81 protein-coding genes and 3 pseudogenes are annotated in these 96834 nt (G+C 39.8%); 50 read left to right on the top strand and 34 right to left on the bottom strand.

Annotation, left to right across the window (positions count from 1 at the left end; translation table 11 throughout):
* Positions 1 to 399: 399 nt before the first annotated feature.
* A complete protein-coding gene (locus tag MTN96_RS27695) occupies positions 400 to 594 on the top strand; it encodes a (2Fe-2S)-binding protein (protein ID WP_013463106.1) in 195 nt (64 codons plus the stop codon).
* 108 nt (positions 595 to 702) lie between these two features.
* Here the strand turns inward: MTN96_RS27695 and bfr (MTN96_RS27690) are convergent, their stop codons facing one another.
* The 4 genes from bfr (MTN96_RS27690) to MTN96_RS27675 form a co-directional block, all read right to left on the bottom strand.
* On the bottom strand, positions 703 to 1167 hold the full coding sequence (gene bfr, locus MTN96_RS27690; protein ID WP_008112262.1) for a bacterioferritin: 465 nt from the start codon (positions 1165 to 1167) through the stop codon (positions 703 to 705).
* A 10-nt stretch (positions 1168 to 1177) separates the two neighbouring features.
* Complete coding sequence (bfr, locus tag MTN96_RS27685) at positions 1178 to 1651, bottom strand: bacterioferritin (protein ID WP_008466858.1); 474 nt, start codon at positions 1649 to 1651, stop codon at positions 1178 to 1180.
* Positions 1652 to 1871: 220 nt separating this feature from the next.
* On the bottom strand, positions 1872 to 4010 hold the full coding sequence (locus tag MTN96_RS27680; RefSeq protein ID WP_248533486.1) for a TonB-dependent receptor: 2139 nt from the start codon (positions 4008 to 4010) through the stop codon (positions 1872 to 1874).
* Between the two features lie 273 nt (positions 4011 to 4283).
* Positions 4284 to 5144, bottom strand: a complete 861-nt coding sequence (locus MTN96_RS27675; protein ID WP_138626958.1) for a cation diffusion facilitator family transporter — start codon at positions 5142 to 5144, stop codon at positions 4284 to 4286.
* A 266-nt stretch (positions 5145 to 5410) separates the two neighbouring features.
* Here MTN96_RS27675 and MTN96_RS27670 point away from each other — a divergent pair, with 266 nt between their 5' ends.
* From MTN96_RS27670 to MTN96_RS27655, 4 genes are all read left to right on the top strand, one after another.
* Positions 5411 to 5899, top strand: coding sequence for a GNAT family N-acetyltransferase (locus MTN96_RS27670; RefSeq protein WP_016899173.1), 489 nt, complete (start codon positions 5411 to 5413; stop codon positions 5897 to 5899).
* Between the two features lie 70 nt (positions 5900 to 5969).
* Positions 5970 to 7322 carry a DNA-3-methyladenine glycosylase 2 family protein gene (locus MTN96_RS27665; protein ID WP_248533484.1) on the top strand — a complete coding sequence of 451 codons (1353 nt, stop codon included), beginning with the start codon at positions 5970 to 5972 and terminating at the stop codon, positions 7320 to 7322.
* Positions 7319 to 7786, top strand: coding sequence for a methylated-DNA--[protein]-cysteine S-methyltransferase (locus MTN96_RS27660; RefSeq protein WP_075170325.1), 468 nt, complete (start codon positions 7319 to 7321; stop codon positions 7784 to 7786). Before MTN96_RS27665 ends, MTN96_RS27660 begins: the two co-directional genes overlap by 4 nt.
* 77 nt (positions 7787 to 7863) lie before the next feature.
* On the top strand, positions 7864 to 8448 hold the full coding sequence (locus MTN96_RS27655) for a thymidine kinase (protein ID WP_248533482.1): 585 nt from the start codon (positions 7864 to 7866) through the stop codon (positions 8446 to 8448).
* On the opposite strand, the gene ltaE is transcribed toward MTN96_RS27655, so the two are convergent.
* Positions 8431 to 9435: a low-specificity L-threonine aldolase gene (ltaE, locus tag MTN96_RS27650; protein WP_248533480.1), complete on the bottom strand. Its 1005-nt coding sequence runs from the start codon at positions 9433 to 9435 to the stop codon at positions 8431 to 8433. The genes MTN96_RS27655 and ltaE overlap by 18 nt on opposite strands.
* A 19-nt stretch (positions 9436 to 9454) precedes the next feature.
* Positions 9455 to 10387, bottom strand: coding sequence for a 23S rRNA (adenine(1618)-N(6))-methyltransferase RlmF (rlmF, locus tag MTN96_RS27645; protein WP_248533478.1), 933 nt, complete (start codon positions 10385 to 10387; stop codon positions 9455 to 9457).
* 128 nt (positions 10388 to 10515) lie between these two features.
* On the opposite strand from rlmF, the gene MTN96_RS27640 reads away from it, so the two are divergent.
* On the top strand, positions 10516 to 11424 hold the full coding sequence (locus tag MTN96_RS27640; RefSeq protein WP_036983859.1) for an alpha/beta fold hydrolase: 909 nt from the start codon (positions 10516 to 10518) through the stop codon (positions 11422 to 11424).
* Here MTN96_RS27640 and MTN96_RS27635 read toward each other — a convergent pair.
* Positions 11393 to 12835 carry a sulfotransferase gene (locus MTN96_RS27635; protein WP_248533476.1) on the bottom strand — a complete coding sequence of 481 codons (1443 nt, stop codon included), beginning with the start codon at positions 12833 to 12835 and terminating at the stop codon, positions 11393 to 11395. The two genes, MTN96_RS27640 and MTN96_RS27635, sit on opposite strands and share 32 nt — an antisense overlap.
* A gap of 416 nt (positions 12836 to 13251) precedes the next feature.
* Positions 13252 to 13410: an oxidoreductase-like domain-containing protein gene (locus MTN96_RS27630; RefSeq protein WP_076921669.1), complete on the bottom strand. Its 159-nt coding sequence runs from the start codon at positions 13408 to 13410 to the stop codon at positions 13252 to 13254.
* A 103-nt stretch (positions 13411 to 13513) separates the two neighbouring features.
* Between MTN96_RS27630 and MTN96_RS27625 the strand changes: the two genes are divergently transcribed.
* Both MTN96_RS27625 and MTN96_RS27620 read left to right on the top strand, forming a co-directional pair.
* On the top strand, positions 13514 to 13936 hold the full coding sequence (locus tag MTN96_RS27625; protein WP_013463120.1) for a hypothetical protein: 423 nt from the start codon (positions 13514 to 13516) through the stop codon (positions 13934 to 13936).
* Positions 13937 to 14019: 83 nt separating this feature from the next.
* On the top strand, positions 14020 to 15381 hold the full coding sequence (locus MTN96_RS27620; RefSeq protein ID WP_069439004.1) for a M17 family metallopeptidase: 1362 nt from the start codon (positions 14020 to 14022) through the stop codon (positions 15379 to 15381).
* Between the two features lie 27 nt (positions 15382 to 15408).
* Here MTN96_RS27620 and MTN96_RS27615 read toward each other — a convergent pair whose 3' ends face one another.
* Positions 15409 to 15795, bottom strand: a complete 387-nt coding sequence (locus MTN96_RS27615) for a VOC family protein (RefSeq protein ID WP_008464296.1) — start codon at positions 15793 to 15795, stop codon at positions 15409 to 15411.
* An 80-nt stretch (positions 15796 to 15875) separates the two neighbouring features.
* Positions 15876 to 16955 (bottom strand): ketoacyl-ACP synthase III, encoded by a 1080-nt coding sequence (locus MTN96_RS27610; RefSeq protein WP_248474516.1) that lies wholly within the window; start codon positions 16953 to 16955, stop codon positions 15876 to 15878.
* Between the two features lie 379 nt (positions 16956 to 17334).
* Between MTN96_RS27610 and MTN96_RS27605 the strand changes: the two genes are divergently transcribed.
* The 5 genes from MTN96_RS27605 to MTN96_RS27585 all read left to right on the top strand — a co-directional run bounded on the left by MTN96_RS27605 (position 17335) and on the right by MTN96_RS27585 (position 20780).
* The gene (locus tag MTN96_RS27605; RefSeq protein ID WP_248533474.1) at positions 17335 to 18573 is read left to right on the top strand and encodes a HAMP domain-containing sensor histidine kinase; all 1239 of its coding nucleotides are present in this window, start codon (positions 17335 to 17337) and stop codon (positions 18571 to 18573) included.
* The gene (locus tag MTN96_RS27600) at positions 18570 to 19094 is read left to right on the top strand and encodes a response regulator transcription factor (protein WP_248533472.1); all 525 of its coding nucleotides are present in this window, start codon (positions 18570 to 18572) and stop codon (positions 19092 to 19094) included. The genes MTN96_RS27605 and MTN96_RS27600 overlap by 4 nt, the downstream gene beginning before the upstream one ends.
* Positions 19095 to 19117: 23 nt before the next feature.
* Complete coding sequence (locus MTN96_RS27595; RefSeq protein WP_248533470.1) at positions 19118 to 19537, top strand: thiol-disulfide oxidoreductase DCC family protein; 420 nt, start codon at positions 19118 to 19120, stop codon at positions 19535 to 19537.
* Between the two features lie 78 nt (positions 19538 to 19615).
* Complete coding sequence (ppiC, locus tag MTN96_RS27590) at positions 19616 to 19894, top strand: peptidylprolyl isomerase PpiC (protein ID WP_008464312.1); 279 nt, start codon at positions 19616 to 19618, stop codon at positions 19892 to 19894.
* Between the two features lie 76 nt (positions 19895 to 19970).
* Positions 19971 to 20780, top strand: coding sequence for an ABC transporter substrate-binding protein (locus MTN96_RS27585; RefSeq protein ID WP_248533468.1), 810 nt, complete (start codon positions 19971 to 19973; stop codon positions 20778 to 20780).
* Between the two features lie 37 nt (positions 20781 to 20817).
* On the opposite strand, the gene MTN96_RS27580 is transcribed toward MTN96_RS27585, so the two are convergent.
* The 5 genes from MTN96_RS27580 to MTN96_RS27560 form a co-directional block, all read right to left on the bottom strand.
* Entirely contained in the window at positions 20818 to 21477 is a 660-nt protein-coding gene (locus tag MTN96_RS27580; RefSeq protein ID WP_138626952.1) for a DsbA family oxidoreductase, read from the bottom strand.
* Positions 21478 to 21596: 119 nt separating this feature from the next.
* The gene (locus MTN96_RS27575) at positions 21597 to 22817 is read right to left on the bottom strand and encodes a Xaa-Pro peptidase family protein (protein WP_036983870.1); all 1221 of its coding nucleotides are present in this window, start codon (positions 22815 to 22817) and stop codon (positions 21597 to 21599) included.
* Positions 22818 to 22955: 138 nt separating this feature from the next.
* Complete coding sequence (locus tag MTN96_RS27570; RefSeq protein WP_248533466.1) at positions 22956 to 23564, bottom strand: flavin reductase family protein; 609 nt, start codon at positions 23562 to 23564, stop codon at positions 22956 to 22958.
* A gap of 11 nt (positions 23565 to 23575) precedes the next feature.
* Entirely contained in the window at positions 23576 to 24301 is a 726-nt protein-coding gene (locus MTN96_RS27565; RefSeq protein ID WP_248533464.1) for an SDR family NAD(P)-dependent oxidoreductase, read from the bottom strand.
* Positions 24298 to 24696: a thiol-disulfide oxidoreductase DCC family protein gene (locus tag MTN96_RS27560; RefSeq protein WP_016899157.1), complete on the bottom strand. Its 399-nt coding sequence runs from the start codon at positions 24694 to 24696 to the stop codon at positions 24298 to 24300. The genes MTN96_RS27565 and MTN96_RS27560 overlap by 4 nt, the downstream gene beginning before the upstream one ends.
* A 120-nt stretch (positions 24697 to 24816) precedes the next feature.
* On the opposite strand from MTN96_RS27560, the gene ppc reads away from it, so the two are divergent.
* Positions 24817 to 27462 carry a phosphoenolpyruvate carboxylase gene (ppc, locus tag MTN96_RS27555; RefSeq protein ID WP_036983873.1) on the top strand — a complete coding sequence of 882 codons (2646 nt, stop codon included), beginning with the start codon at positions 24817 to 24819 and terminating at the stop codon, positions 27460 to 27462.
* Between the two features lie 122 nt (positions 27463 to 27584).
* On the top strand, positions 27585 to 28514 hold the full coding sequence (gene cdd, locus MTN96_RS27550; protein ID WP_248533445.1) for a cytidine deaminase: 930 nt from the start codon (positions 27585 to 27587) through the stop codon (positions 28512 to 28514).
* Here the strand turns inward: cdd and udp are convergent.
* On the bottom strand, positions 28503 to 29258 hold the full coding sequence (gene udp, locus MTN96_RS27545) for a uridine phosphorylase (protein ID WP_008112319.1): 756 nt from the start codon (positions 29256 to 29258) through the stop codon (positions 28503 to 28505). The genes cdd and udp overlap by 12 nt on opposite strands.
* Before the next feature lie 412 nt (positions 29259 to 29670).
* On the opposite strand from udp, the gene MTN96_RS27540 reads away from it, so the two are divergent.
* From MTN96_RS27540 to MTN96_RS27505, 8 genes are all read left to right on the top strand, one after another.
* On the top strand, positions 29671 to 30780 hold the full coding sequence (locus tag MTN96_RS27540; RefSeq protein ID WP_069438997.1) for an arginase family protein: 1110 nt from the start codon (positions 29671 to 29673) through the stop codon (positions 30778 to 30780).
* Positions 30781 to 30878: 98 nt separating this feature from the next.
* Positions 30879 to 31580: an ABC transporter substrate-binding protein gene (locus MTN96_RS27535; RefSeq protein ID WP_248533443.1), complete on the top strand. Its 702-nt coding sequence runs from the start codon at positions 30879 to 30881 to the stop codon at positions 31578 to 31580.
* A gap of 120 nt (positions 31581 to 31700) precedes the next feature.
* A complete protein-coding gene (locus tag MTN96_RS27530) occupies positions 31701 to 32990 on the top strand; it encodes a hemolysin family protein (protein ID WP_036983877.1) in 1290 nt (429 codons plus the stop codon).
* Between the two features lie 201 nt (positions 32991 to 33191).
* On the top strand, positions 33192 to 34361 hold the full coding sequence (locus MTN96_RS27525) for an efflux RND transporter periplasmic adaptor subunit (RefSeq protein ID WP_248533441.1): 1170 nt from the start codon (positions 33192 to 33194) through the stop codon (positions 34359 to 34361).
* A gap of 12 nt (positions 34362 to 34373) precedes the next feature.
* Positions 34374 to 37505 (top strand): efflux RND transporter permease subunit, encoded by a 3132-nt coding sequence (locus MTN96_RS27520; RefSeq protein ID WP_036983879.1) that lies wholly within the window; start codon positions 34374 to 34376, stop codon positions 37503 to 37505.
* Complete coding sequence (locus MTN96_RS27515; RefSeq protein ID WP_036983880.1) at positions 37505 to 38914, top strand: efflux transporter outer membrane subunit; 1410 nt, start codon at positions 37505 to 37507, stop codon at positions 38912 to 38914. The genes MTN96_RS27520 and MTN96_RS27515 overlap by 1 nt, the downstream gene beginning before the upstream one ends.
* A 138-nt stretch (positions 38915 to 39052) precedes the next feature.
* Positions 39053 to 39673 (top strand): TetR/AcrR family transcriptional regulator, encoded by a 621-nt coding sequence (locus MTN96_RS27510; RefSeq protein WP_008112329.1) that lies wholly within the window; start codon positions 39053 to 39055, stop codon positions 39671 to 39673.
* Positions 39674 to 39987: 314 nt separating this feature from the next.
* Positions 39988 to 41616 carry a diacylglycerol kinase family protein gene (locus tag MTN96_RS27505; protein WP_248533439.1) on the top strand — a complete coding sequence of 543 codons (1629 nt, stop codon included), beginning with the start codon at positions 39988 to 39990 and terminating at the stop codon, positions 41614 to 41616.
* 40 nt (positions 41617 to 41656) lie between these two features.
* Here the strand turns inward: MTN96_RS27505 and MTN96_RS27500 are convergent, their stop codons facing one another.
* Both MTN96_RS27500 and MTN96_RS27495 read right to left on the bottom strand, forming a co-directional pair.
* A complete protein-coding gene (locus MTN96_RS27500; RefSeq protein WP_010389056.1) occupies positions 41657 to 41968 on the bottom strand; it encodes a VF530 family DNA-binding protein in 312 nt (103 codons plus the stop codon).
* A gap of 97 nt (positions 41969 to 42065) precedes the next feature.
* Positions 42066 to 42368, bottom strand: coding sequence for a DUF1496 domain-containing protein (locus tag MTN96_RS27495; RefSeq protein ID WP_248533437.1), 303 nt, complete (start codon positions 42366 to 42368; stop codon positions 42066 to 42068).
* A 104-nt stretch (positions 42369 to 42472) separates the two neighbouring features.
* Between MTN96_RS27495 and MTN96_RS27490 the strand changes: the two genes are divergently transcribed.
* On the top strand, positions 42473 to 42706 hold the full coding sequence (locus MTN96_RS27490) for a TIGR02647 family protein (RefSeq protein WP_036983885.1): 234 nt from the start codon (positions 42473 to 42475) through the stop codon (positions 42704 to 42706).
* Positions 42707 to 42715: 9 nt separating this feature from the next.
* Here MTN96_RS27490 and maiA read toward each other — a convergent pair whose 3' ends face one another.
* Positions 42716 to 43345 carry a maleylacetoacetate isomerase gene (maiA, locus tag MTN96_RS27485; protein ID WP_138626290.1) on the bottom strand — a complete coding sequence of 210 codons (630 nt, stop codon included), beginning with the start codon at positions 43343 to 43345 and terminating at the stop codon, positions 42716 to 42718.
* A 7-nt stretch (positions 43346 to 43352) separates the two neighbouring features.
* Positions 43353 to 44654 (bottom strand): homogentisate 1,2-dioxygenase, encoded by a 1302-nt coding sequence (gene hmgA, locus MTN96_RS27480; protein ID WP_248533435.1) that lies wholly within the window; start codon positions 44652 to 44654, stop codon positions 43353 to 43355.
* A gap of 152 nt (positions 44655 to 44806) precedes the next feature.
* On the opposite strand from hmgA, the gene MTN96_RS27475 reads away from it, so the two are divergent.
* A complete protein-coding gene (locus tag MTN96_RS27475; RefSeq protein ID WP_138563393.1) occupies positions 44807 to 45238 on the top strand; it encodes a MarR family winged helix-turn-helix transcriptional regulator in 432 nt (143 codons plus the stop codon).
* A gap of 48 nt (positions 45239 to 45286) precedes the next feature.
* Here MTN96_RS27475 and MTN96_RS27470 read toward each other — a convergent pair whose 3' ends face one another.
* The 3 genes from MTN96_RS27470 to MTN96_RS27460 all read right to left on the bottom strand — a co-directional run bounded on the left by MTN96_RS27470 (position 45287) and on the right by MTN96_RS27460 (position 52907).
* Complete coding sequence (locus MTN96_RS27470; RefSeq protein WP_248533433.1) at positions 45287 to 48475, bottom strand: TonB-dependent receptor; 3189 nt, start codon at positions 48473 to 48475, stop codon at positions 45287 to 45289.
* A 327-nt stretch (positions 48476 to 48802) separates the two neighbouring features.
* The gene (locus MTN96_RS27465) at positions 48803 to 52009 is read right to left on the bottom strand and encodes a TonB-dependent receptor (protein ID WP_248533431.1); all 3207 of its coding nucleotides are present in this window, start codon (positions 52007 to 52009) and stop codon (positions 48803 to 48805) included.
* Between the two features lie 43 nt (positions 52010 to 52052).
* On the bottom strand, positions 52053 to 52907 hold the full coding sequence (locus tag MTN96_RS27460; RefSeq protein WP_248533429.1) for a S1/P1 nuclease: 855 nt from the start codon (positions 52905 to 52907) through the stop codon (positions 52053 to 52055).
* Positions 52908 to 53143: 236 nt separating this feature from the next.
* Here MTN96_RS27460 and MTN96_RS27455 point away from each other — a divergent pair, with 236 nt between their 5' ends.
* Together MTN96_RS27455 and MTN96_RS27450 are read left to right on the top strand one after the other, a co-directional pair.
* Positions 53144 to 54013 carry a hypothetical protein gene (locus tag MTN96_RS27455; RefSeq protein WP_214552654.1) on the top strand — a complete coding sequence of 290 codons (870 nt, stop codon included), beginning with the start codon at positions 53144 to 53146 and terminating at the stop codon, positions 54011 to 54013.
* Positions 54013 to 54960, top strand: a complete 948-nt coding sequence (locus MTN96_RS27450; RefSeq protein ID WP_248533427.1) for a hypothetical protein — start codon at positions 54013 to 54015, stop codon at positions 54958 to 54960. Before MTN96_RS27455 ends, MTN96_RS27450 begins: the two co-directional genes overlap by 1 nt.
* 125 nt (positions 54961 to 55085) lie before the next feature.
* On the opposite strand, the gene ushA is transcribed toward MTN96_RS27450, so the two are convergent.
* Both ushA and MTN96_RS27440 read right to left on the bottom strand, forming a co-directional pair.
* Positions 55086 to 56705: a bifunctional UDP-sugar hydrolase/5'-nucleotidase UshA gene (ushA, locus tag MTN96_RS27445; RefSeq protein WP_248533425.1), complete on the bottom strand. Its 1620-nt coding sequence runs from the start codon at positions 56703 to 56705 to the stop codon at positions 55086 to 55088.
* A gap of 79 nt (positions 56706 to 56784) precedes the next feature.
* Positions 56785 to 56976 (bottom strand): hypothetical protein, encoded by a 192-nt coding sequence (locus tag MTN96_RS27440; RefSeq protein ID WP_036983896.1) that lies wholly within the window; start codon positions 56974 to 56976, stop codon positions 56785 to 56787.
* A 295-nt stretch (positions 56977 to 57271) separates the two neighbouring features.
* Between MTN96_RS27440 and MTN96_RS27435 the strand changes: the two genes are divergently transcribed.
* On the top strand, positions 57272 to 58015 hold the full coding sequence (locus MTN96_RS27435; protein WP_008112351.1) for a peptidylprolyl isomerase: 744 nt from the start codon (positions 57272 to 57274) through the stop codon (positions 58013 to 58015).
* Positions 58016 to 58055: 40 nt separating this feature from the next.
* On the opposite strand, the gene MTN96_RS27430 is transcribed toward MTN96_RS27435, so the two are convergent.
* A complete protein-coding gene (locus MTN96_RS27430; RefSeq protein ID WP_028834120.1) occupies positions 58056 to 58475 on the bottom strand; it encodes an MAPEG family protein in 420 nt (139 codons plus the stop codon).
* 153 nt (positions 58476 to 58628) lie between these two features.
* Between MTN96_RS27430 and MTN96_RS27425 the strand changes: the two genes are divergently transcribed.
* Positions 58629 to 61511, top strand: coding sequence for an insulinase family protein (locus MTN96_RS27425; protein WP_248533423.1), 2883 nt, complete (start codon positions 58629 to 58631; stop codon positions 61509 to 61511).
* 102 nt (positions 61512 to 61613) lie between these two features.
* On the opposite strand, the gene MTN96_RS27420 is transcribed toward MTN96_RS27425, so the two are convergent.
* On the bottom strand, positions 61614 to 62996 hold the full coding sequence (locus tag MTN96_RS27420) for a Na+/H+ antiporter NhaC family protein (RefSeq protein ID WP_248533421.1): 1383 nt from the start codon (positions 62994 to 62996) through the stop codon (positions 61614 to 61616).
* A 303-nt stretch (positions 62997 to 63299) separates the two neighbouring features.
* On the opposite strand from MTN96_RS27420, the gene MTN96_RS27415 reads away from it, so the two are divergent.
* The gene (locus MTN96_RS27415) at positions 63300 to 63815 is read left to right on the top strand and encodes a GNAT family N-acetyltransferase (protein WP_248533419.1); all 516 of its coding nucleotides are present in this window, start codon (positions 63300 to 63302) and stop codon (positions 63813 to 63815) included.
* Here MTN96_RS27415 and MTN96_RS27410 read toward each other — a convergent pair.
* The 3 genes and pseudogenes from MTN96_RS27410 to MTN96_RS27400 all read right to left on the bottom strand — a co-directional run bounded on the left by MTN96_RS27410 (position 63812) and on the right by MTN96_RS27400 (position 67300).
* Positions 63812 to 64420: a PqiC family protein gene (locus tag MTN96_RS27410; RefSeq protein ID WP_214552201.1), complete on the bottom strand. Its 609-nt coding sequence runs from the start codon at positions 64418 to 64420 to the stop codon at positions 63812 to 63814. The genes MTN96_RS27415 and MTN96_RS27410 overlap by 4 nt on opposite strands.
* On the bottom strand, positions 64420 to 66075 hold the full coding sequence (pqiB, locus tag MTN96_RS27405) for an intermembrane transport protein PqiB (RefSeq protein ID WP_248533417.1): 1656 nt from the start codon (positions 66073 to 66075) through the stop codon (positions 64420 to 64422). The genes MTN96_RS27410 and pqiB overlap by 1 nt, the downstream gene beginning before the upstream one ends.
* Positions 66072 to 67300: pseudogene (locus MTN96_RS27400) on the bottom strand (PqiA/YebS family transporter subunit). The gene pqiB and the pseudogene MTN96_RS27400 overlap by 4 nt, the downstream one beginning before the upstream one ends.
* 130 nt (positions 67301 to 67430) lie before the next feature.
* Here MTN96_RS27400 and MTN96_RS27395 point away from each other — a divergent pair.
* Together MTN96_RS27395 and MTN96_RS27390 are read left to right on the top strand one after the other, a co-directional pair.
* The gene (locus MTN96_RS27395; protein WP_193050423.1) at positions 67431 to 67622 is read left to right on the top strand and encodes a hypothetical protein; all 192 of its coding nucleotides are present in this window, start codon (positions 67431 to 67433) and stop codon (positions 67620 to 67622) included.
* Between the two features lie 15 nt (positions 67623 to 67637).
* Positions 67638 to 68201: a transporter substrate-binding domain-containing protein gene (locus MTN96_RS27390; protein ID WP_248533415.1), complete on the top strand. Its 564-nt coding sequence runs from the start codon at positions 67638 to 67640 to the stop codon at positions 68199 to 68201.
* On the opposite strand, the gene MTN96_RS27385 is transcribed toward MTN96_RS27390, so the two are convergent.
* Entirely contained in the window at positions 68202 to 69011 is an 810-nt protein-coding gene (locus MTN96_RS27385) for an acyl-CoA thioesterase II (RefSeq protein WP_036983906.1), read from the bottom strand.
* A gap of 239 nt (positions 69012 to 69250) precedes the next feature.
* On the opposite strand from MTN96_RS27385, the gene dnaK reads away from it, so the two are divergent.
* The 11 genes from dnaK to MTN96_RS27330 all read left to right on the top strand — a co-directional run bounded on the left by dnaK (position 69251) and on the right by MTN96_RS27330 (position 81933).
* Positions 69251 to 71164 carry a molecular chaperone DnaK gene (gene dnaK, locus MTN96_RS27380; protein ID WP_248533413.1) on the top strand — a complete coding sequence of 638 codons (1914 nt, stop codon included), beginning with the start codon at positions 69251 to 69253 and terminating at the stop codon, positions 71162 to 71164.
* 215 nt (positions 71165 to 71379) lie between these two features.
* Positions 71380 to 72519, top strand: coding sequence for a molecular chaperone DnaJ (gene dnaJ / locus MTN96_RS27375; protein ID WP_248533488.1), 1140 nt, complete (start codon positions 71380 to 71382; stop codon positions 72517 to 72519).
* Positions 72520 to 72624: 105 nt separating this feature from the next.
* Entirely contained in the window at positions 72625 to 73086 is a 462-nt protein-coding gene (gene ybaK / locus MTN96_RS27370; RefSeq protein WP_248533411.1) for a Cys-tRNA(Pro) deacylase, read from the top strand.
* Positions 73087 to 73268: 182 nt separating this feature from the next.
* Positions 73269 to 73637 carry a response regulator gene (locus MTN96_RS27365; RefSeq protein ID WP_138561211.1) on the top strand — a complete coding sequence of 123 codons (369 nt, stop codon included), beginning with the start codon at positions 73269 to 73271 and terminating at the stop codon, positions 73635 to 73637.
* A 136-nt stretch (positions 73638 to 73773) separates the two neighbouring features.
* Positions 73774 to 74025 (top strand): hypothetical protein, encoded by a 252-nt coding sequence (locus MTN96_RS27360; protein ID WP_013463170.1) that lies wholly within the window; start codon positions 73774 to 73776, stop codon positions 74023 to 74025.
* A 163-nt stretch (positions 74026 to 74188) separates the two neighbouring features.
* The gene (locus MTN96_RS27355; RefSeq protein ID WP_008112375.1) at positions 74189 to 74452 is read left to right on the top strand and encodes a hypothetical protein; all 264 of its coding nucleotides are present in this window, start codon (positions 74189 to 74191) and stop codon (positions 74450 to 74452) included.
* 171 nt (positions 74453 to 74623) lie between these two features.
* The gene (locus tag MTN96_RS27350) at positions 74624 to 76354 is read left to right on the top strand and encodes an ATP-binding protein (RefSeq protein ID WP_248533409.1); all 1731 of its coding nucleotides are present in this window, start codon (positions 74624 to 74626) and stop codon (positions 76352 to 76354) included.
* The gene (locus tag MTN96_RS27345; protein WP_248533407.1) at positions 76347 to 77708 is read left to right on the top strand and encodes a sigma-54 dependent transcriptional regulator; all 1362 of its coding nucleotides are present in this window, start codon (positions 76347 to 76349) and stop codon (positions 77706 to 77708) included. Before MTN96_RS27350 ends, MTN96_RS27345 begins: the two co-directional genes overlap by 8 nt.
* 174 nt (positions 77709 to 77882) lie before the next feature.
* Positions 77883 to 78839, top strand: a complete 957-nt coding sequence (locus MTN96_RS27340) for a porin (RefSeq protein WP_036983913.1) — start codon at positions 77883 to 77885, stop codon at positions 78837 to 78839.
* An 11-nt stretch (positions 78840 to 78850) separates the two neighbouring features.
* Entirely contained in the window at positions 78851 to 80326 is a 1476-nt protein-coding gene (locus MTN96_RS27335; protein WP_036983914.1) for an SLC13 family permease, read from the top strand.
* 188 nt (positions 80327 to 80514) lie between these two features.
* A complete protein-coding gene (locus tag MTN96_RS27330; RefSeq protein ID WP_248533405.1) occupies positions 80515 to 81933 on the top strand; it encodes a coniferyl aldehyde dehydrogenase in 1419 nt (472 codons plus the stop codon).
* A 63-nt stretch (positions 81934 to 81996) separates the two neighbouring features.
* On the opposite strand, the gene MTN96_RS27325 is transcribed toward MTN96_RS27330, so the two are convergent.
* The gene (locus MTN96_RS27325; protein WP_013463177.1) at positions 81997 to 82722 is read right to left on the bottom strand and encodes a tetratricopeptide repeat protein; all 726 of its coding nucleotides are present in this window, start codon (positions 82720 to 82722) and stop codon (positions 81997 to 81999) included.
* A gap of 316 nt (positions 82723 to 83038) precedes the next feature.
* Between MTN96_RS27325 and MTN96_RS27320 the strand changes: the two genes are divergently transcribed.
* Together MTN96_RS27320 and MTN96_RS27315 are read left to right on the top strand one after the other, a co-directional pair.
* Positions 83039 to 83902 (top strand): DUF6279 family lipoprotein, encoded by an 864-nt coding sequence (locus MTN96_RS27320; RefSeq protein ID WP_248533403.1) that lies wholly within the window; start codon positions 83039 to 83041, stop codon positions 83900 to 83902.
* A gap of 167 nt (positions 83903 to 84069) precedes the next feature.
* Positions 84070 to 85033 (top strand): annotated as a pseudogene (locus tag MTN96_RS27315) (GGDEF domain-containing protein).
* Here MTN96_RS27315 and MTN96_RS27310 read toward each other — a convergent pair.
* Positions 85030 to 85968 carry a LysR family transcriptional regulator gene (locus tag MTN96_RS27310; RefSeq protein WP_248533401.1) on the bottom strand — a complete coding sequence of 313 codons (939 nt, stop codon included), beginning with the start codon at positions 85966 to 85968 and terminating at the stop codon, positions 85030 to 85032. The pseudogene MTN96_RS27315 and the gene MTN96_RS27310 overlap by 4 nt on opposite strands.
* Before the next feature lie 118 nt (positions 85969 to 86086).
* Between MTN96_RS27310 and MTN96_RS27305 the strand changes: the two genes are divergently transcribed.
* The 5 genes from MTN96_RS27305 to MTN96_RS27285 all read left to right on the top strand — a co-directional run bounded on the left by MTN96_RS27305 (position 86087) and on the right by MTN96_RS27285 (position 95401).
* On the top strand, positions 86087 to 87256 hold the full coding sequence (locus MTN96_RS27305; RefSeq protein ID WP_248533399.1) for an efflux RND transporter periplasmic adaptor subunit: 1170 nt from the start codon (positions 86087 to 86089) through the stop codon (positions 87254 to 87256).
* A gap of 9 nt (positions 87257 to 87265) precedes the next feature.
* On the top strand, positions 87266 to 90415 hold the full coding sequence (locus MTN96_RS27300) for an efflux RND transporter permease subunit (protein WP_248533397.1): 3150 nt from the start codon (positions 87266 to 87268) through the stop codon (positions 90413 to 90415).
* On the top strand, positions 90408 to 91820 hold the full coding sequence (locus tag MTN96_RS27295; RefSeq protein WP_248533395.1) for a TolC family protein: 1413 nt from the start codon (positions 90408 to 90410) through the stop codon (positions 91818 to 91820). The genes MTN96_RS27300 and MTN96_RS27295 overlap by 8 nt, the downstream gene beginning before the upstream one ends.
* Positions 91821 to 91828: 8 nt before the next feature.
* A complete protein-coding gene (locus MTN96_RS27290) occupies positions 91829 to 92854 on the top strand; it encodes a zinc-binding dehydrogenase (RefSeq protein WP_248533393.1) in 1026 nt (341 codons plus the stop codon).
* A gap of 291 nt (positions 92855 to 93145) precedes the next feature.
* Positions 93146 to 95401 (top strand): acyl-CoA dehydrogenase, encoded by a 2256-nt coding sequence (locus tag MTN96_RS27285; RefSeq protein WP_036983924.1) that lies wholly within the window; start codon positions 93146 to 93148, stop codon positions 95399 to 95401.
* Between the two features lie 174 nt (positions 95402 to 95575).
* On the opposite strand, the pseudogene MTN96_RS27280 reads toward MTN96_RS27285, so the two are convergent.
* Positions 95576 to 96543 (bottom strand): annotated as a pseudogene (locus tag MTN96_RS27280) (integron integrase).
* Positions 96544 to 96834 lie beyond the last annotated feature (291 nt).

Here is a 96834-nt window from a genome sequence, read left to right as displayed (position 1 = left end):
GTATAGATTAATAGATCATAAGCAGAACATACTTAGACCAAAAGGTGATCAGAGTTTTCACACAGTCTGGGCACAAACCGGAAATAACCCACGCACTAATTCTATATTTATACATTAAGGTTTCTTCAGACTTAATGTAATTCATTTCAATCATTCAACTATTTACCTAAATCTAAACCTATTTAAATTCAAGGTTAGACTTTAGTTAATAAATCTCAATTTAAGTGCCACACTTCGAATCAAATTCAAACAATTCTCAACCTGCCGCGAATTCTCAATTTAAGTGGCGCTGACCAGACTAAAAAATAAAATTTAATTTTTGATCAAAAACCAATTGATAACTATTTTCGTTTAGATTAGTATAAACCTACTAAATGAAATTGAGAGTTGTTTGTATTCATGTATATTTGTCTCTGTCACGGTGTGACCGATAAAAAAATTGAGCAAACCATCGACGATGGTGCTACTACCATGCGCGAGTTAACTAAAGAGCTTAAAGTGGGCAGCCAATGCGGTAAGTGTTGTTGCTGTACTAAAAAGATCCTCAATCGTAAACTGATTCAAATTGCAGATATAACCGATCAAGTGGCTTAATAGTAATTTATAAAAGTAGGCCCTATCTAAACGAATTGGTTTAACATTTAAAAATTAAACATAAAAAAAGCAGCCTTAGCTGCTTTTTTTTGTATTTATAACTTTAATTTACAGTTGCGATTGTAAGTAGTTTTCAAGCCCAGTATTTTTAATCAGTAGTTGCTGTGTTTCTAGCCAATCAATTTGCTCTTCTTGCTCATTTAAAATGTTATCGAGCGCTTCACGGCTAATATAATCTTTTTTACTTTCAGCTAGTTTAATGGCAGCACGTAGCTCATCTACTGTATCAAGTTCAAAGCTCATGTTAGCGGCAATCATTTCTTCGCTGTTTTCGCCAATACGTAAGCGTCCTAAATCTTGAAGGTTCGGTAAGCCTTCTAAAAATAAAATACGCTCAATTAAACGATCAGCATTTTTCATTTTTTGTATCGATACTTTGTAATCAGCTTTGTCTAGTTTACTAAAACCAAAATCTTTAAACATGCGTGCATGTAAAAAGTATTGGTTAATACCCACAAGCTCATTAGCAAGTACTTTATTTAGTGCTGCAATAACGTCTTTATCGCCTTTCATAATATAGTCCTTATTCGCCCATTTGAGCTTGGTGATAGTTTTGAGTGCCAATTTTGTCAATCAGACCCAGTTGTTGCTCTAACCAGTAGACGTGATCTTCTTCGGTATCAAATAATAGCTTTTCTAATATTTCACGAGATTGATAATCTTGCTGTTGTTCACAGATAGCAATAACCTCTTTAACACACTCAACCACTTCAAGTTCTAAGGTTAAGTCGTTTTGCATCATGCTTTTTACATCGTTACCAATTAACAGGTCACGACGTTTGGTCATGTTTGGTACGCCTTCTAAAAAAAGAATACGCTTGATTAGCCAGTCAGCGTGGTCTTTTTCTTCTTCCATTTCATGGTTAAGACGCTCATAAAGTTTGTTTAAGCCCCAATCGTCGTACATACGAGAATGAATAAAATACTGGTCAATAGCAGCTAATTCGTTAGCTAACAATGTATTGAAGGCGTCGATTACTTTTTGATTACCTTTCATAGCGCTTATCCTAAAAATTCTAATTGTGGCTAGTCTAGTATATAGGCACAGAATTGCAAGTAATTTACTTATAAATCATATGGTTAATATTGAGTTTGATTCTCGTTTAAGTTTGCATTGCTGGCTGACAAATGGACAGGTTGTTATTTGTATTTTAGATCAGCAAGTTAGTTGAGGGTATAAGCGCGTTCATACCGTAAAAGTACGAACGCGTAAGTGATTAAAATTGATAAGTAACACCTACTGTGGCCGTGGTACCTAAACCTTTAATGTTGTATCCGCCATAGGTGTAAGATTGCGCACGGGCAGGGAAGTAATCTTGGTTAAATAAGTTTTCTACCCCGATAAAACCTTGCCAACTATCTGCAAACTGATACTGACCACTTAAATTAAACACAGTGTAGTTATCGACAGGTCCCTGATCGCCAACATATTTACCATTATCATTAGGCTCAAAGCGCTTTCTATCACCCACATACAAGTAACTTAATGTTAGTGACAGGGTATTCGTAGGTTGCCAGTTAAGATTGGCTGTGGCTTTTGGTGGGCTGATTTGCTTAGAGCCTAAATATATATCGGCTTCAGTATTTTTACCTTCTACATAACTATAAGTTGCTAGTAATTTAAGAGATGGGCTTATGGTGTAGTCTACTAAGGCTTCATAACCCCAAATTTCTTGAGGTGCTCTAACCGGTTCATAAACACCGGTTACTTCATTAAATTTGTTTGTAGTGCCAAGCTCAGAGGTGCTTCGATATGCTGCGACTTCTAAACGAACTGCATCGAATTGAGAATTAAAACCAATTTCATAATTATCGATAATTGAAGCTTGTGTTTGAATAAGGCCTATATCATTTACTGTGGCAGAGCGAAGTAGGCGGCCAATATCTGATATATCAGATCCCTGTGAGTAGTTTAAAAAGGGGCTGAATTTTTCATCTAGATTGTATTTAATGCCCACGTTATAGGTTGTAGCATTGTAATCAACCGTGTCGCCTTTTACGCTAATTGGCACAGAGCATTGCGTGGCCGTTTTACATAATTTGAGCGTGCGATAATCGTCTACGCTAAGGTCAATATTTTCTTTGCGTACACCGGCCTTTATTATTAAGTCATTAGCGATGACCCACTTAGTTTGTAAAAAGCCCGCGACACTTTTCATGTCCATTTCTGGCACCCAAACCCGGCCATCAACTAGCGGTTGTGCAGTCACATCATTTAACGCATCAATTCCGTAAATAAATGACGCTTCAACTGAGTCAAAGTCAACCTGGGTATTAAAAGTTGCTCTGGCGCCTTTTTTTTCTGAACTTATAACGGATTGACCACCTTGATAATTCTCATCAGGATTGGCAAGGTTTGGAGAAAAGAAAAACACATTTTCTATATCTTGCGTATAGAGATCTAACGTCATTTGTGTGTTTTCAAGCAGTGCGTAGTCAGTGTATTTTAAGGTTATATTTTTGTTGCCTTCTGGCCCTTGTGGTTTACCTTGCTTTTGTAATTCTGACGGCACATGAATCGCGTAGGTTTTTTCTCCTAGGCTCATATCACCAACAACATCGCCTAAGTCGGTTTTTTGTTGTGAGCTGAAGTAGTTATAACTAAATTGGAGTTGCTTTTCATCATCAAAGTCATAGCCAAGTTTAGTGAAGTAATTTTGTGTAACGGCATCAGATAAACCATATTGTAAACCGAGAATATCGCCCTGCGAATCGCGTTGTACACCGTTTTCTTCGTAACTTGCAGTTACTAAGTAGCTAAATTTATCTGCACGACCATTAAATGCTGCAGATACCCTTGCGCCTGCGCTTTCTTCAAGTTTTACCGCACTAAAACGACTCGATAAGCTTATTTTACCTTGGGTTTGCCCATCGCTTTGTGCTTGTTTGGTAATATAGTTAATAATTCCGCCTGATGCGCCGTTACCATAAATCGACGTTGCCCCTTTAATGACCTCTATTCGACCTATTGCGCTTGGATCTAAGGTTTTCACCCCTAATGATCCGTTACGCAATGGTGTTGACTGTGGCACGCCATCAATCATGATCAGTGGGGCCCGCCCGCGTAAAGTTTGTCCTGAATTACTTGAGCTTCCAGTATCTGGAGCAAGGCCGGGAACCATTTGTGCTAAAAGGCTTTGTAATTCTGGATTAACTTTTAAATGCGCTTCTATTTGTTTTTGACTAATAATAGTTATGGAAGCAGGAACCTCATCAATACTTTCAAAAACACGACTACCCGAAACAATAACGTGCTCCATTTCTGTTTGATTTAAATTTCTTTGGATCGTTGATTCGTCTGCAATACTGGCGCCACTGACTATTAATGCTATTAAGCTCAGAGATGTTTTAAACATGCGGGTCCTTCGTTTGAATGGTTTTAGTTGTATTAATGATGGGCGCAATATTAAGAGTAATTTAAAGTAAACGCAAGGTTAATAATAATTGTTGTTATTTGTATTTAATAAGGAGGGGGTAATAGAGATTTAAATATAGCGTTGTGTTAAAAATAGAGGTTTTACTCGTACCGATAGTGGATTATTGTTAGCAGGTCTTCTGCATTATGTTACACAAGGCATAAAAATAAGGATGCGATCAGCTTTAATTACAAAGCACTTTGTATAATCAAACTAAGATGAACAACACTCAATTACGCAGTGTTCAATTGCAAATTCATCATGTAAATAGTGTTTTATGGCATTAAGCTCAATAGGGGTATCTGTTTGCATCACAATTTCACAGTGAGTGGTAGTATCGTCCAGTTGCCACGCTTTTATGGATTTTATTTGCGTAATAGCAAACTGTTGTAGTAATTTTTTGCTGATAAGTTGCTGGTCAAAACCAATGGGGGCTGCCTGCATTAAAATGCTGCAGCTGGCTTTAAGTAATAATACGCCGTGATAAATAACATACATTGATATCAATATAGTCGCTATTAAATCAACTACATACCACTGGTATAAAATAATTAAAGTACCCGCAATAATAACCACAATAGAGGCCATGGCATCAGACACATTATGAATAAACGCCGCCTTTATATTCATGTTGTTTTTAGCGCCGGCTTTAAAGGTTAATAATGCAGTGACTAAATCAATGAATAGCGCTACTGCAGCAACCCACACAATGATCCAGCCATTGATAGGTTGAGGGTTTACATACCCGCTAATTGCTTCAAAAACTAAATAACAGCCAATCACAATTAAGGTTGTACTGTTAAAAAGTGTGGCTAATATTTCAGCGCGTTTGTAGCCAAAATGATGGGTTGTATCAGCCTGCTTATTGCCAATTTTTCGAGCAACGAGGGCGATAAAAATTGAGGCCGCATCACTTAGGTTATGTAATGCATCGGCAATTAATGAAAGGCTGCCAGAAAATACGCCGCCAACAACTTGCACTGCAGTCAGTAAAACATTTATAAATACGGCAAGAGTGAGCTGTTTATCACTTTGGTTATCATCAACGTGACTGTGTGAATGACCGTGACCCATCTTAGTTAAACTTCCTCATTGCTTTACTGTGTACTCATAATGACAACTTTTTGCCATATATAAAAGCATTGTTTTAATTTGTTTTTTTAATGCCCTAATGGCTAAATTGAAATAAGCTCATGAACGTTACTCATTGAATGTAAAACGATATGCTAGGGTATAAATAAATGTATTAATAGCTTAAATTATTATAATTAGTTAAGCACTTTTTATATTAAATTAGATGCTTGCCAGGCATAAAAGTAGTTTTTTAAAGGTCAATAACAATGAACACAGCAATAGAAATTCGCGATGCAAAGCCAAGTGATGCAAAAACAATTCTACACTTTATCAATGAGCTTGCTATTTACGAAAAAGAACCTGATGCAGTTAAAACCGATGAGCAAGCCATTTTAAACACCCTGTTTTGTGAAGGCGCAACGGCGCACAGTTTAATATGTTTACAAGATGATGAGCCAATTGGTTTTGCCGTATATTTCTACAACTACTCGACTTGGTTAGGTAAAAATGGCCTCTACCTAGAAGATTTATACGTGAGCCCAGATAGCCGCGGAAATGGGGCTGGTAAAGCCATTATGAAAGAACTGGCAAACAGAGCAATCAATAAAGACTGTGGTCGCTTTGAATGGGTGGTACTTGATTGGAATAAACCCGCGATTGATTTTTATAATAGCATGGGCGCTGAGCCACAAAATGAATGGATTATATATCGTTTAACGGGTCAGGCATTAATTGATTTTGCAAACAAAGATTAGTACCGAATATGGCCAGTAATACGCTTAGTTTTTGCTAAGCTAAGCGCTACCGAATTTACAAGAGCATTTTATGGGTGATCAGCATTGGCAAAAAGCACGTCAAAGTCGTGATGCGCGTTTCGATGGGCTTTTTTATGTAGCCGTTAAAAGTACCGGTATTTATTGCAGGCCAATTTGCCCTGCGCCCACAGCTCACGAAAAAAATGTGGTTTACTATCAGTTTGCGCACTCTGCCGCGCAAGCTGGTTTCAGGCCTTGTATTCGTTGTCGGCCCGATAGTGCACCAGGAAGTGCGGCTTGGCAGGGAACAAAAACAACGGCTCTACGAGCCAAGCAATTAATTGATCAGAATAATCAGCACGACTGCGAAAAGCTCGCTACGTGTTTAGGAATAAGCAGCCGTTATTTAAGGCGATTATTTTCTCAATATTTCGGCATTTCTATCACGCAATATCGATTATTTAACCAATGTCATTTTGCAAAAAAATTAATTCAAGAAACCAGCTTATCGCTTACCGAAATAGCATTTGCCTCAGGCTTTAAAAGTGTTCGGCGTTTTAATGATGCTTTTTTAAAACAACTTAATATTGCGCCCTCAGCGCTCAGAACCGCCAGGCACCCAACTAATATTGGGCTCACCTTAATTTTGCCTTTTCGTCCGCCGTATAACTGGCGGGCATTGCATGGGTTTTTAGCAAAGCGAGTAATAGAGCCAATAGAGTGGTTAACGCCAATCAGTTATGGGCGTACTTTTACTTATAAATCGTGTAGAGGGCGCTTTGATGCTGAGTTTGTTGCAGATAAACATCATTTTCGGGTGCAAATTGATATAGATAATACGCAATATTTACAGCCAATTATTAACAACATTTGCCGTGTACTTGATTTAGATGCTGATATAAATCTAATCGAGGCACATTTAAGCGAACACATTAATAATGCATTTCCACTTACGAAAGGCTTAAGGTTACCGGGTATTTGGTCAACCTTTGAAGCGGGTATTCGCGCTGTGTTAGGTCAGCAGGTGAGTGTAACTGCGGCGCATAATTTAGTGACTCAATTAGTGCAACAGCTTTCAGAGCAACAAGAGGGAAAGGTGTACTTTCCAACACCTGAAGTAGTGGCAGGTAGTGATTTTGCTTTTTTTAAAATGCCGCAGGCACGTAAAAATGCACTGCATAATCTCGCTGAATTTTGTGCCGTTAATCCAAATTGTGATGACTTAGATCAATGGCTTAGTTTAAAAGGAATTGGCCCTTGGACGGTTAATTACGCAAAACTGCGCGGTCAAAGCCAACCCGATATTTTACTTGATGGCGATTTAGGGGTTAAAAAAGCCCAAGCGGCAGCAAGCTCGTTTGAATCTGCGAACTGTGCACCATTTCGATCTTACTTAACTTTTCAACTTTGGCAGCAATTATGATAGTGCAAACCAGTTTACCCAGCCCGATTGACGATATTATTATTCAGGCAACTGAAAACGGTATTAGTTATGTGGGGTTTTATCCACCGACCAGTTATACCAGTACGCCTTTAAATAAGGTGACTAATTCACATGTTTTATCTTGTGTGGCGCAGCTTAATGAGTACTTTGCTCATACGCGTACTGAGTTTGATTTAGAGCTTGATACTGGCGGCACGCCATTTCAGCAAAGCGTATGGCAGGCATTACAAAGCGTACCGTTTGCTAAAGTGGCAACCTATAAAGATATTGCCATACAATTAAATAATCCTAAAGCAGTGAGGGCGGTGGGGGCTGCAAATGGCAAAAACCCAATCAGCATTATTGTGCCGTGTCACCGCATCATTGGTGCAAATAAAAAGCTAACTGGTTATGCTGGTGGCCTAGAGCGTAAGCAATGGTTACTAGAGCACGAAGCAAAATAAATAAAATAGCGTTTCCAAATTTGTATTCTCTGCACTTTAGGGTAGCATAAGCGCACTTTTTATTTGAAGGCACGGCCATGGCGCAATTATACTTTTACTACTCTGCAATGAATGCAGGTAAATCAACCACTTTATTACAATCAGCGTTTAATTATAAAGAGCGCGGTATGGAGCCGGTGATCCTCACCGCTGCCATTGACGATAGAGCAGGAGTAGGTAAAGTATCCTCACGTATAGGCCTTCAAGCAGATGCACATATTTATGATGCGGATAAAGACGTGTACGAGCTAATTAAATCGCTCAATAGTGATAAAAAACGCCATTGTGTGCTGGTGGATGAATGTCAGTTTTTATCTAAAGATCAAGTTATGCAGTTAACCGATGTAGTCGATGAATTAGGTATTCCCGTATTGTGTTACGGATTGCGTAACGACTTTAGAGGGGAGCTGTTTATAGGGTCACAGTATTTACTTGCTTGGGCTGATAAGTTAATAGAACTTAAAACGGTGTGTCATTGTGGGCGCAAAGCAAATCACGTATTACGTACCGATGAAAATGGCGAGGCTATTGCCGATGGCAACCAAGTAGAAATTGGCGGCAACGACCGTTATGAATCGGTGTGCCGCAAACATTATAAAGCCGCGTTAAATATGGGCCGTTAGGGCTTTTATAAAGGTATCTATATCCGCTTTGGTTATACCTAAATGGGTTACTAGCCTAAGTTGCTTACTTGGGCTAAACACAATGTCCTGTGCTTTTAAATTTGCTGCTAGTTTTGTGATGTTTATGCTGTTATCAAACGTAGCGTAAACCATGTTTGTGGTATTACTCATATTTACTTCAAGGCCTGAAATTTTATTTAACTGCTTTGCTAAATAACGTGCATTAGCGTGGTCATCGACTAAACGTTGAGTGTTATTTTCTAAAGCATATTGCCCCGCAGCAGCTAATATACCCGCTTGGCGCATACCGCCGCCAAGCACTTTTCGCCAGCGTCTTGCTTTGGCTATCAATGCTGTTGAACCAAGCAATAATGAACCAACAGGTGCACCTAATCCTTTTGATAAACAAATAGAGACTGAATCAAAATGTTGGGTTATTTCTTTAATATCAACGTTAAGCTCGGCAGCGGCATTAAAAGCGCGAGCGCCATCTAAATGCAGTGCTAAGTTATGTTGGTTAACAAATTCGCGTGCTTTGAGTAAATAATCAATACCGAGCACTTTACCACCTATGGTGTTTTCAAGGCTTAACAGGCGGGTTTTTGCAAAGTGGCTATCATCGGGTTTAATTGCTGCAGCAATTTTAGTAAAACATAGACTACCATCGGCTTCATTTTCAATAGGCTGTGGCTGAATAGAGCCTAAAACGGCAGCGCCACCGCCTTCAAACTTGTAGTTATGAGCATTTTGGCCACATATATACTCATCGCCACGTTCACAATGGGCCATTAATGCAAGTAGATTTGTTTGTGTGCCTGAGCTACAAAAAAGTGCATCTTGCACATTAAAACGTAATCGAGCATAAGCTTCTAATTGGTTTACACTTTCATCATCGCCATAAACGTCGTCGCCGACGGGGGCATGATACATAATATCCCGCATTTTGCTGCACGGTTTTGTTACTGTATCTGAGCGAAAATCTATCATGGGGTGTCCTTAAGTGGCTTTATACTAATTCTTCACAAATTTGTTCTCGGGTGGCTTTATCAAAATAGCTCCATGCAATAAAGCGACTGACTTTTTGTCCTTGTGCCATTTCAACAATTTTAAATTCACTAATAGGCTGTTGTTTTAGCTGTGCTTCTAAGGCTGCTAGAGTTTCTTTTTTAGAAACCAACGAGGTAAACCAAATTACTTGGTCACTGTGATCCCTGCTTTCTTTGATCATAGTAGAAATAAAGGCCAGCTCACCACCTTCACACCACAGCTCATTACTTTGTCCGCCAAAGTTGAGGGCGTTACTGGGGGCTTTACCTAAGTTTTTCCATTTACGTTCACTGCCTTTATTGGCTTCTTCTGCACTGGCGTGAAATGGCGGGTTACACATCGTTAAATGATACAAATCTTTCGCATTAACCACCCCTTTAAAAATATGCTCGGGATTTTTTTGTTGTTTAAGCGTTATTTTTAAATCATTAAACTGAGCGAGCTGCTTGGCTATTTTTATTGCTGCTAAATCGATGTCGCTGCCAGTAAAGTGCCATTGGTATTCGCTATTGCCCGTTAGCGGGTAAACTAAGTTAGCGCCAGTGCCTATATCAAGCACTTTAATTTGTCGGCCAGTGGGAATAACCTGCTGATTATCTTCGCTGAGTAAGTCAGCTAAGTAATGAATATAATCTACTCTACCTGGAATAGGTGGGCATAAGTTGTGCTCAGGAATGTCCCAAAAGTTAATGTTGTAATGGCTTTTTAATAGCGCCTGATTTAAGGTTTTTACGGCTAAGTTATTACTAAAATCAATACTTTGATTGCCTGCTGGCGCCGTAATTAAAAAAGCAGTTAACGAAGGGGTTTGCGAGGTAAGCAAATTAAAATCGTAACCATTTTTGTGTTGATTGCGTGGATGTAATTTAGAACGAGTTGATTTTGCTTTCATGAGGCTTTTTTAACAACAGGAATAAAAGCCAATAGTAACAAATACAGACAGAAAAAGTGCATATTTTCCCTTTGGCTTACCAGGTATTGCTGGTAGGATGAGTTGTTAACAATTATAAGGAATTCGCTTTGGCAGTTACTCAAGAGTCTGTTTTTATTAAATTAGGTGACCATCAAACACTGCATTTGCGCCGTATCGCCAACCAGAAGCCAAGTGGGCCTGTGGTGCTATTAATTCATGGCGCGGTAGAAAATGGCAAAATATTTTACACTCATAGCAATAAAGGGTTAGCGCCTTTTTTAGCTGAACACGGGTATTGTTGCTACGTAGCTGATTTACGCGGGCGTGGTGAAAGTAAACCAGCTATTTGTAAGCAAGCACGGTATGGACAAACTGAGGCGATTGTTGAAGATATTCCGGCATTTATTAAAAAAATTGAACAGTTAGAGAGTAAAAAACCTGACTTTTTAGTTGCTCATTCTTGGGGTGGGGTGTTGCTTAATAGCGTGTTTGCTCGCTTTCCTGAGCTGATAAACGATGTAAAAGCGTGTGCCTATTTTGGTTCAAAGCGTTCGCTATTTAATAACCACCCTAAAAAGTTATTTCAGGCTAATTTAATTTGGTATTTTATGGCGCCAATATTAGCGAAAAAACACGGTTATTTACCAGCAAAACGCTTAAAGTGGGGCAGTGATGATGAAACTCAAAAGTCGCATTATCAAAGTATGCAGTGGGCTAAGAAAAATCCGTGGATAGACAGTGATGATGGCTTTGATTACGCTAAAACATTAGCAAATCTCACGCTTCCTCCAACGTTACATATTGCGGCAGTAAAAGATAAAGCATTGGCACAGCCTATCGATATTCAAAAGTTTATTGATGAGTCAGGTACTGGGGTGCAAAAAATGCAAATATATGGCCGCCGCTTTGGGCACAAAGTAGATTACGACCATATTAATATGCTTACCCATCCACAGGCACGCCAAGAACAGTTTATGGATGTGCTTAATTGGTTTGAGGCAACGAGAGCAGACTAAGTAAAGGGGCTTCATAACGCTGCCATTTATCAAGGCTTTTGTTATTTACAGGCTGCCTAATCGCATGTTTACTGAGCGTTGTAACGGCGCTTTTATTTTTGTAAAAGTCTAGACAAGTCTGTTCAAATTCACAGCCAGTAAAACTCAATAGTGCGGTTAATTGATCTTTAGGGTTTTCAATTAACTGCTCATAACTTAAATTATAAATAGCTAAGCGGTTAAATTGCTGCCAATGGCTCATCAATTTTTCATAAAGCTGATGGTACAAAGTAAATTCATTTAAATCACAAAAATAGGGTTCGTTTTCAGCAAAGTAATTAGTAAACACTGAAAATGCGGTTGCATGAAAGTTTCGACTCAGGTTAATAAACTTAGCATCTGGGAATAAAATATAAATTAACCCTAAGTTTTGGTAATTGCTAGGCAGTTTATTGATCACAAATGCGCAATTGCTCCCAGAAGAACTTAAGGTATCTAAATACATGGCTCTGGCTTGGTTAATTAAAGGCGTTGTTAGCTTAGTTAAGCATTGAGGGTAGCGTAACCCTTTTTTTTGTTCTAAAAAAGCGACTATCTTATTACTAATACTGGTGTCCTCTCCAAGCGTTGCCCATTGACTGTGTCCTGCTAACATCTGCTCCAGTAAGGTTGAGCCGCTTCGTGGCATACAAATAATAAACACGGGCGTAACTGGATACTGCTTATTTAGGTTTGCAAAATTGAGCACACTTTCATTATTATATTCAATAAGTTGATCATAAAACCCAATTAAATCTTCAGTTTTAAATTCACTGAGTTTGTGTTGTTGCTGATTGGCAATCACAAAATAGTTAAACGCTTGATCAGTATCGTCTAACTTGTCGTAACTTTTAGCTAAAGCATAGTAGCAGACCATTTTTAAGCGTAGGTTATTTGTTTGAGTTAAAAAATGGTGTAATTGAACGATGTAATTATTTGCTTTATTAAAACGTCCTAATTGTACCAATTCAAATAAAACATAAGCCGTAACCGGTGCTATTCCAAGCTTTAATGCTTCCTCAAGCGTTGACTGTGCTTTATCGAGCTCGCCAAAGGTTAAATAGTGCTGAGCTAAATAATAATGGGTATCTGGGTTGTCTGCGGCAATACTGGTTGCGTACTCGAGTACTTTTTGCGCATTTTCAGGGGAGTTAACCGCATTAAATGCATCACTTAGTGCATACAAAGGTTCTAGTAAATAAGGGAGGTGCTGACACGCTCGTTGTAGTATATAGACAGCGGCATCAAATTGTTCTAAACGCAGCGCCACCTTACCTAGGCCAAACAGAGCATCACCATTATCAGGCTCTGCTTGTAAAAGCGTTTTGTAATGAAACTCAGCTTCTCTAAGCTTGTTTTGTGCTAATAAATGATCCGCTTTTTTTAGTAACATAATCCAAACAATATTCTTTTTATTAACTATAACCCTAAAACAGCAAAATAAGCGAGAGTAAGATTATTATTTGAGGCCAATAAAAAGGCGAAATGCACCACACATTTCGCCTTTGAGTATCATTAACACATGGTTAGAAAGTATAGGTTGCTTTAGCGTAGTAAAAGCCACCATTAATTCCGCATGGAGATGTTTCAAAAGCTTAATAAACTAAGCGCACCTCCTGTGAGTCCTCGAAATAGACTATAGATAAAAAAACTAAAGAGGGTAATGGGTGATTAATCACTATTTAACAAGTTGAAACAAATGATTTATCTAAAAATAATCATAAGTAGGGCTGGGAAAGGGGGAAAAAGCAGTCATTGATATATAGTTATTAACTAAATAAGCTATTTTAGCTACTTTCTATTATTGAATTAAACTGACTTGCTATTGATATTTTCACCATGATGTTTTTTCCACTGTGCAAGTTTTTCTTTGTACTCATCCCATACACATGGACAGCAACTACCGCCGCCGCAGCACTCATCAGATTTTGGCCTTTCGGGTTTAGTGTTGGGTATGTTTTTTTGCATGTTTTTATTTAAACTGAGGAAAATGAACATTAAGAATAAATGATTGAATAAAGCGTGTAAATTATTCTTTGTGAACTGAAAGCGCTGTGTGAGAATACAGGCTATGCGATTATATAAAGTTATCCATCGTGCACCCTGGCGGGTTGCTAAAATAAGTAAAAAGCGACAACAACTACGCTTTCGTCGTGCTATGGTCGCGCTTAAAATTGCGCTTGCCCAAGAAAGGCAAGAAACCAAAGAAATGCTAATAATTTATAGGCGTTATACCCAAGGGCAAACAAATAAAGCAGAACTAAAACGCGCCAACGAGCAGTTTGTTGATATATTAAAAGGACTAGGGCTAGGCGTTTTTGCGTTATTACCGTTTGCACCATTAACTATTCCACTGGTTGTTAAACTAGGGCAGTTAGTAGGGGTTGATGTATTGCCGAGTTCTTTTAGTATGAATAAGCCGATTAAAGAAATTGATCAAGAAATTGCTCAACAAAACCAAGAGCAAGACTCAACGCCCTCAAAGAAGAAGTAAGCTAGCAGAACATAATTAGCTATACCTTTTAATAGTGCTTATTGTTATGCTAAGGCATCATTTTCTATTATGTGAGTCATTTAATGAGTGCTTTACTTCGTCATACCTCTTCAGGAATTCCTCTATCATTTATCGTTAAAAACGAACTAACCGATTGGCTTACGCAGCAACCGAGTTTTGTACAGCGCTGGCTAGCAAACACAGATTTTGAAAAATCAGGACTTGCACTAGTACCAAATCCAGAAACGGGTGAGCTAAGTCAGGTATTTTGTGTAATGCAAAGCGCTGATGATTTTTGGGCTGCTGGCGAGCTTGCCAGTAAATTACCTGCGGGTTGTTATCAAATTCAAGGTGATGAGTCTTTAGTTGCTCAACTTGCTTTAGGCTTTGTGTTAGGTGGTTATGAGTTTAGTGAATACAAACAAAAAGCCACCGCTAAAGCTCAACTTGGTATTGCTGATAAAACATTATATGAACAAGTAAAACAACAAGCGGATGCCATTAATTTAGCACGCGATTTAGTTAATACCCCAGCTGCCGATATGATGCCGCAGCACTTATCACAAGTCATGAGTGACCTAGCAGATACATTCGACGGTGAATTTTCGCAGTGGATAGGTGATGAGTTATTAGAGCAAAATTACCCAACTATTCATATGGTAGGGCGCGCGAGTGAAAATAAACCACGATTACTTGACTTGAAATGGGGGGCAGTCGATGCGCCACAAATTACGTTAGTCGGTAAAGGCGTGTGTTTTGATTCCGGTGGACTTGATTTAAAGCCCAGTTCAGGCATGCGCAACATGAAAAAAGACATGGGTGGGGCCGCGCATGTTATTGCCCTGGCTCAGCTAATTATGGCCGCTAACTTACCAATACGCCTTCGTGTTTTAGTGCCTGCGGTTGAAAATGCTGTTTCGCGTAATGCATTTCGCCCTGGCGATGTAGTAAAAACCCGTAAAGGTATTATGGTCGAAATAGACAATACCGATGCAGAAGGGCGATTAGTACTGTGTGATGCTTTAAGCGAAGCACAAAACGATGATCCTGAATTAATCATAGATTTTGCTACATTAACCGGTGCGTGCCGCGTTGCTTTAGGTACAGAGCTACCAGGTTTTTTCTCAACGGATCGCGCTGTAGCAAATGCCATTATGGACTCGGGCATGCAAGTTAACGACCCTGTTTGGCAATTGCCGTTATTCGAGCAATACAAACCATTTTTGAAAAGCGATGTGGCTGATATGGCTAACTGTGCAAGTACGCCATTTGGTGGCGCAATAACCGCTGCACTTTATTTGAAAGAGTTTGTAGAGCCAAATACACCATGGGTTCACTTTGACGTAATGGCATGGAATTTACGTGCATTACCTGGGCGTCCAGCTGGTGGTGAGGCACTGGGTATTCGTGCAGTATTTACTTACCTACAAAATCGATTTAACTAAATTAAATATACCTTGAGTTATTAGATGTTAAAGTGCATATAACTCAAGGGGTAAGCCATCTGGATCGGCAAAAAAGGTGAATTTTTTGCCGGTTATTTCATCTTCTCTAATATTTTCGACGATGACATTGTGTGACTCTAAATAATGTTTAGCAGTATTAATACACCCAACTTTAAATGCTAAATGTCTAAGTCCTTGAGCTTCGGGGTAGCTTGGTCTACTTGGCGCATCATTAAACGAAAATAATTCTAACTGACTTCCATCAGGTAAAGCTAAATCGAGTTTGTAAGACTGACGCTGTGCACGATAATGCTCATTAATAATCGTGAGTTTTAATATTTCACTATAAAAATGTTTAGAGCGTGGATAGTTGCTACAAATGATGGCTACATGATGAATGCCTAGTAGTTGCATATATTTTCCTTAAAAAGCAAAAAGCGCACTAAAAGCAGTGCGCTGTTTATCAATACATGTGCATGGTTATATATTAGCTTTTAGCTAGGCTCTGCGTCTTTACACGCTTTTACAGCCGGTGCAACAAGCTCTAAACCCGTTTTATTACACGGTGGAAGCTCAGCATCACTAAGTGCAATAGGCGTTACTCGCTCGCCCCATTTTATATAGCTTGCCGCCCAAGTAAGCCCAGCTCCAAATGCCGCCGACATAATATTTGCATGCGGTTTAATTAAGCCTTGCTCAACGGCTTCACACAATGCAATTGCAATGGTGGCAGCAGAGGTGTTGCCATATTCACCAATATTGACCATTACTTTTTCGTCATCCACTTTTAAGCGATTTTGAATAGCTTGAATAATGCGTAGATTGGCTTGATGCGGAACTAGTACATCGATATCGTCTAACTTAAGATTGGCTTGTTCAAGCACGTCGTCACAGGCTTCACTCATGCCTTTAACGGCACGTTTAAATATTTCACGGCCTTCAAATAAAAGGTCTGATGGACCAATTGGCTCATATTTATTTAAATCACTGCCAAAATTAGTAATGTGTAAAATATCACGATCTTCGCTGTCACAACCGGTTTTAGTCCCTAATAAGCCTGCAGGTGTTTCTGCTGCTTCAAGCACAACGGCACCGGCACCATCACCAAATAATACTGCGCTGTCGCGTCGTGCCCAGTTTACATACCACGTCATGCGCTCAGCCGCGATAACGACGGCTTTTTTGATCATGCCAGCTTGAATTTGCGCTGTCGCAGCTTGTAAAGCATATAAGAAACCAGAACATGCCGCGTTGGTGTCCATGGCTGCAGCGCCTGTAGCACCAATATTTTTTTGTACTAATGAGGCGGTGTTTGCAACGACTGTTGAGGGGGTGCACGTTGCTAAAATAACTAAATCGATATCTTTTGCATCTACGCCAGCACATGCAATGGCATGTTTTGCAGCCACACTAGCAAGTTCAGCAGTACTTACATGGCTAACTCTTCGTGCCTTGATACCTGTGCGTGTGGTGATCCACTCATCGGTTGTATCTACAATTTCACTTATTTCGTCGTTGCTGATGCTTGCTGGTGGAATGCATTTACCCCAACCAGTGATATGTGCGTAAGGCATAGTGTGTTCTCTTAAAAGTGGTATGACGTGTTCGTCTAATGAGGACGTTATATCAAAAATTAGCTGTTAACACTAGTTTATAGCATGGTTTGCTTAGTAATTACTGCTATTTTACGGACTATTTGCTGCATTTTTGCTTAAAGGTAATTGACTTGTTTTTATTGTGTTAATTAAAAGCTTTTAATGATTGTGCCTGTTTTACACAATAGCTCATAGGCTTTCTAAGCTTAATAGAATACAAATACTTTGTTGACCATATATGCTTGAGTGCGGCTGAGTGAGCAGCTAATATGAGGCGCTTATTATGAAATCATTACTTAAAAAGCATTATTTATAATGGATAACAAAGCAATGTATATTCAATCAGGTGAATCTTATTGTGTTAATTAAAACCGATCCTGCTATTAGCCGGTTATTAATGCTGCGCAGTGGCGCCATTGCTGTGCAGCTTATTGCAGTGTTAAGCGTTTATTTTTTATTAGAGCATCAAATTGCGCTCATGCCGTTGCTAGCCGTTATTACGCTTGAGGCGGTTTTTCAGTTAGCAAGTATCTTTGCTTATAGAAATGTTAGCCAAGCAAAGCCTGTTGGCATGCTGATGCAACTGACCGCTGACGTACTTTTTTTAACTATTTTGTTGTCTTTAAGTGGCGGTGCAACTAACGCATTTGTGTCGTTATTATTGTTACCTATTATGATAGCGGCAATTACATTGAGCGCTCGTGGGCTTGCCTATATTGCTGTGCTGGCTATCGCTGCCTACAGCATGCTACTGATTAAAATGCCAGAGCATAGCATGCACCAAATGAACATGAGTGGCCACTTTATTGGCATGTGGGTTAATTTTGTTATCAGTGCCTGCGTGATTGCGTTGGTTATTGGTGCAATGAACCGTGCTTTACAACAACGTGAGCGCACTATTGCTAAAGTTAGAGAGAAACAGTTGCGTAGTGAACAACTGGTTACTCTCGATGGCGCAGCGGCGCAAATTACTCATCAATTAGCAACGCCTATTGCTAATTTACAATTATTGTTTGAAGAGCTTGTAGAAGAGCATCCCAACAATGAAATTATTCAGCAAATGCAAGCGCCCTTGCTGCAATGCCGCACTCAGCTTAATGATTTTAGAAAGCTCTCTATGCAGCTACGAGATAAAAACACGCAAATACCTATAAAAGCAGAGCAGCTGCAAAATCAAATTCATGATACGTTGCTATTACAATACCCTAATCAACAAATAAACTGGCTTAATGAGGCGCCTAAAGCCACATTAAAAAGTGATGCCATGCTGCTACCTGCTATTTTAAACTTATTACAAAATGCAGCGCTTGCTAACGAAAAAAAAGGCCAAATGCAATTAGAGTTGAGTTGGCAACAGTCAGATGCGCAAAGTATTGCGTTAATTATTCGGGATTTTGGCGCTGGTTTTTTATCCTCCGAGTTAGCGGAGTTAGGCGGGCAGCTCATGCCCAGCGAGCAAGGCATGGGAATAGCGGTTATGCTATCAAATGTCACGTTTGAGCGTTTAAATGGTTCGTTAACTGTTTATAATCACCCCGATGGTGGAGCGGTGGCCAAGATACAAATGCCACTATTAATAACCGAGTCGGCGCTATGAAGTTGCTAATTATTGAAGATGACATTAACCTTGCTACCACTTTGGTAAGGCGCTTAACAAAACACAGCTTTAACTGTGAGGTTGCACATAACCAAACAGAGGCCTTACTTAGGGCTCGCCAGCAGCAACCTGATTGTATTTTATTAGATATGAAGTTAGCAGATGAAAATGGGCTGGCGCTTATTGCACCGCTGCGACACTTGTTACCCAAGGCGCATATTGTATTGCTTACCGGCTTTGCAAGTATAGCTACAGCCGTAGAGGCGATGCGCTTGGGCGCTAATGACTATTTAACTAAGCCTGTCGATATGGCAAGCTTATTAAAAGCGCTAAAAGTAGAGCCGGTATCGACAGTAACCGAAATTCCTGAAGAGGTTATGTCACCCGAGCGCTTAGAATGGGAGCATATTCAACATGTATTGCACAGCAACAACGGTAATGTATCAATGACTGCAAGGCAGCTTAATATGCATAGACGCACTTTGCAGCGCAAGCTACAAAAAAAACCAGTGCAACAATAAGCCCTCGCTTGAGGAAGCAATTAATGACTAATGCCGCCGCGCTAATAAAAAGCCAAAAAATTATACTGTTCGACGCCCAGTGCAAACTTTGTAGTGCGTGGTGTAATTTTATTATTGCTTACGACCCTCAGGCCATGTTTAAACTATGCAGTGTACAATCACCAAAAGGGCAGCAAATATTAATGCACTTTGGCTATTCGACAACTGATTTTGCCTCTATGGTTTATATTGAAAACGCTCAAGCATTTATACAAAGCCATGCATTTTTCGAGGTGATTAAACAGCTAGGCTATCCGTGGAAACTTAGTGGTATATTTAGTGTGTTGCCAAATCGTTTTAACAATTGGCTTTATGATAAAATTGCATCAAATCGATATACCTTATTTGGTAAATATCACTATTGCAGGATCCCTTCAAAACAAGACCAAGCCCACTATTTATAAGTGCTTTAATAGATGCCTGAATGTATTGGCTGTGCTAAAATCGCGGCGTTTAAATTTTAGCATTAAAAAGGCACTTACATGGCAAATACGGCGCACGCACTGCATATTTTAGTAAAACATAAAGAAATAGCAGAAGACATCATCAAGCAATTAGGCAAAGGCGCAAAGTTTCAAACTTTAGCTAAAAAGTATTCGTCATGTCCATCGGGTAAAAAAGGTGGTGATTTAGGTGAGTTTAGACGAGGCCAAATGGTTCCGCAGTTTGATAAGGTGGCTTTTAGTGGTGCAATTTTAGAACCGCATTTAGTAAAAACGAAATTTGGTTGGCATGTTATTAAGGTACTTTATCGCACATAAACTAACGCAATTTTAAGTTGCCGCTATACTTATTATTTGTTCAGTTTGTTACATGCTAAAGCAACTTGGAATAACTATGAAGCTTATTATTTTATGCTGCAGTTTGATTTTAATGGCAGTGGCATTTTTTGCCAGTAGCACTGAGCAAACGCTCACCCTTAAGCTCGGTAAACCAAGCACGCAAGACATACCAAAAAACCACTATATTTTAACGTTATTAGAAAAGAGCTTTGCAGAGGTTAATGTAAAGCTCAATATTGCCTACAGCATTGAGCCAATGAATACTAAAAGGATTTTGCAAGAGCTCAAACGTAACGGTGATGTTGATTTAGCTTGGTTAACTATGCCAAGCGCCCTTGCAGAGCAAAGAAATTTAATACACACAAGTTATCCTATTTACAATGGGCTGCATTCAAAGCGCTTGCTCATGGTTAAACAAAGTCGGTTAAAAGAATTTTCTGAGATCAAAACCTTGGCACAGCTAAAACCATTTATTGCGTTGCAAAAACAAAGTTGGTCAGACTTTTATGTTTTAAAAAACAATGGTCTAACAGTTAATGGTGATTTGAGTTATGAAAGCATGTTAAAAGCGTTAGATGAAGGACTTGGCGATTATTTTCCGCGTTCAGTTACAGCAATAAAAGCCGAAATACGTAAACACCCTCAGTATAACTTTGTTATTGAGCCACATATTATGCTGCAATACGATAATTACTATTATTTTTACGCAAACGAAAATAACAAAGCAATCATTGAGTTATTAGAGCAAGGCTTAACAAAGTTAGCAGATAGCGGTGAGTTGAACGCGCTTTATGAGCGCTATTATCATGATGTTGAGGACGGGCTTAATTTAAACAACAGACAGGTGTTTAACTTAAAAAATTAATAATGTTAGGCCGCAAAATGCAGCCTAACCCGAAAAATTATTGCTCCTGGTTGGCTTCTTCTTCACTTATTTGCTTAAGTGCTTGAATAAACGATTCACTCGGTTGCCCACCGGTAAGCGCGTACTTATCATTTATAATGAAAGTTGGCACTGAAGTAATACCCATTTGCTTAAAGTTATTTTGCTCTTGGCGTACCGCTTGTACGTATTTATCTGAGTGTAAAATTTCCCTGGCTGTGTCTTTGTTAAGGCCTACTTTTTCTACCACATCCAGTAATGCATCTTCTTGATTTAAATATTTTAAATCGGTGAAGTGTGCCTCAAAAAACGCCAGTTTTAACTCAGTTTGCTTACCTTCTTCACGAGCCCACATTAGCAAGCGATGTAAATCAAAGCTGTTGATCATGATGCGTTTACCGTCAAAATTAAAGGTAAAGCCAGCTCGTTCACCCGCATCCGCCATGTTTTGACGATTTCGCGCGCTTTCTTCTTCGGTTAAGCTGTATTTTTGCTGCAAGTGCTCGTTTAAGTCTTGCCCTTCAAGTGGCATATCCGGATTAAGCTCAAAAGGGTGCCATGTAATATCCGCACTCATTTCGTCTTTTAATTCTGCCAATGCGGCTTCTAAGTTTTTATACCCAATAATACACCATGGGCACATTACATCTGAGACGATATCTATTTTTAAGTTTTTCATAAGGATCTTTGAAGGATTGCTTTTTAATAACAATGGATATTGGGATGAAGTTTAGTTTATCAATCATTGAACATAAAAAGAGCAGCGAAAATGCTGCTCTTTTATTGAATGTTTTCAGGTTAGCTGTTTAAACCAAATGGGTCGTCAATGCTGTGGCTTGGCTGGGTAAACCAACGCGGGCCGTCATCTGTCATATAGAAGTGATCTTCTAATCTCACACCAAATTCATCTGGAATAACCAGCATAGGTTCGTTACTAAAACACATGCCTGTGGCAAGCGGGGTTTTATCGCCGCCCACTAAGTATGGCCATTCATGAATGTCTAAGCCAATACCATGGCCTGTGCGGTGTGGGCAACCTGGTGTTTGGTATTCAGGGCCTAAGCCTTGAGCTGCTAAGTAGCTGCGAGCTGCTTCGTCAACCGATTCACAGGTTTTGCCAATGGCGGCTTGATTGAAAGCTGCTAACTGGGCTGCTTTTTCAAAATCCCAAAATAGGCGCTGGCGACTGGTTGCTTCACCAAATACGTAGGTACGCGTGATATCAGACAAGTAATCGTGTACTTTGCATCCGGTATCAATAAGGACCATGTCGCCTTTTTTCAAAATTTGTGGATCTTTTACACCATGAGGGAATGAGGTAGCAAGGCCAAACAATACAATACAGAAGTAATTTCCCGGAGCACCTACTTTTTGATGCGCTTTTTTTATAAATTCTTCGACTTCTACTGTACTAATTCCTTCATAAAGCATGCTCGCCGTAGCCTGATGAACCGCTAAAGTCATATCCATGGCGCATTGCATTAATGCTAATTCATTGGCTGATTTATGCATTCTACAATGTGCGGTTACAGGTTGTGCGTTAACTAGTTTTAACCCTGAACTGGCTTTATTGATGCCATCAAAAATAAAAAACTGTGCGCTTTCATCAATGCCCACGGTAGCGGTGTCACTAATATTCAGTTGTTTAAGCACTTTAACGAATAGCTCAAACGGGTTCTCGTGTTCTTGCCAGCCGTGTATTGGGCCATCAATGACTTTAAAGCCATTTAAAGAGCCAATTTCAAAATGGGGGGCAATGTATTGCACCTCACCCATGGCGGGTAAAATAGCGCCGACTAGTCGTTCACTGGCGTACCATTTCATACCGGTAAAATACGTTAAGTTAGTACCTGCATTTAAATATATCGCATCAATATTATTAGCTTGCATATAAGCTTGCGCTTTGGCCATACGCACTAAATACTCATCGGCCTGAATTGGCGTTACTGAGTGGGTCATATTGCTTAAACTAGCAAGTGCTTGTTCGGGTGTGTGTGTACCAATACCAACTGTGGTCATATATTTCTCCTACAAAATTTTGCATAGTGTGTAGGCTAAATGCGTTCACTTCAAACTAATTGCGATTAGTGAACAAGGGATTGAACAAATAGGGGGAGTTATCAAGTCCCTTATTCCCAAGGACTTGATAACCTTGGGCTATTTTTTCGCGTAGGGTAAACGATTGAGCTTATTCGCTGTGTGGTAGCTATCTAATCCGGTTACTGCAACGGTATCGATGGCTTGTAAGTCTAAAAAGCCATCACTTTGGAGTGCTGATTTATCTACATAAACATCCATTATTTCGCCAATAACCAGCTCAGTGCCATTAACAGTTAAGTGCTGATTCTCTACAAATTTTACTGCGTATTTTAGTCGGCTTTGTGCAACAAAAGGCGCTTTAAAGTCGTTTAAGTACTCTGTTTTGAGACCGGTTGCATTAAACTCAGACTCATCTTTAGCGTAACGTGCCGATGTTTGGTGTGCCTGCTGGTAAATATCACTATTTACTTGGTTAATAGTATAAACGCCTGTTTCTATAATATTTTCGAATGTATGCCTTGGTACGCTGTGCGGGCGCATTATCATGCCCACTAGCGGTGGGTGAGCGCCTAAATGAATAACTGAACTGACAATGGCTAGATTGGTATTACCTTGTAAGTCTTGTGTGCCAATTAAGTTTGCACTTTTAAACCCTGAAAGTGAATTGATAAAGTGTGTACGGGTATGTTTTTCAAGTGCGGCTATGCGGTCTTTCGAAAAATGCATGTGTTTGTTCCTTACCATTTTATGGTGTTTCCTTGCCAATCTAGGTAGGCAGGTTCGCCGTTGAGTTCTAGCTGTGGGTTTTCGTAAGTAAATTTAAATAATTGCTGAGCAACAAAGTCAGGGGTAAACAGTTTATCTGCGGGCACATTTTTTTGAAATGGCTTAGAGAGCTGTGTATCAGTAGTACCTGGGTGAAATAAAACAAGTTTGGTATTTTTAGCGCGACGAGCAAGTTCAATGGCGGCTGTTTTAAATAGCATGTTCAGCGCAGACTTGGATGCGCGATAGGTATACCAGCCACCCAATTTATTGTCGTTAATACTGCCTACACGAGCGCTTAAAGCAGTAATTGTGCAATGAGTTTTGTGATTAAGCAGTGGCACTATACTTTGTAAGCACAGCAGGGGGACAAGTGTATTAGAGTGCAAAAGCTGCATAAAATAATCACTGTTAATTTCTTCGAGCTTTTTTTCTGGCATGTGCTGGTCGTTGTGTAATTGACCATTAAATATTATTACCTGAGCAAGCTCAATTTGTTGTGACTTTAACGACTGGGTTAGCTCATTTAGGCTTTGCGCCGAGTAGTCGCTGTGGAAATAGGTTACCCTGTCATCATTATGCTCAATATTCGATGAGCTGACACAAATTATATTAAATTGTGCTGCTTGCTGATTTAAATGACTTACGTAGGATTGTGCAATGGCGCTACTGGCGCCAAATAAAATCACTGTTTTCATTTTTCACCTTTAGATTTGATATTGCATTGACCATTACTACACTGCGCATTGGGCATTAAAAAACGGCTTATGTGATGGCGGTATTTTGCAAAAAAAGTGTAAGCATGATCGGCAAAAAAGCGAATTACGGGCAAACGAATTATTTTAAGCCAACGGTATTTGCCAACGGTGCGCCAAGCTTGATAAGTGACGTCTAAGCCGTAAATCATCTGCCCCTTATCAGTTTGGGCGTGCAATAAATCCATGGCATTTTGTTTATCGATTGCAGGAAAACGTTCACTAAAATCATCCGCATTTAAATCTTCTAGTGTAATTTTATGATCAACATCGGCACGTTTTAAATGTTGCATTTCTGCATTGCACAGTGGGCAATTGCCATCGTAAAAAATGATCATGTTATCGCTTTGTGTTTATTTTACATATGCTTTTTTACGACAAGACAATGCAAATGGATCTATTAAATATTCCCTCTTAGTGATATTAATAGGTCTCCAAGAAACGAAGGAGAGCTAGAAATGAGTGAACAATATGCCGCCTTGCGAGGTAATGTAAATCTACTTGGTCAATTATTAGGGCAAACTATTAAAGATGCCCAAGGCCAAGAGATTTTAGATAAAGTAGAAGAAATTCGGGCTTTATCAAAATCATCTCGCAGTGGCAATGAAGCCGATCGCCAAGCGTTAATTGATGTACTCCATGCGCTTAGTGATGAGGAGCTTTTACCGGTTGCCCGTTCATTTAATCATTTTTTAAACTTAGCTAATGTTGCAGAGCAGTTTCATACCGTATCACGTTTTAATGATGTTGGTTTTTGCCAACTAAATCCTCTCACTCAAACATTAAAAACGTTAGCAGCAAAGGCCGAACAAGGTCAGCTTAATCATAATCATTTAGCCGACACACTCTCAAAACTCCACATAAACTTAGTACTAACCGCTCACCCAACCGAAGTGACTCGCCGTACTATTATTAACAAACATGTTGAACTAAGCGATTGTTTAGCGTCGCTTGAGCGAACCGACAACCTTGCGCAAGAGCGCGAAGCGATATTAAATCGAATTGCGCAGCTTATTAGCCAAGCTTGGCATACTGACGATATTCGTCGTTCTCGTCCAAGCCCTGTTGATGAAGCTAAATGGGGCTATGCGGTAATTGAAAATAGCTTATGGGATGCCGTGCCACGTTTTTTACGTGAGTTTAGCCAGCATGTTAAACAGCATTTGAGCCTTGAGCTACCAGCCAACTACAGCCCGATAGAATTTACGTCGTGGATGGGGGGAGATCGGGATGGTAACCCGTTTGTAACCGCTGAGGTGACTAAGCAAGTACTCGATCATGGCCGTTGGATGGCGCTGGATTTATACCAGCGTGATTTAGAAACTTTGTGTGCTGAACTTTCAATGTCTGATGCCAGTGATGAGCTCATTAAACTGGCAGGGCAAGAGTTTGAACCTTATCGAGCCGTGCTCAAAGAGCTTAAAAACCAAGTGGCTGAAACAGTGATGTACTTAAGCGCTAAAATTAAAAACAAGCGTACAGAATCACAAGATTTAATAACTGATATTAACCAAATTAAGCACCCAATTGAGGTGTGTTATCGCTCATTGTTAAAATGCAATATGCAAGTGGTTGCTGATGGCTTGCTATTAGATGTGATCCATCGTGTAAATAGCTTTGGTTTGCGCTTGGCAAAACTGGATGTACGACAGGATTCGTCAAGACACAGCGATGTGTTTTCTGAATTAACTCGTCATTTAGGTATTGGCGATTACAATCAATGGGAAGAGCAAGACAAACAAGCTTTTTTACTGACAGAGCTCAATTCACGTCGTCCGCTAATTCCTAGGCATTGGCAACCAAGTCCAGAAGTGCAAGAGGTGCTCGACACCTTTGATGTTATTGCGCAACAAGATGAAAAAACCTTTGGTTTATACATTATCTCTATGGCACGAACTGCCTCTGATATATTAGCAGTGCAGCTATTACTTAAAGAGTCTGGCTGTGGTTTTGAACTGCCTGTGGCGCCTTTATTCGAAACCTTGGATGATTTAAACGATGGCCACAACGTCATCACTACACTTTTAAATAACGAGTGGTACCGTGGACACATTAAAAACACCCAAAATGTAATGATTGGCTATTCAGACTCAGCCAAAGATGCAGGCATGATGGCTGCTGGTTGGGCACAATATGAGGCAATGGATAAGCTCGTACAACTAGCGGATGAACGCGGTATTGAGCTTATTTTATTCCATGGCCGTGGGGGTACGGTTGGCCGTGGTGGTGCGCCTGCTGCACAAGCATTGCATTCTCAGCCGCCGGGGTCGTTAAAAGGCGGGCTTAGGGTAACAGAGCAAGGTGAAATGATCCGCTTTAAATTTGGCCTGCCTAATGTGGCATTACAAAGCTTAAATATTTATGCGGGTGCGGTACTACAAAGTAATTTATTGCCACCACCAGAGCCTAAATCACAGTGGCGCGAAGTAATGGCATTAATTAGCGATGTGTCGTGTGAGCATTACCGTAATGTGGTGCGCCACGATGAAAACTTTGTGCCTTACTTTAGAATGGCGACACCTGAATTGGAACTGTCAAAATTACCTTTAGGCTCAAGGCCTGCAAAACGAAATCCAAATGGAGGGGTTGAGAGCTTACGTGCTATTCCATGGATTTTTGCGTGGAGTCAAAACCGGTTAATGTTACCTGCATGGTTAGGTGCATTGAGCGGGCTTAAAGCCGCGCTTGAAAAATACGGTATAGAAACCTTAAGTGAAATGAGCTTGCAATGGCCATTTTTTAGGGCGCGTTTAGAAATGCTAGAAATGGTATTTAGTAAAGCGGATAGCTGGTTGAGTGAGCATTACGATAATGCGCTGGTGGAAGAGATGTATAAGCCGCTGGGTGTAGCTTTACGTGATGAACTTGGTGAAGCTATAACGTTAGTGCAATCATTGAGCCCACAAAAAAGCTTATTGGCTGATCAGCCTTGGATCAAAGAGTCTATCGGGCTTAGAAATCCATACACCGATCCGCTGAATGTATTACAAGTTGAGTTATTACGTCGTTCTCGTGGCGATGATAAAGGCAATGAAAACGATATAGATAATGCTTTGATGATCACTATGACCGGCATTGCAGCGGGTATGCGTAATACAGGTTAATCCAAAACTAGATTAGTTTTAGAGGGAACACACGACGTGTTCCTTTTTTTTACGTTGAATAGGCTGGTATTTAGTTTGCCAACCTTTTACACTACTTGGCCATTGATCAAATAAAAACTATTATGGCTTCAGCAACTTTTAAAGTGCAACATAATACAGCACTTAGCAATTCACACATTTCATTAAACGTAGCGCAAACGCAAGCTCTACGCAGTCAATTAAAAACTCAACGCGGTATTTTATACCCAAACGATATTTCAGCGCTTTGCACCGAGCTTAATGTTAGCGAAGATATTTTATTACAAGGCTTAGTGCCTATGGCTTCAGAGTTTTCGGTTGCACCTATTTCCAAATTTCATGTCGGCGCAATTGTAAAAGGGCTCGATTCACAAGGAAACACCACTTTTTATTTTGGCGCTAACGCTGAGTTTGACCATCAAGCACTTAGTTTAGTGGTGCACGGTGAGCAATCTGCCATTAATAATGCCTGGTTAAATGGCGGTAAAAAAATTCTTAAAATAGCGATTAGTGATCTCCCATGTGGGTACTGTCGTCAATTTATGAATGAACTCGCTGATGCGAAAGAGCTTGATATTTTACTGCCAGCACAAAACTTTAAATTGGCAGAGTTATTACCTCACTCATTTGGACCAACCGATTTAGGCAATGAGCACAGCTTATTTAACCCAGCAGAGCAAACTAATTGTTTTGAAAACGAACAACTTGATGAAAAGCTGATGAGTTATGCTTTAGCGGCTTATGTGCCGTACAGCCAAAATTACAGTGCAGTAAAAATAAGTACGTTTGAAAACGGTGATTTTTATGGCAGCTATGCAGAAAATGCAGCGTACAGCCCGAGTTTATCGCCATTACAAAGTGCTGTGAGTCAGTTGTTTTTAGCAGGACTGAGCTTTGATAAGCAAACAGTAAAATCAGTTACGTTATTAGAAACGGCTGGTCATGAAAACCAATCTGGGGTGGCAAAAGCCGTGTTAGCAAGCTTTACTGGCTTGCCAACACTTGAGGTTATTAGCGCAACATTAGCCAAGTAACACTTTAGCGGCTTCAAGTACCACGGCAACCGATTTTTTCTCAATCTCGCCGTGGTCTACGTTAGGAATTTCTTGACGTGTTCTATTTACTAATACACCGGCAACACAGGCTGCTTGTAGGCCAAGAGCGGCACACATAGTAAATAAAGTAGCCGATTCCATTTCGTAGTTCATCACGCCTAGTTTTTGCCATTCTTCACAGCTACCCTGTAATGACTTAGGAACATAACCAGAATGCGTATCGTAACGCTCTTGTCCTGGGTAGAAGGTATCGCTTGAAGCGGTGATACCGATATGAAAATCGATGTTTAGGTTTTCACAGGCTTTTACCATCGCTTGAGTGGCAAAAAAATCAGAAACAGCAGGGTAGCACAGCGGTGCAAAATGCTGACTCGCGCCATCCAAACGAACTGAGGCTTGGCTAATTAAAATATCGCCTTCGTTAATGTGCGGCTGAATCGCGCCTGTTGTGCCAATGCGAAGAAAGCTACGTACGCCAAGTTGAGCCAGTTCTTCAACCGCAATTGACGTTGAAGGGCCGCCGATACCGGTTGAACATACAACCACTGAGTGGCCGTTTAATTGGCCTAAATAAATGTGAAACTCACGGGTTTGAGCAAGGCAGGTTGGATTATCTAAGAACTGTGAAATGCGTGCTGCACGATCTGGATCCCCTGGAACAATAGCCAGTTTTGCACCTTTTAAATCATCAATACACAGTCCTAAGTGAAATACCTTTTCCATAACTAAGCCTTTTTAATAAGAGTTGTTGTCAATTTAGCATGATTACGAGAAACCTAAATGAAGTACAGGACGGATGTCCGTATTGGTTTATTCATTAACTCTGAATATTCAATCAATGGCTAAAATTACTAACAAAATGAGCCAGTTGACTTGTTTGCTCAGACACTATATTCATACCTCAGAGCAAACCAGTAGCTAGCTAAAAGAGTTGTTAGCTAAATTTTAAATTGTTTATATTCATAAGGTTAGTTAGTAGGTTTTGTATTGTTTTGCCGCTGACCTAACCTCGCAGAACACAACGTTCAGTGATTTTTATAACCACATACAATTAATTTTTAATTTATTCAGCGTTCGTCGTTTTGCATAACTACTCAATAATAGACAAGATATTCAGATTGAAAAAGGGTTTACAATGAGCACACAATTTCAAGCATTTAAAAATAAAGTTGAACACTGTTTATGTGCACCTGGCGATGGTGTATTCACGGTTAATACGGCAAAAGAACGCAAAGCAGCACTCAGAAATAAATTATATGGTCAAACTGAAAATGTCGATGTTTTATGGCGTGACTCGCTAAATGAATTACCTAACTCACCCCACAAAGCGGTTATGTTGGGGATTAGCTCTGATTGTGGTGGTGGTATTTTACGCGGTGCTAACTGGGGGCCTTTGTTTTTACGTTCAGCTCTAATTGACCAGCAAACACAGTGTCGTTCATTTGACTTAGGTGATGTGCGCGTAATACCGCATTTATTACACGATAAATACTTAAACGAGGCAACAATTACCAATTGCCAAAAAGCGCTTTATGGCAATGACAATAACGATCATTTCGTAAGTCCACTGTCTATTACCGAAGATGTATGTGACAGCTTTTATGCAACATTTCACGATAAAGGAATTTTTGGCATTGGTGGCGATCATTCTATTAGTTACCCGCTGACAAAAGCGTACTTAAAAGCCAAACGCGAGCAAGGTAAACGTACGGCTATTATTCATTTTGACGCCCACACCGACTTACTCGTAGAGCGTTTGGGCATCGATTTATGTTTTGGCTCTTGGTGTACCCATATTTTAGAATTTTTACCCGCGCCACATCATTTAATTCAATTTGGTATTCGCTCAAGTGGTAAGCCTAAATCACATTGGGAAAGTACCTTTGGCGTTAAACAGCACTGGGCTGCTGAAATTATTGAGCGTGGCGCAGCCGCTGTTGCTGCCGATACAATCGCGCAACTAAAGGCTGACAAGGTTGATGAAGTGTATGTAAGCTTTGATATTGACGCACTAGATGCTCAATTTGCTTCAGCAACAGGTACACCTGAAGAAAATGGGTTAACACCACAGCATGCGCTTGATATTTTGTCAGCCATTGCCGATGAGTTTCCAATAACCGGAGCAGATATGATGGAAATCGCGCCGTTTACCGACAGCTCATTAGTGGGTCAATCAAGCTCAGAGACGACGCTTAGAGAAGGCGCTAAAATTTCAGCATTCTTAATTGCAGCAATGAATCGTTAATCCCACAGGCCCAAAATTGGCTATTTGTAATTAATCCGCTATATTAAATTTGCTTTTACCAAAAAAGTAACATCTTAAATTTTATATAGTGGGTTATTGTGACTAAATGGTATTTCGTATTATTGCTCATTGTAAGCCATCATTGTGCGGCTAAACTTACTGTTGTAACAGAGAACTTTGCGCCTGCGCAGTATCTGGACGCGAATAACAATTTAGTAGGTGATGCTGCCGATAAAGTCCGATTGGCGCTTGATAGCGCAGGCATTGATTATTCAATCTCTGTAAGCGATTGGAGTATGGCTTACAATATTGCACTGAGAGATCCCCAAACCTGTATATTTTCTATTTCTCGTTCGCCTGAGCGGGAACATAATTTTATTTGGTTTGCTAAGCTCGCCCAATTTGACACTAATTTTTACTCCCTTAAAAGCAAAGGTATTTCCTTAACTAATTTAGAGCAGGCTAAGCAATACCGTATTGCGGTTTTAAAAGATAACTACAGTCATCATTATCTACTTTCAAAAGGCTTTAAAGAAAACGAAAATTTAATGCTGTTTAGTAGTTTTGATAATATTTTTAAGATAATTCAAACACGAAGTTCGAGTATTGATTTAGTGGTTATACCTGCGCAGCGAATAAACCATGAACAATCTCATTTATTAAATAAATTACAACTCGAATTACTAATGCCAATCAATGCCCATCAAGCCCCTTTATATTTTGCCTGTAATAAAAACCTCCCCGATAGCGTAAAGCAACAACTTAGCGTAGCTTTTTCTTCATATGAGTCTAAACTATAAATATTAAGCTTTTGATTTTTATTAGTTATTAATATTATTTAAATATCAATTGCCCTGTCTATAAAAGCGTCTATAATCCAGCTGCTTTTGCTTGTAAAAGCGATTATTTTGGAGTTATAAATGGGTGATTTAATCGGGATTGCGTTATTAATCTTGATGAGTGCGTTATTTGCGATGTCAGAAATTTCGATTGCCGCTTCACGCAAAATTAAGTTAAGAGTAATGGCGGACGAGGGCAATGTTCACGCTTTGGCGGTTTTAAAGCTGCAAGAGCAGCCTGGGGCTTTTTTCGCCATGATCCAAATTACGCTCAATGCGATTGCGATATTAGGCGGGATTGTTGGCGAGCAAGCATTGTCTCCTTATATGCAAGAAATACTACAGCTGTTTTATCAAGGTCCATTACTTGGGCAAATTAGCTTTGTATTATCGTTTTTAATTATTACCTCGTTATTTATTTTATTTGCCGATTTACTACCAAAGCGTTTAGCGATGATTTTACCTGAGGCCGTTGCGGTGAGAGTGGTGACAATTATGCGCTGGGTTACTTTTGCGCTCACGCCACTGGTACTATTTTTTAATGGCTTAACCAATATTGTTTTACGGGTGTTTAAAGTGCCCAGTGAACGTGAAGATATTGTGACCACTGAAGATATTGTTGCGATGATGGATGCTGGTGCTGAATATGGCAGTTTACAGCAACAAGAGTATGATTTAATAGGAAATGTATTTGATTTAGAAGCGCGTTTTTTATCAAGCGTTATGTCACCGCGTGAGCAAATTGTTTATTTTGACATTGATGAATCTAGCGACGATATAGCAAATAAAATTATAGATCACCCGCACAATCACTTTTTAGTGTGCAAAGGCAATCTTGATAAGTTAATTGGCTCTGTTGAGTCTAAAGATATTTTACGCCAAGTACTCAAAGGTGAGGCGGCAAATATTAACGATGACATGCTTGATAAAGATATTTTTTTCTTGCCCGAAACATTGAGTTTATCTGAAGCGTTAAATGCGTTCAAAACCGCTGTACATCCTTTTGCGGTGGTAGTTAATGAGTATGCTTTGGTGGTTGGGATTGTTACGGTTAAAGATTTAATGAAAGGTTTTATGGGCGATTTAATTACTCATCAAAGTGAAGAGTTAATTATTGAGCGCGACGCGAGTTCTTGGTTAGTAGATGGCTTAACCCCGATTGTTGAGCTGGCGAAGGTACTTGAAATTGATGAATTTCCTGATCAAAATCATTATGAAACCGTGGCCGGATATTTAATCTATACCATGAAACATATTCCTAAACGCGCAGAGTTTGTTTTATTTGCAGGTTTTAAATTTGAAGTTGTGGACGTGGAAGGAATTCGTATTGAGCAATTACTAGTCTCTAGAGTTAATACTGACAACGAATAATGACAGCCAACATAGCTTAAGAGCAGCCAATGAAAGTTCATTGACTGCTTTTTTTATGGGTGTTGCTTAAATAACTCAGCTGTTATTTGTGTTACTTATCTATTCAATTGTAAAAATGTGTAAATGTTGCTCAGTAGCTATTTTTAATTGCTTTACTTTAGTTTAGAATGATCGTTCATTCTAAACTAAAAGGTATTTTACATGCAGCGTTCCCGCATCGCTTTTTTTGTATTTTCGGCCCTCGTTGGTTCTGTTGCTTTAAGTGGTTGTGATCAGGTTGCTGAACAGCCTAAGGCTTCTGCTCCTGCAGCGACACCTGTTGGTGTGGTCACCTTAACAAGCCAAGCTATTACACTTAAAAAAGAATTACCAGGGCGTGTTAGTGCGTTTCAAATTGCTGAAATTCGTCCTCAAGTAAGTGGTATTGTTCAATCTCGCTTATTTGAAGAAGGCATACAGGTTGAGCAAGGCCAAGCGCTTTATCAAATTAATCCTGACATTTATGAAGCAGAACTCGCAGCCAGCAAAGCGGCCGTTGCGCGCGCAGAGGCTAGTATTGCAAGCAGTAAATCTAAAGCGTCGCGTTATAAAGAATTACTAGAAATTAAAGCGGTAAGCCAGCAAGACTTTGATGAAGCCGATGCAGCATACAAGCAAGCACAAGCCGAGCTATTAACAGCAAAAGCACAGCTTAAATCTGCACAAATAAACTTAGATTACAGCCATGTATCTTCTCCGATTAGTGGTCAAATTAGTAAATCGAACGTTACTGTTGGTGCGCTTGTAAGTGCTAATCAAACAACGGCACTGGCAACCGTTACTCAGCTTGACCCTATCTATGTTGACTTAACGCAATCAAGCAACGAGCTAACTCAACTTAAAAAAGCCATTTCTTCTGGTTCACTAAGTGTTGACTCAAAAACACAAGCCAACGTTGAGCTGCAAATGGAAGATGGCTCTATTTACCCAATTAAAGGCACGTTACAATTTTCTGAAGTAACTGTAGACCCAAGCACTGGGTCGGTAACTTTACGCGCTAAATTCCCAAATCCAGATAAGTTATTACTACCGGGTATGTATGCACGTGCCTCAGTGGTTGAGGGTGTAAAACAAGACGCTATTTTAGTGCCGCAGCGTGGAGTAAGCCGAAACACCAAAGGTGAGCCAACAGCGATGGTTGTAAGTAAAGAAAACACCGTAGAAAGCCGTGTGTTAAAAGTAGATAGAACGATTGGCTCTAACTGGTTAGTTACCGCTGGATTAGCTGATGGCGATAAAGTAATTGTTGAAGGCTTACAAAAAATTCGCCCAGGTGCGCCAGTTAGCCCTTCAGAAGTTTCACCGTCTGCAACAGCCGACAAAACGCAATAACGGAGAGTTTTAATGTCACGATTTTTTATCGACAGACCCATCTTTGCGTGGGTGCTTGCTATCGTGGTTATGCTTGCAGGTGTGTTGGCTATTCAAAGTTTACCAATAGCACAGTACCCGTCAATTGCACCGCCAGCAATTAGCATTACCGCTACTTACCCAGGGGCATCAGCTCGTACCCTAGAGGATACGGTTACCCAGGTTATAGAGCAAAAAATGAAAGGACTAGATGGCTTGTTGTATATGTCATCTACGTCTGAGTCGAGTGGTTCGGCTACGCTTACGCTTTCATTTAGCGCCGATACAGACCCAGACATTGCACAGGTACAAGTGCAAAACAAGTTAGCCACAGCTACACCGCTTTTACCAGAAGAAGTGCAAAGGCAAGGTGTATCGGTGGCTAAGTCTGCACGTAACTTTTTAATGGTATTAGGTTTTGTATCAAAAGATGGCAGCATGACCAATATCGACATTGGTGATTATGTTTCATCTAATGTGCAAGATATTATCTCGCGTGTTGAAGGGGTGGGTGAAGTTCAGCTATTTGGCTCTCAATATGCTATGCGTATTTGGTTAGACCCAGCTAAGTTGCAAAACTACAAATTAACCCCTGCTGATATTAGCACCTCAATTAGTGCGCAAAATGCGCAGGTATCTGCTGGTCAATTAGGGGGCATGCCAGCGGTTGAAGGCCAGCAGCTCAATGCAACGGTAACAGCACAAAGCCGTTTGCAAACCGCAGCAGAGTTTGAACAAATTATAGTAAAAGCAAACGCTGATGGCTCGTTTGTTCGCCTTAAAGATGTAGCGCGTGTGGAGCTAGGTGGCGAGAGCTACCGTGTTGTAGCTCGTTACGATGGAAAACCTGCATCTGGCCTAGGTATTAAGCTTGCCAGTGGCGCCAATGCCCTTGATACAGCTGAAGGTGTAAAAGCTGCGATTGCAGAGCTTAAAGCGTTTTTCCCTGAGGGATTAGACGTTGTTGTACCCTACGATACCACCCCTTTTGTATCACTATCGATTGAAAAAGTGGTTCATACCTTAATAGAAGCAGTGGTACTAGTTTTTGTTGTTATGTATCTGTTTTTACAAAACTTCCGCGCTACGCTTATTCCAACGATTGCTGTGCCGGTGGTGTTACTCGGTACTTTTGGTATTTTGTACACGTTTGGCTATTCAATAAATACATTAACCATGTTTGCCATGGTACTTGCCATAGGCCTACTGGTTGATGATGCCATTGTTGTAGTAGAAAACGTTGAGCGTGTAATGAGCGAAGAAAAACTCTCTGCGCTTGAGGCAACACGTAAATCAATGGATGAAATTAAAGGCGCGCTAGTGGGTATTGCTATGGTGCTGTCGGCGGTATTTATTCCGATGGCGTTCTTTAGTGGCTCTACTGGGGTTATTTATCGTCAGTTCTCTATTACGTTGGTATCAGCAATGGGACTATCGGTATTGGTGGCGCTTATTTTAACACCTGCGTTGTGTGCTACGCTTTTAAAACCAAGCCATGTTCACGATAACAGCTCGTTATTCGGTCGTTTTTTCAGTGGTTTTAACCGCGGATTTGATAAAACTAATTCAGGCGCACAAAGTCTTGTCAGTCGTATGATCCGTTTATCTAAGCGCTATCTTTTATGTTATGGCCTTATTGTAGCGGGTATGGTGTATATTTTTTCAAGCTTACCAACGGCATTTTTACCAGATGAAGACCAAGGTATTTTGTTTAATCAGGTGTCATTACCAGCAGGCTCAACGACTGAAGAAACGCTTGAAGTAGTTAAAAAAGTAGAAAAACACTTTTTGAACGATCAATCGGATGCTGTAAATGGTATTTTCACGGTGACTGGATTTAGTTTTGCAGGTTCTGGCCAAAACTCAGCAATTGCCTTTGTTAACTTTAAGCACTGGGATGAGCGTCAAGGCGAAGGTTTATCTGTGCAAGCAGTTGCAGGTAAAGCAATGGGCTATTTTTCTACCATTAAAGAAGCGTTTGTATTTGCATTTCCGCCGCCAGCGATTGTGGAACTAGGTACAGCCAATGGCTTTAATATGTTTTTACAAGACCGTGTTGGACTTGGCCACGAGGCTCTACTGGCCGCGCGTAACCAGTTATTAGGCTTAGCAAGCCAAAGCCCAATTCTCGCGGGCGTACGACCTAATGGCCAAGAAGATATGCCAGAGCTCCAGCTTGATGTAGACCTTGCAAAAGCTCAGGCACTGGGCGTTTCGCAAGCTAATATTAACAGCACGCTTGCAACAGCCTGGGGTAGTAGTTATGTAAATGACTTTATTGATCGCGGCCGTGTAAAAAAAGTATACCTACAAGGCGATGCTGAATCGCGAATGGTGCCAGAGGATTTAAACAAGTGGTATGTACGTAATGCTAGCGGTGATATGGTGCCATTTTCAGCATTTGCCAGTTCGCATTGGACCTATGGTTCGCCACGTCTTGAGCGTTATAATGGTTTTTCTGCTATGGAAATTCAAGGAACAGCTGCGCCAGGTTACAGTACAGGGCAAGCAATGGATGAAATGGAACGTTTAGTCAAGCAACTACCTAACGGTATTGCCTCTGAGTGGACTGGTATTTCGTTTCAAGAGCGCTCAAGTAGCGGTCAAGCGCCGTTGTTATATGGATTATCACTGTTATTTGTATTCTTATGTTTAGCGGCGCTTTATGAAAGTTGGTCAGTACCATTTGCAGTAATGATAATTGTGCCACTGGGTATTTTTGGTGCGATTGTAGCCGCCTTTATGGGTAACTTATCAAACGATATTTACTTACAAGTGGGTTTATTAACCACCATAGGTTTAGCCTCTAAAAATGCCATTTTAATCGTTGAGTTTGCGATTCATAAAATGGAAGAAGGCTTAAGCTTAGTTGACTCGGCGATTGCCGCTGTACGCCTTCGCTTACGTCCTATTTTAATGACCTCAATGGCCTTTGTGTGTGGTGTGCTTCCATTAGCTATTGCCTCAAGTGCTGGTTCAGGTGCACAAAATGCATTAGGTATTTCAATTATTGGTGGAACACTTGCCGCCTCGTCATTGGTTGTTATTTTTGTACCGTTGTTTTTTGTTTTAGTACGTAGACTGTTTTCAGGAAAAGCTAAAACCACCTCGCAGGAGGAAGTATAATGAGTTTAAGAGCAATCAGTTTTAGTGCTTTTACTTTAGCAATTTTATCTGGATGTCAGTTAGCTCCTCAACAAGAAGCGCTAAATTTACCTGTCCCTGATGCGTATGCATCAGAGACAGGGGATGAGCAGGTGTCCTCGTTAAAATGGCAGCAGTTTTTTAATGATGAAAAACTTAAAACACTGATATCACAAAGTCTTGAACATAATAAAGACCTACAAATAGCTGCTTTAAATGTTCAGCGCGTGCGTGGTTTGTATCAGATTGAAGATTCAGCGTTATATCCATCACTGGATTTTAATGCATCAGGAAGTCGTCAGCGTTTACCCGGCGATTTATCAGCAAGTGGTCAACCACAAATAAGCTCTCAATACAGTGCAACGGTAGGCATGACGGCTTACGAGTTAGATTTATGGGGTAAAGTACGCAATCAGTCAGAGCAAGCATTACAAACGCTTTATTCCACTCAGCTGAGCCAATACACCATGCAAGTGTCGTTAATTGCAGAGCTTGCTAATGCTTGGTTAAATTACGCGACCGATCAACAGTTGTTAGCGTTGGCACAAGAGACGTTATCATCGCAGCAAGCATCCTTATCATTAACCCAAAAAAGTGTTGATTTAGGGGCAGCTTCTAAAATTACGCTGGAACAACTTAAAAGTACGGTAGCCACAGCGAAAGTTGATATTGCTAAATACCAACGTTTAGTGAAACGCGATAAAAACGCGCTTGATTTATTAGTAGGTAAAACGGTAGGTGAGGATTTACTGCCAAGTAAGTCATTAAATTATTTATTAGACTTACCTAGTGTGCCTGTGGGTTTACCTTCTGATTTACTAACGCAGCGACCAGATATAAAAGCAGCAGAGCATCAGCTGTTAGCCGCTAACGCTAACATTGGTATTGCCCGTGCAGCGTTTTACCCGAGCATTAGTTTAACTGCCAATGCAGGAACTGCATCACGTGATTTAAGTAATTTATTTGATGCAGGCTCAGGCACATGGAGCTTCATGCCATCGGTAAATTTACCTATTTTTAATATGGGTCGAAATCAAGCAAATTTAGATGTCGCTAACGCAGAGCAACAAGTTGCTGTAGCAACGTACCAGCAAAAAATACAGCAAGCATTTCGTGAAGTTGCTGATGTACTTGCGGATAGAGAAGGCTATAACGCACAGTTAATGGCTCTTGAGGAGTTATTACAAAGCCGAAAGACAACCTTTGAATTATCGCAGGCGCGCTACGACAAAGGGGTTGATAGCTTTTTGCAAGTGCTTGACGCTCAGCGAACTTGGTATAGCGCAAGGCAGCAATTGATCACGGGCCAACAAGCTGTGCTTGCAAGCCAAATCAATTTATACAAAGCGGTTGGCGGCGGCTGGCAGACCACTACTTCAACCGTTAAGTAAATTAGTACGCATAAAGCCTGTTAACAATAAAAGGTTTTATGCGTGATTAAAGTAATACCCGTTTAGCGTTTATTTTTTGTGATCAAAGCAGTAAACGCTAAATATTTCGAGCTGAGAGACTCGATACTGGAGTTTCAAATGAAACCTAAAAATAAAAAACACCTAGATCCGGTGCAAGCACAAGCGCGTCGCGAGCAGGTATTAACCGCCGCTGCTGATTGTTTTCGTCGCAAAGGCTACCATGGCGCAGGTATGGCAGAAATAGCTAAAACGGCAGGGATGAGTGCCGGCCATATTTATAATTACTTTGAAAGTAAAGAAGCCATAATTGAAAGTATTATTGAACAAGATATGGAAGAAATGTTTTCCATATTTCAAGAGTTTGAAGATCAACCTGGCGATATTTTAACGGTGTTACTTGATGGCTTACACCATGGTGTGCAGCGTCATATGGACACGGGGGCCTGCGTTGTTGACTTAGACATGATGGCAGAGGCCAGTAGAAACAAAAAAGTCGCTTTATTACTGCGTGAGGCTGACACGCAAGCACGTAACAGAATGCGTGATTTATTAGTCAGTGAAAGTAGTTTAATAAAATCACATTCAGAGCAAGAACTTGAAAGCCGCATTAATGTGATTTTTTCAGTGATGGCAGGATTGTTATTACGAAAAATGCTGTTTCCTGAGTTAACAGAAGAAACCGTGCTTATTGCACTGCGTCCAGCGATGAAAACATTACTTATGCCGTTTGATAATTAATACGCTAAGTTATTAAGTAACCATGAATATTTGACCGTTACAATTGTAAAAAAGAAAGGGCTAGTCTTAGCTATAAACACCTTTAAGGTTAATATTATAAATAAAGACTAGCTTTGAATAGCTGAAATGGAAACCGAAAATAAAAATATAACTTAGTATTATCAATGTATTAGGTTTTTATGGCGGTTTGTTGTAAGCTTGCGTTTTATACCTGAATACAGTAAACAAGAATAGTTGCTTTTTGGCGTATTACTTGCAGTCTTTGAGTTATATTAAAAGCATTAATTTTGCGTTACCAACTTTAAGGAGAGCACATGTGGGCTGCAGTAAGTTATCTTGTAACAGCATTGGTATTTATAGTCTTAGGATTAACGGTTAACTCCATTTACTTTGCAGTTGCGTTTTTTTGGACCGCACTTTCGCTACTATTAGTCAGCGGTGCTTATTTTTTTAATGCGGGGAAAATATTCAGAAAGCGAGAAAATGGCGTTATCCCTTTTTACATTCGCTGGGCTTTTGTACCTTTTTTATTAGGTGCACAATTTTATAATGCGTGGTCACGCAAGCGCGACAAAGTACCGCCTATTCAACAAATAAACGATAATCTATTTTTAGCATGTCGTTTGTTCCCCTCAGATATAGACACATTAAAAGAAAATGGTATTACCGCTGTTTTGGACGTTACCTGTGAATTTGATGGGCTTGAGTGGACATCTACCCAAGAAAATATTGATTATTTAAATATTCCTGTTCTTGATCACAGTGTGCCTACACATTCACAGTTAAACCAAGCCATTAACTGGATCCATCACCATATAAAGAAAGACCGTCGTGTTGTGGTGCATTGTGCATTAGGTCGCGGACGTTCGGTGTTTGTTATGGCAGCGTATTTATTGAGTCAAAATAAAGATGCGGATGTACATGATATTCTGGCACAAATCAAAGAAACACGTGAAACTGCTAACCTTAATAAACGCCAATTACGCCATTTAGTTAAGCGCCACCGTAAGGGGGAGCTACTGATAAAAAACAAAGCGTACTTAATTGCTAATCCGGTTTCAGGCACTAAGTTGTGGTCTGAAAAAGAGCATTTAATTGTTGCGCGTTTATCTGCGTATTACGATTTAACCATTTTAAAAACTACGCCAGAACAAAATGGCATTACATTGGCTAAACAGGCTATAGAAAGCCACCCCGATATTATTATTGCTTGTGGTGGAGATGGAACTGTAACTGAGGTTGCCAGTGTGTTGGTAGGTACTTCTTGTCGATTAGGAATAATACCACTGGGCACAGCAAATGCGCTCGCTCATGTATTAATGGGGATAAAATCTAAATTTATTCCTGTTGAGCAAGCATGTGATTTAATCATTGATGGTCAAGCTAACCTTATTGATACCGCGTATTGTAATGATGAGCTGATGCTATTATTAATTGGTATTGGCTTTGAGCATGCAATGATTGAAAAAGCGGATCGAGAGTCTAAAAATAAATCAGGTCAACTTGCTTATTTAAATGGTTTTTTACACTCATTTGGCGAAAATAAAGCGCAACAGCTAATAGTTAAATTAGATGATAATGAGCCTGAGACTATTAATACAAATAGTTTTATTGTGGCAAATGCTGCCCCATTCACTACGTTATTAGCGCAAGGGGGCGGGCAACCCGACCACCGCGATGGGTTATTGGATGTAAATTGGTTAACGCCAAACAAAGATAATGAAACCACGGTATTAAGTATTGCTGAGCTGATGTTTAGCAGTATTACGCAAACGCATCTTGCTATTAACTCGCATTATACCAATGCAAAATGTGTAGAAATAAGCGCAGATGAAACGCTAAATTACGTGATTGATGGCGAGGTTAAATCTGCAGATAAAGTGGTGGTGAGCATTAACCCTGCGTCGTTAAATGTAATATGCCAAGAGCAAACACCTGATTAGAAAGGCGTATGTATTACGCCATTGTTATTTTATGAGCCTTTTATTTTTTAATAGAAGGCCATACAAAACCTGATGTATCAGGTTGCGAGGATTCTGACTGCTTAGTCGGTTTATTTCTAGGCTTACGTAACGGCTTGTTATTAATGGTATGGATATAAAGCGCTTCTACTTTATCTCTTGCCCAAGGCGTTTTACGTAAAAATTTTAAGCTTGATTTTATACTTGGCGAATCTGTAAAACATTTGATATTTACTTGCTCGCCCATTGCTTTGAAGCCTAAACGTTGTTCTAGTTCAACAAGAATTTGCTCTAAAGTTACCCCATGAAGCGGGTTTTTTGGTTGATTATTCATAGTCACACTGCTTTTTTAAACTGCATGTATTGTAACGTATCCCGCCGCATCTTAATAGTTTGGAGGTGGCTGGCAGATTCCAGATTGTTAACCTTGATTAATTTATAGTAATAGTTGCAGGTTTCTTGGGGTAAATAAGGTTACCTTGCTTATCAAGCTTTAGCCAAATCAATTGACTGTTGTTATGTTGGGGGTACTTTGCAGCACAAATAAGTGAAACTGAGTGAACCTGCAGTATAGCTCCTTCGCTGTAACGTTTATTATCATACCAGCACTGAGTGTTTGTGTTTATAAGCTGGGTAGCATCAACAACAGGAAGCGTTTTTATTGTGCTAGCGAAGCTTAAAGCTGAAAAACACAAGCATAAAACAGTAATAAACGAAGTAAAATAAGAACGCATCAAAAACCTCAAGGTGTTTAAAATAACTACACTTAGCAAAAAAACATGCTAGGGTAAGTAAGACAACTTCAGTAAAACACAGAACAATAAAAAGGTGAACACATATGCTATTTAATCAAACCATGATTGACGAATTTACGCTATTAGCAAAATTTCCACGCGAGAGCAAAATGCAAGGAATTAAACTCCATTCTGATGCTGAGCCGGCTTTGTTAAGTGCCGCACAGCGTTTGTTTGATAAGGGAGTGATAGACAGCCCAGATGGTGGCTATTTAACCGAACTGGGCTTAGATTTAATTGAGCATGTAACGGTAATACACAGTGTACTAAAAAGTTAATCTACTTTATTAGTTTGCATCAGGTTGATTTTCAGGGGCTGCATCAACAAAAGCTGCCAACTCATTACAACGCTGATATATGGCTGCTATTTTAGGGTAGGCAGCCATATCTACTTTAAAACGAATGGCATTAAATACCTGCGGTACTAAACACACATCAGCTAAGCTTGGCGAGTCGCCTGCACAAAATGTGTTTTTGCTATCTAGCATGCGTTCTATTTTTTCAAAACCCACTTCAACCCAGTGGCGGTACCATTTATTTTTTGCTTCATCATCAACATTGAGCTCACTACTTAAATATTTCAGTACCCGTAAATTATCAATCGGATGGATATCACAGGCAATAGCATAACTTAAATTGCGAATGTGTGCTTTTTGCCATGCATTACCAGGCAGCAATGGTGTTTCAGGGTATTGCTCTTCAAGGTACTCTAAAATTGCTAGAGATTGACCTAATACGCCGTCTTCTGTTTCTAAAGAAGGTAAAAGTCCTTGAGGGTTTTTCTGTAAGTAATCTGTGCTTTGTTGCTCTGATTTTAGTAAGTTTACTGGCACCAACTGGTGATCAATATTTTTGAGATTTAATGCAATGCGCACACGATATGCTGCCGATGAGCGAAAATAAGTATAAAGCTTCATAATCTAATTATCCTTGATTGCCATTAAAGTGTTTTTTGATTGTGCGCCAGCAATCAGTGTAATTAGCTTGGCGCTCTTTACCTTCTAATGCGTATTTAGTCGGCGATATTACATAACGTGACTCAAACATAAACGCCAACGTATTATCGTAGCGTTGTGGTTCTAAGTCCGCATTTGACGCTTTTTCAAATACGTCTGCTTCAGGACCATGCGGCGACATACAGTTATGTAAGCTCATGCCACCTGGCACAAAGCCATGCTCTTTTGCATCATATACGCCTTCTATTAAGCCCATAAATTCACTCATAATATTACGGTGATAGTAAGGCGGGCGGAAGGTGTTTTCAGCCACCATCCAACGCGGTGGAAAAATAGCAAAATCAATATTTGCAACGCCTTCAGTGCCTGATGGCGAGGTTAGTACCGTGAAAATTGATGGATCGGGGTGATCAAAGCTAACGGTATTCATGACATTAAAGCGAGCCAAATCGTATTTGTAAGGCGCGCTGTTACCTGTCCAAGCAACAACATCAAGAGGAGAATGACCAATATCACAACGAAACATATTGCCATTAAATTTAGCAATAAGTTCAAATTCGCCTTCAATGTCTTCAAAAGCCGCTACTGGATAGTGAAAGTCACGGTCATTAGCATAACCATTTGCGCCAACAGGGCCGCGCTCAGCAAGAACATAAGCATGGCCGTAGTTTTCACAAATATACCCACGCGCTGTATCAGTTAATAGCTGCACCTGAAACTTAATGCCACGCGGAATAACCGCAATTTCACCGGCTTTAATACTTAAATGCCCGAGTTCTGTTTTAAGTAATAGCTCGCCGTGTTGTGGTACAAATAACATTTCGCCGTCGGCATTATAAAAATAACGATCAGTCATTGATTTATTCGCTACATAAACATGGATGCCAATTCCTGTTTGGCCATTGGCGCTGCCGTTTGCAGCCATAGTGATCAAACCATCAATGAAATCGGTTGGTGTGGTTGGAATATCAATTGGATCCCAACGAAGCATTGTAGGTGGAGTCGGGACTTCGGTAATTGGGGCGGTGCGAATTAAACCGTTATCAATTGCGCTGTAATCATCTTGGACAACCGATGGGCGAATACGGTACATCCAAGTGCGGCGGTTATCAGCACGCGGCGCGGTAAATGCGGTGGTACTAAATTGTTCAGCGTATAAATCGTATTTTACTTTTTGCGGGCTAAACTGCCCAATCGGTAATGCACCAGGCAGCGCTTCGGTTTCAAATTCATTGCCAAAGCCGGTCATATAGTTTAATTGTGTCGCCATTACTGACTCCTGTGAAAGTGGGGGAGTGTTATATTTTTGTTATTTACGCTAAGATACTCTCAAGTGAGACTAATATCAAACACACTGATTATGACCCTTGTAAATAAAAGTGAACAAATAAAAGTCGTATGTAAATAAATAAGTGATTCAATATGAAAATAGATTTAACGACATTTTTACCTTATCAATTAACACACTTAGCAACACAGGTAAGTAATGATTTTTCGAGTATTTATAAAAAAGAGTTTGATTTAACTATTCCTCAGTGGCGAATAATGGCTAATTTAGCGCAATCAGGCCAAAGCACAGCAAAGCAGTTATGTACTCAAGCAGATATGGATAAGTCGACAGTATCAAGGGCAGTAAAAACGCTAATAGATAAAGGGCTTATTTATAGTGAGTTAAATAAGCATGATAAGCGCGCTGCATTTTTAATGTTAACTGATAAGGGTATGGCTTTGTATGAAAAAATAACGCCACAGGCATTGCAGTGGGAATGTGAATTATTAAGCTGCCTGTCGGATGATGAACAACGCCAGTTAATCGCTATTTTTGATAAATTAAAAAATAAATTACAGGCATAAAAAAGCCCACAAAGTGGGCTTTTAAATACACTAATTTAATCAATCAAATTAGAACGTGTAACGAACACCTACACGCATTTCCCATAAAGAGGCATCGCGTTGTACAGACTGTTCAGCACTACGTGCACTGAAGTTTGAGTAAACGTATTGACCTTGGTCATTAATATTTACTTCAACCATCTTATTACCCACGAAAGAGCCTTTTCTTAATACACCCCAATCATCGTTTAACATATTCGTTAAGTTATCGATTACGAAGAATGCTTCACCTTTATGGCCATCCATAAAGCCAGGTACTTCTTGAGTGATTTTAAAGTTAAATTTCACGAACCAATCAGAGTTCTGTTGGTTACGACCAGTGATTTCACCACGTTTAAGACCTTCAGATGCGATAAAGTCATTAAACTCATTGATTTCATCAGCACTCATGTTGTAGACAACGTTTGGATCATTTTCAAGTGGTACATACAATAATTGACGCGCGCCATTAGAGTTTCTATCACCAAATTGAATATCGCCCGCACCCGTGTCGCGATTACTCTTGTAGGTAAAGCTATATGGTAAACCTTTGTATGCTTCACCAAATAGGTTAAAGCGAGTGTTATAACCATCGAAGAACTCGTGTTTATAACCTAGGTTTAATGTAAAGCGATGTGGGATTTCGTAATCAGATGATGCCACGCCAGGGTTACCTGGGTTTGATGTTGCTAGGTTACCGTAGTTTGAGCTGGCTACAGAGCTAGTCATTGGGTTTACATCATCTGCATCAGTGTAAGCGTATGAGAACTGAACGCTAACGCCATTATCAAACGCTTTACTTACTGCAGCAGATATAATTGAAGACTCACCACTATCACCATTCACATTTGTTAGTAATAGTTCACCACTACGATATTTACCTGGATTTAATGGATCTTCTTTTCTTTCATAGATAGGACGACCATCAAAAGTAGTTTTACCAGAATCTTGTAAAGCAATATCTACAAGAGTCGCTGCATCTCGCTTCTTAGTGTAAAGGTAATCCAAAGCAATAACATAGTCGTTTTCTGTAGTATATGTAGCACCTAAAGAGTACTTCCACTCTGATGGAATTTCAAAGTTAGGATCTACCGCGTTCGTTGTAGCATCACCCGAACCAATTTCAGTATTGGCTACTTTGTCAAACATATCTTGTGGAACGTCGTAACCTGGAGTACCACCATTTACATTTGGCGTATCAAATAGGTCAACTAGAGTGACTTCATCATCACCAGAACCAACTTTATAAGAATTACTGATATCGCTGATATAAGCACCAATATTGGTGATACCATCATTTGAATATGAGTTAGACAACCATACATTAGGGTTACCGCCTGAGAACAAGCCAACACCCGCACGTACTTCTAGTGCATCGGTTGCATACCACTCAAAACCTACGCGTGGTTGAATTAAATCAATACCGTCAAAAGTAGACTGATTGCTAAAACCGTAACGATTAGTGAAATTCTGATTTAATGTTGGTTTGTCATCGCTTGAATAGCTGTCGTAACGAAGACCAAATGTTAATGATGCATCGATATCTGAAAAGCTGTATTCATCTTGTACATAAAATGTATTTTGTGAATAAGCAAAGTTAGCAGCTGCATCATTTGGGTTATTCGTACTTGCAGAGTTATTATAATAAACTGCATTAGCAATCCCATTTCTGTATGCGTCAATCGAAGCAAAACGCCATTCACCTTCAGTATGTTGTACGAATTGGTTAAATACTTCTAACTTTTCATACTCAAAACCAGCGGTAATCGTGTGCTGATCAAGGTAGTAGGTACCTGAGAATTTAGCTGTTGTGGTATCGTAGTTTAAATCATTTGATTGACGAGAGTCATCAGGACCAACGTACACCGTGGCATTATCTGTGCTGATTTGGAACTCACCAAAACCGCTTGCTGCGTCTAAAGATTGAACGCGAGCGTCAAGCTCTGATTTACCTAAACGAACTTCAGTTGAAAAGTTGTCATTCCAATCAGAGTAAAGTGATGCAACGATTGAGGTAAACTCAGCACCTTGCTCATAAAAGTGGCTGTCAAATGCGAGCTCATCACCATCTGCATCTGATTGCGATAAAGTAAAGCCATCATTGTAGTTATAAATTAGGTTAGCACGGTGATCATCGTTGATGTTCCAATCTAGCTTCACTAAGATTTTTTCATCTTCTACTGGTGAGCTTGCTGGTGTAGCACCGGCTTCGTAACCATAAACATCACGTGTAATTTGTTTAATTTCATCAATTTCTGCAGAAGACACTAAAGATGAATAGTTAAACTGTTTAACACCTTCAAGTTTTTCGTAAGAAGTGAAAAGGAACAGCGTGTCATTAATTAGCGGTAAACCAACATTAAAGCCATAACGTTTTTCACTGTAATCGCCGTTGTCAACGTCATTACCTTCAATCTTATCGCCTTTCATTGAATCGTTAGTGTAATCGTAGAATACACCACCGTGAATGTCGTTGCCGCCAGATTTGGTCACAGCGTTGATGTTACATGATGTGAAACCACCATATTGAACATCAAAAGGGGCTAATTCTACCGCTACTTGCTCGATTGAATCAAAAGAGAACGGAGCGCGAATAGTAGGGTAACCGTTTGAGCTTAAACCAAAGTTATCGTTCATGCGAACGCCATCAAGGGTTAAGCTGTTAAAACGTGGATTACCACCACCACAGTTGATTGAACCACGGCTATCATCGATAGCAACGCGAGGGTCAATACGAATAATATCTTTTAAATCACGGTTAATAGCTGGTTGATTTTCAAGATCGCTTAATGTGAATGTTGAAGCAGGACCCGTACCACCAGACATAGTGCTAATAGGGCGACCAGTTACTACAATTTGTTCAACATCTGAGATATTTTCAAGTGAAGTATTAACAGGGTAGTCGCTACCAATGTTCAAGATAATATTATTGAACTCTTGGTCAGCGTAGATGTCTGAGTCTACGATTACTTTGTAAGGGCCGCCAACACGAAGTCCTTTAGCAGTAAAGTAACCTGCGTCATTTACTTCAGTTGTTTTAACAGAGCCTGAAGGAACGTGTAAAATAGTAATTTTAGTTCCTGCAGCAGGGTTACCGTTAGGTCCAGTTATTTGACCTTTAATTGCTGAGGTTGTTTCGTTTGCAATTGCAGCACCACTCACACCAACACATGCTGCTATAGCAAGTGATAGAGCTGTTTTGCGAAGTTGAATTTTCATTTTATTTTCCCGTGTAGTTAAATAAACTTTTAATAGCTTTTTTATTTTAATTTTGGCTTAAGCGACCGCAAAATACACTTAACCCAAAATACTTGCATAGTGTACCTCATTTGTTTGTTACAAATAAAATACAACTGTAATTTTTTTATTATAAAACACTTTATTTATGAAATTTAGCATTTTATCTATGTTTCAATATTTTACCGTGCAAATAGTAAGTAGTTTTTATGACAAACAGATGAAAAGTGATTTTTTCCATAAAAAAAGCCATTACATGCATGTAATGGCTTTTTTTATTTTACGAGTTTTTGATGTACAGGCTATGTATTAAAACTTATAGCTAACACCAATTTTAGCTTGCCAAGCAGACGAGCTAGTTTGATATTGGCTATAGTTACGAACATCAGCGCCATTAAATCTGCTATCAATTATATAACGACCTTGATCGTCTAAGCCGCCAAAGTCGTAAACTGCTTGGTCAGAGAAACCTAAGCGCTTTTCTACGCCCCAATCACTGTTTAATAAGTTAGCAAAGTTATCAATCATAAAGTAAACCTCACCGCTATGACCTTTTGCAAAACCAGGGATCTCTTGTTTAACGCTAATATCCATAGTGGTAACCCATGGTTGCGTGCCTGAGTTACGATCTAAGATTTGACCTCGCTCAGAAATACCCGCTCTATTAAGTAGTGTTTCAAGTTCACTCCATGATAGCCCTGATTCATCCCAATTTACATTGGTATCATCTGCACCAGTTGGAATATACGCTAAATAAGCTGAGCTTGAATAAAAGTCACGCGTATCACCTAAGTCACGATCTTCATACATACCCATAGTATAGCTAAATGGACGACCAGAGCGACGTTCGAAATACACATTAAATCTTGTGGCATAACCACTGAAGAACTCAGTGTTATACGCTAAATTAACTTTAAAGCTATGCTCTACTTCATACGCACCACGGGCAGCAAAGTCTTCATTACGGCTCTTAGTAATATTGTATTGATAGTTGCTTTGTGCACGTGAAGAAGAACCTGAAGACGCTTCTGTTACATCTTGATGTGCATAGCTTGCTGAAATATAAAGGCCATTTTCCCACTCTTTAGCAAGTGCTGTTGTAAAAATAACAGAGCGACCGTCTTCTGCTGAATTAGTCATTGCTATATCAAAGTTATCAGCTAAATCACCGTTGTAAATACTTTCATAGATGATACGTTCGCCGTCGGCTGCTACACCTACAGGTTTAATGGCGGTGTTATGCCACACAGCTTCGTTTTCTTTTTTGTGATAAGCAATTTCTGCTTGCCATTTAAAGCCTTCGCCTAGTAACTCAGAATCAAAGTCGTACTCAAAACCAAGTTGTGCACGAATACTTGACGGTAGTTCAAAATTTGGGTCAACATAGTTTGTACTACCCGCACCTTGTACTAGTGACCCTTTTATAGCGTCTGGTACTTGAGTGATATCAGCTTGATTATTAGCATAGTATTCGTCAATAACGCTTTGTGGTGCATCTACAAAAGTAATGCCATCGTTTTGGAATGAGTTATTGTACCAAACGTTAGGAATACCGCCTTGGAAACGACCTACACCACCGTTAACTGTTAACGCTTCAGTTGCGTAATACTTAAAGCCAATACGTGGGAGTATAATATCTAAACCATCTAGGTTTTCTTGGTTGCTAAAGCCATAGGTGCTTAAAAAGTTTTCATTGAGTGTTGGTTTATCATCAGAAGATAAACGCTCATAACGAACACCTGCCGTTACTTCTAAATCATCACCAACATAAAAAGTATCTTCAATGTAAAGCGCTAATTGATTACGAGTTGCATCGTAAGCAGTATCGTTCGGGTTATTTGTATAAGCATTACTGTAACTAAAATCGTATTCTCCTTTGTAGTTACCTACTTCACGATTTTCAAAACCATTAAAGTTATCAAACTCCCATGAACCCAGTGAATTAGCTGCAAAAAGGTTGTATAAGTTTAACGACTCATATTGCATACCAAAGTTAATTTCATGCTCGTCCATCAAATAAGTGGCATCAAGAGAAAGTGTTAAATTTTCTGTTGCTGAGCTATTGGCATGTCGAAACTCATCGATACCAAAGTTATAAGAAGGTCCGCGGAAGTATTCTTCAACTTTAACGCTACCAATATCAGAATTTGTTAAACTTCTTGATGATACATCTTTGTATGCAATACCGATTTCAGTTGAAAAGTCTTCGTTCCAATCCGAGTATAATTTGGTTGCAAAGTTATTAAACTTAGTGGCGTATGTGTAACGACTTGATGCAAGCTGAACTGATGTACCTCCAGTACCAAAGTTTGTTTCATCTTTGTCATCTTGCCACTGATAGGTAAAATCTAAACGATGATCATCAGCAATGTTCCAGCTTAATTTTACAAGTAATGTTTCATTGGTGTCTTTAGGGTCGCCACCAAGAGAATCGGTTAACCCGTATTCGTTATTTAGAATATTAAGAAAGCGGTTATAGCTTTCTTCACTCACATCGTATTCGTTGGTTGCGCCTGAACCTTCAAAACCATAGTCTAAATCTAGTTCGCTCGACCATTTATTGTAGTTAACAAAGTAAAATAAGGTATCGTCTATAAGTGGGCCGCCAACATTAAAACCGTAGCGTTTTTCAGTTTGATTTGGCTCTACTTGTTCGACAATATATGTACGGTGGCCATCGTCATCTAAAACAGGGCGGTTATCAGCAAACACTTGAGATATACTGTCTACATCGCCTGCAATATCAGGTGTTGATGTTTCGTAAAAACCAGAAAACTTAAATTCGTTAGTACCTGACTTAGTTACCGCGTTAATAGTACCACCACCAAAGTTACCTTTAGAAGCAGAGAATGGAGAAACATCAACAGATATTTGCTCAATTGCATCAAGGGCTACCGGAGGCTGTGAAGTCGGGTAGCCGCCGTAACTTAAACCAAAGTCATCATTTTGGCCAATACCATCTACGGTTAAACCATTCGTACGTGGGTTGCTGCCAGCAAAAGTTAGCTCACCATTACCATTAATACTCGCAAGCGGATTTAAACGTGCGATATCTTTAATGTCACGGTTAAAGCTAGGCATATTATTGATAGTATCTTCGCCAAACGTACTACTAGAGCCACCTGACTGTTGTACAATTTTATAACCAGAGACTTCAATCTTTTCAATGTTTAGCGGCGCTAATTGCGATGTTAATCTGTAAGTTTCGCCAAGGTTTAAAAAGATGTTTTCAACGGTGGTATCGTTAAACGTATCAGAGTCGATGATCACAGTGTAAGGTCCACCAACACGTAAACCATTCGCAATGAAAGTACCACTTTCATTGGTCGTTAGTTCACTAATTGTGCCGGTTGGTTGATGAACAACCTTAATTTTAACGTTTGCAGCGCTCGCACCTGAAGGTGTGGTTATTTTACCACGCATTGCAGATGAAGTGTCAGCAGCCATAGCGCTTGTTGAAACTCCTAGAGCTAGAATTACAGCCCCAGTTAATTTCGAAAGGCGAAGCTTAGTCATAATGTTGATTTCCCATGTAGATGATTTAAGTTAGAAACTAAATTTAATTTTGTTTTTGCTGTGTTAAGGCCATTTTTGATTGCGTGTTAGCAGGATCAAATAACGTATTTAACAATCCAGCTAAGCGAATGCCAGCTTGTTGCAAGCGGGTTTTCACAATAGGGGTGTTAGTGAAAATATAGTCGTAGCTAATATTCTCATCTGTTGATTTGTATATTTGTAAAGCAAGGTTATGTGACTCTTCTAGCCAGCTTGTTGGCGTACTATGTAAATACTCGCTAATTAGTTCGCTGTTGTTGGTATTTATAAATTGAGCATATTCAGTAAAAGATAAATTTTCATTTTCTACTAGCTTAGTATCCCACAAGCTATGAAGATTGGTTTGTTGGTTGAAGAAAGAAACCTGAATGCGATTACCGCCCCTATCTTCAGCTCTACCTGCATGAAATGGTTGATGGCTGTCGCCGACTAAGTGCACTAAAAAACGTAAACTAAACTGCTTTGCTGCAAGGCTCGCTTTATCATCTTTCAATACTTGAATTGAATAGTGAATCCCTTCTAATATGTTTGTTACTGATTCTTTGTGTTTAGTGTGGTCGTGGTTAAAGCTAAATTTTGCATCGTCATCTGCGTTAATATAGTGCCAGCGTGATGACTTTTTTTGCCAAAAATCACCTGGTGCAGAGCGCATTTCATCTGGCCATGTGGAAACCTGTGCTAAAGATTCACCGTTAAGATAAGGAATAAGTGCAGCTTTGGTGGTTTCGCTTATGTGCGACTCTGCAATTTTTCCAACAACGCGGTGGCCGTTTTGCCCCCACGCATTACAGTCTGTGCTTGCAAATATTGCACTAATTAAAAGTGTTAATGAAAGCGAATATTTTACATTTATCTGCATCGAGGCATCCTAGTAAGTGTGATATCTAATTTGTAAAAGCTTATAAGGTCAATTGTCCTCATTTTTTTAGTTGATAGAAAGGACTCAATAAAATTCATACTTTCTTATTTAAAATTATTTATATTCAATGGGTTGTGTTTAATGGGTAAAATTACCTATTGTAATAAGTAATTAAAATTGTTCAAATGAGTTATTACTCTAATTTAAACGGGTGTTTTTTGAATATTAAGAAGTTAATGTTGCATAAAACAGCGATTGTTACATTTATGTTTCTGGGCGTGTTGCTAAGTTGGTTTTCAGGTCAAGTTATTGTGGGCGAGGAAGATATAACGTTTCCAGTAATAATTGAGACATCAACGACATGTCAAACAACGGCAACAGCTAATAAGAGTCAACTTATAGTATTTACCCCCTCAAAATACGTTGCTCAATTACTTACTCAAAATCTCTGTGGTGACAAAGTAGTGGCAAAACAGTATGGCTCTGTCATTGGCTATTGGGGGTATAGAACCGTTGATAGCTTAGAGTTTGTAGGTAAAGGTATTGCAGATTTAATTTTAGCGAAAAATAATATTATGGATGCGTTTAAGGCTGAATCTACTTACAACTATCAGCCTGTGGTTGGCTTTTCTGATTACACTGCGTTTTTTATCTCTTCAAAAGAAAAACCAAAGATCAGCAAACAATATTTTTTAGATAAAAAAATCGGTCTGTTAGATTATCCAACGAGTCGCTCAGGGCACATTTTACCCAAACAAGCCTTTAAAGAGCTAGGCCTAAACATTGCTCATCTAAAAATAACCTATGCGAGTTCACATAATGAATTGAGAGAATTATTGGCGAACGGGGAAGTAGACCTTATTGCCTCTTTTTGGAGAGAAAGTGACAGTCAGCGTTTTTCAAAAAATTATATTACGCCTATTAGTAGTAATGTGGCAGGCACCCGTTGGTACTTAAAAATGCAGCACAACAATACTGATTTACTCTGTGCTGTACAGTCTCACTTATTGAGTATGTCTAAAGAACAATCGTTTCAATATTATCAAGATGTTGAGCCATATTGGCAGTGCAATAGTTACCCCGTTACCTTTATAGGGGAGTCGTAATGAATAGGTTAATATGGATAATATGCACAATTTTTTTATTCTTGGTTTTCTCGTCTGTTTTTTATGTTTCGACAATGCAAAAACAACAGCAAGTAAATAAATTACAAATAATACAAATAGAAAAACGAATCGCTTTAGACTTACCTTTGTTAGATTTATCAAATGAGCTGCTTAAACACTCAGGTAATAAAGCAGCTTTACTTAATTATATTCAAATCTTAAACACCTTTATTGATAGAACCGGTATTGAGGTTGTAGCTATAACGCCACAACATGAATTTGATGCTTCTTTAAAAACTTCCACAGAGTTTGTTCGAGAGTTAAATAGTAATAATGGTGTGGTGTTTATTGTTTTGTCTTTGAGGCAGCCGTATTTTACGCATGATGTGGTGGCTATTTATGGGATGCTTTTTATTCTTAGCATATTACTAACATACCTAATAAAATTAGCCTATATCAACAAAAATGATGATAAGCAGGTTATTCACGCAGAATCAAATACTGCAGAGTCAAAACCATTAACCCTGATCATTGATTTAAAAAGTAAAACCTTATCGAGTAGCGCTTCTTTGGAGCACCAAGTGGCTTTGGCAAACAAACCTCTATGTTTTTATTTAGCGCTTGTTGAATATTGCACTAACAATTCAGAGATCAAGCTTAATCATAACAAGAATGTACCCGAGGAATTGATAGAGCTTGCCAATAAGTATTTCTATCGTTTAGTTGAGCTTGGTCATACAGTAAGAAAGCGTCCAAACTTTAATAACAGTCTAGAGAAAACATTAAGTGAAATTCGTGCCGCACTGGATGACGTGTTAAATGATTGCCCTGAACAAAAGGGATTATACTACCCACCGAAAGCATTTGGAGAGGGCTCACGCTCACGAATGCACAGTTATGGGTTAGCAAATGTGGGTCAAGGAAATATAGAAATAATAGGAAAGTAATCGTGGTTTGCTACTTAACAATAACTCTGATTAAGAGAGCTTAAATTGGCCTGGTTAGCACATAAATCTCAACGATGAGTGTCATTACTATATCAATGACACTCATCGTTGTTCAATACAGATTACTATTTAGGTGCAAACTCATGTGCATCAACAGGGCTGTGCTCTGCAAAAAATCGTTTTAATGCCTGAGCGTCCGTTTCATCGGTGCTTACGAATCCTTTCATGTGAGTAATTTTAGGGTAACTATCGCCACCAGAAGCATTATATTCATTAATACTCATGCGGTATGTTTTGTTTATATCAAGCGGCTTGCCGGCGATGAACACGTTAGTTACTTGATCCTCTTTAAGTTCAAAGGCTAGGTTGTGGTATTGCATGTAGGCTCCAGAGTCTGGTGGGAAACGCGTCACGACATTTAAATAGGTTAAAATATCATTGCCTTTGAAATCGATATAGGCGACACGGTTTCTAAAAGGCTGTACTTTGAGTATGTCTTTATAACTCACGTCACCCGCATTGATGCTATCGCGAACACCGCCACCACTGATAATGCCAAAATCGGCACCTACGGTATTCATTTGCGCTTGAATAATTACCCGAGCAAGGTTAGTTTGTTCAAAGCGTACTTTGTTACGATCACCCTCGAGTCTGTCATTCACAAAGCCAATTTTACCTTCAATTTGCTTTGCACCTTTTTTTTGGTACGCCGCTAAAAAGGTTTGTAGTTCTAGATCTGGTTTAATGTAATTTGCAGCAAGTACGGATTTTACGCTACCGTCTTTTTGCTTTTTATCTACGTACAAATTAACCGGTAATAATTGATAACTTAGCAGTGATAATTGACCGTTTTCTAATTTAAACTCCGCTTTACCCACATACTTACCCCATTCATGGGCTTGCATTATCCAGGTTCCATTTTGCTGATCAGGTTTACAGGCTAAACCTGGCTTAAAATTCTCATCTGTGACATTTTCTGCAGCCATACACACTGGCTCTTGGGAATGGCCACCAATGATCATATCAAGGGCATTTTTATCTAAAGAGCGAGCAAGCGTAACATCACCTGGGGCATTTATCCCATAATTGGCATCTACATAATGCCCCATGTGCGTTACCGCAATAGTAATATCGGGATTGTATTTTGCTTTTAATGTTTGGGTAAGTGAGGCGGTTATCTCAACCGGATCTTTAAAATCTAAGTGACCAATGTATTGCGGGTTACCAATTTTAGCGGTATCTGTCGTTGTTAACCCAATTACGGCAATGGTTAAGCCGCCTTTGTTGAATATTTTATAACGTTCAAAAATAGTTTCGTTAGTTTGTTTATCAAAGATATTAGCCGATAAAAGAGGGAAGTTAGCCCATTGCTGTTGTTGTTTTAATACACTTAATGGATTATCAAACTCATGATTACCTAGTGCCATTGCGTCATAGCCAATTTTCGACATGCCTCTAAAATCAGGCTCAGCAAATTGCAGGTCTGATTCAGGGATACCAGTATTAATATCACCACCTGATAATAATAACACCTGATGCCCTTGTGCTTTTGCATCGGCTCTTAGCTGGTCGATTAGGGTTTTACGCGCAGCCATACCATATTCGCCTTTTTCATTATGCCAAAAACGACCATGATTATCATTGGTATGAAGAACAGTTAAGTAGTGTACTGCAGGTTTATTGACAGAGTCACTGGCACAGCCATATAAACCAAGAAATAAAATGAGAAAAACAAGAGTACGCATAAAATACCTATCGATTAACAAAACTCAGTATAGTAGGCGGCTAGTTTAAACTAGTTCGAGTTTAAAAAAACGCACTTATTCATGTTTTTTCAGCCAATGAGGCTTCACGTTGCTGCTCTACAACCCGTTTTCTGCGTGCGAGCTCATCATGTGCGTATTGAGATTTTTGATGATTTACATCAATCATCCATTTCAAAAAGCTGACGGGAAGTTGGGTGTATGGTTCACCTTGGTGTAGCCCAAAGTCACAAATAGTCGTGTTGTTTGCCATTATATTTACTCCTATCACTGTGTAGGCTGATAATAACAAAAAAAGAGTGATTAATAAGGGGCTTTTTAAGTACCTTGCTAGGCTTAAAGTTAATTAAAAAAGAGTCCCCTTGATGTATTGCAAGGCTCTCAGACAATTAACTATTCATAACGTGTTTAAAATTAAAATGTAAACAGTTGTAACTGCAGTGTAATTACTTTGATATGAATTGTAGCGTTAAGTGCTTATGTATCGATTTATAAAATGAATCACACTATTCTATGACGCCTAATGACAATAAAAAATAGGAATAATAATGAAGAAGCTTATCTTAGCGTCAATTTTAACTGCAGCGAGCTTTTCAAGCGCAGCAACCATAGTCGAAATGCAAACGAGCCAAGGAACGATAGAAATTAACTTGTTTGATCAACAAACACCTAAAACAGTAGAAAACTTCCTAAGTTATGTTAATGATGCTGCGTATAATCAAACAGTAATACACCGCTCTGTTGATAAGTTTGTCATTCAAGGGGGAGGTTTTACTTTTTCTGATGAAATGGATCCCATTACAACCAAGCCAGCGGTTATTAACGAACCTGTTTACTCTAATGTAAAAGGCACAATTGCCATGGCAAAGCAGGGCGGCAATGAAAACAGCGCCACTAGCCAATGGTTTTTTAATATGAGTGATAACAGCCAAAACTTAGATTTACAAAATGGTGGGTTTACCGTTTTCGGACAAATAACAGCACAAAGCCAAGAAACTTTAGATAAAATAGCGGCCTTAGTTCATTGTGCAGAGGTACCATTGGTTGGTATTACTAAAGAGCAATGTTCAGATGAAAATGTGGTTATTAGTAATCAAAACTTAGTATCAATACAAACGGTGGTTGTGCTTGATGACGATCCTAATTCAGCACAAAATTTAACACCTAAAGAAAATACATTAATTGATAACGTAGAAGTGACACCACCACAAAGTTCAGACTCTAGTGGCAGTATGGCATGGTTATTAGGCGCACTATTGCTTGTAGCACCTAGGTTAAAACGCACTAAATAAGCCGTAAAAATAACGGCGACTTATCATAGCCGCCGTTTTTTTAGTTGTAAAGTACGCTCACCAGTAGCATTACCCACATTACAAACACAGCTAAGCAGCCTAGCAAAAATACTCTAAAACGGGCTCTTAAATGATTACTACCAAGGTGAATGAGGCTATGAATAATGCGTGTCGCTACAAATATACACGCCAATACTGCAATAGGGACACTCGCCATATTAAGCTGTAAAGCAAGCAAACATCCCGCATAAAAAAGCACAGGTATTTCAAATTGATTACTAAAATTACGATCAGCGACTCTGACATGATCGCCCGCATTATCAAGGCGCATAGCAGCAAAGTCACTTAGCTGTATGTGTTTGTTTTTAGCCGCCGCAAAACGTCGTTTTCCCATTATTACCATCACAACTAATGAAAGTGTTACCTGAACGAACATGGCTATTATTATTATCTTTTCCATAACTTACCTTATTATTTATATTAACTATTCACAATGTGTTACACAATTAAGTGCTAATTAGTAGCATAGTATTAATAGATAATGGTAGCTTATAAGTGATTTAGTCTTTTTATAACACTAAGCCCATATTTAACAGCAATGGATATAACTAAAATGAAACACATCATCGGCTTAAGTGCAATTGCACTGGCAATATTAAGCGGTTGTTCGAATACCGCCACTCTTTCTCAATCATCACAAACATCACTTTTATCACCAACGCTTGTTGTAAGCCCTAACGATAATCGTGAATACAAAACACTAACACTTGCCAATGATATTGAAGTGATTTTAGTTTCTGATCCAAGCGCAGAAAAATCAGCTGCTTCATTGAGTGTCGGTGTCGGCCTGCTGCACGACCCAATGAGCCAACAAGGAATGGCGCATTATTTAGAACATATGTTGTTTTTAGGCACTGAGCGCTACCCTGACACTAAAGGGTACTCCGATTTTATGACTAAAAACGGTGGGGCGCATAATGCCTATACGTGGCTCGATATTACAAACTACATGTTTAAAATTAATAACGATGCGTTTGATGAAGGCTTAGACCGCTTTTCAGACTTTTTTAAAGCCCCTAAGCTTTACCCAGAATACACAGAAAAAGAAAAAAACGCAGTGAATGCTGAGTGGTCAATGCGTCGTGAAATGGACTTTTTTGGCCAATTTAAACTTGCACGTAAAATGATGGGTGAACACCCAGCTAATCGATTCTTAATTGGTAACCTTGAAACGTTAGGCGATAAAGCTGATAGTTCATTACACAAAGAAACTGTTGATTTTTATAATAAATATTATTCATCAAATATTATGAAAGTGGCGTTAATTTCTAATTTACCGCTTGAAGAAATGCAGAAAAAAGCAGAAAAATATTTCGCTGATATTAAAAATAAAAATATTGAAAAGCCAAAAGTATCAGCCAAGCTAGATTTTGATAATGCCGGTGGTAAACGTGTTTTTTACTCGCCAAACGAAGACGTTAAACAATTACAACTCGATTTCACAATTACTAATAATCAAACTGAATTTGCAGTAAAACCTAATCGTTTTGTTGCCTATTTACTTAGCAATGAAATGCCAGGTAGTCCAGCGCAAATATTACGTGATAAAGGTTGGGTATCGCAGTTATCCGCGTCTGCTTCACCAAATCAATATGGTAACTATGGCTCTTTAAATGTGAATATAGAGCTGACTGATGAAGGCATGAAAAACCGCGAATCAATTGTCGCGACAATCATGCAATATATTGACTTGATTAAGCGTGAGGGCGTTAATAGTAAGTACTTTAATGAAATTCGCACTTCTTTAAATAATCAGTTTAAATTTTTAGAAAAGGGCGATGAGTTTAGCTACGTCAGTGCGCTGACTCAAAGCATGCAAGATTATCCGTTAAATCATGCGATAAACGCACCGTACTACTATGCTAAGTTTGACGCTGATGCGGTGAACAATGTACTTAAGCAACTTAATGCCGATACACTGCGCATCTGGTATATTTCTCAACAGGAAGATACAGATTCTGAGCTGCATTTTTACGATGGCAAATATAAAATTAACGATATTAGCGACGCAGAAATTGCCAGCTGGGAAAAACCAAGTGAATTTAATTTAGCCTTACCAAGTGTTAACAATTTACTGCCAGAGAGTTTTGCAATTAAAACGCAGGCTTTTAAAGAGCAAAAACACCCTGAGCTTAGCTATGATAAAAACGGTGTAAAAATCTGGCGCCAAGCAAGCCAGCAGTTTGCAGAGCAGCCTAAAGGTTTAGTTGAGGTGTATATAAACACACAAACAGGGTTGCGTGATATTAACTCAACCGTCCTTTATTCTGTGTGGGCAGATTTATATAACACCCAATTAAGTCAGCTACGAACCGAAGCGGCTATTGCCGGTATGAATGTTAATTTAAGCTCAAGCAATGGCTTAGTTTTATCATTAAGTGGTTTTACCGATAAACAAGATACTTTACTTAAACAAGCGTTAGCTGGATTTGACGATGAAATTTCAGCGCAAGCATTTAATCAAGCGATTGACCGTTATCAACGTGATTTACTCAATCAGCAAAAACAGTTCCCGTATGCACAAGCGTTTAGTGAATATTCAAAACTGACTAGAACCGGTAGTTTTGATACTGACGCGCTTATTAAGGTAGCTCAATCACTGACACTCGCTGATTTACAAGCATTAAAACAAAGCACCTTAGCGAATAATAACTTACGTGTATTTAGCTTTGGTAACTATGATCAAAAAGATATTGATGCCATTGCTGCTGAATTAACGGCTATCTTACCAAATAATCATACAAAATCTGAGTTTGCTCGCAGTAAAGCGTGGTTACCGCAACCGGGTGAAGCGCGCGTATTACACAAAGATATTGATGTAGCCGATGTAGCCGTTGTCGATATGACCATTCACCCAACGCCAGGTTACAAACAAAAAGCGCAGGCGGCGGTTTTACAAGGACACTTTAGAACAATCGCGTTTGACAAAATGCGTACCGAAGAACAACTAGCTTATGCGGTAGGGGCGTTAGCACGTCCTATTGAGGATTACTCTGGTATTGGTTTGTTTATTCAAACACCGGTTAAAGGGCCAAAAGAAATTCAAGTACGCTTTGATAAGTTCAAAAAAGAGTACGCTTCTGAGCTTAATGCTATGAGTGAAGAAACATTTGCACAGCTTAAAAATGCAACTTTGGTATCGTTAAAAGAACAGCCAAAGAATTTAAGCGACGAAATGAGTCCATTGATTAACGATTGGTACCGTGAGAACTTTGATTTTGATTCAAAACAAAAGTTAATTGCAGAAGTAGAAAAAGTCACCCTTGCTGATATTAAAGACTACTACCAGCAAACCATGTTAAATCCACAAGCAGCCCGCTTAAATGTGCAATTACGTGGCAGTAAGTTTAGTGATAGCGAGTTTGCTGATTTGCCAAACCAAACTAAAGTGACAAGTTTAGATGCTTACTACAGCGATATAAAATTGCAAAAGTAAGTTGAAATTACTCAAAAACCAAACAAAACCCAGCCATTGTTGACTGGGTTTTGTTTTAACGGCGTTAATTATGGTTTTAGTAAAATGGCTACCATTGCCATGTTAGGCCATAAGTAAAAAGCCAATGATGGCAAAGCCTGCAGCAATTAAGGTATAAGGTAATTGCGTTATAGCATGAGTGATCAAATTACAGCCAGAGCCTTGTGCTGCTAGTACGGTTGAATCAGAGTAAAAACAGGCTTGGCTACCAAATGAAGACGCTGAAAGCAATGCGCCAATCACCAATGGAATATTTGCATCAACCGCCGTCGCAAGGGGCATGACAATAGGAATTGAAACCGCAAAAATCCCCCAACTTGAACCCGTCGCAAACGCTAATATCGACATCGCAATAAATACCACCGCAGGTAAATAGCCAGCGGTCATATACGGGCTTAAGCTGCCAATCACAAATTGTGGCAAGCCAATTAAGTCGCATACATCTTTAAAAATAAAGGCGGCAATCACGGTTCCAATTGCGGGGATCATACTTTTAAAACCATCCAGCATACGCTCAATCATTTCGCTGAAGCTCATTAATTTTTGTAACGCATAAAATGGCAAAGTGACAGCCATTGTCGCTAATAGACCTTTGTACACATCTATTTCAAAATATACGGTAAATGCAACTAATAAAATAATCGGCAACAAAAAGTTATATAACTTACCTTTAGGATCCGCATCTTCAAAGTGTTCTTCCGCTGCTTTTACTGCATATTCATCGGCGGTTTGTACTTGAGTATAAATCACAGGCTCTAAAATAGGAGCGTGACTTAGCGCCTGTTGCTCGGCTTTTTTCATTGGGCCAAAAGTAGGGATCACGCCGGCAATAACCAGCACCACAGTCAACACCGCAAACCAGGCATAAAACATGTACGGAATGGCTTGAATATAAACGGCAATGCCTTTGCCTTCTTCTGCGATGCCGTTATCCACTAACAGGCCACCAAAAAATACAGCCCACGTTGACAAAGGGACGAGTACACAAATAGGCGCTGCCGTTGAATCAACAACGTAAGCGAGCATTTCACGACTCACTTTGAATTTGTCGGTGATCCGCTTCATGGTTTCACCCACGGTAAGCGCGTTTAAATAATCGTCAATAAATATCACGACACCCAAACAAAAGGTCATAAATAAGGAGGATCGTTTACCTCGGGTGTACTTTAAAGCCAAACTACCAAACGCTGAAGCCCCTCCAGTACGCACTAATAAGGCAATAAGCGCACCAAAGCCGCCACACACAAGTATTAACCAACCAATGGTTTCATCTGTCATTACTTTGAGTGATGTGCTGGCAAAATTTGAGAGAACTTTGCTAGGGTCAGCTAAAATAAAGCCAACTAATGCACCAATCAGCAACGATAAAATAGGGCGGCGTAAAACAACAGCCAATACAACCACTACCGCAGGTGGCAGTAGAGTTAACGCAGAAGGTTCAAGCATTTATAAGATCACAAAATTAAAAGCAGATTTAAAAAGTAAACTGCTTATACAAAAACAAAGAAGATGATAAGTTCGTTGTTAAATCATTTTCCAAGTCACTGCTTTTGCACGCGTGAAGGGCACTTAAAAAATTATGTTAAATTAATAGTTTTAGTGAAACGCGTTGGCTTTGGCGCCAGCCGGCGAAAGGAATGCATGCCGCTATTGTTGTGCCTTTAAAAACATCGGCGCAAAAATAATCTTCTTTTTTATTTCAGTCAATAAAAAAATATCAGGTCGTGAAAAATATTATCAGGAGTTATTTTGAATATTGCTTTTACAACAGAGCGCTTACACATACGCTTCGCACAAATAGCAGATGCGGCGGAGTTACTTAAGTTGGTTAATCAGGCTAATTTCACTAAATACATTGGTGATAAAGGTATTTATACCTTAGACGACGCTAAAAAATACATCAAAGACAGTTTTATATCTGCCCATAAGCAGCATGGCTTTGGGCCTTATATAATCGCATTACATGATGAAACACTAGTTGGTATTGTTGGGTTTTATCAGCGAGCTGTTCTGCAATATCCCGACTTAGGGTATGCGCTAAAAGACGGTTTTGAAAAAAAGGGCTATATTTTTGAAGCGGCAAATACCTTGCTAAACCATAGACAAAACTTAGGGATTAAACAGGTTACGGCGATCGCCCGTTGTGATAACCGCGCATCAAAAAATGTATTACAAAAGCTCGGTTTTAAAACCCAAGGTCAAGTTATAATAAAAAGCACTAACATTGCGGTAGATGTATATTTACTTAATACAGAGAAATATTAAATTCGCGCTTTTTCAATTTCTTTTGCCGCAAGGATGTTGATTTGTTGCCACATTTTTTCAAGAGTAGCCACCAATGAATCATAGCCATCAGCATCGATTGACATAACAGATGAAAAATTATGGATGCTTAGTAAACGCCTACCCGATTCTGGGTGAGTGTAGTATAAACGCCATAGACCTGAAATATCTGCATTACCTTGCAGATCACCGTTAAAGTGGTGTAGTTCGTATTCTAATTCGTAAAATGTTTGTTGCTGTTGGTCGGTAATAACGGGTAAGCCTTTGATAACCATCCAGTTTGTCATGGTATTAAATAATGTTTGCTGCGCGCTGGCACTGAGCATAACATCTGGCGACTCACCCCATAGATGATAATTAGCAGCATGGATTTGATTACTATCTACTTTCATAGCAATACCCCGATTATTCAATGCGCCTCTTAGGGTAACTGTTTGCACGCGCAGTTGTGCCTGTGTATCTTGCACATTTCGCGAAGAGTCATTAATGGGCTGCTCAAATTGGTAATACTGAATTGTTGTTTGAATAGCAGAGCTGCAACCACTGATAAAGATCACACCCGTTAAAAGTAAAAATAGTGCTTTCATTATTGCTTCCTCGGTTGTGGATCGTTAGGTAGTGATTTGTCAAAAATGAGCATATTAGGTTGCTCGTTTAAGCCACGAGTAAGAGGCTGAAACTCTTCTGTTAAACGCTTAATTTGTAGTAGTGTTTGCTCAAGTTGGTAGTGCACTTGAGAGCCTGCTTGATAGCTTGCCATGGTTTTGTCAAACTGGCGCATGGTTATTTCAAATTGTTCCATACTTTTGGTTATTTTTTCGAGATTACGATTAAAGTCGCCAGGTAAATTTTGTGTATCGGGCTTATTTAATAATGTGCGCATCTCACTGGCCAGAGCTTGATACTCGCTAAACGTAGTTTGCATTTTGGCTAAACTGTCTTCAATTTTTAAGTTATTCACTTTATTAAGTACATCCGATACTTGATCGGCAAGTACCGTTATACCGCTCGATACACTAGGAAATACATCGTATTGAGCAAGTTTTTTAAGCTCGCTTTTTGGGGTGTCGGTATAAAAGTCAAAATCGACGTAAACTGCACCGGTTAGCAAATTACCCGGTTTAAGTGACGCTCTCATGCCATTTTTAATCCACTCGTTAACGCTTGTTTTCCAATACTCTTTTGCTACCGAGGTGATATGGTATAAACGACCATATTCTACTTTTATCAATACTGGAACTGCGGTATTTTTGGCGCGAAAATGAGCCGGTTTCCCATCTATAATTACATTGGTGGGCGCTTCAACCACTGTGCCGACGCGTGTACCTCTATACTCAACTGGCGCACCAACACGGAGTCCTCTAATCGATTGTTCGAATTCAATAAGGTAATAATCAAAATCATAAAAACGCTCTTCTAAAGCTTGCTTATAACTTTGACTCAAAGAAAAGCTATGACCATCTTGTGCTAAATCGCCAGGGGCTTGCTGATCAGGTAAGCCAACAGAAATACCACCTTTTAATAATTTGCTTAGTGAACCGGTGTTAATATTTATGCCATCAGCAGAGAGATCTATTTCAATACCTGAGTTAACCCAAAAAATAGAGTTTAAGGTGATCAGGTTCTCATAGGGGGCTTTAATAAAAATACCGTATTGCATTGCTTGGTTTTTCCAATCAAAGGTGGCGGTTTCTATTTGGCCTATTTTGTAGTTTTTAAAAAATATGCCAGTACTCACATCAAGTACTTCAGCATTGTAACTGAGTAACTTAAAGCGCCCACCTTGAACATCTTTACCAATTAATGCGGGCTCTTCTTGCAGGGTAAAGCGTTTTTTAAGTTGGCTACTTTCTCCCGGTGAAAACTCTAAATAAACCCCTGAAAGTAGGGTGCTCATACCACTGATCCCAGTTTCATCAATGCGTGGTTTTACTACCCAAATACTGGCATCTTCGGTGAGTAAATTATCATAGTTTTTATCTATTTGTGCTCGGGCTATTACACTGTCTTGGCTATCAGAAAGGCGGACGTGATCAATTTGACCTATTTTGACACTTCGCACTTTAATTTCTGTTTTACCAGCAATAATCCCCTCGGCTTGGGGCATAGTGATGTAGATTGTTTGCCCTTTATTTAATTGATACTGATAAAGCATCCAAACACCAACAAATAAGGCAACCACAGGAATGATCCAAATTGCAGAAATACTTGGTTTTTGTGCTACGTTAGCTGTTTTAATCATGCTTTATTCTCTGCGTTATTATTTTTGGTGAGTCCCACAGTAGGCGAGGGTCAAATGCGTGTGCCGCCATCATTTGGCATAATACCATAACGGTAAAAAAGACGATGCCCAAACCGGGTGTAACCGACATTAAGTTTCCTAGCTGCACTAGTGCAACTAATATAGCCACAACAAACACATCAATCATAGACCATTTACCTATAAATTCAGTAAGTTGATACACTTTTGTGTAACCTTTTGTATGCAGGTTGGCAGGTTTTGTAACCATAAAGCACAAAAAGCTCAAAATAAGCGCTTTGGCTAACGGTACCACCACACTGGCAAAAAATATAATAATAGCAATAGGGTATGAGCCGCTATTCCATAACGTAATAACACCCGAAATAAGGGTTGCAGGTGTTTCATCCCCTAGGCTAATAGTGTACATAATAGGGAGCAAATTCGCAGGAATATAACAAATCAGAGAAGTAACTAACCATGCAGCCGCTTTTTGTACGCTGTAGGGGTTTCTTAAATACGTTTTACTGTGGCAACGAGGACAGATTGATTCAACGCTCAGTTGATGGCAAACATGGCAGGCTTTTATATTCTCATCAATAGCCCGCTCAGTGTTTGAAGTATTTTGAAGTGTAGTGACAGGGCTTACTTGTGACCACAGCCTAGCACGATTTAAACGCGTTAATGCACTAATATAAAAAATAACAAATCCCACATAGGCAAAAAAGCTGATACCAAAGCTAACCTCAGCCAATGACATTATTTTTACCATGCTAACTAAAACACCAATCAAAAATATTTCTGACATGATCCAAGGCTCTAGCGTTAAAGTGAATTTTAATAGCTTTCTTGCAACTGCTTGCGGCAGTGCTTTGAGTGCGCCTAAATGCAAAGGGATCAAAATAATCAGCAAACTCATAGGTAAAATAATAATGCTGATATCGATAAATAAGCCAAGTAGGTCACTATCATAGTTAAATAAAATCCGTGCTGCGTCGGGCAGGGTAATAGTTTGGGTAATGCCATTACTACTAAAAGAGATAAACGGATAAAACATACTGCTGAGCAACATTAATAATGCGCTTAAACTCAGTGCGACTATTTCAGTGTCATGGTTTATGTTAATACCGCGGATCTTATGGCTACAGCGTGGGCACAATGCCACTTGTTTGGCATTAATCTCGGGAATATCAATGATAAGATCACAGCTTGGGCAGGCAGTTTGCAAAATGTTAGCTTGTAATTAATTTAATAATTTAAATATTGCTATAAATAATAGTTAAATACAAACGCTGCGGCTAAATTACTAAAGAAAAGTAACCCCAATAACTGAAAATAAAAACGGATTAGGTGAAAGAGTGAAAATTGTATTTTTATTGGCCTTAGTGTGTTTATGTGGCGATAGTTTTGCATTTGTTAATGGTATTAAGCAGCACCAAGTCATTATTGCGGCTAACCCTACTGTTGCGCCTTATGTAATAAGTGAAAATGATTCAGGTATTCAGCTCGAGATTGTAAAGACAGCACTTAACAATCAAGACATAAATTAGGTTGATGTACATTACATGTCAAATCAGCGTGCAGATGCTTTATTGAATCAAGGCCATGTTGATATTGCATTGAATTACTCGGGTATTTTAATTGCTGGCATATATCGAAGCCAATCGGTTGTTAGTTATGAGAATGTGGTAGTGAGTCTTAAAAAGAGTAACTTCACTATTAATACTATTTACGATCTGGCGACTAAAAGTGTTTTAGCATTTCAAAATGCGCCTGCTTATTTACCTAAAGAATTTGGTCACAACTTAGAGAACTTGAGAGGCTATGAAGAAGTATTCAATCAACAAGCGCAGATACACCATTTAATGGCAGGGTGGGTTGATACGACTATTCTCGATAGACTTATATTTCTTCACTATTTAAAGGAATATCAAAAAGCCAATGCCACTAAAGATTTTGTTATTCATGCTATTTTTCAACCTGTGGCAAGGCCTGCGTATTTTAACAATGATTTGCTGAGACTGCAGTTTGATAAAGGCTTGGCCAACATAATTCAAAGTGGTGAATATCGCACCATCATGCTTAACTTAGATAAGCAATATACTCAGCGCGACTTCACTGCTCTTTAATTAATCAAATAAGGCAACAGTTTGACGGGTGAGTGCAATAAGCTCCCCCGATTGTGACCAAATACAGCCATCTTCTAAGCCGTAGCCATCTTTTGAATGATGAGTGATTGCTTCAAAACCCAACCATTCACCTGGCACTAAATTAGGCGCTTGTACAAACTCTAAATACCACGACATGCTACTAGCCGGTGCTGGTTGCTTAAACATTTGTAGTAATGTTGGCGGCCATGCGTCAGTAAGAGCAATAACATGAGCTTCTGTAATTTCTTCAGGCTTGTGTTTAAATCGCATCCAACCACCAAGGTGAGAGGTTTGCGCACTACTAAACGGCATGGCGCCTTGCTGTGGGCATAAATCAACATGCTGAAAAAACTCTGGCATTTTCCCAGGTACAAAGCCTAAACAATGGCCTTCGTTTACAGGGTGTAAGGTTAACGACTTTGATACCGGCACATTAATTGATGAGTTACGATTTTTTGCAAAACAGGCCTGCACGATGACACACACCGCATCATCTTGAATAGCCTTGGCGAGCACTTGGGTACTGCTTTTACCTTCACGTAATATTTCTACCGATAATGAAAACGGTTTTTCAGCCAATAATGGCCCTACAAAGTTTGTACTTAAAGAAAGCAATCTTCTTGATGAATCAACTTTATTGCGCATTGCTTGATAAAGTAACGCAGCAGAGAGGCCACCAAAAGCAGTACGGCCTTGGCACCAGTTAGCAGGAAACTGCATGGTATTGGTTAACGGGTCAGTTTCCTGACTCGCTTGGGCAGCTTGTTTTAATAATTGTTCAAAGTGCACAAATAATGTCCTTTTGCTGTTATTTGCTAAATTTATATCACACCCAAACTCATCAGACTAGACAAAAAATAAGCTCCCAAATTACAAAAAATCAGCAATCCCTACTCTTTTTAGGGTTATTTAGTAAATAAATTAAAAAAAATGCGTTTTTTTTCATTTTTACAGTTGAATTAACTTTGTGGCATCCCTATTAACTAGTCATCGAATGTATTAACGAATTTAGAAGTTGGAGAAGATTCATGGGTAGAATTATTGGAATCGATTTAGGTACTACTAACTCTTGTGTTGCAGTACTTGATGGTGACAAAGCACGTGTTATTGAAAATGCGGAAGGCGATCGCACAACCCCGTCTATTATTGCTTATACGCAAGACGGTGAAACGTTAGTAGGTCAACCTGCAAAACGTCAAGCGGTAACTAACCCAACAAACACGTTATTTGCAATCAAACGTTTAATTGGTCGTCGCTTTGAAGACGAAGAAGTACAACGTGATATCGGCATCATGCCTTTCAAAATTATCAAAGCAGATAATGGCGATGCATGGGTAGAAGCAGGCGGTGAAAAACGCGCTGCACCACAAATTTCTGCTGAAGTACTGAAAAAAATGAAGAAAACGGCTGAAGACTTCTTAGGTGAAGAAGTAACTGAAGCGGTAATCACAGTACCGGCATACTTTAACGATTCACAACGTCAAGCTACAAAAGATGCGGGTCGTATTGCGGGTCTTGAAGTAAAACGTATTATCAATGAGCCAACAGCTGCAGCCCTTGCATACGGTATGGATAAAAACCGTGGCGAAAACGTAGTAGCGGTATACGACTTAGGTGGTGGTACTTTCGATTTATCAATCATTGAAATTGATGAAGTTGAAGGCGAGCACACATTTGAAGTACTTGCGACAAATGGTGACACTCACTTAGGTGGTGAAGATTTCGATAACCGCGTAATTAACTACTTAGTAGCTGAATTCAAGAAAGACCAAGGTATCGATTTACAAAATGATCCGCTTGCTATGCAACGTGTTAAAGAAGCGGCTGAAAAAGCGAAAATCGAACTATCATCTGCACAATCTACAGAAGTAAACCTTCCGTACGTAACTGCCGATGCAACAGGTCCTAAGCACATGAACGTTAAACTAACGCGTGCTAAACTTGAGTCATTAGTAGAAGACTTAGTAACTAAGTCAATTGAGCCACTTAAACGTGCATTAGCGGATGCTGATTTATCTGTAAATGATATTAACGATATCATTTTAGTAGGTGGTCAAACACGTATGCCACTAGTTCAAAAAACAGTTGCTGAGTTCTTTGGTAAAGAGCCACGTAAAGACGTTAACCCTGATGAAGCAGTTGCAGTAGGTGCAGCGATTCAAGGTGGTGTACTTGCTGGCGACGTGAAAGACGTACTATTACTAGACGTATCACCATTATCTCTAGGTATTGAGACAATGGGCTCTGTAATGACGGCACTGATTGAGAAAAACACCACGATTCCTACTAAGAAATCGCAAACATTCTCAACAGCAGAAGATAACCAGTCTGCGGTAACCATTCATGTGCTACAAGGTGAGCGTAAACGTTCAAGCGACAATAAATCTCTAGGTCAATTTAACCTAGAAGGTATTCGCCCAGCACAACGTGGTACGCCACAAATCGAAGTAACATTCGATGTTGATGCCGATGGTATCTTACATGTATCTGCAAAAGATAAAGATACAGGTAAAGAGCAAAAAATCACTATTCAAGCATCTTCTGGTTTAAGCGATGAAGAAGTTGAAAAGATGGTTCGTGACGCAGAAGCGCATGCTGAAGACGATAAAAAGTTTGAAGAGTTAGTAGCTGCACGTAACCAAGCTGACGCACTTGTTCACGGTACACGTAAGCAAATTGAAGAAGCGGGTGATGCACTGCCAAGCGAAGACAAAGACGCGATTGAAGCGGCTGTTGTTGACCTAGAAGCAGCGATTAAGAGTGACGACAAAGCTGAGATTGAAGCGAAAACGCAAGCGCTTGTTGAAAAGTCTCAAAAGCTAATGGAAATCGCTCAAGCTAAAGCACAACAAGCTGGTGGTGACGCTGGTGAACAACAGTCAGCTAAACAAGATGACGATGTTGTTGATGCAGAGTTCGAAGAAGTTAAAGACGACAAGTAATTGTTGCTAACGCTTCTCGCTAATTTAAAACACATGACCAAATCAAGTGTTTGAGTTAGGATGAACACATGAGGCGCGTAGGCTAAAGCTTAACGCGCCTTTTGCATGTAAAGAGAAGCGAATAAAACGCTTTAAAAATTCAATGATAAATCGATATGATTTATCGGTTTGTCCAGCAGCTAACGCTGTAAATAGAAAAGAGTAGTGTGATAGATATGTCAAAACGCGATTATTACGAAGTCCTCGGCGTAAGCAAAGATGCGAGTGAGCGAGACATAAAAAAAGCGTATAAACGCTTAGCGATGAAATATCACCCCGATCGTACCGCCGGTGATAAAGACCTTGAAACTAAATTCAAGGAAGTTAAAGAAGCTTACGAAATACTGACTGATGCGCAAAAGCGTCAAATGTATGACCAATACGGCCATGCAGCCTTCGAACAAGGTGGTGGCGGTGGTCACGGTGGCTTTGGCGGCGGCCAAGGTGATTTTGGTGATATTTTTGGTGACGTATTTGGTGATATTTTTGGTGGCGGCGGTGGTCGACGTCAATCACGTCAGCAACGTGGCTCAGATTTACGTTACAACATGGACTTAAGTTTAGAAGAAGCAGTTCGTGGTAAAGACGTTGAGATTAAAGTACCTACTTGGGTTAGTTGTGAACCATGTGATGGCAGTGGTGCTAAAGCGGGTTCAAAGCCAAAGACATGTACAACCTGTAATGGTGCAGGCCAAGTACAAATGCGCCAAGGTTTTTTTGCCGTGCAGCAAACCTGTCCGACATGTCATGGACAAGGTCAGATCATTTCAGATCCTTGTAATAAATGTCATGGGCAAGGCCGTGTAGAAAAAACTAAAACGCTATCGGTTAAAATCCCGGCAGGCGTAGATACTGGCGATCGTATTCGCTTATCAGGTGAAGGCGAAGCAGGCATGCATGGTGCACCAGCAGGTGACTTGTATGTGCAAGTATCTGTTCATGAACACAAAATATTTGTTCGTGAAGCCAACAATTTATATTGTGAAGTACCAATAAGCTTTACCACCGCAGGCCTTGGCGGTGAAATTGAAGTACCAACGCTTGATGGCCGTGCAAAGCTTAAAATACCGTCAGAAACACAAACGGGCAAAATGTTCCGTATGCGTGGCAAAGGTGTTAAGTCAGTACGCAGTGGCGCTCAAGGCGATTTAATTTGTAAGGTTGTGATTGAAACGCCAGTTAATTTAAACGAGCGTCAACGTGCCTTACTTAAAGAATTAGATGAAAGTATGGGCAAAGACAGCTCAAAAAACCGCCCTAAAGAGCAAGGCTTTTTTGATGGGGTTAAAAAGTTTTTTGATGACTTAACTAAGTAATGAGCAGGATCAATAGACCTTAGTAAAAACGGCGCTTTTTTAGCGCCGTTTTTTTATGTTTAATGTGCTAAATTATTAGGGAAATTTATTTTTGGACTTTATCAGATGACCCCCGCTATAGAGCAGCTAAAAAAAAGCGATATTAAGTTTGACATACTTAGTTACGAGCACGATATAAACAATACTAATTACGGCCTCGAAGCGGTTGAAAAGCTTAATCTTAACAGCGCCCAAGTATTTAAAACCCTAGTGCTAGAAACCTCAGAGCAACAGCTTATTGTAGCGGTGACTCCCGTCACTCAGCAGGTTAATTTAAAACAGCTTGCGAAGCTTTGTGCAGTAAAAAAAGTGATGATGGCAGACCCACAAAAAGTGCAGGCGAGTACCGGTTATATTTTGGGAGGAGTTAGCCCCATTGGCCAAAAAAAGCGGCTAAAAACATACATACACTCCAGTGCGTTAGATTTTGAAATGATATATGTTAGTGCCGGAAAACGCGGGTTAGAAGTAACACTAAGTGCAAAAAGCTTAGCACATATAACCCAAGCTTCGTTTGGAATTTTTTAAACTTTTGTTTAGCTAAAATAAGGGGATACAAGTATCCATCTGATTACTTGCGGCAATAGGTATTGTTAACTAATGTTGTTACTACACATAACACGTTTTTGTTAATACCTTTTAGATTGACGTGTCGCCTTTACTTTGTTTTAATGAAAATTTGCTCGCAGCTATTTTGGTAAAACATACGCATGAAAATACTTGTTGTTGATGATATGCCGTTAATGCGTCATGTATTAATTAATATGTTAAGGAGGTTAGATTATATAGATATAGTAGAAGCCACAGATGGGCTTCAAGCATTAAACATACTGCAAAATCAAATGTTTGATTTGGTTATAACAGATCTTCATATGCCTAAAATGGATGGCATTACTTTACTTGATAATATTAGAAAAGATGCCGAGCTGAAAAACCTTCCTGTACTTATGGTGACCTGTGAAGATAGTTCTTCGACTGTCAAAAAAGCGATTAATGCTAAAGTGTCAGGCTTTATCGTAAAGCCTTTTAATATGAATGTGTTATCAGCTAAATTAACCCGTTTATCGATAAAAGCCTAAAGCGAATTGTTTATAAAGTAGAGTTATCTACCGACTGTTTAAAAAATATATTAGCGCAACAGCCATTCATTATTTTCTACCGCTGATGTGATAGCATTATGCTATTAACTAATCGTAAAGTAATTATTGAGGAAGTATGGCTAAGCCCAATAAAAAAGGGCCTACAAAAACGGTCGATATATTTTGTTCTGCGTGTAAGGCACCGTTATTCAAATACCGTAAAGGTGGCAAAGGTGCTTTAGTAAAATGTTTTATAGAAAGAATAACCCAAGATCACACCCATACTGAATGTGTATGCCCAGGCTGTGAACGACCTTTTGCCCGCCCCACAATTATAAGAGGAACCCCTGCCTATAAAATGATTGGTGGTAAAGTTACTTTTAAATAAAGCTTTCGTTTATAGCCTAAAGTAGTGCGGGGCGGACATAAGCCCTTGTTTGCTTTTATTTCACTGGTAAGCTTCGCTGGTTTTGCTGTTTCAATGATTGAAAAAAACCCTCCCCATGGATTGGGCCAGTCAGTTGGGTTTTAAAATGGAAAAGGATAGACGTGTGATCGCACTTTTATTTGATATTGTTGGTATGAGTGGTACTTTTTTAGTGGTTGGTTCATTTTTTTTGCTGCAACTAAATAAAGTTTCACCTAAAAGTTTAACGTATAACTTAATGAATTTAAGTGGCGCTATTTTGTTACTTATTAGCCTTTGTTATAACTTTAACTTAGCAAGCTTTGTGATTGAAATATTTTGGATTGCAGCCTCATTAATTGGCTTATACAAATATTTTAAAGACAAACCTGTCGTTGCAAAAGCGTAAATTAAGCTAAAACAGCACACCTTAAAAGGTGATTAAACCGTGGAATGTAATATTTCACGGTTTTTTAGTTTCAGTATAATTGTTAACAAAAAGTTTCTTCTGCATAGGGGGATAACTCGTTACAATATTGGCTATTACTTATTATTGGCATCATAGTTGTCATAGGCGTTTATGTTCTCCATCCCCAAAAAAATTATTTTTGCCTGTATATTGTTAGTACTATTATTGGTGATCACCTTTTCGTTTGGTCGTGCTTATGATTTAGGGCAAGCCAAAATTCAAGCTGATCAACAAGTCATCCAATTAAATAATTATATCGATAACGAACTCGCTCGATTTGCGGCTATCCCTCAGCTGCTAATTGAAAATAACGTATTGATTCGTTTTACTAATAATGAATCACAACACTTTAATGCAATTAACAATTACCTTGCTGATATTCAACAAGCCAGTGGTGCCTCAGATGTATACATACTAGATACTCATGGCGATGTTATTGCCAGTAGTAACTGGCAAACCGACTATACATTTTTAGGTAGTAACTTTGCATTTAGACCTTATTTTAAACAAGCGTTTGCCGGTGAAAAGGTCGCATACTTTGCACTTGGTCAGCGCTCAAAAGAGCGCGGAATTTATTTTTCCCAAGCTATTTACCTAGATGGAAAAGCCATTGGCGTGGTGGCGCTTAAAACTAATGTCGCTAAATTTGAAAACGATCGTTCGCTTTTAAATACCTCAAAAGGAAGCCATTTTTATTTGCAACTTGCCGATAATATTATTGCCATGTCAGATGAACCCGCATGGCGTTTAAATAGTTTTACAGAGCTTGATATTACCGCGCGTCGTGATATTAAACAGCGCCGTGCTTACTTAGATCATCAACCGCTACAAATTAAGCAACAGCGCTACAAAAGCCAAGGCATTGAGCAATTTAAAATTGCTAAAGATGAATACGTTGCCGCCTCAAGACCCTTAACTCATCTGAATGCAACCATGACAGTGCTTGTTGATATTTCAAACATTAACGCCTTACAGGTGCCTAGATTACTATGGCTAGTGTTATTTTATTGGGTGTTTATTTTTGTTGGATATAGCTTATTGGCACGCTTTGCCGGGTATAAAAAATTACTGTATTCGCGTCACAGTTTAGAGCTCGAAGTACTAGAGCGTACTCAAGCACTCGAAAAAGCCCAAACCGCATTAGTACAGTCGGCAAAATTAGCCACTATTGGGCAATTGAGTGCGGGCATTAATCACGAAATTAACCAACCGCTCAGCGCAATGAACACCTATTTAGCCAGTGCTAAAATTTTCCTAAAAAAGGGAAGGCTTAACGCATTAAGTGAAAACTTAATCATTATTGAGAATTTGGTAGAGCGGGTGCATAAAATAGTGGCGCAGCTTAAACACTTTAGTAAACCGGCGACCATGCAACTTCGGCCTCATCCATTGTCGGCGTTATTAAACAATGCGTTGATGATCACCCATCCGCAACTTAAACAAGACGATGTTAACGTAAGTGCACCGCAGTTTTCGCAAGAGATCACGGTGTGGGTCGATGCGTTAAAGTTTGAACAAGTATTGGTTAATGTGATCACCAATGCATCACAGGCAATGAAAGGTGAGTCAGTTAGAGAGCTCAGTTTTGATGTTGAATGCTTTGAAGAGCGCGTTAAGCTCTCTATATTAGATAGTGGCCCTGGTATTGAGCATCATGTGTTGGGGTCTATTTTTGAACCTTTTTATAGTACCAAATCAAGTAACGGTTTAGGGCTGGGCTTGTCGATTTCAAAGCAAATTATTGAATCATTTAATGGGTACTTAACTGCACATAATCGCCCTGAAGGCGGTGCGCAATTTATTATTAGTTTATCAAGCATAGAGGCCACTAAAAATGATTGAAGCCGTTGTTTGCAAAAAGATTATTGTTATTGATGATGAAGCGATGATCCGCGATTCATTGAATCAGCTATTAACGCTCGAGGGGTATGAGGTACAGTGTTTTAGTGATGCAAGTGTTGCCTTAAGTCGCTTAAATCGCAGTTTTTGTGGCATTGTACTTAGTGACATAAACATGCCCTCTATGGATGGTTTAACGTTTATTGAGCAGGTAAAAGCATTCGATAGCGAACTACCAGTGATATTTTTAACCGGTTATGCTGATGTTTCTGTTGCGGTAAAAGCGATGCAACTAGGCGCGTATGATTTATTTGAAAAACCACTGAACGAAAATTTATTAGATTGTATTGCCAGAGCCTCAGATAAACGTGCTTTAGTAATGGAAAACAGAGCGCTGAAGCGCGCGGTTGAGAAAACGTCGGCGCCCGGTGTGCGTATTTTAGGTGATACGCTTAAAATGCAGCATATGATGAACCTACTCAACACGGTGATTGATACACCAGCTGATGTGCTGATTGAAGGTGAAACTGGCACAGGTAAAGAATTGGTTGCTCGCTATTTACACGATCATAGTAACCGTTCAAGCTGTCAGTTTGTGGCTATTAACTGTGGCGCAGTCCCAGAGCAATTAATAGAAAGCGAACTGTTTGGGGCTATCAGCGGAGCCTTTACTGGCGCAACACACGATCGCAAAGGTAAATTTGAGTTTGCTCAAGGCGGCACCGTTTTTTTAGATGAAATTGAAAGCACTCCTTTATCACTTCAAGTTAAATTACTACGGGTGCTTGAAGAGCGAAAAGTAACCCCCGTTGGTGCTAATAAAGCGATAGAGCTTGATATTCGTATTGTCGCAGCCACCAAAGTCGATTTACTTTCGCTGGTAGAAAAAGGTGAGTTTAGAGCCGATTTATATTACCGATTGAGTTTAGTAAAAGTCAGTATTCCTGCATTGAGAGACAGAAAGGCAGATATTCCACTGTTATTTAAGCATTTTAGTTCTATTGCTGCGACCCGCTTCCATAAACCGTTAGGGGCGCTCAATATAGAACTACAACAACGTTTACTAGCGCACGATTGGCCTGGCAATGTGCGGGAATTGAGAAATCAAGCCGAGCGCGCGGTATTGCTAGGCCCCGATCTGGCATTTGCACAAAGTGACTCAAGCAACAGCACGCTATCATTAGATTTGAGCCTAGCCGAAAAGGTCAGCTTTTATGAGCACTCCTTAATTGAAGAGGCGCTAGAGCTTAACCATGGCAGCATTAAAGACACCATGACAACCTTACAAATTGCGCGTAAAACCCTCTACGATAAAATGAGTAAATATAACCTTAATCGAGATATGTTCACCGATTAATGGGTGGAAATGGTGATATTGAGTATTTTTTATGTGTGGAAACCCGCACATTTCAATGTTTATTTTTAAACCTTTATTTTTTAAATCACTGAAAATTATTGTTATTTTTTAGTTGGTCATGTTCTTGCTTTGTAGGTGCAGACAACAAGTAGCATCACATAATTAGGACACATAATGAAAAACAATATATTCCAAGGTTCAGTACTTGCTGCGTTATGCAGTGCTGCCACGTTACCTGCAACCACTTTTGCAGCAGACTACACAGTGTATGGTAAAGCCGAAGTACAAATTGCTAACACCGATACAGGCATAATGCGTTACGCTGACGAAGGCACGCAAATAGATGCCCCTTTTTCGCGTATTGGCATTAAAGGTGACCATAAATTAAATGAGTATTTTACCGCGGTATTTAAATACGAAGTTCAAGTAAAAGGTTTTGAACACGACGACACCAATGAGCCTTTTGCAGCACGCAATACTTACTTGGGCCTAAAAGGCGCATTTGGTGAAGTGGTGGTTGGGCGAAACGACACGCGCTTTAAATATTCAGAAGGTAAGCTTGATAATTTTAACGAAACCCAAGCTGATATTGCTCAAGTAATTGCAGGGCAAGACCGCTTAGGCGATACCATCACCTATACCTCTAAGTATTGGCATAACGCGCAGTTTTCATTTACCTATGCACCAAAAGATGACAACAAAGATAACGAAGCAGGATTTGCTGCTACGCTAATTTACGGCGACCGTAATTTAAATAAAACACCTTACTCTATTTCAATCAGCCATGTCGATTCGCTTAATAACATAAAAGCAAGCCGTATTGCGGGTGTGTATAAGTTTGAAAAATTACAATTAGGGGCATTGTACCAGCATTCAGAATCGATTGACGGCGCTAAGTCTGGCAACGGTTATGTACTAAGCGCAAGCTATAAGTTAGACAAATGGGTACCTAAAGTACAATTTGCAAAAGATGACTCAAAACTACGTCAAACATCAGACGCTACCCAGTGGACCACGGGTGTAGATTATGTATTTGACAAGCAAACCACAGCTTACCTTTTATACACTGACCTCGACCTAGAAGAAAATGCTGATAGCAGTGTTGCACTTGGTCTTAAATATAAATTTTAAGGGCTGAACAAATGACAAAACGTATTTTAGAAAATAACGCGAATAAAAAGCCATTTATGCAATGGCTGTTATTGTTACTTGGCCCATGTGTCATGCTACTTACTTGCTTAGTTGAGCCGCCAGTAGGGATGTCGGCGGCAGCATTTAAAACCGCAGGCTTAGCATTTTGGATGGCCTCGTGGTGGGTGAGTGAGGTAGTGCCTATTCCTGCTACTGCGTTACTCCCTTTAGTGATTTCGCCGATTGTTGATATAGCAGCGATAAAAAGTGTTGCAGCGCCTTATGCGCATCCGCTGATCTTTTTATTTTTAGGTGGCTTTTTAATCTCAATAGCGATGGAGCGTTGGGGGTTACACAAGCGTATTGCATTAAAAACAATGCGTTATGCAGGTAAAAAACCAAGCTTACAAATTTTAGCGATGATGTTAGTGACTGCATTTTTATCAATGTGGATGTCTAATACCGCTACCGCAGTAATGATGCTTCCTATCGCTTTATCTATTACCCATTTAGTTAAAAGCTCAGACCCTAGTAATGAAGGTTTCGGTAAAGCCCTTTTACTGTCGATTGCTTATGGCGCAAGTATTGGTGGTATTGCTACATTAATTGGTACTCCACCAAATGCATTAATGGCTGCGTACCTATCAGACAGTTATCAGATTGAAATTGGCTTTGCCGAGTGGATGATTGTTGGTGTGCCATTAGCGCTCGGTATGTTGCTGATCAGCTGGATTTGGTTAACTAAATTCACTTATAAAGTCGATGCGAATGTACAAGCAAACAAGCGTATTGATACCAAAGCGGTATTCTCTTCACAATTAAAAGACTTAGGTCTAATGCAGCGTGCTGAAAAGGGCGTGTTGTTTGTATTTGTGCTTGCCGCTATTTGTTGGATATTTAGACCTTTATTAGGCGATGTTACCGGGCTTAAAATTTCAGATACCGGTATTGCTATTGCTGCAGCATTACTACTGTTTGTACTACCGGCAAATAAAGGCAGCGATGCGCGTATTTTAGATTGGGAAAGTGCCGCTAAAGTGCCGTGGGGTGTGTTGCTTTTATTTGGTGGCGGATTAACACTTGCCTCGCAAATAAAGTCATCAGGATTAGCTGATTACATTGCTAATATGATTGAAGGGGCGAGTACTATTCCATTAGTAATGAGCATTCTTGTTGTGGTTGCGCTGATTACGTTCTTAACTGAAATAACCAGTAATACGGCAACTGCAGCAGGCTTTTTACCACTGCTAGGCCCCGTTGCTGAGTCAGTAACAGGCAGCCCGTTAGTGTGGGTTATTCCAGCTGCGATTGCGTGTAGTTGTGCGTTTATGATGCCAGTAGCCACACCACCCAATGCGATTGTGTTTGGCTCGGGTGAAATTAAAATGAAAGACATGATCCGTGCTGGCTTTGTGTTAAATATTGTCGCTATTGTTTTAATTACCTTAGTAACAATGACCATAGCAGCCCAAGTTTTTGGTTTTTAATAACCCACTTTAATCAACTAACAAAACAGATAACCGATGCACACAAAAGCAGTGCATCGGTATGCGTTCCAACCAACCTGTTGAGTGTTTTTGCAATCCTTTTCCTCGTGTTGCAAAATCACTCTTTATTGCTCGAGTAACAGAACAAGGTTATAGTCTTGAAAACGTTATAAATCGAGTAGCTTATTTTGAACACTGACACATTATCTACAGGATCTTTGCGTTCGCAATTTAATGAACTAAAGCATGCTTTTGAAGGCACCCCTTATTTACCCATTGAGCAACGTCTTGCTTTACTCAAGAAAGTACGCGCTAACATTGTAACGTTAGAGCAAGACTTGATTGCTGAAGTATCTAAAGATTTTGGATACCGAACGGCGTTCGATACCGTAGTGGGGGATATTTTGCCCACCATGCAGGGACTTGCGCATATTATTAAAAAGCTACCTCGATGGTCTAAACCAAGTCAGCGCAGCGCGGGGTTAAGCTTATGGCCCTCAAAAGTAAGTGTAACCTATCAGCCTATTGGCGTGGTCGGTGTGATTGCACCATGGAACTATCCTATTCAACTAGCATTGGTGCCTGTTATTACTGCGATTGCAGCGGGTAACAGGGTGATGTTAAAGCTCAGTGAATTTACGCCTAACACCAATGCCGTTATTGAAAAAATATTTGCAGGTGAATTAAGCCAACACTGCACAATTATTCAAGGTGGTAGCGACGTGGCAAGTGAGTTTTCATCATTGCCATTTGCGCATTTGCTATTTACAGGCTCGACTGCCGTTGGCAAGTTAGTTATGGCCGCGGCCAGTAAAAATTTAACGCCAGTAACATTAGAGCTCGGCGGAAAATCGCCCGTCATTGTGTTAGAAAAAGCCGATGTAAATAAAGCCGCGCGTGCATTATTATTTGGAAAAATGGCCAATGCAGGGCAAATATGTGTAGCGCCTGATTACGTGTTTGTTCCTAAAGCATTGGAGCACCAATTTATTAAAGCGCTTTGTATCCTTTATAAAAAACACTTTAAGCAAGGTGTTGAAGGCAAAAACCTGACCTCGATTATAAGCCCTGCACATTATCAGCGTTTGCTGGGTTATTTAGAGCAAGCACAAGAGCAAGGCGCTAAAATTACTAAACCGCTTGAACAAAACCAGCAAGATGGCGAAAAGCATCGTATGGGTCTGCATATTGTTACGCACGTAACAGATGAGATGACATTAATGCAAGAAGAGCTATTTGGCCCCATTTTACCCATTATGAGTTACGACAAATTAGAAGACGTGCTTAATTATATTCGATTACGCGAACACCCATTAGCCCTTTATATTTTAGGTCAAGATAAACAGGCGCAACAGTACATTATTAAGCAAACACTTAGCGGAACAGTTGCTGTAAACGACACATTAATACAAGTAGCTGCCGATGATGTGCCGTTTGGTGGCGTGGGGCATTCGGGGATGGGCCATTATCACGGTAAAGAAGGTTTTCTCACCTTTAGCCATGCAAAAAATACCTTAGTCTCTGGCTCGGTTAACCCGCGCATTGGTTTATTACTTAAACAAAATAAATTACTGATCAAAGTGCTAAAGTGGCTTTATGTAAAATAGCTTGCAACGCTTAAAATAAAAAAGCTGAATGAATCACTTCATTCAGCTTTTTTAATAGCTAACTTAAAACAGTCGTCCTTCGCCAGCATAAGTACCCGCTAAAATTTTGGTATAAATTGCATCGGCTTTTTCTTTGGCCTCAGCTACCTCTTTCGGGAGCATAGTACGTTCATCAAGTTTACGGCTGTGACTGGCTTGCATGTTGCCGTTATACTCGGCAATGGTATTCCACACATACGACATTTCAAGATTTTTTGGCATTCCTAAGCCTTCAAAATACATCAGTGCTAAATTAAACTGCGCCAATGTGTAATTATTAGCAGCGGCTTTTTCATACCATGTTCTGGCGGCTTTATAATCTTGGCTAACACCATCGCCATTTGCATACATTACACCTAAGTTATACTGTGCTGCGGGAAGGTTCTTATTTGCTGCTTTTTCAAATAAGGTTATGGCCATTTGTTTGTCTAATTTAACGCCATTACCTTCATCATATAAAACCGCAAGTGCAAACATTGAATCTACATGGTTTTTCTTTACGGCTTGTTGGTAAAGCTCAGCTGCTTTGTAATAATCACGGGTAACGCCATGGCCACCTTCGTATAGCTTACCTAATTCGTAAATACCCGGTGCATAGCCTTTGTCAGCTAAATAATTAAACTCTTTAAGTGCTTCTTCAAATTCACCCGCATTAGCAGCTCTGATCCCTTCTTCTAGTCCAGCATGAGCAAGTGGGGTAGCGAGCATAATACCGGCCAGTAGCAGTGCTTTAAAATTAGACTGTGACATAAGCATGTCTCCAAATTAGTTGTCGTTCTATGTAAGCGCCATAAAAGTAAAACTTACCTAGTGAATCTATTAGGGATAGGTAAAAAATTATGAGCTAAATTAATAACGCCAACGTTTATAACCTAGGTATACAAACGTATTAACAAGTAGCTTTAACTATAGCTCAAAAATTCTAAACTTAAGCACATAGTCATGATATAAATTGCGTTAGCTTGCGATTCTATAGAAAAATGAAAAAAATAAAAGCGAGCAATAGCTTACATAATTACTTATGATGATTTTTGGCAACCAAAGCATCATAAAACGGGGTCTGTTAATGTTAAATAATTTAAAAAATATAAAACTAAGCAAAATTATTTTTATAACCAGTTTATTGTTTATTGCCAGTTGTTCTACCTCCTTTGCTTATAACAACCTTGGTTGGCTGTCTTCGTTTTGGATAGACGATTATGTCGACTTAAACAAAAGCCAATCAACGCAGTTAAAAGTGATTATTAATAACACCCGAGATTGGCATCGAGAGGTTGAGTTACCAAAATATAAAGCCGATTTACTTGACTTAAGGCAGTTGCTCGATAAACAAGCCGATACAGCGCAGTTAATGGCAAAAATAACGCAGGTAAAGCAGCATTGGCGCAATTTACTTTTGTACGCGAGTGATCCCTTAATCGAGCTGGCAAAAACGTTAACTCCATCACAACGCAGTGAAATGGTAGAAAACATTCGTGAGCAAATTAATGATGAAATAAAAGAGCACGCTTCATTAACCAAAGAGGAGCATCAGCAGTCTCGTTTAGACAAGCAACTAGACTACTACGAACAATGGCTTGGTAAGCTCACCTCAGAGCAGCGAACGCTAGTGTCACAAGCCAACAGTGAATATATCAGCACCAGCAATTTATGGTATGACTATAAACTAAATCGGTTAGGTGCACTTGAGGCACTGTTTAATCAGCAAACCCTTAATGATGCCCAATTTGCGCAGCAGTTACGCACTATCATTACAGAACGAGAGCTGTTTATGAGTGCTGAACTCATTGAGAGAAATGAGGAAAATTTAAGGGCATACGCACAGTTGCTGGTTAAATTAAATCAAACCTTAAGCCCTAAACAAATTGCACATGTTGATGAGGAGTTTGCTGACTTGGTTGGCACAGTTAATGAATTGCTTACAGAATAGCTGCATTTAACCAGTCCTTTTTACTTATTTTAAAGGTGGTTGTTAAGCGTAAAGTTGTGATTATTGCATTTCAGGGTTAATTTAAACCAGTAGCTTTGATTTAAGTCTTTTATGGATAAGCCGCTCTCAACAGTACAAAAATATTACGTAAGCATGTCTTAAAATGGATGTGTTTATTTTTAGGTTTGCTGTCATTTATTTTTGCTGTGTTTAACCTATCAAAAAATCATTTTTATATTGTAGGTGGCTTAGAAGTGTAATTTCCGTACTTTGTTTTTATGTTTTTATACCATTGGTTAAAAACAAGCAACGAAATTGGTATGCCATAACGGTTTGTATGACTGTAACGCTCGTTATATTATGTGGAACCTTTTTGGCACCACTTAAAAATGGTTTGTTTTTGTGGGCGTTTTCTTTACCCATTTTGTATTATCTACTTCTTGGTTGAAAATACGGTACTGTGTTATCGGCCACACTTTTGGTTATGCAATCATCAGTGTTGCTTTATAAATTACCAAGCCCTTCTTTTTCCTCTTTTAACCAAGCGCTCAACTTACTGTTTATTTATATTATTATATGGGTCATTTCTCATGTTTTTGAAGAAAATAGGGCCGAATTTTCTAAGCGACTTAAAAACTTGGCTTTACTTGATCCTCTTACGGGCGCAGGAAACCGTTTATCTGTGAGTCATTATTTTGAAGTGGAGATAAAAGACAAGTCACAGTTGTACTTGTTTTTAATTGATCTTGACCACTTTAAACAAATAAATGATGAATACGGCCATGATGTAGGAGATAAAGTGCTGGTTGAGTTGGCAACTCTATTTAGGATTACTTTTGCAAAAGGGTATGTGTTTAGGGTGGGGGGTGAAGAATTTTTTTAATGAGCAATTTTGATAGTGCACAATCCGCGCTGGCAATGGCTGAAAATCTTAGACAAGCCGTTGCAAATAAATATATTGAAGCCAATGGTATAACCATAAATTTAACAGCCAGTGTTGGCGTAGTTAAGTACCAACAACTAAATTTGGCTGAATTAATAGCGCAAGCAGATAAGCAGCTTTATAAGGCAAAAGATGCGGGGCGCAATGCGGTTTTTTCTGATATTAACCTCTGTGCAGATGCGGCTTAATACATTTGATCAAAATTAGGAATATTGTTCTCCCAAATCGGTCTTTCTTTGCCAATGTATTCACGCACGGCATCAAAAAACAATCGTGTTCTTACCGGTAAATCTCGGTGTGGGTATACAGCATACATTGCATTATGTTCCATTAATTTTACATCCGTAAGTAAGGGCACCAGTTGCCCATCAATCACTTCTTTATCTAAAATAAATGCCGGCGCTAAAAAGTAGGTGGTGCCAGAGAGAGTTTTCATCAGTAATACTTCTGCATCGTTTGCTCTAAACACACTTTTTATTTTTTGCGCGCAGTGCTCGCCAGTGTGGTTATAGTAATTTATGCCTTCTACCCGCAGTGAGTTGCTGGCATAACTGGCCGCTGGCAATTGTGCCAAATCAGTGATTGTTGTAGGCATACCGTATGTTTCTATAAACGCTGGCGCGGCTAATAGTAACAAACGGTTACGGGCAATTTTACGAGCAATTAATGATGAGTCTTTGGGCTCACCCACTCTAAACGCTAAATCAAATCCTTCAGATACAATATCAACCAATCGGTCATCCAAACGCAGTTCTACTTCCACTTGCGGAAAGCGTTTTTGAAAATCGTTGATCACTGGCTGTAAGTAGCGTCGACCTATTAAAGTAGATGCGGTTACTTTTAATACGCCGCGTGGCTCTTGGTGGTAGTTTTCTGCCATGCGCACCGTTTCGCCAAGCAGACTTCGTAGCTCACCTGCTTTTTTTATCATTTCAGCGCCCGCTGCTGTAAGAGAGAATGAGCGGGTTGTTCTGTTCAATAGCCTTACTCCAAGTTCATCCTCTAACCGACTAATTTGCTTAGAGATCACTGAGCGGTCAATATTTCGTATTTCGGCTGCTTTTGCAAATGAGCCTTGCTCTACCACTTCAAGCAGCATTAATAGTCGACTGGTTGTATCCATTATTTCATCACGTAGTGAGTATTGATGCCATTTTGGCACTAATGAATTTAAAAATCTATTGTTTTTGTCATCAAGTATGTTCCGTATTATGCAACGCTAAATTAAAAGGAGCGTCTTTATGAACAAACACTTAATTGCTATAGCATTATCTGTTGCATTAATCACACTGGCCGGTTGTGCCGATGAAGATACAACACAATCAGCACCCGCACAGCAACAACAAGCAATTGATGTAGCCGAGGTCTTGGTTAAGCCAGTTCAAAGTTGGCACACCTATACAACACGCTTAGAGTCACCGCAAAAAGTGGCATTAATGCCGCGTGTATCCGGCATTATTAAGCAAATTGAATTTAATGAAGGGGATAGCGTTAAACAAGGCGATGTATTATTTCGTTTAGACGATCGCTCATTCGCTGCAACCGTTGACAGTTTAAGCGCTCAGGTTAAAAGTGCTCAAGCAGCACTTGAACAAGCAAAAAGCGAAGCATCGCGTGCGGTACGCTTAACTGAGCGAAAAGCCATTTCGACTGAGCAAGCACAAGCGCGTACATCGACTCTGCGTCAGCGTGAAGCACAACTTGCTGCACTGCAAGCGCAGCTTAAAGCTGCAAAGCTCGATTTAGAGTTTACGTCAGTGGTTTCTCCTATTGATGGCGTGATTTCTCGCGCAAATATTACCAAAGGTAACAACGTACTTGCAGGGCAAAGCGTGCTTACTTCAATTGTTTCTAATGACAAAATGTACGCTTACTTTGATGTAGATGAACGTACTTGGAATAGCGCATTTGACGAAGTAACAGCTGCAAGCAAACAGCCTGTTGTAATGCAAAAAGTAGGACAAGACGATTTTAACTATAGCGGCCATATTAACTTTATAGATAATCAAATTAACGCATCTACAGGTACTTTACGCGTTCGTGCGGTATTTGATGATCGCAGTAACGAGTTGCGTTCGGGCTCATTTGCACGCATTAAGTTAGCTGCTAATGCAGTACGTGAAACTGTCATTGTTCCAGACAGAGCCATAGGCACAGATTTAAAAAATCGCTTTGTGTTAACGGTAAGCGAAAACAATGTGCTGCAGTATAAGCTTGTAACGGTAGGTGAGCGCTATGGATCGTTGCGAGCCATCACATCAGGACTTGAGCAAGGCGATGTTATTGCTGTAAATGGCCCTGCTCGTGTAGGACCGGGTATGCCGATATCACCAAATAAAGTGGCAATTAATACCCAAGGCGTGGCATTTACGCTAAGTGCTAACCCTGCCGATTTAGTTGCTAAGCAATAAGGTTATTAGATGAAATTTTCACACTTTTTTATACAGCGACCGATTTTTGCGGCCATGCTGTCGTTGATTATTTTAATTGCAGGTAGCATTTCATTATTTCAGCTGCCGGTCAGTGAATACCCAGAAGTCGTACCACCGACAGTGGTTGTGACTGCCAGTTATCCAGGTGCGAACCCGACGGTTATTGCACAAACAGTGGCAACACCGCTTGAGCAAGAAATAAATGGCACCGAAAACATGCTGTATATGTTTTCACAAGCAACCAGTGACGGACGTATGACGCTCACGGTGACATTTGCGTTAGGCACTGATTTAGACCGTGCCCAAGTGCAAGTGCAAAACCGAGTAAATAGTGCGCTGCCGCGTTTGCCACAAGAAGTGCAACGTTTAGGGGTTGTTGCTGAAAAATCATCACCCGATTTAACCATGGTGGTGCATTTATATTCACCCCAAAACAGCCATGACACCGCGTATTTATCAAATTATGCCGATTTAAATATCAAAGATGAAATAGCGCGTTTACCTGGTGTGGGTGATATTCGTTTATTTGGTGGTGGTAAATATGCAATGCGAGTTTGGCTTAACCCAGATGCGCTAGCGTCACGTGAGCTTACTGCAAGTGACGTGGTCAATGCACTACGCTCGCAAAATCAGCAAGTTGCAGCGGGCAGTTTAGGTTCGCAACCGATTTCAAATGACAGTCAATTCCAAATTTTATTAAACGTCAAAGGACGCCTTAATAGCATTGAAGAGTTTAAACAAGTCATTATTAAAGTTGGGGAGCAAGGGCAGCTTACGCGTTTGTCAGATGTGGCACGTGTTGATTTAGGCCAAGATTCTTATGCATTGCGTGCTGAGCTTGATAATAAACCCGCTTTAGCGATGCCAATATTTCAACGCCCAGGGTCAAATGCCATTGAGCTCTCTGATCAGGTGCGTGAAACGATGGCACGTTTATCAAAAGACTTTCCAGCAGGTGTTGAATACGACATTGTTTATGATCCAACGGTATTTGTGCGAGGCTCAATTGATGCGGTGATCGCCACTTTACTCGAAGCAATCGTGCTGGTGGTGATTGTGGTTATTGTGTTTTTACAAACCTGGCGCGCATCTATTATTCCGTTAATTGCAGTGCCTATTTCACTCATTGGTACCTTTGCAGTAATGCAATGGCTTGGGGTTTCTATTAATACCTTATCGCTATTTGGTTTAGTACTGGCTATTGGTATCGTGGTTGATGACGCAATTGTGGTCGTAGAAAACGTTGAGCGAAACATAGAAGATGGCTTATCTCCGCTTGAAGCAACCCGCGTGGCAATGACGGAAGTAACCGGCCCTATTATTGCGATTGCATTAGTATTATGTGCGGTATTTATTCCGACGGCTTTTATTACTGGGCTTTCAGGGCAGTTTTATAAGCAATTTGCATTAACCATTACTATTTCAACGGTAATTTCGGCGTTTAACTCATTAACGCTGTCGCCAGCACTGGCTGCTTTATTGTTGAAATCACATGATGCCGAGCCTGATGCGTTTACCCGCGTGCTTAATAAATTATTTGGCCGTTGGTTATTCCAACCTTTTAATCGCGTGTTTGACCGTGGTGCTAAAGGGTATGAAAAGCTGGTACAAAAGCTTATTCGTATGAGCGTTGTAGTTATGGTTGCGTATATTGCCTTAGTTGGCGGTACGATTAAATTGTTTGATGCGGTACCGGGTGGCTTTATTCCACAACAAGATAAGCAATACTTAGTCGCCATTGCGCAGTTACCTGACGCTGCAAGTTTAGACCGTACAGAAGCGGTGGTAAAACAAATGCAGCAAATTGCATTAGAGGTACCTGGGGTTGCGAACACGGTAGCGTTTCCTGGCCTTTCAGTGAATGGTTTTACTAATAGCCCAAATAGCGGCATCGTATTTACACCACTGGCGCCTTTTGCAGAGCGTACGGATCCGAGTATGTCGGCTTCGGCTATTGCAGCGCAATTAAACCAACGTTTTGCGGCCATTGATGAAGCCTTTGTCGCTGTGTTTCCGCCACCGCCAATTCAAGGATTAGGCACCACAGGTGGCTTTAAATTGCAAATAGAAGATAGAGCTAACAAAGGCTTTGAAGCCTTATTTAACAGTTTACAATCAGTGATTGCTGCGGCGCAAAAAGATCCGGCGTTAATGGGGCTGTATTCAAGCTTTAGAATTCAAGTGCCACAAATGGATATTGATATTGACCGTGAGCAAGCGCTTATTCAAGGTATTCCATTAGATGAAGTGTTTAACTCGTTACAAATTTATTTAGGCTCAGTGTATGTAAACGACTTTAATTTGTTTGGTCGTACTTACCAGGTTAATGCCCAAGCTGATGCTGATTTTAGGGTAGACCCAGAGCAAATACTAAACCTAAAAGTGCGTAATCGTGCCGGTAATATGGTGCCGTTAGGCTCAGTATTAACGGTAACGCCTACCATTGGCCCAGATCGTGTAATGCATTACAACGGCTACCCAAGTGCAGAGCTTAATGGCAGCCCAGCGCCCGGTTATAGTTCTGATCAAGCGCAATTGGCGATTGAAGCTGTACTAGCAAAAACATTGCCTACTGGCATTGAATATGAGTGGACTGAGGTAACGTACCAGCAAGTATTAGCAGGTAATACCATGGTGTATGTATTCCCTCTGGTTGTATTGCTGGTGTTTATGGTACTGGCCGCACAGTATGAAAGCTTACGTTTACCACTGGCCATTATTTTAATTGTACCTATGACTATTTTCTCAGCGTTATTAGGGGTGTGGTTTGTAGGTTCAGACAACAACATATTTACGCAAATAGCGTTGATTGTACTGGTCGCATTGGCTTCTAAAAATGCCATCCTTATGGTGGAATTTGCTAAAGATAAGCATGACACTGGGTTATCGCACTTTGAGGCGATGTTAGCGGCGTGTCGATTACGTTTACGCCCAATTTTAATGACATCAATTGCGTTTACCGCAGGTGTTATACCGCTTGTATTGGCAACCGGTGCCGGTGCAGAAATGCGTCATGCCATGGGTAATGCAGTGTTCTCGGGCATGATTGGAGTAACTGTGTTTGGACTATTATTTACACCGGTGTTTTATATGCTGGTGGTAAAAAAGCCGCGCGTTAAGGAGTCTTCACATGACTAAATTTAACTTAAGCGCCCTTAAATTATCGCCATGGTTGAGTTCTGCATTAGCGGTTGCTGTGTTATCAGGTTGTGCGAGTAAAATAGACACAGCTGCTCAGCAACAACAGGTTGATGAGTTTGTTGCCAAGGCAATATCTGCAGAGCAGTTTATGGGTGAAGATGAGCAAAACTGGTGGCATAAGCTGGGCTCAGCGCAGCTAAACCAACTGCTGAGCAACGCACTTGCTAATAATTACGACTTACAAACTAGTCAGCTGGTATTAAAAAGCGCTTTGGCGCGTATTGGCGAGCAACAAGCGCAATACTTACCGCAAGGAGGTATTGAGGTTGGTGCAAAGCGAAGCGGGCTAGGCAATACCAATAGCCGACAATCAAGTGCGAATGTAGCACTTGATTGGCAGCTCGACTTATTTGGTCGAATTACTGCGTTAGTCGATGCCGCGAATTCACAAGCAATGAGCCAAGCTGAGCAAGTTAGGTTATTGCAAATTGAAGTGGTGTCGGCTGTGGTTAAAGGCTTTGTGAGTTATCAAGGTAATCTGCAAAAGCAGCAAATTATTGAGATGCAAATAGAAGCGCTTGAACAAAGCATTCAAGTGCTACAGGCCCAAGTTGATGAAGGTGTGGCCAATGAGCTCGACTTAAACCGCACTATGGCGCAACTTAGGCAGCAGCAAGCCTTGGTGCCGGCAATTGAATATGCCAAGTACCGTGACTTATCTACTTTGGCCGTATTAAGCGCGCAAACTACGCAATCACTGATCATTAATGATGAACGTACTATATTAACTAAGGCATTTGCGGTGTCATTGGCAAAGCCTAATGATGCAATAGCACTAAGACCTGATATAAGTCGTGCTTTATTTGATTTTAGCCAGGCAAATAGCCTAAGTGTAGCAGCCAGTAAAGCTCTATTACCCGATATCAGCTTAAGCGGCTTTGCAGGCGTGTTAAGTTTAGGTAGCAACGGTTTTAGTGATACCCAGCAGCAATGGCAAGTAGCGCCGCAATTGCAGTGGTCATTATTAAGTTACCCTGCGCTTTTAGCACAACGCGATGCGCAGCAGTTTTTAAGCCAAGCAGCGTATACTGACTACCAGCAAGTGGTATTAAAAGCGATTAACGAGAGTGAACTTTCATTGCAATACTTGGTCAATCAAGCACAGCAATCGCGCTTTGCTGATGAGCGTTATCAATTTGCTAATAATGCATTTTTACAAGCACAAGCAATGTACGAAGAAGGGCAAATTCCTTACTTAGAGTTGTTAGATGCGCGTCAGGATGTTTTAATAGCGCAAGAAAATGCCGTTGATTCAACTATTTCATCGCTACTTGCCAAAGTAAATGCCTACCAGTCATTTAATGGGCGATGGAGTTACGCGTTAAGTAATACTAACAAGTAGAGTTTTTGATGCCTAATACTGCAGATACAAACCCAAATACTATTCCTACATTAATGCGCTCTATTGTGTTAAATGAGCCCAATGAGGATATTAACTTATCGGATACTCAGTTACCTGTGCCTCAGTGCACAGGGAATGAGTTATTAGTAAAAGTAGAGTACGTTGGTTTAAACCCGGTGGATGCACAATTTGCCAAGTCTGGCTTTTGTACGTGGCAATACCCGCATGTTTTAGGTTTGGATGCAGTGGGGACAGTGGTTAAAGCGGGCAAAGGTATTTTTCCGGGGGTAGGGGAGCGTGTTATGTGGCACGCCAGCGTAGGTGAGCAAGGGGTACTGAGCGAATACGCAAAAGTGCCTAATTATGCGGTGTCTATCCTTCCTCAGCAATTAGCCAGTGACAAAGCTGCAACTTTACCCTGCGCCGGAATGGCGGCATTGATCAGCTTAGATAAACTATCAGTAACTGAGGGCGATACGCTCTTTGTTGAAGGTGGCGCTGGCGCTGTAGGGCAATTTGCTATTCAGTTTGCCAAGCAGCGCGGTGCAGATGTATTTACCACCGCCTCTAAGCGCAATCATAAGTTAGTTAAGCAACTCGGCGCCGATGTGGTCTTTGATTACAACGATAAAGCCTTATGTGACAAAATTCGTCGAGAGTTAGGTCCACAAGGGTTTGACGCTATTATTGATATTATGGGGGGGGAATCGACCATTCAAAATATCGAACTAATGCGTTTTTGTGGTCGTATTGCTTGTTTAAATCCACTTCCTAACTTTGAACAGCAGCTAATGTATCGGCGTGCGCCTAATATTAGTATTGTCTCCTTAGGAGGTGCGTGGCTAGCTAACAGCTTATGTGCGCAGCAGCGGATGAGTTTCATGGGCAATTTGTTGCTTGAAAAGGTAGCAAATGGCGAGATAATTCCTCCAGAAGTATTAGCTGTTGATTTTAACGCAAAGGCTGTTTCGGCTGCATTAAACAATCAGTTAGCAGGTGGTTTTACAGGTAAACAAGTGGTTAAAATAAGCTAATTTCACCCAAATTCTCGTATTAAAAAACGCAGCCTAATTTTAGGCTGCGTTTTTTTGTTTCTACTTTATTACCAAATCCGTATTTGCGGCGCTAACAACCAGAATTATTAAATTTTTAACAAAAAAAATAACAATTCAGCGTACAGGTGCAAGCCTTTTTATTTCAACAGTTTACGTTCAGGTAAAGAAAATAAATTGCAAAAACTGTTAATTAATTGAATAGAGTAATTGATCTAAAGCGATTTTTATGACGTAATGTAGGTATTATTTATCTGGTCGGATGAGTTCGTTATGAGTTTACGTACAAAATTAAAAAAAGTACTACCAAGCATTTCAGTTACTGAGCAAGAAGCGTTAGACGCTGGTGATGTATGGCTAGAAGGGTCTATCTATCAAGGTAAACCAGATTTCAGCGCGCTACGCGACGTACCTGCGGCTAAATTAACCGCAGACGAGCAAGCGTTCCTAGATGGCCCAGTACAAGAATTACTTGGCATGATTGACGATTCAGTCATTCAAAATGGTATTCATTTACCAAACGACATTTTAGAGTTTTTGAAAAAAGAGCGTTTCTTCTCGCTGATCATCCCTAAATCGTTTGGCGGTTTAGAGTTCAGCCCATACGCTAACTCAACAATTGTAGGTACAATTGCTACTAAAAGCTCAGCGGTTGCGGTAACCGTAATGGTACCAAACTCGTTGGGCCCGGGTGAGTTACTTCTTCACTTTGGTACAGAGGAGCAACAAGCACACTACCTACCACGCCTTGCAAATGGTACAGACATTCCATGTTTTGCATTAACCAGCCCAGAAGCAGGCTCTGATGCAGGCGGTATTCCAGATGTAGGTACCGTAACTAAAGGTATGTACAAAGGCGAAGAAGTACTTGGCTTAGAAATCACGTGGGACAAACGCTATATTACACTCGCGCCAATTGCTACTGTACTTGGTTTAGCGTTTAAAGTAGTTGACCCAGATGGTCTACTAGGTGGCAAAGAAAACCTAGGTATTACTTGTGCACTTATTCCAAAAGAGCACCCTGGTGTAGAACTTGGTAACCGTCATGATCCTATGGGTATCCGTTTTTACAACGGTACTACACGTGGTAACAAAGTATTTGTACCAATGGACTTTATTATCGGTGGTCAGAAGAACATCGGTCGCGGTTGGCAAATGCTGGTTAGCTGTTTAGGCGCAGGGCGTGGTATTTCATTACCAGCATTGGGTGTAAGTACAGCACAAGTTGCATTTAAATCAGCTTCTGAGTACGCAGCCGTGCGTGAACAGTTTGGTTTATCAATTGGTCAATTCGAAGGTATTCAAGAAAAGCTAGCTGACATTGCAGGTAAAACATACCTACAAGAAGCAATGCGAGTACTGACAACTGAAGGTTTAGGCATGGGCTTAAAACCATCGGTAGTGACTGCAATCGCTAAATACCATATGACAGAGCTTGGTCGTGATGTACTTGATTCAGCAATGGATATTCAAGCAGGTAAAGCGATTCAAAACGGTCCACAAAATACATTAGCGAGTGGTTACGTGGCGCAGCCTATTGCCATTACGGTAGAGGGCGCGAACATTCTGACTCGTAACCTAATGATATTTGGCCAAGGTGTTATGCGTTGCCACCCATACTTACAATCTATGGTTGAGTCTATCCACAGCGATGACAAAAACGCAGATGCAGAATTTAATGGTATTTTACGTAAAACAATTGGCTACAGTACAGCAAATAGCTTACGTGCATTCCGTTTAGGTGTATTACCGTTTACTGCTGGTGCAAACTCGGCATTACCAGAAGTACGTGACTACGAAAAAGCAGTGCATAAACTATCAGCTAAATTAGCTGTGTATGCTGACTTCTCGTTACTAGTACTTGGCGGTAAACTAAAGCAAGCTGAGATGCTTTCAGCACGTTTAGGCGATGTAATGAGCTTCTTGTATGCAGCTATGGCATCTATTAAGTATTACGAGCAAAAAGTAGCAAGCAGCGAGCGTGAGCAAGCGGCTCCTTACTTCCATTACGCAACACGTTTTGCATTACAAAGTGCTGAAGAGGCATTGCACAAGTTCTTAGATAACTTCCCTGCAAGTGGTACACGTAAGTTCATTCGTTTCATTACCATGAACTACTCAACTAAAATGCCAAAAATCAGCGATGATTTAATTCGTGAATTAGCGAAACAAGCTCAGCTTGATACAGCATTTAAAGCGCAAATTACCCATTTAGTTAAGCCAATTAAAGGTGATGGTCATCACATCAACGAGCAAGCTTACAAAGCTAAAATGGCATCACTTGAGTTATTAGCAAAAGTGAAAAAAGCGCTACGTGCTAAAACCTTTAAGCCGGGTACGCGCTTTTCAATCACGCTTGAAAATGCACTTGCTGCAAAAGTAATTAACGACGCTGAGTTTGTTCAGTTAAGTGATTACAACAAAAAACGTGAAAAAGCGATTCGTGTTGATGAGTTCGACTTCGATATGAACATTCTAGACGACAACGCACAGCCAGTTAATCCACTTAAAAGCGTGGTTAACCAATAAAATTCAATAATGCAAAGCGCCTGCAGTTTAGGCGCTTTTATTGATACAAAATTAGTGTGGAGCTCCGCTTGTGTAAAAACAAGCGGGGCTTTTTTATGGGTTTTCAAAGTAGAAATAGATAGCGGTATTGGTCTTAAAGCGAATATGTATGCGTAGAGAATTAAAAAGAGATGCTTATAATCTTGAAAAAGGGCTAACAACCCCGTTGGCACCTTGTTGCAGTACATGGGTATATATTTGTGTGGTTTTAACATCAGAATGGCCAAGCTGAGCTTGAACAGTTCTTATATCGGCGCCATTTTGCAGTAGATGAGTAGCAAAAGAGTGTCTTAATGTATGAGGTGTTATTATTTTTGTTAATCCTGATTTTTGGACGGCTTTTTTAACCTCTTTTCTAATACAAGAGTGATGAAAATGATGTCGTCTTATTTCACCACTTTGAGGATCTGAACTTAATATATGAGAAGGAAATAAATACTGCCAAGCAAGCGATTTTGCGGCACTTGGATATTTTTTGTTAAAGCATATGGCATCCATACGCCAGAATATTCCGTATTATTTAAATCCAGTTTTAAATAGTCATCAACGTTCAAAATTTGATTTCTTAGCATAGGTATTAGCTCTGTGGCCAGCGTAACAATGCGGTGTTTATTACCTTTTCCATTCCATACTTGAATGCATTTATAATCAAAATCAATATCTTTCACTCTTAATTGCACCGCTTCCATTACTCTTAAGCCACTTCCATACATGAGGGCTGCAATTAAATAATAGCGCTTATTTAAATGAGCCATTAACATTTTAACTTCCTCTTGGGTCATCACTACAGGGAGCTTTGCTTGTTTTTTACTATGGGCAAAATTTAAATTTAATGAGAATTCTTTTTTTATTATGTGTTTGTATAAAAATGACAATGAATTGAGTGCGGTGGCTTGCGTACGTGGTGCAACGTTTTGCTTTAACACCAAATGTTCTAAGTAGCGTTCGACTTCATTGTCCCCCATTGAGGCGGGATGGCGTTTATTATGAAAATGGATATAAGATGCAATCCATCTTAGGTAGGTATCTACGGTGCGTAATGAATATTGACGAACTAGCATATATTCAGCTATGTAATTTAAAAATGGGGAACGTGTTTTCATACTATTACCAATAATGGTGCTGTTTTTATATACAGTATAGTTGTGGTGTGCACATATTCAAGAAAATGAGCTGTGAGCGCATTTTCTCTTTTATTGAGAGTTTGAGTGATAATAAAAAATTATATATAGCAATGTGTTAAGTTATTTGGTAATAATGATTTATAAAATACATGAGCGTATCGTTGGCAGAAATATGCGCGATGAGCGCACTATAAAATTGTTGAACTAAGCCGCTACGCGGAGATCCTATTCTTATCATTTGAGCCACACTTACCTTGGGGTTATCCCATA

The organism is Pseudoalteromonas sp. 2CM28B (assembly GCF_023161935.1).
Note: the sequence above shows the minus strand (reverse complement) of the source record. Positions and strands in the feature narration are given on the sequence as shown.

Excerpts from the sequence above, each read along its gene's own strand:
- MTN96_RS27490 (WP_036983885.1), top strand. The coding sequence starts at position 42,473 with ATGCTATTTAATCAAACCATGATTGACGAATTTACGCTATTAGCAAAA.
- MTN96_RS27520 (WP_036983879.1), top strand. The coding sequence starts at position 34,374 with ATGTCACGATTTTTTATCGACAGACCCATCTTTGCGTGGGTGCTTGCT.
- MTN96_RS27425 (WP_248533423.1), top strand. The coding sequence starts at position 58,629 with ATGAAACACATCATCGGCTTAAGTGCAATTGCACTGGCAATATTAAGC.
- MTN96_RS27675 (WP_138626958.1), bottom strand. The coding sequence starts at position 5,144 with ATGGGTCACGGTCATTCACACAGTCACGTTGATGATAACCAAAGTGAT.
- MTN96_RS27625 (WP_013463120.1), top strand. The coding sequence starts at position 13,514 with ATGCGATTATATAAAGTTATCCATCGTGCACCCTGGCGGGTTGCTAAA.
- MTN96_RS27695 (WP_013463106.1), top strand. The coding sequence starts at position 400 with ATGTATATTTGTCTCTGTCACGGTGTGACCGATAAAAAAATTGAGCAA.
- MTN96_RS27635 (WP_248533476.1), bottom strand. The coding sequence starts at position 12,835 with ATGTTACTAAAAAAAGCGGATCATTTATTAGCACAAAACAAGCTTAGA.
- MTN96_RS27465 (WP_248533431.1), bottom strand. The coding sequence starts at position 52,009 with ATGACTAAGCTTCGCCTTTCGAAATTAACTGGGGCTGTAATTCTAGCT.
- bfr (WP_008112262.1), bottom strand. The coding sequence starts at position 1,167 with ATGAAAGGCGATAAAGACGTTATTGCAGCACTAAATAAAGTACTTGCT.
- MTN96_RS27610 (WP_248474516.1), bottom strand. The coding sequence starts at position 16,955 with ATGCCTTACGCACATATCACTGGTTGGGGTAAATGCATTCCACCAGCA.
- MTN96_RS27290 (WP_248533393.1), top strand. The coding sequence starts at position 91,829 with ATGCCTAATACTGCAGATACAAACCCAAATACTATTCCTACATTAATG.
- MTN96_RS27565 (WP_248533464.1), bottom strand. The coding sequence starts at position 24,301 with ATGAAAACAGTGATTTTATTTGGCGCCAGTAGCGCCATTGCACAATCC.
- MTN96_RS27560 (WP_016899157.1), bottom strand. The coding sequence starts at position 24,696 with ATGATCATTTTTTACGATGGCAATTGCCCACTGTGCAATGCAGAAATG.
- bfr (WP_008466858.1), bottom strand. The coding sequence starts at position 1,651 with ATGAAAGGTAATCAAAAAGTAATCGACGCCTTCAATACATTGTTAGCT.
- MTN96_RS27390 (WP_248533415.1), top strand. The coding sequence starts at position 67,638 with ATGTCAAATCAGCGTGCAGATGCTTTATTGAATCAAGGCCATGTTGAT.
- cdd (WP_248533445.1), top strand. The coding sequence starts at position 27,585 with ATGGCTTCAGCAACTTTTAAAGTGCAACATAATACAGCACTTAGCAAT.
- MTN96_RS27435 (WP_008112351.1), top strand. The coding sequence starts at position 57,272 with ATGAAGAAGCTTATCTTAGCGTCAATTTTAACTGCAGCGAGCTTTTCA.
- rlmF (WP_248533478.1), bottom strand. The coding sequence starts at position 10,387 with ATGAAAGCAAAATCAACTCGTTCTAAATTACATCCACGCAATCAACAC.
- MTN96_RS27455 (WP_214552654.1), top strand. The coding sequence starts at position 53,144 with ATGTTGCATAAAACAGCGATTGTTACATTTATGTTTCTGGGCGTGTTG.
- MTN96_RS27525 (WP_248533441.1), top strand. The coding sequence starts at position 33,192 with ATGCAGCGTTCCCGCATCGCTTTTTTTGTATTTTCGGCCCTCGTTGGT.
- ushA (WP_248533425.1), bottom strand. The coding sequence starts at position 56,705 with ATGCGTACTCTTGTTTTTCTCATTTTATTTCTTGGTTTATATGGCTGT.
- MTN96_RS27360 (WP_013463170.1), top strand. The coding sequence starts at position 73,774 with ATGGCTAAGCCCAATAAAAAAGGGCCTACAAAAACGGTCGATATATTT.
- MTN96_RS27300 (WP_248533397.1), top strand. The coding sequence starts at position 87,266 with ATGAAATTTTCACACTTTTTTATACAGCGACCGATTTTTGCGGCCATG.
- MTN96_RS27295 (WP_248533395.1), top strand. The coding sequence starts at position 90,408 with ATGACTAAATTTAACTTAAGCGCCCTTAAATTATCGCCATGGTTGAGT.
- MTN96_RS27495 (WP_248533437.1), bottom strand. The coding sequence starts at position 42,368 with ATGCGTTCTTATTTTACTTCGTTTATTACTGTTTTATGCTTGTGTTTT.
- MTN96_RS27305 (WP_248533399.1), top strand. The coding sequence starts at position 86,087 with ATGAACAAACACTTAATTGCTATAGCATTATCTGTTGCATTAATCACA.
- MTN96_RS27660 (WP_075170325.1), top strand. The coding sequence starts at position 7,319 with ATGATAGTGCAAACCAGTTTACCCAGCCCGATTGACGATATTATTATT.
- pqiB (WP_248533417.1), bottom strand. The coding sequence starts at position 66,075 with ATGATTAAAACAGCTAACGTAGCACAAAAACCAAGTATTTCTGCAATT.
- hmgA (WP_248533435.1), bottom strand. The coding sequence starts at position 44,654 with ATGGCGACACAATTAAACTATATGACCGGCTTTGGCAATGAATTTGAA.
- MTN96_RS27615 (WP_008464296.1), bottom strand. The coding sequence starts at position 15,795 with ATGCAACTACTAGGCATTCATCATGTAGCCATCATTTGTAGCAACTAT.
- MTN96_RS27440 (WP_036983896.1), bottom strand. The coding sequence starts at position 56,976 with ATGGCAAACAACACGACTATTTGTGACTTTGGGCTACACCAAGGTGAA.
- MTN96_RS27530 (WP_036983877.1), top strand. The coding sequence starts at position 31,701 with ATGGGTGATTTAATCGGGATTGCGTTATTAATCTTGATGAGTGCGTTA.
- MTN96_RS27460 (WP_248533429.1), bottom strand. The coding sequence starts at position 52,907 with ATGCAGATAAATGTAAAATATTCGCTTTCATTAACACTTTTAATTAGT.
- MTN96_RS27620 (WP_069439004.1), top strand. The coding sequence starts at position 14,020 with ATGAGTGCTTTACTTCGTCATACCTCTTCAGGAATTCCTCTATCATTT.
- MTN96_RS27310 (WP_248533401.1), bottom strand. The coding sequence starts at position 85,968 with ATGGATACAACCAGTCGACTATTAATGCTGCTTGAAGTGGTAGAGCAA.
- MTN96_RS27630 (WP_076921669.1), bottom strand. The coding sequence starts at position 13,410 with ATGCAAAAAAACATACCCAACACTAAACCCGAAAGGCCAAAATCTGAT.
- MTN96_RS27345 (WP_248533407.1), top strand. The coding sequence starts at position 76,347 with ATGATTGAAGCCGTTGTTTGCAAAAAGATTATTGTTATTGATGATGAA.
- MTN96_RS27515 (WP_036983880.1), top strand. The coding sequence starts at position 37,505 with ATGAGTTTAAGAGCAATCAGTTTTAGTGCTTTTACTTTAGCAATTTTA.
- MTN96_RS27325 (WP_013463177.1), bottom strand. The coding sequence starts at position 82,722 with ATGTCACAGTCTAATTTTAAAGCACTGCTACTGGCCGGTATTATGCTC.
- ltaE (WP_248533480.1), bottom strand. The coding sequence starts at position 9,435 with ATGATAGATTTTCGCTCAGATACAGTAACAAAACCGTGCAGCAAAATG.
- udp (WP_008112319.1), bottom strand. The coding sequence starts at position 29,258 with ATGGAAAAGGTATTTCACTTAGGACTGTGTATTGATGATTTAAAAGGT.
- ppiC (WP_008464312.1), top strand. The coding sequence starts at position 19,616 with ATGGCAAATACGGCGCACGCACTGCATATTTTAGTAAAACATAAAGAA.
- MTN96_RS27540 (WP_069438997.1), top strand. The coding sequence starts at position 29,671 with ATGAGCACACAATTTCAAGCATTTAAAAATAAAGTTGAACACTGTTTA.
- MTN96_RS27410 (WP_214552201.1), bottom strand. The coding sequence starts at position 64,420 with ATGAAAGCACTATTTTTACTTTTAACGGGTGTGATCTTTATCAGTGGT.
- MTN96_RS27575 (WP_036983870.1), bottom strand. The coding sequence starts at position 22,817 with ATGACCACAGTTGGTATTGGTACACACACACCCGAACAAGCACTTGCT.
- MTN96_RS27580 (WP_138626952.1), bottom strand. The coding sequence starts at position 21,477 with ATGAAAAACTTAAAAATAGATATCGTCTCAGATGTAATGTGCCCATGG.
- dnaJ (WP_248533488.1), top strand. The coding sequence starts at position 71,380 with ATGTCAAAACGCGATTATTACGAAGTCCTCGGCGTAAGCAAAGATGCG.
- MTN96_RS27430 (WP_028834120.1), bottom strand. The coding sequence starts at position 58,475 with ATGGAAAAGATAATAATAATAGCCATGTTCGTTCAGGTAACACTTTCA.
- MTN96_RS27475 (WP_138563393.1), top strand. The coding sequence starts at position 44,807 with ATGAAAATAGATTTAACGACATTTTTACCTTATCAATTAACACACTTA.
- maiA (WP_138626290.1), bottom strand. The coding sequence starts at position 43,345 with ATGAAGCTTTATACTTATTTTCGCTCATCGGCAGCATATCGTGTGCGC.
- MTN96_RS27655 (WP_248533482.1), top strand. The coding sequence starts at position 7,864 with ATGGCGCAATTATACTTTTACTACTCTGCAATGAATGCAGGTAAATCA.
- MTN96_RS27365 (WP_138561211.1), top strand. The coding sequence starts at position 73,269 with ATGAAAATACTTGTTGTTGATGATATGCCGTTAATGCGTCATGTATTA.
- MTN96_RS27510 (WP_008112329.1), top strand. The coding sequence starts at position 39,053 with ATGAAACCTAAAAATAAAAAACACCTAGATCCGGTGCAAGCACAAGCG.
- MTN96_RS27665 (WP_248533484.1), top strand. The coding sequence starts at position 5,970 with ATGGGTGATCAGCATTGGCAAAAAGCACGTCAAAGTCGTGATGCGCGT.
- MTN96_RS27470 (WP_248533433.1), bottom strand. The coding sequence starts at position 48,475 with ATGAAAATTCAACTTCGCAAAACAGCTCTATCACTTGCTATAGCAGCA.
- MTN96_RS27335 (WP_036983914.1), top strand. The coding sequence starts at position 78,851 with ATGACAAAACGTATTTTAGAAAATAACGCGAATAAAAAGCCATTTATG.
- MTN96_RS27600 (WP_248533472.1), top strand. The coding sequence starts at position 18,570 with ATGAAGTTGCTAATTATTGAAGATGACATTAACCTTGCTACCACTTTG.
- MTN96_RS27285 (WP_036983924.1), top strand. The coding sequence starts at position 93,146 with ATGAGTTTACGTACAAAATTAAAAAAAGTACTACCAAGCATTTCAGTT.
- MTN96_RS27585 (WP_248533468.1), top strand. The coding sequence starts at position 19,971 with ATGAAGCTTATTATTTTATGCTGCAGTTTGATTTTAATGGCAGTGGCA.
- MTN96_RS27570 (WP_248533466.1), bottom strand. The coding sequence starts at position 23,564 with ATGCATTTTTCGAAAGACCGCATAGCCGCACTTGAAAAACATACCCGT.
- MTN96_RS27450 (WP_248533427.1), top strand. The coding sequence starts at position 54,013 with ATGAATAGGTTAATATGGATAATATGCACAATTTTTTTATTCTTGGTT.
- ybaK (WP_248533411.1), top strand. The coding sequence starts at position 72,625 with ATGACCCCCGCTATAGAGCAGCTAAAAAAAAGCGATATTAAGTTTGAC.
- MTN96_RS27680 (WP_248533486.1), bottom strand. The coding sequence starts at position 4,010 with ATGTTTAAAACATCTCTGAGCTTAATAGCATTAATAGTCAGTGGCGCC.
- MTN96_RS27670 (WP_016899173.1), top strand. The coding sequence starts at position 5,411 with ATGAACACAGCAATAGAAATTCGCGATGCAAAGCCAAGTGATGCAAAA.
- MTN96_RS27340 (WP_036983913.1), top strand. The coding sequence starts at position 77,883 with ATGAAAAACAATATATTCCAAGGTTCAGTACTTGCTGCGTTATGCAGT.
- dnaK (WP_248533413.1), top strand. The coding sequence starts at position 69,251 with ATGGGTAGAATTATTGGAATCGATTTAGGTACTACTAACTCTTGTGTT.
- ppc (WP_036983873.1), top strand. The coding sequence starts at position 24,817 with ATGAGTGAACAATATGCCGCCTTGCGAGGTAATGTAAATCTACTTGGT.
- MTN96_RS27595 (WP_248533470.1), top strand. The coding sequence starts at position 19,118 with ATGACTAATGCCGCCGCGCTAATAAAAAGCCAAAAAATTATACTGTTC.
- MTN96_RS27350 (WP_248533409.1), top strand. The coding sequence starts at position 74,624 with ATGTTCTCCATCCCCAAAAAAATTATTTTTGCCTGTATATTGTTAGTA.
- MTN96_RS27500 (WP_010389056.1), bottom strand. The coding sequence starts at position 41,968 with ATGAATAATCAACCAAAAAACCCGCTTCATGGGGTAACTTTAGAGCAA.
- MTN96_RS27420 (WP_248533421.1), bottom strand. The coding sequence starts at position 62,996 with ATGCTTGAACCTTCTGCGTTAACTCTACTGCCACCTGCGGTAGTGGTT.
- MTN96_RS27320 (WP_248533403.1), top strand. The coding sequence starts at position 83,039 with ATGTTAAATAATTTAAAAAATATAAAACTAAGCAAAATTATTTTTATA.
- MTN96_RS27505 (WP_248533439.1), top strand. The coding sequence starts at position 39,988 with ATGTGGGCTGCAGTAAGTTATCTTGTAACAGCATTGGTATTTATAGTC.